General features: G+C 72.5%; 91 protein-coding genes and 4 pseudogenes (1 of these 95 only partly in view). 62 read left to right on the top strand and 33 right to left on the bottom strand.

The genetic code is table 11. The annotated features are described in order from the left end of the window. Positions 1-28 precede the first annotated feature (28 nt). From ABGB05_RS01465 to ABGB05_RS01435, 7 genes and pseudogenes are all read right to left on the bottom strand, one after another. Positions 29-853, bottom strand: coding sequence for a trypsin-like peptidase domain-containing protein (locus tag ABGB05_RS01465; protein ID WP_347651246.1), 825 nt, complete (start codon positions 851-853; stop codon positions 29-31). Positions 854-968: 115 nt separating this feature from the next. Then, positions 969-1,493, bottom strand: coding sequence for a GNAT family N-acetyltransferase (locus ABGB05_RS01460; protein WP_347651245.1), 525 nt, complete (start codon positions 1,491-1,493; stop codon positions 969-971). A gap of 107 nt (positions 1,494-1,600) precedes the next feature. Continuing rightward, positions 1,601-2,545 (bottom strand): annotated as a pseudogene (locus ABGB05_RS01455) (ribonuclease Z); the annotation flags it as partial. Positions 2,546-2,882: 337 nt separating this feature from the next. Next, positions 2,883-3,170, bottom strand: coding sequence for a hypothetical protein (locus ABGB05_RS01450; RefSeq protein ID WP_347651244.1), 288 nt, complete (start codon positions 3,168-3,170; stop codon positions 2,883-2,885). Positions 3,171-3,340: 170 nt separating this feature from the next. Beyond that, positions 3,341-6,064: an ADP-ribosyltransferase gene (locus ABGB05_RS01445; protein WP_347651243.1), complete on the bottom strand. Its 2,724-nt coding sequence runs from the start codon at positions 6,062-6,064 to the stop codon at positions 3,341-3,343. Further along, positions 6,061-6,399 carry a type VII secretion target gene (locus ABGB05_RS01440; protein ID WP_347651242.1) on the bottom strand — a complete coding sequence of 113 codons (339 nt, stop codon included), beginning with the start codon at positions 6,397-6,399 and terminating at the stop codon, positions 6,061-6,063. The genes ABGB05_RS01445 and ABGB05_RS01440 overlap by 4 nt, the downstream gene beginning before the upstream one ends. Positions 6,400-6,401: 2 nt before the next feature. Further along, entirely contained in the window at positions 6,402-6,803 is a 402-nt protein-coding gene (locus ABGB05_RS01435; RefSeq protein ID WP_347651241.1) for a YbaB/EbfC family nucleoid-associated protein, read from the bottom strand. A gap of 262 nt (positions 6,804-7,065) precedes the next feature. Here ABGB05_RS01435 and ABGB05_RS01430 point away from each other — a divergent pair. The 3 genes and pseudogenes from ABGB05_RS01430 to ABGB05_RS01420 all read left to right on the top strand — a co-directional run. Beyond that, positions 7,066-7,155 (top strand): annotated as a pseudogene (locus tag ABGB05_RS01430) (muconolactone delta-isomerase); the annotation flags it as partial. 76 nt (positions 7,156-7,231) lie between these two features. Further along, positions 7,232-7,345, top strand: a pseudogene (locus ABGB05_RS01425) (muconolactone Delta-isomerase family protein); the annotation flags it as partial. Positions 7,346-7,521: 176 nt separating this feature from the next. Next, positions 7,522-7,983 carry an SRPBCC family protein gene (locus tag ABGB05_RS01420; RefSeq protein WP_347651240.1) on the top strand — a complete coding sequence of 154 codons (462 nt, stop codon included), beginning with the start codon at positions 7,522-7,524 and terminating at the stop codon, positions 7,981-7,983. A 156-nt stretch (positions 7,984-8,139) separates the two neighbouring features. Here the strand turns inward: ABGB05_RS01420 and msrA are convergent, their stop codons facing one another. Beyond that, entirely contained in the window at positions 8,140-8,799 is a 660-nt protein-coding gene (gene msrA / locus ABGB05_RS01415) for a peptide-methionine (S)-S-oxide reductase MsrA (RefSeq protein WP_347651239.1), read from the bottom strand. Between the two features lie 188 nt (positions 8,800-8,987). On the opposite strand from msrA, the gene ABGB05_RS01410 reads away from it, so the two are divergent. Then, complete coding sequence (locus ABGB05_RS01410) at positions 8,988-9,494, top strand: hypothetical protein (RefSeq protein WP_347651238.1); 507 nt, start codon at positions 8,988-8,990, stop codon at positions 9,492-9,494. A gap of 53 nt (positions 9,495-9,547) precedes the next feature. Here the strand turns inward: ABGB05_RS01410 and ABGB05_RS01405 are convergent, their stop codons facing one another. After that, positions 9,548-9,964 carry an HIT family protein gene (locus ABGB05_RS01405; protein ID WP_347651237.1) on the bottom strand — a complete coding sequence of 139 codons (417 nt, stop codon included), beginning with the start codon at positions 9,962-9,964 and terminating at the stop codon, positions 9,548-9,550. Positions 9,965-9,987: 23 nt separating this feature from the next. Here ABGB05_RS01405 and ABGB05_RS01400 point away from each other — a divergent pair, with 23 nt between their 5' ends. From ABGB05_RS01400 to ilvA, 4 genes are all read left to right on the top strand, one after another. Then, positions 9,988-11,130: a cystathionine gamma-synthase gene (locus ABGB05_RS01400; protein ID WP_347651236.1), complete on the top strand. Its 1,143-nt coding sequence runs from the start codon at positions 9,988-9,990 to the stop codon at positions 11,128-11,130. A 126-nt stretch (positions 11,131-11,256) separates the two neighbouring features. Further along, positions 11,257-12,657, top strand: a complete 1,401-nt coding sequence (locus ABGB05_RS01395) for an amidase family protein (RefSeq protein WP_347651235.1) — start codon at positions 11,257-11,259, stop codon at positions 12,655-12,657. A 131-nt stretch (positions 12,658-12,788) separates the two neighbouring features. After that, a complete protein-coding gene (locus ABGB05_RS01390) occupies positions 12,789-13,589 on the top strand; it encodes a DUF4328 domain-containing protein (protein ID WP_347651346.1) in 801 nt (266 codons plus the stop codon). A gap of 34 nt (positions 13,590-13,623) precedes the next feature. Beyond that, positions 13,624-14,844, top strand: coding sequence for a threonine ammonia-lyase (ilvA, locus tag ABGB05_RS01385; RefSeq protein WP_347651234.1), 1,221 nt, complete (start codon positions 13,624-13,626; stop codon positions 14,842-14,844). Between the two features lie 32 nt (positions 14,845-14,876). Here ilvA and greA read toward each other — a convergent pair whose 3' ends face one another. Together greA and ABGB05_RS01375 are read right to left on the bottom strand one after the other, a co-directional pair. Further along, on the bottom strand, positions 14,877-15,374 hold the full coding sequence (gene greA / locus ABGB05_RS01380; protein WP_347651232.1) for a transcription elongation factor GreA: 498 nt from the start codon (positions 15,372-15,374) through the stop codon (positions 14,877-14,879). A 217-nt stretch (positions 15,375-15,591) separates the two neighbouring features. Then, positions 15,592-16,026 carry a DUF4307 domain-containing protein gene (locus tag ABGB05_RS01375; RefSeq protein ID WP_347651231.1) on the bottom strand — a complete coding sequence of 145 codons (435 nt, stop codon included), beginning with the start codon at positions 16,024-16,026 and terminating at the stop codon, positions 15,592-15,594. Positions 16,027-16,253: 227 nt separating this feature from the next. Between ABGB05_RS01375 and mca the strand changes: the two genes are divergently transcribed. The 4 genes from mca (at position 16,254) to ABGB05_RS01355 (ending at position 21,819) form a co-directional block, all read left to right on the top strand. Continuing rightward, the gene (gene mca / locus ABGB05_RS01370) at positions 16,254-17,135 is read left to right on the top strand and encodes a mycothiol conjugate amidase Mca (protein WP_347651230.1); all 882 of its coding nucleotides are present in this window, start codon (positions 16,254-16,256) and stop codon (positions 17,133-17,135) included. Positions 17,136-17,187: 52 nt separating this feature from the next. Then, complete coding sequence (locus tag ABGB05_RS01365; protein ID WP_347651229.1) at positions 17,188-17,496, top strand: hypothetical protein; 309 nt, start codon at positions 17,188-17,190, stop codon at positions 17,494-17,496. Between the two features lie 221 nt (positions 17,497-17,717). Further along, positions 17,718-20,411, top strand: a complete 2,694-nt coding sequence (locus ABGB05_RS01360; RefSeq protein WP_347651228.1) for an EAL domain-containing protein — start codon at positions 17,718-17,720, stop codon at positions 20,409-20,411. 67 nt (positions 20,412-20,478) lie between these two features. Further along, on the top strand, positions 20,479-21,819 hold the full coding sequence (locus tag ABGB05_RS01355; RefSeq protein ID WP_347651227.1) for a hypothetical protein: 1,341 nt from the start codon (positions 20,479-20,481) through the stop codon (positions 21,817-21,819). A 115-nt stretch (positions 21,820-21,934) separates the two neighbouring features. On the opposite strand, the gene ABGB05_RS01350 is transcribed toward ABGB05_RS01355, so the two are convergent. Next, positions 21,935-22,882, bottom strand: a complete 948-nt coding sequence (locus tag ABGB05_RS01350) for a helix-turn-helix domain-containing protein (protein ID WP_347651226.1) — start codon at positions 22,880-22,882, stop codon at positions 21,935-21,937. Between the two features lie 103 nt (positions 22,883-22,985). On the opposite strand from ABGB05_RS01350, the gene ABGB05_RS01345 reads away from it, so the two are divergent. Then, positions 22,986-24,029, top strand: a complete 1,044-nt coding sequence (locus ABGB05_RS01345) for a saccharopine dehydrogenase NADP-binding domain-containing protein (RefSeq protein WP_347651225.1) — start codon at positions 22,986-22,988, stop codon at positions 24,027-24,029. A gap of 86 nt (positions 24,030-24,115) precedes the next feature. On the opposite strand, the gene ABGB05_RS01340 is transcribed toward ABGB05_RS01345, so the two are convergent. The 4 genes from ABGB05_RS01340 to ABGB05_RS01325 all read right to left on the bottom strand — a co-directional run bounded on the left by ABGB05_RS01340 (position 24,116) and on the right by ABGB05_RS01325 (position 25,750). Beyond that, entirely contained in the window at positions 24,116-24,334 is a 219-nt protein-coding gene (locus tag ABGB05_RS01340) for a hypothetical protein (protein ID WP_347651224.1), read from the bottom strand. A gap of 39 nt (positions 24,335-24,373) precedes the next feature. Further along, entirely contained in the window at positions 24,374-24,571 is a 198-nt protein-coding gene (locus ABGB05_RS01335) for a DUF397 domain-containing protein (protein ID WP_347651223.1), read from the bottom strand. Between the two features lie 88 nt (positions 24,572-24,659). Further along, positions 24,660-24,857 carry a DUF397 domain-containing protein gene (locus ABGB05_RS01330; RefSeq protein ID WP_347651221.1) on the bottom strand — a complete coding sequence of 66 codons (198 nt, stop codon included), beginning with the start codon at positions 24,855-24,857 and terminating at the stop codon, positions 24,660-24,662. Positions 24,858-24,892: 35 nt separating this feature from the next. Then, positions 24,893-25,750: a helix-turn-helix transcriptional regulator gene (locus tag ABGB05_RS01325; protein WP_347651220.1), complete on the bottom strand. Its 858-nt coding sequence runs from the start codon at positions 25,748-25,750 to the stop codon at positions 24,893-24,895. A 164-nt stretch (positions 25,751-25,914) separates the two neighbouring features. Here ABGB05_RS01325 and ABGB05_RS01320 point away from each other — a divergent pair, with 164 nt between their 5' ends. From ABGB05_RS01320 to ABGB05_RS01310, 3 genes are all read left to right on the top strand, one after another. Next, a complete protein-coding gene (locus ABGB05_RS01320) occupies positions 25,915-26,241 on the top strand; it encodes a hypothetical protein (protein WP_347651219.1) in 327 nt (108 codons plus the stop codon). An 84-nt stretch (positions 26,242-26,325) separates the two neighbouring features. Further along, positions 26,326-27,075: a MerR family transcriptional regulator gene (locus ABGB05_RS01315; protein ID WP_347651218.1), complete on the top strand. Its 750-nt coding sequence runs from the start codon at positions 26,326-26,328 to the stop codon at positions 27,073-27,075. Between the two features lie 445 nt (positions 27,076-27,520). Next, entirely contained in the window at positions 27,521-27,988 is a 468-nt protein-coding gene (locus ABGB05_RS01310; RefSeq protein WP_347651216.1) for a hypothetical protein, read from the top strand. 73 nt (positions 27,989-28,061) lie between these two features. On the opposite strand, the gene ABGB05_RS01305 is transcribed toward ABGB05_RS01310, so the two are convergent. Together ABGB05_RS01305 and ABGB05_RS01300 are read right to left on the bottom strand one after the other, a co-directional pair. After that, complete coding sequence (locus ABGB05_RS01305; protein ID WP_347651215.1) at positions 28,062-28,508, bottom strand: helix-turn-helix transcriptional regulator; 447 nt, start codon at positions 28,506-28,508, stop codon at positions 28,062-28,064. Between the two features lie 91 nt (positions 28,509-28,599). After that, entirely contained in the window at positions 28,600-28,746 is a 147-nt protein-coding gene (locus ABGB05_RS01300; RefSeq protein WP_347651214.1) for a hypothetical protein, read from the bottom strand. A gap of 234 nt (positions 28,747-28,980) precedes the next feature. On the opposite strand from ABGB05_RS01300, the gene ABGB05_RS01295 reads away from it, so the two are divergent. The 3 genes from ABGB05_RS01295 to purE are packed head-to-tail and all read left to right on the top strand — an operon-like array spanning position 28,981 to position 32,667. Then, positions 28,981-30,981, top strand: coding sequence for a thioredoxin domain-containing protein (locus tag ABGB05_RS01295; protein ID WP_347651213.1), 2,001 nt, complete (start codon positions 28,981-28,983; stop codon positions 30,979-30,981). 13 nt (positions 30,982-30,994) lie between these two features. Continuing rightward, positions 30,995-32,170 carry a 5-(carboxyamino)imidazole ribonucleotide synthase gene (locus ABGB05_RS01290; protein ID WP_347651212.1) on the top strand — a complete coding sequence of 392 codons (1,176 nt, stop codon included), beginning with the start codon at positions 30,995-30,997 and terminating at the stop codon, positions 32,168-32,170. Further along, the gene (gene purE / locus ABGB05_RS01285) at positions 32,167-32,667 is read left to right on the top strand and encodes a 5-(carboxyamino)imidazole ribonucleotide mutase (protein WP_347651211.1); all 501 of its coding nucleotides are present in this window, start codon (positions 32,167-32,169) and stop codon (positions 32,665-32,667) included. The genes ABGB05_RS01290 and purE overlap by 4 nt, the downstream gene beginning before the upstream one ends. A gap of 43 nt (positions 32,668-32,710) precedes the next feature. On the opposite strand, the gene ABGB05_RS01280 is transcribed toward purE, so the two are convergent. Together ABGB05_RS01280 and ABGB05_RS01275 are read right to left on the bottom strand one after the other, a co-directional pair. After that, entirely contained in the window at positions 32,711-37,885 is a 5,175-nt protein-coding gene (locus ABGB05_RS01280) for a zinc ribbon domain-containing protein (RefSeq protein WP_347651210.1), read from the bottom strand. A gap of 219 nt (positions 37,886-38,104) precedes the next feature. Further along, positions 38,105-39,532: a UDP-glucose/GDP-mannose dehydrogenase family protein gene (locus ABGB05_RS01275; RefSeq protein WP_347651209.1), complete on the bottom strand. Its 1,428-nt coding sequence runs from the start codon at positions 39,530-39,532 to the stop codon at positions 38,105-38,107. Between the two features lie 539 nt (positions 39,533-40,071). Between ABGB05_RS01275 and ABGB05_RS01270 the strand changes: the two genes are divergently transcribed. Then, positions 40,072-42,945 (top strand): M14 family zinc carboxypeptidase, encoded by a 2,874-nt coding sequence (locus ABGB05_RS01270; RefSeq protein ID WP_347651208.1) that lies wholly within the window; start codon positions 40,072-40,074, stop codon positions 42,943-42,945. 62 nt (positions 42,946-43,007) lie between these two features. On the opposite strand, the gene ABGB05_RS01265 is transcribed toward ABGB05_RS01270, so the two are convergent. Further along, positions 43,008-43,781 (bottom strand): SDR family oxidoreductase, encoded by a 774-nt coding sequence (locus ABGB05_RS01265; RefSeq protein WP_347651207.1) that lies wholly within the window; start codon positions 43,779-43,781, stop codon positions 43,008-43,010. 195 nt (positions 43,782-43,976) lie between these two features. On the opposite strand from ABGB05_RS01265, the gene ABGB05_RS01260 reads away from it, so the two are divergent. The 3 genes from ABGB05_RS01260 (at position 43,977) to ABGB05_RS01250 (ending at position 46,256) form a co-directional block, all read left to right on the top strand. Beyond that, positions 43,977-44,429, top strand: coding sequence for a hypothetical protein (locus tag ABGB05_RS01260; protein WP_347651206.1), 453 nt, complete (start codon positions 43,977-43,979; stop codon positions 44,427-44,429). A gap of 9 nt (positions 44,430-44,438) precedes the next feature. Further along, positions 44,439-44,948, top strand: coding sequence for a hypothetical protein (locus tag ABGB05_RS01255; RefSeq protein ID WP_347651205.1), 510 nt, complete (start codon positions 44,439-44,441; stop codon positions 44,946-44,948). A 135-nt stretch (positions 44,949-45,083) separates the two neighbouring features. Beyond that, positions 45,084-46,256: an acyl-CoA dehydrogenase family protein gene (locus ABGB05_RS01250; RefSeq protein WP_347651204.1), complete on the top strand. Its 1,173-nt coding sequence runs from the start codon at positions 45,084-45,086 to the stop codon at positions 46,254-46,256. 46 nt (positions 46,257-46,302) lie between these two features. Here the strand turns inward: ABGB05_RS01250 and ABGB05_RS01245 are convergent, their stop codons facing one another. Then, positions 46,303-47,295, bottom strand: coding sequence for a helix-turn-helix domain-containing protein (locus ABGB05_RS01245; RefSeq protein WP_347651203.1), 993 nt, complete (start codon positions 47,293-47,295; stop codon positions 46,303-46,305). Positions 47,296-47,566: 271 nt separating this feature from the next. Between ABGB05_RS01245 and ABGB05_RS01240 the strand changes: the two genes are divergently transcribed. From ABGB05_RS01240 to ABGB05_RS01215, 6 genes are all read left to right on the top strand, one after another. Beyond that, positions 47,567-47,977 carry a hypothetical protein gene (locus ABGB05_RS01240; RefSeq protein WP_347651202.1) on the top strand — a complete coding sequence of 137 codons (411 nt, stop codon included), beginning with the start codon at positions 47,567-47,569 and terminating at the stop codon, positions 47,975-47,977. Between the two features lie 27 nt (positions 47,978-48,004). Next, positions 48,005-48,472 carry a hypothetical protein gene (locus tag ABGB05_RS01235; RefSeq protein ID WP_347651201.1) on the top strand — a complete coding sequence of 156 codons (468 nt, stop codon included), beginning with the start codon at positions 48,005-48,007 and terminating at the stop codon, positions 48,470-48,472. A gap of 17 nt (positions 48,473-48,489) precedes the next feature. Next, entirely contained in the window at positions 48,490-48,996 is a 507-nt protein-coding gene (locus ABGB05_RS01230; RefSeq protein ID WP_347651200.1) for a hypothetical protein, read from the top strand. A gap of 334 nt (positions 48,997-49,330) precedes the next feature. Continuing rightward, positions 49,331-50,680 carry a hypothetical protein gene (locus ABGB05_RS01225; RefSeq protein WP_347651199.1) on the top strand — a complete coding sequence of 450 codons (1,350 nt, stop codon included), beginning with the start codon at positions 49,331-49,333 and terminating at the stop codon, positions 50,678-50,680. 179 nt (positions 50,681-50,859) lie between these two features. Beyond that, positions 50,860-52,872: a S8 family serine peptidase gene (locus ABGB05_RS01220; RefSeq protein WP_347651198.1), complete on the top strand. Its 2,013-nt coding sequence runs from the start codon at positions 50,860-50,862 to the stop codon at positions 52,870-52,872. Next, positions 52,869-54,119, top strand: coding sequence for a S8 family serine peptidase (locus ABGB05_RS01215; protein WP_347651197.1), 1,251 nt, complete (start codon positions 52,869-52,871; stop codon positions 54,117-54,119). Before ABGB05_RS01220 ends, ABGB05_RS01215 begins: the two co-directional genes overlap by 4 nt. Before the next feature lie 15 nt (positions 54,120-54,134). Here ABGB05_RS01215 and eccCa read toward each other — a convergent pair whose 3' ends face one another. Further along, a complete protein-coding gene (gene eccCa, locus ABGB05_RS01210) occupies positions 54,135-58,115 on the bottom strand; it encodes a type VII secretion protein EccCa (RefSeq protein WP_347651345.1) in 3,981 nt (1,326 codons plus the stop codon). 222 nt (positions 58,116-58,337) lie between these two features. On the opposite strand from eccCa, the gene eccD reads away from it, so the two are divergent. From eccD to ABGB05_RS01135, 15 genes are all read left to right on the top strand, one after another. Continuing rightward, entirely contained in the window at positions 58,338-59,735 is a 1,398-nt protein-coding gene (eccD, locus tag ABGB05_RS01205) for a type VII secretion integral membrane protein EccD (protein WP_347651196.1), read from the top strand. Positions 59,736-59,738: 3 nt separating this feature from the next. After that, positions 59,739-61,145, top strand: coding sequence for a type VII secretion protein EccB (eccB, locus tag ABGB05_RS01200; RefSeq protein WP_347651195.1), 1,407 nt, complete (start codon positions 59,739-59,741; stop codon positions 61,143-61,145). Between the two features lie 74 nt (positions 61,146-61,219). Beyond that, positions 61,220-61,576: a WXG100 family type VII secretion target gene (locus tag ABGB05_RS01195; RefSeq protein WP_347651193.1), complete on the top strand. Its 357-nt coding sequence runs from the start codon at positions 61,220-61,222 to the stop codon at positions 61,574-61,576. Between the two features lie 32 nt (positions 61,577-61,608). Beyond that, on the top strand, positions 61,609-61,899 hold the full coding sequence (locus ABGB05_RS01190) for a WXG100 family type VII secretion target (RefSeq protein ID WP_347651192.1): 291 nt from the start codon (positions 61,609-61,611) through the stop codon (positions 61,897-61,899). A gap of 111 nt (positions 61,900-62,010) precedes the next feature. Beyond that, entirely contained in the window at positions 62,011-62,424 is a 414-nt protein-coding gene (locus ABGB05_RS01185) for a hypothetical protein (protein ID WP_347651191.1), read from the top strand. Positions 62,425-62,507: 83 nt separating this feature from the next. Further along, positions 62,508-64,847, top strand: coding sequence for a hypothetical protein (locus ABGB05_RS01180; protein WP_347651190.1), 2,340 nt, complete (start codon positions 62,508-62,510; stop codon positions 64,845-64,847). Positions 64,848-64,860: 13 nt separating this feature from the next. Continuing rightward, the gene (locus ABGB05_RS01175; RefSeq protein WP_347651189.1) at positions 64,861-65,289 is read left to right on the top strand and encodes a YbaB/EbfC family nucleoid-associated protein; all 429 of its coding nucleotides are present in this window, start codon (positions 64,861-64,863) and stop codon (positions 65,287-65,289) included. After that, on the top strand, positions 65,279-65,614 hold the full coding sequence (locus ABGB05_RS01170) for a hypothetical protein (RefSeq protein WP_347651188.1): 336 nt from the start codon (positions 65,279-65,281) through the stop codon (positions 65,612-65,614). The genes ABGB05_RS01175 and ABGB05_RS01170 overlap by 11 nt, the downstream gene beginning before the upstream one ends. A gap of 77 nt (positions 65,615-65,691) precedes the next feature. Continuing rightward, positions 65,692-66,903: a hypothetical protein gene (locus ABGB05_RS01165; protein ID WP_347651187.1), complete on the top strand. Its 1,212-nt coding sequence runs from the start codon at positions 65,692-65,694 to the stop codon at positions 66,901-66,903. Between the two features lie 91 nt (positions 66,904-66,994). Then, positions 66,995-68,686 carry a hypothetical protein gene (locus ABGB05_RS01160; protein WP_347651186.1) on the top strand — a complete coding sequence of 564 codons (1,692 nt, stop codon included), beginning with the start codon at positions 66,995-66,997 and terminating at the stop codon, positions 68,684-68,686. Positions 68,687-68,755: 69 nt separating this feature from the next. Beyond that, entirely contained in the window at positions 68,756-71,365 is a 2,610-nt protein-coding gene (locus tag ABGB05_RS01155) for a hypothetical protein (RefSeq protein ID WP_347651185.1), read from the top strand. After that, positions 71,362-74,757 carry a right-handed parallel beta-helix repeat-containing protein gene (locus ABGB05_RS01150; RefSeq protein ID WP_347651184.1) on the top strand — a complete coding sequence of 1,132 codons (3,396 nt, stop codon included), beginning with the start codon at positions 71,362-71,364 and terminating at the stop codon, positions 74,755-74,757. The genes ABGB05_RS01155 and ABGB05_RS01150 overlap by 4 nt, the downstream gene beginning before the upstream one ends. Before the next feature lie 248 nt (positions 74,758-75,005). Further along, positions 75,006-75,494 carry a sigma-70 family RNA polymerase sigma factor gene (locus ABGB05_RS01145; protein WP_347651183.1) on the top strand — a complete coding sequence of 163 codons (489 nt, stop codon included), beginning with the start codon at positions 75,006-75,008 and terminating at the stop codon, positions 75,492-75,494. Positions 75,495-75,597: 103 nt separating this feature from the next. Beyond that, positions 75,598-75,840, top strand: a complete 243-nt coding sequence (locus tag ABGB05_RS01140; RefSeq protein ID WP_347651182.1) for a hypothetical protein — start codon at positions 75,598-75,600, stop codon at positions 75,838-75,840. 224 nt (positions 75,841-76,064) lie between these two features. Continuing rightward, the gene (locus tag ABGB05_RS01135; RefSeq protein WP_347651181.1) at positions 76,065-86,873 is read left to right on the top strand and encodes a hypothetical protein; all 10,809 of its coding nucleotides are present in this window, start codon (positions 76,065-76,067) and stop codon (positions 86,871-86,873) included. Positions 86,874-86,936: 63 nt separating this feature from the next. Here the strand turns inward: ABGB05_RS01135 and ABGB05_RS01130 are convergent, their stop codons facing one another. Next, positions 86,937-87,650: an SDR family oxidoreductase gene (locus ABGB05_RS01130; RefSeq protein WP_347651180.1), complete on the bottom strand. Its 714-nt coding sequence runs from the start codon at positions 87,648-87,650 to the stop codon at positions 86,937-86,939. Between the two features lie 237 nt (positions 87,651-87,887). Here ABGB05_RS01130 and ABGB05_RS01125 point away from each other — a divergent pair, with 237 nt between their 5' ends. After that, positions 87,888-88,511 carry a TetR/AcrR family transcriptional regulator gene (locus ABGB05_RS01125; protein ID WP_347651179.1) on the top strand — a complete coding sequence of 208 codons (624 nt, stop codon included), beginning with the start codon at positions 87,888-87,890 and terminating at the stop codon, positions 88,509-88,511. Positions 88,512-88,688: 177 nt separating this feature from the next. Here the strand turns inward: ABGB05_RS01125 and ABGB05_RS01120 are convergent, their stop codons facing one another. Then, on the bottom strand, positions 88,689-89,633 hold the full coding sequence (locus ABGB05_RS01120; protein WP_347651178.1) for a hypothetical protein: 945 nt from the start codon (positions 89,631-89,633) through the stop codon (positions 88,689-88,691). A gap of 110 nt (positions 89,634-89,743) precedes the next feature. After that, positions 89,744-90,418: a hypothetical protein gene (locus ABGB05_RS01115; protein WP_347651177.1), complete on the bottom strand. Its 675-nt coding sequence runs from the start codon at positions 90,416-90,418 to the stop codon at positions 89,744-89,746. A gap of 273 nt (positions 90,419-90,691) precedes the next feature. Between ABGB05_RS01115 and ABGB05_RS01110 the strand changes: the two genes are divergently transcribed. Both ABGB05_RS01110 and ABGB05_RS01105 read left to right on the top strand, forming a co-directional pair. Then, the gene (locus tag ABGB05_RS01110) at positions 90,692-91,246 is read left to right on the top strand and encodes an acyl-CoA thioesterase (RefSeq protein ID WP_347651176.1); all 555 of its coding nucleotides are present in this window, start codon (positions 90,692-90,694) and stop codon (positions 91,244-91,246) included. 171 nt (positions 91,247-91,417) lie between these two features. Continuing rightward, entirely contained in the window at positions 91,418-93,439 is a 2,022-nt protein-coding gene (locus ABGB05_RS01105) for an acetoacetate--CoA ligase (protein ID WP_347651175.1), read from the top strand. Positions 93,440-93,474: 35 nt separating this feature from the next. On the opposite strand, the gene ABGB05_RS01100 is transcribed toward ABGB05_RS01105, so the two are convergent. Then, entirely contained in the window at positions 93,475-94,167 is a 693-nt protein-coding gene (locus ABGB05_RS01100; RefSeq protein ID WP_347651174.1) for a TIGR03089 family protein, read from the bottom strand. Positions 94,168-94,396: 229 nt separating this feature from the next. Between ABGB05_RS01100 and ABGB05_RS01095 the strand changes: the two genes are divergently transcribed. Further along, positions 94,397-95,542, top strand: coding sequence for a glycosyltransferase family 1 protein (locus ABGB05_RS01095; protein WP_347651173.1), 1,146 nt, complete (start codon positions 94,397-94,399; stop codon positions 95,540-95,542). Positions 95,543-95,683: 141 nt separating this feature from the next. Continuing rightward, positions 95,684-96,784, top strand: coding sequence for a sugar phosphate nucleotidyltransferase (locus ABGB05_RS01090; protein WP_347651172.1), 1,101 nt, complete (start codon positions 95,684-95,686; stop codon positions 96,782-96,784). A 27-nt stretch (positions 96,785-96,811) separates the two neighbouring features. Here the strand turns inward: ABGB05_RS01090 and ABGB05_RS01085 are convergent, their stop codons facing one another. Continuing rightward, complete coding sequence (locus ABGB05_RS01085) at positions 96,812-97,414, bottom strand: NUDIX hydrolase (RefSeq protein ID WP_347651171.1); 603 nt, start codon at positions 97,412-97,414, stop codon at positions 96,812-96,814. 37 nt (positions 97,415-97,451) lie between these two features. On the opposite strand from ABGB05_RS01085, the pseudogene ABGB05_RS01080 reads away from it, so the two are divergent. Both ABGB05_RS01080 and ABGB05_RS01075 read left to right on the top strand, forming a co-directional pair. Beyond that, positions 97,452-98,501 (top strand): annotated as a pseudogene (locus tag ABGB05_RS01080) (hypothetical protein); the annotation flags it as partial. Positions 98,502-98,890: 389 nt separating this feature from the next. Further along, positions 98,891-99,916 carry a winged helix-turn-helix domain-containing protein gene (locus ABGB05_RS01075; RefSeq protein WP_347651170.1) on the top strand — a complete coding sequence of 342 codons (1,026 nt, stop codon included), beginning with the start codon at positions 98,891-98,893 and terminating at the stop codon, positions 99,914-99,916. Between the two features lie 7 nt (positions 99,917-99,923). Here the strand turns inward: ABGB05_RS01075 and ABGB05_RS01070 are convergent, their stop codons facing one another. Both ABGB05_RS01070 and ABGB05_RS01065 read right to left on the bottom strand, forming a co-directional pair. Then, positions 99,924-101,264: a coenzyme F420-0:L-glutamate ligase gene (locus ABGB05_RS01070; protein ID WP_347651169.1), complete on the bottom strand. Its 1,341-nt coding sequence runs from the start codon at positions 101,262-101,264 to the stop codon at positions 99,924-99,926. Continuing rightward, a complete protein-coding gene (locus ABGB05_RS01065; protein WP_347651168.1) occupies positions 101,261-102,391 on the bottom strand; it encodes a 2-phospho-L-lactate transferase CofD family protein in 1,131 nt (376 codons plus the stop codon). Before ABGB05_RS01065 ends, ABGB05_RS01070 begins: the two co-directional genes overlap by 4 nt. A gap of 97 nt (positions 102,392-102,488) precedes the next feature. Between ABGB05_RS01065 and ABGB05_RS01060 the strand changes: the two genes are divergently transcribed. The 3 genes from ABGB05_RS01060 (at position 102,489) to ABGB05_RS01050 (ending at position 106,839) form a co-directional block, all read left to right on the top strand. After that, a complete protein-coding gene (locus ABGB05_RS01060; protein ID WP_347651167.1) occupies positions 102,489-103,535 on the top strand; it encodes a hypothetical protein in 1,047 nt (348 codons plus the stop codon). A gap of 167 nt (positions 103,536-103,702) precedes the next feature. Beyond that, positions 103,703-106,231, top strand: a complete 2,529-nt coding sequence (locus ABGB05_RS01055; RefSeq protein WP_347651166.1) for a bifunctional FO biosynthesis protein CofGH — start codon at positions 103,703-103,705, stop codon at positions 106,229-106,231. A gap of 350 nt (positions 106,232-106,581) precedes the next feature. After that, a complete protein-coding gene (locus tag ABGB05_RS01050; RefSeq protein WP_192765159.1) occupies positions 106,582-106,839 on the top strand; it encodes a WhiB family transcriptional regulator in 258 nt (85 codons plus the stop codon). 88 nt (positions 106,840-106,927) lie between these two features. On the opposite strand, the gene ABGB05_RS01045 is transcribed toward ABGB05_RS01050, so the two are convergent. Beyond that, complete coding sequence (locus tag ABGB05_RS01045; RefSeq protein ID WP_331212743.1) at positions 106,928-107,377, bottom strand: metallopeptidase family protein; 450 nt, start codon at positions 107,375-107,377, stop codon at positions 106,928-106,930. A gap of 203 nt (positions 107,378-107,580) precedes the next feature. On the opposite strand from ABGB05_RS01045, the gene ABGB05_RS01040 reads away from it, so the two are divergent. The 5 genes from ABGB05_RS01040 to ABGB05_RS01020 all read left to right on the top strand — a co-directional run bounded on the left by ABGB05_RS01040 (position 107,581) and on the right by ABGB05_RS01020 (position 112,480). After that, positions 107,581-107,949, top strand: coding sequence for a DUF3499 domain-containing protein (locus ABGB05_RS01040; RefSeq protein ID WP_347651165.1), 369 nt, complete (start codon positions 107,581-107,583; stop codon positions 107,947-107,949). A 325-nt stretch (positions 107,950-108,274) separates the two neighbouring features. Beyond that, positions 108,275-109,468, top strand: a complete 1,194-nt coding sequence (locus tag ABGB05_RS01035) for a spermidine/putrescine ABC transporter substrate-binding protein (RefSeq protein WP_347651164.1) — start codon at positions 108,275-108,277, stop codon at positions 109,466-109,468. Positions 109,469-109,470: 2 nt separating this feature from the next. After that, the gene (locus ABGB05_RS01030) at positions 109,471-110,685 is read left to right on the top strand and encodes an ABC transporter ATP-binding protein (RefSeq protein ID WP_347651163.1); all 1,215 of its coding nucleotides are present in this window, start codon (positions 109,471-109,473) and stop codon (positions 110,683-110,685) included. 5 nt (positions 110,686-110,690) lie between these two features. After that, entirely contained in the window at positions 110,691-111,635 is a 945-nt protein-coding gene (locus ABGB05_RS01025; RefSeq protein WP_347651162.1) for an ABC transporter permease, read from the top strand. Beyond that, complete coding sequence (locus ABGB05_RS01020) at positions 111,632-112,480, top strand: ABC transporter permease (protein ID WP_347651161.1); 849 nt, start codon at positions 111,632-111,634, stop codon at positions 112,478-112,480. The genes ABGB05_RS01025 and ABGB05_RS01020 overlap by 4 nt, the downstream gene beginning before the upstream one ends. 22 nt (positions 112,481-112,502) lie before the next feature. On the opposite strand, the gene ABGB05_RS01015 is transcribed toward ABGB05_RS01020, so the two are convergent. Both ABGB05_RS01015 and ABGB05_RS01010 read right to left on the bottom strand, forming a co-directional pair. Continuing rightward, positions 112,503-112,862 carry an immunity 51 family protein gene (locus ABGB05_RS01015; RefSeq protein ID WP_347651160.1) on the bottom strand — a complete coding sequence of 120 codons (360 nt, stop codon included), beginning with the start codon at positions 112,860-112,862 and terminating at the stop codon, positions 112,503-112,505. A gap of 37 nt (positions 112,863-112,899) precedes the next feature. Beyond that, positions 112,900-113,706 carry a TIGR02452 family protein gene (locus tag ABGB05_RS01010; RefSeq protein ID WP_347651159.1) on the bottom strand — a complete coding sequence of 269 codons (807 nt, stop codon included), beginning with the start codon at positions 113,704-113,706 and terminating at the stop codon, positions 112,900-112,902. Positions 113,707-113,838: 132 nt separating this feature from the next. On the opposite strand from ABGB05_RS01010, the gene ABGB05_RS01005 reads away from it, so the two are divergent. The 3 genes from ABGB05_RS01005 to ABGB05_RS00995 all read left to right on the top strand — a co-directional run. Beyond that, on the top strand, positions 113,839-114,510 hold the full coding sequence (locus tag ABGB05_RS01005; RefSeq protein WP_347651158.1) for a phosphotransferase: 672 nt from the start codon (positions 113,839-113,841) through the stop codon (positions 114,508-114,510). 78 nt (positions 114,511-114,588) lie between these two features. Further along, complete coding sequence (locus ABGB05_RS01000; RefSeq protein WP_347651157.1) at positions 114,589-114,984, top strand: hypothetical protein; 396 nt, start codon at positions 114,589-114,591, stop codon at positions 114,982-114,984. After that, a protein-coding gene (locus ABGB05_RS00995) for a DUF4132 domain-containing protein (protein WP_347651156.1) crosses the window boundary here: on the top strand, positions 114,984-115,343 show its 5' portion. The gene runs 2,070 nt beyond the window's last position; 360 of the gene's 2,430 nt are visible here — the first part of the coding sequence; its start codon is at positions 114,984-114,986; the stop codon falls past the right edge of the window. Before ABGB05_RS01000 ends, ABGB05_RS00995 begins: the two co-directional genes overlap by 1 nt.

Genomic DNA, 115,343 nt, shown 5'->3' with positions numbered 1-115,343 from the left:
CGCACAGGATGGGACAGGAGGGCCCTTCCTAACCACGATGCTCGGTCAACTCGGCCGGTACGGCGACCACGTCGACAAACGCGCCCCGGCGCAGTACGGTCACCGGCAGTCGACTGCCGATGGCCGGACCGAGCATGAGTTTCTGCAGGCTCTGGCCGTTCGGCAGCGGTACGGGCACCCCGGCGACGCCCAGCCAGGCCCGCCGGACCCGGCCACTGCTGACCAGTTCGCCGATGATCTGCCGGGTGGTCGAGTTGAGCGGCACCGCCAAACCGAGGCCGTATCCGGCGACGGCGGTGTTGATCCCGACCACCCGGCCGGCCGCGTCGGCGAGCGCACCACCGGAGTTGCCCGGGTTGAGCGCGGCGTCGGTCTGGATCACGTCCTCGATCAGCCGGACGACCCGGCCGTCCCGGGCCGGCAGTGACCGGCCCAGCCCGGAGACCACTCCGGCGGTGACCGAGCCGGCGAGCCCCATCGGGTTGCCGACCGCGACGACCAGTTGGCCGATCCGCAGCGGGTCGGCGTCGCCGAGTTCGACGGGCCGGGTGGTGGTGGCCCGGACCCGGAGTACGGCCAGGTCGGAGAGCGGGTCGGTGCCGACCACGTCGAACCGGGCCTCCGCGCCGTCGCCGAAGGTGGCGAATCCGCCGGTGCCGCCCTGGACCACGTGCGCGCTGGTGAGCAGGAAGCCGTCGTCGGTGAAGGTCACCGCCGAGCCGGCCCCGGCACCGCGCGGTGTCCGTACCGACAGGGCCGCGACGCTCGGCAGCACCCGGGCCGCGACGGTGGTGACCACCCGGGAGTACGCGTCGAGCGCGGCCGACTCCGGGTCGGGGTGTTCGGTGTTCATGTGCGGGCACAACACCCGGACGAGGGCCGTCGATGCCGCCCGCCGCTGCGCCGACAGCGAACAGCCGGCCGGTCTCCCCCGTCGTGGCGAAGCGCTACCGCCGCCCCGGCGGCCGTCAGGGCAGGTCGCGCGCGTACCGGAGCTGCGGGGTCTGCACCCCGCCGATGTCGCCGTCCCGTTCGGCGCCGTCGGGACGCCAGCCGCCCCGGAGATAGAACTCCCGGGCGTGCAGGTTGTCGGCGAGCACCCAGAGCACCGCCCGGGACCAGCCCCGGGCGTGGAGTTTCGCCAACGTGTCGACCATCAGGGTCCGGCCGATCCCGCGCCCCTGAACGGCCGGATCCAGGTGGATCGCGTAGAGCTCGCCGACGTCCGGACCGGCCGAGGCGGGTTCCTCCGGATCGTGCGGGCCGAGATAGGTGAAACCGACGAGCTGGCCGTCCTGCTCGGCCACCGTCAGCAGGTGGGTGTCCCGCTCGTACGCCCAGCGTTCCGACCAGTAGTGACCCATCATCTCGGCGGAGACCGAGGCGAGGGCGTCAGCCGGGATGATGTGCCGGTAGGCCGCTGCCCGGGAGGACTGGTGCAGGGCGCCGACGGTCGGCAGATCCGGGGCGGCCGCCGGACGGAGAGTGATCATCATCCGATCGTAGTGACGTGACGCCGCGATCACCCAGGCCGCTGCGGCGGGTCCGGGACCGGCGACGGCGGCTGGTCGGGCGCCGCCGACCGGGGCTCGGCGACGGTCCGTCGGGCGGGCACCGGCACCCGGACCAGGTCCTCCGCGATGACCAGGTCACCGTCGAACCGGGTACGCGCCTCGGCGGCGAACCGCTCGATCGCCGAGGGACGGTCGGGCGTACCCGGCCCCGGCGGGCCGTACCGCTGGGAGAAGTGGGTGAGGACGAGTCGACGTACGCCGGATTCGGCTGCCACCCGGGCGGCCTGGGCGGCGGTCAGGTGACCGACCTCGGCGGCGAGCGCAACGTCCTCCTCGAGGAACGTCGACTCGATCACCAGCAGGTCGGCCCGCTCGGCCAGCGCGAAGACCGAGTCGCAGAGCCCGGTGTCCATCACGAAGGCGAACCGCTGCCCCGGGCGCGGCGCGCTCACCTCGTCCAGCGTCACCCGGCGTCCGTCGAGGTCGAGGTGGCCGAGGCGGATCAGGTCGCCGACCGCCGGCCCCCGGATGCCGTACGCTGCCAGCCGCTCCGGCAGCATCCGGCGCTCGTCCGGCTCGACCAGCCGATAGCCGTACGTCTCGACCGGATGTCTCAGTCGGCGGGCCTCCAGCCTGCCGGCGGAGGTCCCGACACTCCAGCCGTCCCGGTCCACCGGGAGTTCCCGCAGTTCGGCGGTCTCGTAGAAGGAGCTGGCCTGGCGGAGTCGGCCGAAGTAGTGGCCGTCGCCGGCCGGATAGTGCGCCTCGACCGGGTGCGGTACGCGGTCGAGCGAGAGCCGCTGGATCACGCCGGGTAGCCCGAGGCAGTGGTCACCGTGGAAGTGGGTGACACAGATCCGGGTCAGGTCGCTGGCGGCGACGCCGGCGAACATCATCTGACGCTGGGTGCCCTCGCCCGGGTCGAAGAGGATCACCTCGCGGTCCCAGCGCAGCAGGTAGCCGTTGTGGTTGCGGTGCCGGGTCGGCACCTGACTGGCCGTGCCCAGCACCGTCAGCTCGCGTACGGTCACGCCGGACTCCTGGGGAAATGGTCGACCCCCGGGGTTCCCGCGTGACGTGGGTCACGCGGGCGCCGACTGGACTAGGCCGGCGCCCCGGGGGTCGGGTGGCTGTCGTGGATTCGCCGCACCGCTGCCACACGGTCTCGACGACTTCTGAAGCTGCCCACCTCACGGCGGACACCGAAACTGTCAAGGACAGCGGCTAGCGGACAGCCACCTCACGAGTCCCATTGCTATACAAAGCTCGGACCACCTCCCTTCCCGTGTACCGCCACGCTATCCACCCTCGGGCGGCGGCGGCAACGGTTTTTGACCACACCGCCGGGCGGTGGCCCGTACGCCCTGGTCAGGGCTGGTTGGGTGGGGTCGCCCGGCCGATGGCCCGGGGTGCCCCGCCCTCGGGGTGCTCGGCCTCGGGCGGTGGGGTCGCTCGGCCGACGGCCCGGGGCATTACGCCCTCGGGACGCTCGGCCTCGGCCTGCTCCTGACCCTGGCGGGCCTCTTCCTGGCGCTGGCGGGCCTCTTCCTGGCGTCGGATCGTCTCGGCGCGGTGTGCGAGATCCCTGTCGCGTTTCTCGACGGCCCGGCGACGCAACTCCGCGAGGCGGGCCTGCTCCTCCGGAGACACCGTCAAGAAGCGCTTGCCGTCGCCGCTGACGCCGACCGGTCCGCTGAACCTGTGGCCCGGCCGCGGGTGTACCCAGGGTTTGCCCTGCTGCGGGGCTCCGACAGTGTCCGGACGGGGCTCCGCTTCGGTCTCACCCTGAGGAGGAACACTGCTCTCTTCTTCGCGCACGTCGCTGCCTACCTCACCGGTGCCGGGATCTCTGTAAGGAAGATCCGGTATTTCGTCTTGGCGTACTCTTCGTACTCTTCGATGGCGTCGACTCGGAAGCTCGTGCCGCGATCGTAGAGGACCTCCAACTCGCCCTCGTGGCCGCTGTAGAGGTCGACATCCTTTCCGCCGCCGGCACCGGTTATGTGCATCATCACGTCGCCACTGAAGTGTTCTGCGATCGCTTTGTTCTGGCTGGTGCTGACGAAGCTGGGTTCCGTGACGACGGCGCCCTCCGCTCTGTGTGACAGGGCGTCCTGGTATCTGTTGAGGAAATCCTGCAACTCTGCTTCCGTCGTGAAGCCGAGTCCACGATACGTCTCACCATGATGGCCTGGCAGCTTCGCAAGTCCTTCGGAAATCCCGTTGGCTATGTCTGGGATCTCCTCCGGGTTGAGGAACGGTCGGTCGCCCAGGGATTCTCCGCGTAGGAACGTGTTTATCTCGTTGTACTGGTATCCGCTGTATGCGCGGATCGAGTCAACATCTCTCTGGGTCAGGCCGTTGTGGTCGACCGACTCTGGGACATCGGCGGAGTCGTCGCCGTCAGCGTCGGCCGGTTCGTCCCCGTCCCCGTCGCCGCCGTCATGGTCAGGCGAATCGTTGTCGGTCTCGGGCGGGTTGTCGGGGCCGTCCGGGTGGGTGGGACCGTCACCTGGCCCGTCGGGGTGTGCGAGAGCGTGGCCCGGCCCGTCCGACGGACCGCCAGGATCAAGCCCCTTGAGCTTGTCGAGGTCGTTCAGCATCGGCGCACCGGGTGACGTACCAGGGGTGCTTCCCGGGCTGCCGGTGGTCGGGCCTCCAGCGGTCGGGCCGCCCGGTGAGGAGGGGGACGTGCCGCCCGTACCCGGTCCGGTTCCGGGGTCCGGAGCGCCCGGCCCGGTTGCCGGGGCGGGCGACGCAGCGCTCGGCGTGTGGGCCAGGTCCGGTGTGGGTGTAGGCGCGCCGGGGAGAGTGCCGGTCGGTGCCCCGGGAGCGCCGGCCGTCGGCGGCGACCCGGGCGTTGTGCTGTGTGGGGCACCGGGCGGCGTGCCCTGCGGTGCGGCAGGGACGTCCGGTGCGCTGGGCATGCCTGGCGTGCTGGCCGGCGTACCACCGGGTGTGCCGGTGGCCGGCGGCTGGTGTGGGGAGCCGGCCAGGTCACCGACGGGAGGTTGCTGCGGGGTGCCGTACACCGTTCCCGGTGGTGTGCTGCCGGGTATGCCAGCGCTGGGCGGGCTGCCGGGAACCGCTCCGGGAGCCGGGCCGGGCTGACCACCCGGTGTCGTACCCGGCTGTGGCGCCCCGGAGAGACCGTCCGGCGACACCGACGGCGGTGGCCCGTGGACCGCCCACGGCGGAGCACTGCCGGGTGGACCCTGCGGTGTGCCGTACAGCCCGCCGGGTGGAGGGCTGCCGGGGGTCGACTGCGGGCTGCCGTACACCGTGCCCGGTGGAGGACCGCCGGGATTCTGCGGCGTTCCGTAGAGCCCACCGGGGGGAGGGTTCTGTGGCGAACCGTAGACCGCGCCGGGCGGTGGGCTCACCCCGGCGAGCTGTGGGTTGTTGGCCGAGGAGTAGACCGTTCCCGGCGGCGTGGTTGTCGGCGCCGGCGTGCCGGCCGGGTCGCCGACCCCGGCGAGGGACGGCTCCGGGACGGGCATCGGTGCCGGGGCGGGAGCCGGTATCGGCGCGGGTGCCGGAGCGGGCATGGGCGGTGGACTCGGCGGGGCGGGCGCTCCACCGCCGCCGTAACCGCCTCCGCCACCCCCGCCGTAGCCACCGCCTCCGCCACCACCGGCGGGGGGCGGGGGCGGTACCGCCGGGCCGGGTGGCACCGCCGGGCCGGCCGGCGTGGCAGGCATGTGTGGAATCTGGGGAGTCTGTGGCATCTGCGGCCGGATGTCGGGAGCCCCACCGCCACCACCGAAGCCGGTACCCGAGGCGGCGCGCCGGAAGGCGCTCCAGAGCTGGGCGAAGATGTCGTCGAGCTGACGCAGCATCGGCATCAGCTTGCTGATGCTCCGGACCAGGCCGAGCAGCAGGTCGGAGATCTTGGCGACCCACTTCGCGATCAGGGAACTCGCCTGCGCGACCACCCACGGGCTGGCGATGCCGAGGGTCAGGCCGGCCTCCGCCGCCCAGAGCGGGATCCGGGCGACCAGGACCGACACGAGATCGGCGATCAGATCCCGGACCAGTTCACGGACCAGCGCGACGAGCAGGCCCGCGCCCTCCACCGCCGACCCGATCCCGTTGGCCGACTGCGCCGCCGAACCGAGCGCGTCGATCTGGATCCCGATGTTCGTCCGGTACGCCGTCGCGGCCGGCCCGGCCCACTCGGCCAGCTCACCCGCGACGGCGGTACGCAGGTCGGCCGCGGCCTTCGCGGCATGCTCGGCGACGTTGCGCCAGGTCTGTGCGTTGGCGGCAATCTGGTCCGGGTCGCCGGCCAGCCAGTCCAACGCGTCGGAGACCGGCTTCACGTGCTCCATCAGCCACGACACGCCGTAACTGACCAGCGAGCCGATCGGGTCCAGGACGAGGCCCAGCGCCTCCATCGAGGTGGCCAGACCGCCGATCGTCGTGTCCACCCAGCTGCCGGACTCGATGCCGTTCACCAGGTCGGCGATGCCCTCGCCGATGCCGAGGCCGGTGTACCACTCGGTGCTGTCGACGCGGGCCGCGACCAGCGGATTGGCCGGCGCGGTCACAGCGGCAGGTCACGCTTCGGTGCGATCGACATGCTCCGGCTGGCGCTGGCGCTGGCCCGGTCGGTCGACTCGGCGCTCGTGGCGGCGGTGCGGAGGGCGTCGGCGGTGTCCCGCAGCGTCGTGACGGACGCGTCCAGTGCCTTGACCCCGGACGCGGAGATCATGTTGAGCAGCATCGGCAGGATGCCGGCGAGGAGTTTGCCGTACGACTCCTGGTCGCTGTGCACCTGTGCGGCCGCGGCATGGGCGGTCGTCATCGCGTCGGCGGCGGCGTCGACCGAGGTGGCGTGCCGGGTGACCGAGTCGACCGGCATCCGGATGTCCTGACCGGACACGGCTACCTCCGATCCGTACGGTCGTCGTCGGGATCGTCGGCGGGGAACCGGCTCCGGAAGCTGGCGATCACCGCCTGCCCCGACTCGGTGTCGGTGCCGACCGTCTCCTTGACCACGGTCGCGACCGACTCGGTCAGCTTGGCCTGGGCCCGGCGCATCGTACGCATGATCTCGTCGGCGAGGTCGCGGCCGGGCAGTGCCCGGGTCCGGTCGTCCAGTTCGAGTCCTTCGAGGGCACCGGAGGAGGAGACCCGTACCCGGATCGAGCCGTCGAAGTTGGCGGCGGTCGCCGAGATGGTGGCGACCCGGTCGGCCAGTTGGGTGGCCGCCTCAGCCCGGGCCGACGCCTGGGCGGACCACGACCGGATCCACTCCTCGGCCTCGGCCGGATCCCTGCCCAGCACGATGCACACCCCCCATGAAAATCGTTCGCGCGTGCGAGTGTGATTGAACCAGGCAGCCGCCACCCCGTGTGTACCGCCGTAGCCCCGGTCGTCTCCGACGTCCACTGTCCGGCACCCGCCGGCCAGGGGCCAGACCTGCGGAGACGACCCTGGGTGCGGGCATTCCCGCAAGCACCGGGCGTGGTTGCTGGCAATACGCTTAGCATTGCCCTGAGCGGAAGGCGGAGGGGGACAGGGGACGATCGTGGAGTTCTTCGTCGAGATGGTGACCACCGTGCCGGAGGGAACCAGCGAGGCGGAGGTCGACGACATCCGCGCTCGGGAGGCGGCCAACTCCGCGAGGCTTGCCGACCAGGGCCACCTGATCCGGCTGTGGCGTCCACCCCTGGCGCCCGGCGAGTGGCGGAGCTGGCCTCTTCCAGGCCGCCGACGCCGATCAGTTGGAACAGGTTCTCGCGACGATGCCGCTGCGGGTCTGGCGCCACGACACGGTCACGCCGCTGTCGCCGCACCCGAACGACCCGGGACCACGGAACTCGTAGCCGGTCGCCGGACGGTTCTGTCCGGCCGTTTCGTCAGCGCCGGGATGACGGAGGCCGCCATGACTATTCGTACGCCCGACGAGCAGGCGGCGCTGCACGCCGTTCTCGACCGGTGGAAGGCCGCCGTTGACGCATCGGGTGACGCCGAAGCGCGGCGGCGGCAGTAAAGTGCGGCAATGTCACGGACAGACACCGCAACCCGAGTGATCGCCGCTCCGCCTGATTGTGTCTACCATGCCCTTGTCGATCCAGACGCGCTTGCCGTCTGGCTGCCGCCGGACGGAATGAGCGGCAGGTTCGAGCGATTCGAGTCTCGAGCCGGCGGGTCCTATCGCATGGTTCTGACCTACGCGGACGCCTCGGCGGCGCCGGGCAAGGCGACGGCGGACTCCGACATTGTCGAAGCACAGTTCGTCGAACTCGTGCCCGGTGTGCGGGTCGTGCAGGCGGTGGACTTCGTCTCCGACGATCCGTCGTACGCCGGCACCATGACGATGACGTGGGAGGTCGGCGCAGCCGGCCGCGGAGCGGAGGTCACGTTCCGAGCCGAGAACGTCCCCGCCGGCATCTCCGCCGAGGACCACGCTGCCGGCCTCGCCTCCTCGCTGGCCAATCTTGCCGCTTACCTGGAGTCGTAGCCCTGGCGGCCCGAAGAGGGTCGGGATGCCCCGTGGCGAGGACCCAGGTACGGTCCAGCGCGGTTCCTGAGGGTGGGGACAGCGAGCCTCGGGAACCCCGCTGATCGCGTCAGCGCGGGCGCGGGTCCGTGGACGCGCGCCCGCGCCATGCCGGGGTCAGGCTGTCTTGGCCACGCCGACCGGGCAGGTCATCCCGTTCGGGCCGTGGTTGCAGTAGCCGTTCGGGTTCTTGGTCGGGGCCAGGTACTGCTGGTGGTAGTCCTCGGCGTAGTAGTAGTCGCCGAGCTTGCCGATCTCGGTGGTGATCTCACCGTGGCCAGCCGCCGCGACGATCGGCGCGAACGCGTCCCGGGACGCGATCGCGGTCGCCGTCTGCTCGTCCGTCGTCGTGTAGATCGCCGACCGGTACTGCGTACCGACGTCGTTGCCCTGCCGCATGCCCTGGGTCGGGTCGTGGTTCTCCCAGAACACCTTCAGCAGGTCCTCGTAGCTGATCGTCGAGGGGTCGTACACCACCTGGACCACCTCGGCGTGCGCGGTTCCGCCGGAGCAGACCTCCTCGTACGTCGGGTTCCGGGTGTAGCCGCCCGCGTAACCCGCGGAGGTGGAGATCACTCCGGGCAGGGTCCAGAACAGCCGCTCGGCGCCCCAGAAACAGCCCATGCCGAACACGGCGACCTGCGCACCCTCGGGCCACGGACCCTTCAGCGAGGTGCCGAGCACCTCGTGGCGGTCGGAGATCGGCATCGCGATCAGCCGGCCGGGCAGGGCCTGGTCGGGGGTGGGCAGTTCGGCCTTCATCCGCCGTAGGAACACGGTTCGAACTCCTCTCGTACCTCTGCCCGGTGTAACGCGGCACGGACAGGATTCCTTACCCGCCACGGCGTGGCTCAGGCCACCCGACCGAGCGAGCCGGACAGGGGGTACGAGGTAGTCGATACCCGACATCCGACCCGCGTCGCGGGTGCCGCGCCCGGACCGGCCCCGCCTAGAATCCCGGTGTCGTGGCCAACACGTTCTTCGCCGAGGGGTCGACCGGACCCGAGCGACTCACCCTCTCCAACGGCGGGACGGACGTCTTCTACGACGTCCTCACCCTGGCCGGCTGTGCGGTCGCCGACACCTCGTGGCAACAGCATCTCGCACTGCACTTCGCGGACGGGCACCGGCTCGGTCGGGGATGTGACGGGTTCGACCTCGGCGAACTGCCCTGGACCCCGGACTGGCCCGACGAGAAGCTGTTCTTCCTGCGCGTCGTCGACCTGGCCGCGACCCGGCACGGCTGGGACCGGCTCCGCTACGAACCGCCGTACGCGCTCGGCTGTCTGGCGACGTACCGGGAGATGCTGGCCGGCTACCGGCCGGTGCCGGTCGACTCGCCGGCGTGGGGTGACTGGCGCGAGCCGCCGGCACCGGAACTGCTGGCCCGCTGCGGTACGCACGACATCTACCAGGGGCGGTTGGGCTGCCGCCTCTGCGATCCCGAACTCCAGCCGTTGCCCGCGCCCTGAGGCGTGGGCGGACAACGGGAGACAGCCGCGGACAGCCGGCGGGGCGGCCGAGGCTACCCGCCGAGCGCGGCGGCGATCCGGTCGGCGTACGACCGGGCCTCGTCGTCCGAGGCGTACTTCGTCCGGGGCCAGAAGAAGCCGCGCAGGCCGTCCCCCTTCGTCCGGGGTACCACGTGGGTGTGCAGGTGTGGCACCGACTGGGACACCCGGTTGTTGATCGCCACGAAGGTGCCACCGGCGCCCAGACCGGCCTCGACGGCCAGGGCGAGCCGCCGGACCAGCGCGAAGTAGGCCGGCACCTCGGCCGGTGGCAGGTCACCGAGGGTCTCGTGATGATCCCGGGGCACCACCAGCAGATGTCCCCGGAACACCGGTCGGGTGTCGAGGAAGGCCACCCCCTCCGGGGAGTCGAGCACCCGGAACGCCGGCACCGAACCCGCCACGACGCCACAGAACACGCAGCCTGCCACCAGGGCAGACTAGCCTCACTGGAATGAGTCACGGCTTCGAGACACTTGCCATCCACGCCGGCCAGGAGCCGGAGCCCCGTACCGGCGCGGTGGTGCCACCGATCTACCAGACCAGCACGTACGCCCAGGACGCCGTCGGTGATCCCCGGCTCGGCTACGAGTACAGCCGCTCCGGCAACCCGACCCGGGACGCCCTGCAGGAGTGCCTCGCCGCACTGGAGGGCGGCCCGGTCGGGCTGACCTTCGCCAGCGGGCTGGCCGCCGAGGACGCGGTGCTGCGTACCGTCTGCCGGCCGGGCGACCACGTGGTGATCCCGGACGACGCGTACGGCGGCACGTTCCGGCTCTTCGCCCGGGTCGCCGAGCGCTGGGGGCTGGGCTGGACGGCGGCCAAAATCTCTGACCTGGACGCCGTCCGGGCCGCGGTCCGCCCCGGCCAGACGAAGATCATCTGGGTGGAGACCCCGACCAACCCGCTGCTCGGCATCGCCGACATCGCCGGGCTCGCCTCGCTCGCCAAGGACGTCGGTGCGCTGCTCGTGGTCGACAACACCTTCGCCTCGCCGTACCTGCAGCAGCCGATCGCGCACGGCGCGGACATCGTCGTGCACTCCACCACCAAGTACGTCGGCGGCCACTCCGACGTGGTCGGCGGCGCCCTGGTCGCGGCGAGCGCCGCGCTCGGCGAGGAACTGCGCTACCACCAGAACGCGATGGGCGGGGTCAACGGCCCGTTCGACGCCTGGCTCACCCTGCGCGGGGTGAAAACCCTCGCGGTACGGATGGACCGGCACTGCGACAACGCCGAGCGGATCGCCGAGTACCTCAGTGGACACCCGGCGGTCGCCCAGGTCCTCTACCCCGGCCTGCCCGAACACCCGGGGCACGAGGTCGCCGCCAAGCAGATGCGCCGGTTCGGCGGAATGATCTCCTTCCGTGCCGCCGGTGGCGAGGAGCAGGCGGTACAGATCTGCAACCGGGCGAAACTCTTTGTCCTCGCCGAGTCGTTGGGCGGCGTCGAGTCGCTGATCGAGCACCCGGGCCGGATGACGCACGCAAGTGCCGCCGGCTCGCCGCTTGAAGTTCCCGCCGATCTCGTGCGACTGTCTGTCGGCATCGAGACCGCCGACGACCTACTCGCGGACCTGGAGCAGGCGCTCGGCTGACCGCCGTCGGAGACGTACGTGACCGGGGCGTGCCGCGTGGGATGGCGCGGCCCGCGCCGGTCGTACGGCAGGGTGGGAGCTGACCCCGCCCGCTCCGGGCGGTACTGCGGACGAGCCGATGGGGAGGTGGCCGTGCAGGACATGATGCCGACCTGGGTCGGCGCGACCGCGAAGCAGATCGCTCGCGCGGTCCGACGTGGTGACACCTCCGCCACCCAGGTGGTGGCGGATCACCTTGAGCACATCGCCCGGGCGGACCGGGAACTCTGCGCGTTCCGGGCGGTACGCGGCGGCGAGGCGATCGTCGAGGCGGAGAAGGTCGACGAGCAGGACGACCTGGCCAACCTGCCGCTGGCCGGGGTGCCGGTGGCGATCAAGGAGAACACCCCGGTCGCCGGGCTGCCGACCTGGAACGGGTCGGCCGCGGTCCGTACCCCGATCGCCGAGACCGACCACGAGGTGGTCCGGCGGTTGCGTGGTGCCGGCGCGATCATCGTCGGGGCGACCCGGATGCCGGAACTCGGACTCTTCGCGACGACCGACGACGACACCGCGGTGACCCGCAACCCGTGGCAGCCCGGCCGTACCCCGGGTGGCTCGTCGGGTGGAGCCGCGGCCGCGGTCGCCGCCGGCCTGGTGCCGATCGCCCAGGCCAACGACGGCCTCGGCTCGATCCGGATCCCGGCTGCCTGCTGTGGCCTGGTCGGGCTCAAGCCGGGTCGGGGCGTGGTGCCGTGCCAGATGCCCGCCGACGACTGGTTCGGCCTGACCGAGCACGGAATCCTGGCCACCACCGTGGCCGACGCCGCAGTCGGCTTCGCCGTCCTCGCCGGACGCCGACCGGACAAGTTGGTCCCGCCGGAGCGGCTGCGGGTCGCCGTCTCGCTCCGCTCGCCGGTCGTCGGGGTACGCCCCGACGCCCCGAACCGGGACGCGGTCACCACCGCCGCCCGGCTGCTGACCACGGCCGGCCACGAGACGGCCAGCCTGGACCCGGTCTATCCGACCTCGCTCGGTCTGCGGGGGGTCGCGACCTGGCTCGCCTCGGCCAGCCGGATCATCGACGAGTTCAAGCTGGACCCCGGCACCCTGCAGCGGCGCAGCCGCCGGCACGCGGCGCTCGGCGCCTGGGCGGACCGACGCGGCCTGGTCCAGGAGAAGGACCGGACGGCCTGGCGGGAGCGGTCGATCGCCTGGTTCCAGGACAACTCGGTGGACCTGCTGCTCACCCCGGCCCTGGCCAGCGCCCCGCTGCCGGCGGTCAACTGGGCCGGTCGCTCCTGGCGGGCGAACCTGCTGGCCTGCATCCGGTACGCCCCGTACGCCGCGCCGTGGAACATCGCCGGCCTGCCGTCGCTGGTCGTACCGGTCGGAATCCGTCCGGACGGGCTGCCGGTCGGGGTGCAGCTCGTCGGCCCGCCCGGCTCGGAACTCCTGCTGCTCGGGGTCGCCGGGCAGTTCGAGCTGACCGCGCCCTGGCAGCGGCACGCACCCGGCTTCCCGAGGGTGCCGACTCCGGCCGGTTGACCGTGACCCTGGTGCGCCCGGCGACCGCCCCTGCCGCCGCGTACCGGTCCGGCACGAAAAATCGATCTTCTTCCGTCGTCCGTTCCACTACCGTGGGCGCGTTTTGGTCAACGGAACGAGGACGGGTGCCCATGGGCTGCGAGACCTGCGCCACCGATATTCCGGCCGGTAGGTCGGACTGCCCCACCTGTTACACCCCGGTCGGCGCGCCGGCCGTGCTGCCGGGCGTCAAGATCCATTCGGTGTGGACGTTCGGCCTGGCCGCGACCGCCGCCGTCGCACTGGCGATGCTGGCCGACGCGGCGGTGCTGCTGTCGCCGGTGATCGGTCTGCAGCTGGCCCGCCGGGCGGAGCGGGACCTCGATCCGGCCGCCCTCGACCAGGCCGCGGTCCTCGAGGCCGTGCTGGCGTTCGGCCAGACGGCGATCGTGCTGGTGGCGGCGGTACTGGTGATCATCTGGTGCTACCGGGTCCGGGACAACCTAGACGCCTTCGCCGGTTCGGCACCCGAGCTGCGTACCGGGTGGGCGATCGGCGGCTGGTTCGTGCCCTTCGCCAACCTGGTGATCCCGTTCCGGGTGATGGCCGACGTCGCCCGGGTCAGCCTGTTCCGGGCCGGCACCCCCGGTCTGGTCTGGGGTTGGTGGCTGTCGTTCGTGGTCTACGTCTGGGGCGGCCAGGCGGTCTCCCGGTACGACCTGGGGCAGTTCACCGAGCTGCCGTTGCCGATCGATCCGGCGGACTTCGCCGCCCACGTCGACTACTACCAGCAGGCGCTGTTCCGCAACTCGGTGGTGTTGGTCGCCGGTGTGCTGGCCGCGGTGACGTTCGGGCTGCTCGCGGTGCGGGTGTCCCGGGCGCAGGAGGCCCGGATCGCCCGCGGCGCGCCGCGCGGACCTGTGATGCCCGGCATGGCGGTGCCGGCGCCTTAGTCATTCCGGCCACCGTGATGCGACGATCTGGGACATGACGGAGCTGGTCGGACTCGCCGAGGTAACCGCCGCACGCGAACTGCTCGCCGACGTGATCCGGACCACTCCGTTGGAGCCTTCCCGGCCACTGTCCGCGGCCCTCGGTGGTCCGGTCTGGCTCAAGGGCGAGCACGTGCAGCGGGCCGGGTCGTACAAGGTCCGCGGGGCGTACGTCCGGATCGCCCGGCTCAGCGCGGCCGAGCGGGACCGTGGGGTGGTCGCGGCGAGCGCCGGCAACCACGCCCAGGGGGTCGCCCTGGCGGCCGGCCTGCTCGGCGCCACCGCGACGGTCTTCATGCCGGTGGGCGCGCCGCTGCCGAAGGTGGCGGCGACCAAGGGGTACGGCGCCCAGGTCGAACTGGTCGGCAACACCGTCGACGAGTCGCTGGTCGCCGCGCAGGACTTCGCCGAACGTACCGGCGCGGTCTTCATCCACCCGTTCGACCATCCGGACGTGATCGCCGGCCAGGGCACGGTGGCGCTGGAGATCCTCGAACAGTGCCCCGAGGTGCGCACGATCGTGGCCGGGGTCGGCGGCGGCGGGCTGGTCTCCGGTCTCGCGGTGGCGGCCAAGGCGCTGCGCCCGGAGGTACGGGTGATCGGGGTGCAGGCGGCCGGTGCGGCCGCGTTCCCGCCCTCGCTGCTCGCCGGAGCGCCGGTACGGCTGCCGTCGTACGCGACGATCGCCGACGGCATCGCGGTCGGCCGACCCGGTGAGGTCACCTTCGCACACGTCAGCAAACTGGTCGACGACGTGGTGACGGTGTCGGACGAGGACATCTCGCGGGCCCTGCTGATGCTGCTGGAACGGGGCAAGCAGGTGGTGGAGCCGGCGGGGGCGGCCGCGGTCGCGGCGTTGATGGCCGGGGTGGTGCCGGTCGAGCCGCCGGTGGTGGCGGTGCTCTCCGGCGGCAACATCGACCCGCTGCTGATGCTGCGGGTGATCGAGCACGGGCTGGCCTCGGCCGGCCGGTTCCTGCGGATCACCGTGCGCTGCGCGGACCGGCCCGGGCAGTTGGCGTCACTGCTCGGCCTGATCGCCGAGCACCGGGGCAACGTGGTCGACGTGGTGCACCAGCGGCAGAACCCGCATCTGCGGCTCGGTGAGGTCGAGGTGGCGCTCTCGGTGGAGACCCGGGGCGCCGAGCACTCCGACCGGCTGATCAGCGCGCTGCGGGGCAGCGGCTACCAGGTTGACGTCGCCCAGCCGGGCTGAGCCCGGCTGGGCGGTCGGGGTTGCCCGGCCGGTCAGCGGCCGAACGGCTCGAACCGGACCACGGTCACCTTGATCTCGGCGCCGCTGGGTGCGGTGTAGTGGACCGTCTGGCCCGGGCGGGCGCCGAGGATGGACTTGCCGAGGGCCGACTCCGGGCTGTACACGGTCAGGTCGGTGGTCGCGGCGATCTCCCGGGAACCGAGCAGGAAGGTCTCGGTGTCGTCGGTGTCGTCGTCGAAGTGGATCGTGACGACGCAGCCCGGTCCCACCACGTCGGCGGCGGGCGCCTCGCCGACCTGGGCGGTCCGGAGGAGTTCCTGGAGCTGGCGGATCCGGGCCTCCTGCTTGCCCTGCTCCTCCCGGGCGGCGTGATAGCCGCCGTTCTCCCTGAGGTCACCCTCTTCGCGTCGGGCGTTGATCTCTGCGGCGATGGCCGGCCGAGCGGCGATCAGCTCGTTGAGCTCCGCCTGCAGCCGGTCGTAGGCCTCCTGGGACAGCCAGGTGGCTGCCGCGCGGTCGGTCGTGGACACAGACGATCTCCTCGGGTAGTCGTGCGGCGGACAGGGACGAATTACCAAGTTACCAGTGCACTACACACGGGACGCCAGGTCATTTATCGCCGTACGGGGACCTGCGGTGCGGCGGCCCAGCCCTGCCTGGTCCCGGGCCGGCGGCCCGCCGTCCCGGCCCCGCCGGTCGCTCAGACGCCGGGTGCGGTCGTGACCCGGCGGCGGGCGGGGACCTGGCTCAGTCGGCGGGGCGGCAGCGAAGCACCTCTCCGATGATCGGCCGGGCGGCGGTGGCGAGCCGGTGCCGGGCGGTCAGGTGCCGCTGTCCCGGTTCCGCGGCGACCCGCAGCTCCTCGCGACCGACCTCGGCGCCGTCCTTGGACCGCGCCCGCAGCACGCAGATCGCCGACCCGCCCTCCGGTACGGTGACCCGGAAGTCGATCACCACCTGCGTCTCGGTGATCTGGGTGTAGGTGATCACCTGGGCGTCGTAGTTGGGGTCGCCGTACTGGCGGTAGAGCCGGAACGAGACGGCTACCATCACCCCGAGCAGCACCGCCACCAGCAGCACCGCGACCCAGGGACGCCGTTGCCGGCCCGCACGCCGGTGCCCGTACCGGCCGGGCGGGAAAACCGGGGCGGCGGTCGGTGGTGTGGTGGGCGTCTCGGGCACCGGTGGTGATCTCCTGGGACTGATGTCGGTGGCATCGGCAAGAATGGGTAGGCCCCATCCTCTCAGCCGGAGGTCCGGCCGGAGACGGCAGGTCCACCTGAGGAGTACGGCACCACACCACCCGTCCAGCACCAACGGCGGGGCCGCACAACCACCGGGTCGCACGACCAGCCGACCAGCCCGGCCGGCACGGGTTCGGCCTGGTACGACGAGGGAGCACACCGGAGTTGACTGAGCAGCTACGCCTGATGGCCGTGCACGCCCATCCCGACGACGAGTCGAGCAAGGGCGCGGCGACCATGGCCAGGTACGTCGCCGAAGGCGTGCAGGTCCTCGTCGTCACCTGTACGGGCGGCGAGCGTGGCAGCGTGCTGAATCCGAAGATGGACCGACCGGACGTCTGGGCCAATATCGCCGAGATCCGTCGGGCGGAGATGGACGCGGCCCGGGCCATCCTCGGCATCGACCAGGCGTGGCTGGGTTTCGTCGACTCGGGGCTGCCCGAGGGTGACCCGCTGCCGCCGCTGCCGGAGGGCTGTTTCGCGCTGCAGGACGTCGAGGTCGCGGCCGCTCCGCTGGTCCGGCTGATGCGCGAGTTCCGGCCGCACGTGGTGACCACGTACGACGAGGAGGGTGGCTACCCGCACCCGGACCACATCATGTGTCACAAGATCAGCGTCGCGGCGTTCGACGCGGCCGGCGACCCGGCCCGGTATCCCGAGCTCGGCGCGCCGTGGCAGCCGTCGAAGCTCTACTACGACATCGGCTTCTCCAAGGCCAAGATCACCGCATTGCACGAGGCGGTGCTGGCCACCGGCAAGGAGTCGCCGTACGCGGAGTGGCTGCAGCGCTGGGAGGACCGGCCGGACAAGGGTCCCCGGATCACCACCCGGATCGAGTGCGCGGAGTACTTCCCGGTCCGCGACGACGCGCTGCGGGCCCACGCCACCCAGATCGACCCGGACGGCTTCTTCTTCCAGGTGCCGATGGAGGTGCAGCGGCGGGCCTGGCCGACGGAGGACTTCGAGCTGGCCCGTTCGCTGGTCGACAGTCCGCTACCCGAGTCGGACCTGTTCGCCGGGATCCGCGAGACCACGCACGCGGGATGAGCACGGACAGGCGTACGGTGGGGGACAACTCGCACATCGGAGGAATCCCGTCATGCTGACCGCTGCGCAGGTGCTCGCGGAGAACAACTTCGGGGACACCCGGACCGGCGGCCTGGCCGGGCCGATGGGTCTGTTCCTGATCGTCGTACTGGCCATCGCCACCGTGCTGTTGATCCGTAACATGAACGCCCGGCTGCGTCGGCTGCCCGACCGGTTCCCCGAGCAGCCGACCGCCGGGCCCGGGTCGTCGGACGCTGCCACGATGGTCTCCGCCGACAGCGGAACGGTCGATGCGGAGGAATCTCATGGAAGCGCTCCCAAGGGCGCTGACCAGGGTGGAAAGAGCCCCAGCACGCCATGATTCACGCTAATCCGACGCGGCGCCCCCTGTTGCGCTCAATCGGATTGGCTTAGCCTTCCGCCGGGGGACCAAAAGTCCCCGTACCGTGCGCGGAAGGGGGCGCCGATGATCATCAGACCCGACGCCCGGCATACCGTGCTGGCGGGCCCCGCCAACATGCCCGGCCGCGGCGCTGGTCGACGCCCCGGCGCGCGGCGACGTACCGCGAACGGCGGGGATCCGTGACCACCGCTCGGCGGGGTGGGCAGGTCCTCGCCGGCATCGCCCCGGCTCCCCGACGCCGGCTCGTGTTCAGCCTCGCCGTCCTGACCGTCGCGATCGGCGCCGCCGTGACCGGCCTGGTCCTTCCCACCGCCCTGCCGGCCGACGACCCGCTCACCCCGCTGGCCCGGTTCGGCGTCGCCGCCGCCGTGCTGGGCACGGCGCAGCTGTTCCGGCTCCGGTTCCGGGTTGCCAACGGAGTCGTCAACGTCTCCTGGGGCGAGGCGGCCCTGATCATCGGTCTCTATCTCGTACCGCCGGGGTGGATGCCGGCCGCCACCCTGGTCGGGGTGGCCGTGGCCTGGACCCTGCTGTCGATCGTCGCGGACCGCCGATCCGTTCTCGACGTCCTGCACACCAGCGCCTCGCTCTCCGTCGCGGTCGCCCTCGCCACCGTGGTCACCACGGCGCTGGCCACCCCCTTCGGCGCCGGCCTGACGCCCCCACTCGCCGGAACCCTGGCCGTCGGCGCACTGACCTACCTGCTGGTGACCGCCGGGTTCGCCGCGCTCACCCTCGCCCTGCGGCACGGGTGCCGTCCCGGGCCGGTACTGCTGCGCGCCCTGCGCGGCAAACTGCTGATGTTCGTCGGCAACATCCTGATCGGACTCGCCGTCGTGGCGGTCACCGAACACGACCCGCGCTGGCTGCTGCTGCTACCGGGCGTGCTCTGGCTCCTGCAGCAGCTGTACAGCCAGCACCTCCGGGCCGACGACGAGCGGCGCACCTGGCGGGCACTCGCCGAGGCCACCGGCGTGCTCAACCAGCTCGACGAGCACGCCGTGGCGACCGCCGGGGTGACCGGCCCGCTGGAGATCTTCGGCGCGGACCGGGTCGAGGTGGACGTCCGGCGCGCCGACGGCCGGTGGCGCCGCTACGCGGGCGAGCCCGGGACGGCGGTGGTCCACCGTGAACTGTCCGAGGGGGAGTGGCCGGAGCCCTGCCGGCAGGCCGGCTGGGTCGTTCCGCCGCGGTGGGAGCCGACCGGGGCCGACGGTGACCGCCAGACCACCACCGGGCAGCTCGACCCGGCGGCCCGACGACGGGATTCGGCGGCCGGCGCGGTCGGCGACCCGGAGGCGCCGGTCGCCCGGTGCGACCAGGAACTGGCCCGTTCGCTGGTGGTCGGGACGATCCAGGTCGGCGAACTGCGGGTACGGTTCCCCCGCTCGGGCCCGCCGGCCCGCCGGGAGCAGGACGCCCTCTCCACCTTCGGTGACGCGCTGGCGGCCGCGTTGCACGACGCGGTCACCCACCAGGAACTGCGGATCGTGACCGCCCGGTCGTCGTACGAGGCGGTGCACGACCCGGTGACCAACCTGGCCAACCGGGCGGCGGTGCTGAGCCGGGGCGACCTGGCCCTGCACCAACTGGCCCACGACCACCCGGTGGCGCTGCTGCTGCTCGACATCAACCACTTCAAGGAGGTCAACGACACCCTCGGGCACGCGGCCGGCGACGAACTGCTGCAGGTGACGGCGGAACGGCTGGAGGCGCTGACCCGGCCCGGCGAACTGCTCGGCCGCCTCGGCGGTGACGAGTTCGCCCTGCTGATCCCGTCGCCGACGGTGTTGACCGGAGCGACCGGGGGCGACCGGTCCCCGACCCCGCAGGTGCTGCGCCGGGCCCGGGAGATCGTCGAACAGCTTGCCGCCCCGATCGAGGTCGCCGGGGTCAGGATGTCGGTCGAGGTCTCGGTCGGGGTGGTCGTCGCGGGTGCGGGTACCGCCGACATGACCGAGCTGCTGCGCCGGGCCGACATCGCGATGTACCAGGCGAAGGAGGGCGGCGGCAGCGTGGCGTCGTACGACAGCACGCGGGACGCGGCCAGCACCGACAAACTCGCCCTCCTCGCCGAACTGCGCGAGGCACTCGGCGTCGACGACCAGCTCGTCCTGGCCCTGCAACCCGCCGTCGACCTCGCCACCGGCGAACCGACCGGGGTCGAGGCGCTGATCCGGTGGCGGCATCCCCGCCGGGGTCGGCTCAACCCGGCCGAGTTCGTCCGGGCCATCGAGGGCAGCGAACTGCTCGGCTCCTTCACCCGGTACGTCGTCGACAAGGCGCTGGCGGTCGCGGCGGACTGGGCGCGGCACGGGCTCGACGTACCGATCTCGATCAACCTCTCGGCCCGTAGCCTGCTCGATCCCCGGCTGCCGGCCGAGGTGGCCGAGTCGCTGCGCCGGCACCAGGTGCCCCCGCACCGGCTGGTCCTGGAGATCACCGAGACGGTGGTGATGAGCGAGCTGGAGGTCATCGACGAGGTGCTCTCCGCGTTGCGCCAGATGGGCGTGCAGCTCGCGGTCGACGACTTCGGCACCGGCTTCTCGTCGCTCGCCTTCCTGACCCGGATCTCGGTCGACGAACTCAAGGTCGACAGGTCGTTCGTGATGAAGATGGCCGAGTCGCCGGAGGCGGCGGCGATCGTCCGGACCACCGTCGACCTGGCCCGCTACCTGGGCCTGCGGGTGGTGGCGGAGGGGGTGGAGACCGCCGACCAGCGGGCCGCTCTCGCCGAGCTGGGCTGCACCGCGGCCCAGGGCTACCACTTCTTCCGGCCGATGCCGTCGGACAAGATCGTCGCGGTGCTCCGGTCACTGCTCGACTCGGCCCAGGCCCGGATCCTGCCGCTGCGCGCCGACGGCGCCTCGTGAATCAGGGCTGCCCGGGCTGAGTACTTCGACTCACGTGCCACCGGGAACACGCCGCCAGACTGTCCGGATGCGCAAGACGGGTGTGGTGGTGGGAGCGCTCCTGACGGCGGTGGTTCTGGTCTCCAGCTGCGCCGGGTTCAACCCGTCCGATGCGGACGAGACGGTGATCCCCGACGAGGTCATGCTGACCGGGGCCGACCTCGGGGACGGAGCCCGGATCGCGGACGGCGGACCGGGCGCCGAACATCCCCTGCCGCCCCTGCCCTGCGAGCCGCCGACCCCTGTCGCGTCGACCGACCCGCCGACCCCCACCACGTCGACCGACCCGCCGGCGGCAGCAGCGCCGACCGGCGAGCGGACCATCAACGCCGCCGTCGGCCGGTACCACGTCTACGAGTACGTCGCGCGGTACCCGGGTGGGGCCGGGCCGGCGCTGACCCGGCTGCGTGACGAGCTGACCCGGTGTGCCCGGTCCGGTCCCGCCGAGAGCTGGAAGGTGCTGGCGGTGGACAACGCGGGCCTGCTGGTGCTGCGTGACTACCGGGCCGGGGAGGCGTCCGACGCGTACTACCTGGGCCACGCCGGGGACTATCTGCTGGCCGTACTCGTGGTCGGGGACGGGACGACGGACGGCGACCCGACGCTCGCGTCCGACCTCGGCAGCCGCGCGTTGGCCCGGGCGGGTGGCAGCCGGGGCGAGGTGACGCCGCCACCGACGGCGGCGGCCGCACCGACGTGGAGCACGTACCAGGCCGACGTGACCCGGGTACGCCCCGGTCCCGACCGGCGCACCCTGCTGCTCGACGTCGACCTGCCCGCCGGGCATCCGGAGTGCGCCCGGAACCCACGGATCACGAACTACACCGAGGAGCCGGGTCCGGACGGGCAGCCCGACCGGATCTACGCGGACGTGGCCGTCGACTCGGCGCGGTCCGGGATGGTGGGTGGCTGTCCGACCCGGACGACCCGGCAGGTACGACTGCGCGCACCGAAGCCGATCGGCGACCGGCTGGTGGTGCTCAACCAGGAGACATGGGCGCGGCAGGCCGACGGCTACCGCCGCTGCGACCCCACCGTCGGCTGTACGCCTCCAGCCGACCACTGCGATCCGGTCTGGATCACCGCCGCGGTCCAGGGGATGGACGTCCCCCGCAACAGCGCCCGGAACACGGAACGGTGCGACGGCAGCTGGCTGGTACTGACCCTCGACACGAACAGTGCGGCGTGCGGGGCGGGCGGCCGGCCCGGCTGCGAGGCGCCGCCCTCGGTGCACCGCTACTTCCTGCACTGGGAGTCGAACGGCTGGCGGATCGTGGTACGGACCCAGGGCCACGGGTGCGGGGATGTTCTGGCGGTGCGGCCGGACTTTCCCCGGAAGCTCTGCCAGTACCTGCCCGCCACCCGGTGATTCCGGACCTGCCCACCACCCGGTGATTCCGGCCTGGGACGAGCCCGGGTCGGCCCGCAAGGCGGGTGGCCCGTCGGCTATTGACCCGAGTGCCGTCAGGGTGAGAAGTGCAGCCTCACCCCCGGAACGTCTGGCGGTAACTGTCCGGCGGCACGCCGATCGTGCGGTGGAAGTGGCGGCGGAGCGTTGTCGCGGTGCCCATGCCAGCGGCCGTGGCAATGGTGTCGATGCTGCCGTCGGTGGTCTCGAGCAATTCCTGCGCGCGGCGGATCCGCTGGGTCAGCAGCCACTGCAGCGGGGTGGTGCCGGTGATCGCGTGGAAGTGGCGGGTCAAGTGGCGCGAGCTCATGTTCGCCTGGCGGGCCAGGTCCTCCACGGTGAGCGGCTGGTCCAGCCGCCGCATGACCCACGGGAGCAGGTCGGCCAGGGGGTGGTCGTCCTGGGCGGGCACCGGTGTGGTGACGAACTGCGCCTGACCACCGGCCCGGTGCGGCGGCACGACCAAGCGGCGAGCGGCGATGTTGGCGATCGCCGAGCCGTGGTCGCGGCGGACCAGGTGCAGGCACAGGTCCATCGCCGCGGCCTTGCCCGCGGAGGTGAGCACACTGCCGTTGTCGACGTAGAGCACGTCCGGGTCGACCGTCACCCGGGGGTAACGCGCGGCCAGTTGCTCGGTGTGTGCCCAGTGCGTGGTCGCGCGCAGCCCGTCCAGCAGGCCTGCGGCGGCGAGTACGAACACTCCCGTGCAGAGGGAGACGACCCGCGCGCCCGCCTCGTGGGCCGTGCGCACCGCCTCGACGATGTCGTTCGGCGGGTCCTCGTCGACGTCCGCCAGGGCGGGGACGATCACAGTGTCGGCGCGGGCCAACTGGTCGAGCCCGCAGTCCGGCTCCAGCAGGAACCTGCCGACCCGCACGGGCCGCGTGCCGCACACGCTCACGTCGTACCAGGGGCCCTGCACGGCGTCCGGGGCTGAGCCGAAGACCTCGTAGGCCAGGGCCAACTCGAAGTGCAGCATCCCGTCGGTGGCGGCGAGGGCGACGGAGCGCGGGACAGCAGTCATGTCGGGAATTGTACGGGCCATGTCGTTCCGGACACTGGCAGTGGTACGCCGACGAGGCCAAGATCTACAGCAGCGGATCACTTCACGCGCCGAGGAGCAGGACATGGCAACGATTCGGAACGTCGCGGTCTACGGCGCGTACGGGCACACCGCCCGGTTTGTGGTCGCCGAACTGCAGAAGCGCGGATACCTCCCGCTCCTGCTCGGACGCGACCAGGACAAGCTGCAGGCGCTGGTGCAGGAGCACCCGAACCTCGAGGCGCGGCAGGCGTCGGTCGACGATCCGGCCTCGCTCGACCGGGCACTGGACGGGACGGACGCGGTGATCAACACCGCCGGGCCGTTCGCCTTGACCGCCGGGCCGGTGGTCGAGGCGGCGCTGCGCGCCGGCGTCCCGTACGTCGACGTGGCGGCCGAGATCGAGGCGAACCTCGACACGTTCGCGCACTTCGCCGAACGCGCCCGCGCCGCCGGCACCGTGGTGGTCCCGGCGATGGCCTTCTACGGCGGCCTCGGCGACCTGCTGGTCACCGCCGCGATGGGCGACTGGGCGGCCGCGGACGAGGTGCACGTCGCCTACGGCCTGAGCAGCTGGCACCCTACCGCCGGCACGCTCGCCTCGGGAGTGGTCTCGTCGCAGCGGCGCGGTGGCCGCCGGGTCCGCTTCACCGGCGGACAGTTGCAGTACCACGACGATGCGCTGCCGACCCTGGAGTGGTCCTTCCCGGCACCGCTCGGCCCGCAGAGCGTCATCGGCGAGTTCACCATGGCCGACGTCGTCACCGTCCCCAGCCACCTGGCCGTGCCGGAGGTGCGCACCTACATGACCGCCAAGGCGGCCTCGGACCTGTTCTCCCCCGACCCCATGGCACCGACCGCCGTCGACGAGCGCGGCCGCTCCGCACAGACATTCGTCATCGACGTCCTCGTCCGCTCCGGCGACACGGAACGCCGCGTGGCCGCCACCGGTCAGGACATCTACGCCATCAGCGCGCCGCTCGCCGTGGAAGCCGTCGACCGCATCCTCACCGGCCGGACCCGGGCAACCGGCGTTGTTTCCGCCGGCGCGGTCTTCGACGCCCCCGACTTCCTCAACGCCCTGTCCGCGCACCTCACGCTGCTCGGGCCGGCCGACACCCGCAGCTGACCAGCAACAGGTATCGGTGTTACCGACCATGCGCCCCAGCCGTACATGAGATCGGGGATGAGGCGGTGACAGTGCGAAACAACAAGCTAGGCATTGCGTACGATGCCCTGACTCAGGTCTGACTCTTCGTTGGTCACGTAGTCGACCCGCAGGCACTCGGCGGGTTTCGGCTCGCCGAGAACGGCCACCCCCAGGGTGACCAGGAACGCGTCGAGCCCGGACTCGTCCCGACAGGACCGCAGGTCGACGGCGGACAGGTGGGCGAGTAGGTCAAGGCTGCTTGACCATGACAAGGCTCCGGACACGGGGCAACTATGCCGGCGGCCGTCGCAGGACGCGTTTTTTCATCTCGGGTTGGTGCCGAGGATGGTGGCCGAGCTGATGAAGTTGGTCCAAGCGGTAGGGGAGAAGGTGATCACCGGTCCGTCGCGGTCCTTGCTGTCGCGGACCTCCACGCGGTGATCGACGCGGCGTGTCTCGACGCACTGACCCTGGGTGCCGGTGCGGGTGCTGACCCGCCAGGTCGCGTCCAACGGCCCCATGGCGATCCTCCCGCTAAGTCAACGTCGGCATGAGCCGCCTGAGCAGCTTGACGGAGTCAGGCTTGCTCGTGGCCGCCCGCGAAGAGTGTCAGGCGCCGACGGTCGGGCTGGCGCCGAGAGCGGTGACAAAGCCGGTCCACGCGGCAGGGGGGAAGGCGATCACCGGGCCGTTGCGGTCCTTGCTGTCCCGTACCTCCACCCGGTGGTCGACGCGGCGCACCTCGACGCATGCGCCGTTGTTGCCCGTGCGGGTACTGACCCGCCAGGTTTCGTCCATAGGTGCCATTGCCATAACCTCTTCGGTCGGCCGCGCATGCCGTCTCAACCATCATATTCGCCCATGCTTTCCCTGATCAGCTTCAGAGAGTCGGTCTTGCTGAGGGCGGCGGAACGCAACTCGTCGAAGACAAGGGTGTAGGCCTGGGCATCAGCTTCCTCTTCCATGATCATGCCATTCATTCCCTCTGTGAAGACGATGTCCTGGTCGGGTGGCGGGAACGAGATGATCCAGAACGAGGCGATCAGTCCGACATAGAGCGCCTGGTTGAAGGGCAGGACCTGGATCGAGACGTGCAGGAGGTCGTGGGCCAGGTCGAGCATGTGTTGGAGCTGCCGGCGCATGATCGAAGGACCGCCGAACGGCCGGTGGAGGACCGACTGCTCAAGGATGATCCACACACTCGGCGGATCCTGCGCCGTCAGCCGCTGTTGGCGCCGCATTCGGATGCCGATTCGCCGATCGGCATCTTCGCCCGTCACCCGTGGGATCCCGTGTTCGAGTAGGGCTCGGGCGTACTCCTCGGTCTGGAGCAGGCCGTTCACCGCGATGCCCTCGTAGCTGCGCAGGTCGGAGGCTTCGTGCTCGAAGCTGATGAAGCTGGCGTACGGACCGGTGATGGTCTGGCCGTAGCGGTTCCACCAGCCACGCTGCTTGCTCTCCCGCGCAAGCTGGGTCAACTCGGTGCGGGTCTCCGGGTTTGTCACCTCGAGGGCATCGAGCAGATCGTGCAGGTCGCGGACTCGTAAGCCAACGCGGCCGTTCTCGACCCGGCTGACCCAGGACGCGGACCGCTCAACGCGCCGGCCAACCTCGTCGCCGGTGAGGCGTGCGGCCAACCGCAGGTCACGAAGGATGAGGCCGAGTCGACGCCGACGGACGGTAGGGCTTGACTCTGGCATGACAACTCCTTCTCATCGATCATCATCGTGCCGATCTCACCGAGAATATTGCACATGCTCTTTTGTTTTGCCAGATTCATGGGTGACCAAATAGCTCATAGAGATCGACTGCTTGCTGACAGTCGAAGGTTGGTGTCGGCCGAAGCGTGTGGAAGGGAACCCCGATGGCCATGCCCGACGAGCTTCCGACTAGCGCGAATGCCTGCCCGGTGGTGCCGGAACATCCGTTCTGGTGTGAGGTGGACCGGGACGGCATCCACTACTCCGGCGAGGTGCCGCCGTGGGGCAGCGACCGAATCGTCCACGCGACCGCCAGCCTGTTCCGGATGGATGCGCTGCCGGTGCCGCTGGTCGGGGTCAACCTGCGGCTCTGCGCGGCCGATCTGGTCGAGGACTATCCGCTCGACCTCGACCTCGACCAGGCCAGGATCCTCGCCTGGTCGCTCCGACGGCTGGTACGACATGCGGACTCCGCCGACGAGCGGCGCTGAACGTACGTCTCCCGGGTAACGGCTTGACTCTGCCGCCGCGTCAACTTCTACCGTTGACCCGTACGACGAGATCGGGAGCGGACGGTGGAGTGGTCGATCCAGGAACTGGCCCGGTCGGCCGGCACCACCAGCCGAACCCTGCGGCACTACGACCAGGTCGGGCTGCTGACGCCGAGCCGGATCGGCCGCAACGGCTACCGGTACTACGACGAGGTTGGGCTGCTGCGGCTGCAGCGCATCCCGCTGCTGCGGGAGCTGGGTCTCGGCCTGGCCGAGATCAACCGTGTGCTGGACGGCGAGCGGGACAGCGGCGTGGCGCTCCGGACCCATCTGCGCCTGCTCGAACAGGAGCGGGAGCGGATCGGCCGGCAGATCGAGTCGGTACGCACCACGCTGCGGAAGCTGGAGGGAGGTGAACAGATCATGGCTGATGAGGCGTTCGAGGGATTCGACCACACCCGCTACGAGCAGGAGGTCACCCAGCGGTGGGGCCGGGAGGCGTACCAGCAGGGTGACCGCTGGTGGCGTTCGCTGAGCAAGACCGAGCAGCGGGATTTCATGCAACGCCAGCTCGACATCGCCGCCGACTTCGGTCGGGCCCACGCCGCCGCCGCACCGGTGGACGGCGACGAGGTCCAGGCGATCACCCGGCGCCACCACGAGTGGCTGACGATGGCCGGCAACCCGGTGCACCGGGAGTACTTCCTCAACCTGGCCGAGATGTACGTCGCGGACCCGCGGTTCACGGCGAACTACGACCGGCACGGTGAGGGTACGGCGGTTTTCATCCGGGACGCGATGAAGGTCTACGCCGAGCGTGTGTTCGGCGGCTGAGCCGGCAGGTCGGGTCGGAGGCTCCCGGAGCGAGCCATGTTCGCGGTCGAGCGTTGTGCCTCAGAGTCACCAGGGTGACTCTGAGGCACACGTGGACATGTTGGGTGCCCGCGGCGAGTAGATGGGAGAGGCGGCCCCGAGTCTACGTGCACGTCTGCCCTCGGTGGGGCACAGACGGTCAAGGCCGCCCTGCGGGCCACTAAGGATCTCGGCAAGAACGAGCGCCTGGTGGCCATCGCCATCGCCGCGCACACCAACACCACGGGCGACGCCTGGCCGTCGGCTGCATCACGACCGTAGTTCGGAAGGTGATCGTGGACGCATCGTCAAGCCACTGTGCACTCGTCGCCAACGACAGACCCGTCGTGCCCCGAGATCCTGGAGTCAGGCCGGACCGGGTGGAGTTTCCGGTCCGGGGACATCGATCACGGTCAGGGGAGGGAACGTGAAGAAGTACATCGGCCGGCTAGGCGTTCTGGGTGCGGTGGTGATGATGCTGATGGCGATGTTCAGCGCACCGGCGCAGGCGGCGGCGAACCCGTACACCCGCTTCCAGGCGTGCGCGGGTGACTTCGGAGGTAGCTGGAGCGACACCACCGACGGACACCGGAACGTGTTGACCCCTTCGGGATCCAAGTGGGGTGACGTGTACCTGATGTACAACTCGGCCACCGGGTACAACTGCGTCGTCGTGCTCAAGTCGACCTACCTCGGTACGTCATCGCGAATGGTCGCGGGACTCCTGATCCAGGGCGAGTCCAACTGGCGGGAGGAGGACGACAACTTCTCGTACTACGCGACCGTACAGGGGCCGGCCCGTGACAAGTGCGTGCAGTACGACGGTTTCATCTGGAGCCCGAGTGGTGCGTCCAGGGCGCACGGCGCCCGGTACAGTTGGGGCAACTGCGGCTAGTCGGTGTTGCTGATGGGTGTGCGGGTGGCCGTCGGGCGGCCACCCGCACTTCGCGTACCCGGGGGATCCGCTGTCAGCCGGCTGTACCCGTATCCGCCACGTCGCGGTAGTCGCGGGGCGGCAGACCGTAGGCGTCGCGGAGTGCCCGGCTGAACGTGGCCGCGTGGGTGAAGCCCCAGCGTGCGGCGATCCGGCTCACGGGCTCGGTTCCGAACACCGGATCGGCCAAATCGCGCCGGGGGCGTTCCAGCCGCTGCTGGCGGATCCAGGCCGACACCGTGAGGTCGTCGTCCTCCTGGAACAGCCGGTGCAGATAGCTGGTGGAGATGTGGTGGGCGGCGGCGATGCTGCCGGGGGTGAGCCGCGGATCGCCCAGGTGGTGCTGGACGAACGACCGGATACGCAGGACCAGCGTCCGGCGGTGCGCATCCGGTCGCAGTGCCGGTTCGGCGTCGAGTACGTGGGCGAACAGCGCCGACGCCAGGTCGACGAGGACCACCTCCAGCCGTGGCCCGTCCATCGGACCGTACGAGCCGGTGTTGTCGCTCAGCCGCTTCAGGAGCGCGGCGAGCAGGTCGCCACCGCGCCCTGTCCCGGGATTCCCCGGCCCATCAACCGGTGTCGAGTACCAGCAGATCGTTGGTGTCGCAACTGGTGGAGCTGTTGTCCCATTCGAGGTGCAGACGTCCGTGTGTGGGCAGCGAGATGTGCAGCGCCTCGGGATCGGACTGCCTGATCAGCCGCCGCGTACGGATCATGGCTATTGGCTGGAAGGAAGTGGGCCACACGCGCACCGCGCCGAGTTCGAGCCTGCGCTGGCGGGCTTAGTTGCGGACATTCGGTGCTCCGACAACACAGGTTGGGGTGATAGATGCCAATGTCAGTTACCGGTCAGATCAGTTGGCTCGTGGGACGGTCTCGTGCTCGCGCGGGCGTCAGCCGTTCCGGGACCGTCGGGGACAGCGGCGCGCTCGGTGTGCGAAGGTGGTCGGGTGACTCGACTGGCCGACGCGACCAGCCCGTACCTGCTCCAGCACAAGGACAACCCGGTCGACTGGTGGCCCTGGTCGCCGGAGGCGTTCGCCGAGGCGGCCCGACGGGACGTACCGGTGCTCATCTCGGTCGGTTACGCCGCCTGCCACTGGTGCCACGTGATGGCGCACGAGTCGTTCGAGGACGAGACGGTCGCCCGGCTGCTCAACGACAACTTCGTGTCGATCAAGGTGGACCGGGAGGAGCGGCCGGACGTCGACGCCGTCTACATGACCGCCACCCAGGCGATGACCGGGCAGGGCGGCTGGCCGATGACGGTCTTCGCCACCCCGGACGGCACCCCGTTCTTCTGCGGCACGTACTTCCCGAAGCCGCACTTCCTCCAGTTGCTCCAGTCGGTCACCACGGCGTGGACCGAGCGGCGGGCGGACGTACTCGGTCAGGGCGCCGCGGTGGTCGAGGCGATCGGCGGAGCCCAGGCGATCGGCGGGTCGAGCAGCCCGCTCACCGCCGACCTGCTCGACGCCGCCGCCGACCAACTCGCCCGGGAGTACGACGAGACGAACGGCGGCTTCGGCGGCGCGCCCAAGTTCCCGCCACAGATGAACCTGCTCTTCCTGCTCCGGCACCACCAGCGGACCGGCTCGGCCCGGGACCTGGAGATCGTCCGGCACACCTGCGAGGCGATGGCCCGGGGCGGCATCTACGACCAGCTGGCCGGTGGCTTCGCCCGCTATTCCGTGGACGGGCACTGGACGGTGCCGCACTTCGAGAAGATGCTCTACGACAACGCCCAGCTGCTCCGGGTCTACACCCAGCTGTGGCGGCTGACCGGGGACGAGCTGGCCGGCCGGGTCGCGGCCGAGACCGCCGCGTTCCTCCTCGACGACCTCGGCACCCCGGCCGGTGGTCTCGCCTCGGCGTTGGACGCGGACACCGAGGGGGTGGAGGGCGCCACCTACGCCTGGACCCCGGGGCAGCTTGTCGACGTACTCGGCCCGGAGGACGGCGCCTGGGCCGCCGACCTGTTCGGGGTCACCGAGACCGGCTCCTTTGAACACGGCACCAGCGTGCTGCGGCTGGCCCGGGACATCGACGACGCCGACCCCGAGCTGCGCGAACGGTGGCGCCGGGTGCGGGCCCGGCTGCGCGCCGCCCGGGACCGCCGGCCGCAGCCGGCCCGGGACGACAAGATCGTCGCCGCCTGGAACGGTTTGGCGGTCACCGCCCTGGTCGAGTACGCCACCCTCACCGCCGACCCGGTCACCACCGCCGCCGCGGTCGGCATCGCCGAGGTGCTGGCCGACCGGCACATCGTCGACGGGCGGCTGCGTCGGGTCTCCCGGGACGGCCGGGTCGGCGAACCGGCTGGGGTGCTGGAGGACCACGGTGCGGTGGCCGAGGCGTTCTGTGCCGTACACCAACTGACCGGTCAGGGCCGCTGGCTGAAGCTCGCCGGGGAGCTGCTGGACACCGCGCTGGCCCGGTTCGGCACCGGGAAGGGTGGCTTCTACGACACCGCCGACGACGCCGAGCAGCTGATCAGCCGGCCGGCGGACCCGACCGACAACGCCACCCCGTCCGGGTTGTCGGCGCTCTGCGCGGCGCTGGTGACGTACACCGCACTGACCGGGCAGACCCGCTACCGGGAGGCGGCCGAGACCGCCCTGGGCACGCTCGCCCCGATCATCGCCCGGCACGCCCGGTTCACCGGCTATGCCGCCGCCGCGGGAGAGGCGTTGCTCTCCGGCCCGTACGAGATCGCGGTGGTCACCAACAACCCGGCCGGGGATCCGCTGCTCGCGGTCGCCCACCGGCACGCCCCGCCCGGGGCGGTGGTGATCGCGGGCCGGCCCGACCAGCCCGGGGTGCCGCTGCTGGCGGACCGGCCGATGCGGGACGGCGAGTCGACCGCGTACGTCTGCCGGGGTTTCGTCTGCGAGCGGCCGGTGACCGACCCCGAAGCCCTGCTGTCGCAGCTCCGCCCGGCCAGCGGCTAGGCTTGCCGGCGCTATGGATTCCCGCACGGGTCTGCCCGTTGTCGGCATGGTGGGCGGAGGCCAGCTGGCCCGGATGACCCACCAGGCCGCGATCGCCCTCGGCCAGTCGCTCCGTGTCCTGGCGCTCAGCCCGGACGACGGTGCCGCGCTGGTCGCCGCCGACGTCCGGATCGGCTCGCACACCGACCTCGCCGCGCTGCGGGACTTCGCCGACGGCTGTGAGGTGGTCACCTTCGACCACGAGCACGTGCCGACCGAGCACGTCCGGGTTCTCGCCGAGGCCGGGGTGACGGTCTACCCGCCGGCCGACGCGCTGCTGCACGCCCAGGACAAGCAGGTGATGCGGGAGCGGCTGTCCGAGCTGGGTGCCCCGGTGCCGCGCTGGCGTCCGGTCAGCGAACCGGACGACCTGGTGGAATTCGGTAACGAACTCGGCTGGCCGGTGATCCTGAAGGCGGCCCGGGGCGGCTACGACGGTCGCGGCGTCTGGGTCGTCACCGGCCCGGAGCAGGCGACCGAGCTGGTCGGCACGCTGCGCGCCGCCGGGACGCCGCTGATCGCCGAGGAGCGGGTCGTCCTGCGCCGGGAGCTGGCCGTGCAGGTGGCCCGTTCGCCGTTCGGGCAGGTGGCGGCGTACCCGGTGGTGGAGACGGTGCAGCGGGACGGGATCTGTGTCGAGGTGCTCGCCCCGGCACCCCGGCTGCCGGAGGAGCTGGCGGTCGCCGCCCAGCAGCTCGGCATCGACCTGGCCACCTCGCTCGGCGTGGTCGGGCTGCTCGCGGTCGAGTTGTTCGAGGTGACCGGCGCCGACGGTGAGCCGGCCCTGGTGGTGAACGAGCTGGCGATGCGGCCGCACAACTCCGGGCACTGGACCATCGAGGGGGCCCGGACCTCCCAGTTCGAGCAGCACCTGCGGGCGGTCCTGGACTACCCGATGGGGGACACCGCGCTGACCGCCCCGGTGGTGGTGATGGCGAACGTGCTCGGCGGGCCGGACGGCGGCATGTCGATCGACGAGCGGTTGCACCACCTCTTCGCCGAGGACCCGGGCGTCAAGGTCCACCTGTACGGCAAGCAGACCCGGCCCGGCCGGAAGATCGGGCACGTCACGGTGCTCGGTGACGACCTGGAGAAGGTACGCGAGCGGGCCGCCCGGGCGGCCTGGTGGCTGCGGGAGGGACACGAGTGAGCGCGGGCACGCCCCGGGTCGGTGTGATCATGGGCAGCGACTCGGACTGGCCGACCATGGGCAAGGCCGCCGAGGCGCTCGACGAGTTCGGCGTCGGCTACGAGGTCCGGGTCGTCTCGGCGCACCGCACCCCGGTCAAGATGATCGAGTACGGCCAGACCGCCGCCGACCGGGGCATCCAGGTGATCATCGCCGGGGCCGGTGGCGCCGCCGCCCTGCCCGGCATGGTCGCCTCGGTCACCCCGCTGCCGGTGATCGGCGTACCGGTGCCGCTGGGGCACCTGGACGGGATGGACTCGCTGCTGTCGATCGTGCAGATGCCGGCCGGCATCCCGGTCGCCACCGTCTCGATCGGCAACGGCCGTAACGCCGGCCTGCTCGCCGTACGGATCCTCGCCGCGACGGATGTCGCCCTGCGGGACCGGATGGCGGCGTACCAGGCCGAGCTGGAGCAGCTTGTCGCGCAGAAGGAAGCCGCCCTGCACGCCACCCTGTGAGGTAGCGGCCCGCCGTGACGGCGGGTGGACGTTGGCGGGGCGGTCAGCGCATGCCGCGTACCGCCCGCAGCCGCTCCTGGGTGCGCCGCCGGTTCTCGTTGCTCGCCCCGAAGGCGAGCAGCAGCAGCCCGACCGGGATCAGCACCAGCCACGGCCCGAAGCTGAACAGCGCCCGCAGCGCGGCGAGCGCGGTCACCACCGCGCCGATGATCACCGGTGCCTGCTGCTGCCGGTACGAGCCGAAGATCAGCGTCGCCACCCCGCCGAGCAGCAGCAGGACCTGGCGCAGCGCGCTGTCGTCACCGGCGAGCAGGATCACCAGGGTGGGCAGGAACGCCGCCACCAGCGCCGGCGCGTACGCGTACCAGCTGCTCAGATCGGCGCGGTGCCGCAGTTCGAGGAGCCCGACCAGCAGCGCCAGCACCGCGAACGGCAGCGTGTACGCCTCCGGCAGGGCGACGTCGGCCAACGCCATCAGCAGCCACCAGGCGACGATCTCGCAGCCGACCGCCGCCCAGAAGAGGGTGCGGCGTTCGGCGGTACTCCGGTAGGGCCGGGTCGCGGCCATCCCGAGCACGGCACCCCAGGCGGCCAGCAGCGCGGCGATGTGCCGCGGCGAGTCGTACGCCAGGGCGGCGGCGAGCAGCGCGGCCGCGTGACCGGTCCACTCCACCGTGGTCGCCTCGCGGGTCGCCTCCGGGTGCCGCAGCCGGGGCAGCGTCGACGAGGCCAGCACCAGGACCGCGCCGACACCGAGCACCCCGAACGCGGACCACTCGGGGGCGAACCCGAGGACCAGACCGAGGGTGAAGACGAAGGTCTGCGCCATCACCGAGGCGAAGAGCCAGCCGAGGATGCGGGCGTACTGGGTCCGGCCGCCGAGCGCGGCGACCGCGCCGACCCCGACCGCGGCGCCCAGGGTGAAGAGGGTCAGTTCCCGGGTGGCCAGGGCGCCGGCGAGTCCGGCACCACCCGCGGCGAGCCCGATGCCAAACACCAGCACCCGGGTGAGCCGCAGCGACCGGGCCAGTTCGGCGTCCGGCGGCGGCGGGGTCAGGGCGAGGCCGAGCATCGCGAGGGTGAAGACGGCGAGCGCGGCCAACGTGCTGTGCGGCCAGCCCATGCCGAGCGAGATCGGGGCGATCAGCAGGGTGATCGCCGCACCGGGCAGCACCACCGGGACGGCCCGGGACGGCCGTCCGCCGCTGAAGCCGGTGGCGGCGAGTCCGGCCGAGATGGTCAGCAGCAGCGCCGCCAGCACGTTGCCGTCGTTGCCGGCTCCGGCCTGCGGTCCGGCCAGCCCGGCCGGTGGTCCGCCCCAGATGTCCCGCAGGGTCTCGTACGGCTCGACCAACGCCGCCACCAGCGCCGGGGCGAGGGCCGCCACGGCCAGTGTGGTCGGCAGTACGGCGGCGACCATCGCGCCGACCGCCGGGCTGACCGACCACCGGCCGGTCGGGGTCGGCTCGGGCAGCCGGCGCAGTGCCCCGCCGAGCATCACCGACCAGCGCCGGGCCGGTTCGCGCAGCGGCGTCGGTGCCGGGGTGACCGCCCGGACCAGTTCGGCGAGGACCCCGAGCAGGACGGCGGCGGCGGCGTAGACGCCCCAGTGCAGCTGGGTGAGGAGCGCCGCGAGGGACGCCGAGGTGGCGCCGCCGACGATGCCGACCGTGGCGTACGGCAGGTACTGCGGGACCTGACGGCGGACCAGCGCCGCCACGGCGACCCCGAGGCTCGCCCCACCGAGGGCGGCCAGCACCACCACCTCGGCGGGTCGTTCGAGGGCGGCGCAGAACGAGGCCAGCGCCCCGGCGAGGGCGAGCAGCGCGCCGCCGCCGGCGAACCCGCCGATCTGGGCGGTCTGCGGCATCATGGTCAGCGGCCCGGTGTCGTCGGCCGGCCCGGCGAGGCCGCCGACCAGCCGGGCGAGGGCGGCGACGACCACCCCGATCAGCACGATCATGCCGAGCGCGGCCGCAGTCGTCCACGGCCGGACCAGGCTGGCACCCACGGCGTGCAGCGCGACCACGCCGGCGACGGTGGCCCGGGCCAGCCCGGCCCGGGGGTCGGCGGCGACGACGGCGCTGATCCCGTAGATGGTGGCGACCGCTCCGCCGACGATGATCGGGGACCACCAGGGCAGGCCGAGCGCGGCCGGGGTGCCGATGGTGGCGAGTCCGACGCAGGCGGCGGCGACGTCGTACGCCCAGGGGCGGGGCAGCGCGATCGCGGCGGCCCCGGCGAGCAGCACCAGCGCGACCGGGGCCTGCCAGCCGGTGCCGGTGCCGTCCACCGGCCAGTCGGCGAGGCTGGCCGCCCAGAGCCGGCCGGGAGTGGCCAGCGCCTGCAGGCCACCGGCGAGCGCGGTCCAGCCGGCGATCAGCGCGATCACCCCGCCGCAGAACGCCATCCCGAGCACCGGGCCGCGCCGCCACTGCTCCGGCATGGCCCGGATACCGGCGGCCACCACCAGGACGACAAACGCGGCGGCGGCCAGTTCGGCGCCGTCACCGAGGATGCCGGCGATCCGGGCGAGGGTGCCGACCAGCGCCGCGGTCGCCGCGGCGGCGGCGATGTCGGCCCCGTCCAGCAGCCGGTCGGCCCGCCGGCCCGCGTCGATCGACGGGGCGAGGACCAGCAGCACCGCGCTGACCAGGAGCAGTCCGCCCACGGCGGCGTCGGCGAGGGTCGCGCCGGGGGCGCCGAAGGCCGCCGCGGTGACCGCGAGCGCGCCGAGCAGGGTGCCGACCGCCAGCGGCCGGCTGATCAGCCGCTGTGCCACCTGGGTGACCGTCGCGTAGCAGAGCACCGCACAGACGGCGAGGAAGCTGGCGGCGAGGACCGGTTCGGTGGCGTGCCGGACCGAGAGCGTGGTCGGGGTCGGGTCCACCGGCACCGTCGCCGCGACGAACGCGGCCACCGCACCGGGGAAGGCGAACGCGGCCCCGCCGGCGGCCCAGTCGCCGACCAGGCCGGCGGAGCGGCCCAGCGGCGCGGTCCGGATGGTGGGGGCGACGGCGACCAGCGTCCCGGCGACGCTGAGGGCGAACAGCACGGCGGCGGTGAGGCCGGGTCGGGTCACCGACATGGCGGCGCCGGCGAGCCCGACCAGGGCGGCGGCGCCGGCGTGCACGGCGGCGGACCGGCGGGTCTGCGCGGTCAGCCCGGCCACCCCGATGCCGATCGCGACCAGCACCGGCGGCCACGGGGCGGCGATCCAGTTCAGACCGTACGAGGCGGGCGCGGCGAGCGCGGTCAGCGCCGCCCCGACGACGGCGAACTCGCGCCGTACCTCGGCCGGGGAGGCGAGTACGGCGGCGATGGTGAGCAGGAGCGCGGTGGTGGCGAGCTGCCAGGTGGTGGCGCTGGCTCCGGCGGCCAGTTCGGCCGGGTACGCGGCGAGGTCGGCCGCCCAGACCGGCAGCGCGGCCCGGACCGGGGCGAGAGCGGCCCGCAGCGCCCCGCCGGCGACCACGATCCCGATCACCACCAGGGCGGCGGCCGAGGCGAGCTGCGGTCCGCGTCGGGCCGCCTCCGGCACCGCCCGTACCCCGACGCCGGTGGCCACGATGACGGCGGCGATCACGACGAGCGCCTGGCCGGGCAGGGCGACGGCGGCGATCCGGCCGGCGGCACCGATCACCGCCAGGGTCAGCACGGCCGCCCCGACCGCCGGGAGCGGCGGCCGACGTAGGGTCAGCGCACCGACCAGTACGGCCGCGGCGGCGAGCAGCAGCGCCGTCCCGGCCCGGGTCGCCGCCGGCACGGTGTCGGCGGTCAGCAGTGCGCTGGTGGCGAAGGTGAGCGCCACCGCGAGGGCCACGCCGTGCAGGGTCCAGGCGAGTTCCCGTACCCACGGGGTGGGCCGGCCGGCGCCCCGGCCGCCGGACGGCGTGGCGGCGGTCAGGTCCGGCCGAAGTACCGCGTCGGCCTCCTCCGGGACCGTCTCGGGCCGGCCCGGACCCCGCTGCGGTCCGATCCGTTCCCGGCCGGACAGCCGCTCGGCTCCGCCGGCCGGCCGGCCGTCTCCGTCCCCGTCGTCCAGGTCGGGGTCGCCGACCAGGTCGGGGTCGTCGTCCGCGTCAGGGTCGTCGACCAGGTCGGGGTCGTCGGCCGGGTCGGTGGCGGCGGACCGTCGGTCCCTCGGTGGCGGCAGGTTCGCCGGACGTCGGGCCGGCAGGTCCGCCGGGTCGAAGTCGCCGGTCGGGTGCAGCAGGTCGGTGGAGCGGCCGCCGCCGAACGGGAAACGGGCGGTGCCGGTGAGCCGTCCGTCCTCGGTGAAGAGTTGGCTGAGATAGAGGTTGCCGAGGGCGACCGCGGTCAGCACCACCACCCAGCCGGTCGGGCCGGCGACCCAGTCGTACGCGGCCAGCGGCAGGATCGGCTGGACGGCGAGCACCGCCGCGTACCGGGGGGCGGCGAGGTCGGTGGCCCGGGCGTACGCGGCGGCGATGCCGGCGGTGAGCAGGAAGGTCAACCCGGCGAAGAGGGAACCGGGCAGGCCGCTGTCACCGAACCGGTCGACGGTCCAGAGGGCGTACCCGACCAGGGGGACCAGCAGCAGGCCGACGGCGGCGATGGTCTCGGCGGTGGCGGTGAGGCCACGTCGGGCGATCCTGGGCGGGGCGAGCAGCGTCAGCGCGGTCGCCAGCACCATGATCGCGACCCGGCTGAAGTCGTCGAGCGAGCTGATCGCCACGGCGGCGAAGACCACCGCGGCCACCCCGAGCACCAGAGCGCCGAGCCCGAGCAGGATGTTCTGGACCTCGCGGGTCGAGGCCTCGGGCCGGTTCCCGGGCCCCGGGTCCCAGGTCGGTTCCGCCCCGGGCGGCGGCGGTGGCGGTGGTGGCGGCACGGTCCGGTCGGTGCCGCTGGTCGGCTGCCGGGGCACCCGGGGTGGTGCGGTGCCGCCGGGGGCGGCGGTCGGTGGGCGGCGGTCGGCCCGCCGGCGCAACACCCGGCGCGGCTTGGCGTTCTGCTTGCGCCGCTGCTGGGCGGCATGGGTGAGGATGTCGCGCTGGAAGAGCGCCGCCTGCATCTGGGAGGCGATCGTCTTCTGCTCCTTGGCGATCGCCGACTCGCGGATCTTCATGTCCGCGATGGCGCGTTCGATCCGGGCCAGCTCCTCGGACCACTGTTCCTGTTCGGCACCACACTGTGGACATCGCGGTGCCGCTTCGAACTCCCGGCCACACGAGGAGCACAGGTACGTACTCACGGCACCCCCTCCAGCCCCGGCCGAGGCCGCGTCCCGGACCCTCCCCGAAGCATGCCCAAGCCGGGCCGGCGTTGAACAGCCCCCGTTCGCGTGTGAATCCGCCTGAGGAGATCCTAAGAGTCCGGCCGTGGACCACGCGGGGTCCACGGCCGGCAAGTCGGAGTCGAATTTATGTCCGTCGGCCTCCCGGGCGACCGGGCGGCGTCGGATCGGCGGTCCTTACGGCCGGCCCATGCCCCGGTAGTCCCAGCCCGCCTGGGTCCACAGTGTCGAGTCGAGGCAGTTGCGCCCGTCCACCACCCGGCGGCCGGCGACCAGGTCACCGAGGACCACCGGGTCGGCGTTGCGGAAGTCGGCCCACTCGGTCAGTACGCAGACCAGGTCGGCACCGCGCGCCGCGTCGTTCATGCTCGGCTCGTACGACAGCTCGGGCCGCTCCCGTCGGGCGTTCTCCATGCCCTGCGGGTCGTACACGTGCACGTCGGCACCGGCCTTGGCCAGCGCGGCGGCGACGGCGAGCGAGGGGGCGTCCCGGACGTCGTCGGAGTTCGGCTTGAAGGTGGCGCCGAGGACGGCGATCCGGGTGCCGGAGAGGTCGGGGCCGGCCGGACCGTAGCGGCGGCCGAGCAGTTCGGCGGCGAGCTGCAGCACCCGGCTGCGGCGGCGCAGATTGATCAGGTCGACCTCGTGCAGGAAGCGCAGCGCCTCGCCGGCGCCGAGTTCCTGGGCCCGGGCCTGGAACGCCCGGATGTCCTTGGGCAGGCAGCCGCCGCCGAAGCCGACGCCGGCCTGCAGGAACCGGTTGCCGATCCGGGGGTCGTAGCCGATCGCCCGGGCGAGCTGGGTGACGTCGCCGCCGGCGACCTCGCAGACCTCGGCCATCGCGTTGATGAACGAGATCTTGGTGGCCAGGAAGGCGTTCGCGGCGACCTTGACCAGCTCGGCGGTGGCGAAGTCGGTGACCACCAGCGGGACCTCCCGGTCCTCGGTGGCGGCCAGGTCGAAGACGCCCTTGTGGGCGGCGTAGAGCATGCCGTTGGCCCACTCGCTCTTGACCCCGACCACGATCCGGTTGGGCCGGAGCACGTCCTCGACCGCGAAGCCCTCCTGCAGGAACTCGGGGCTCCAGGCGACCTCGACGCCGAGGTCGGCCTCGGCGTGCTTGCCGACCAGCTGCTCGATCCACTCGGCGGTGCCGACCGGCACGGTGGACTTGCCGACGATCAGCGCCTTGCGGGTGAGGTGCTGGGAGAGGCCGGTGACGGCCGCCTCGACGTACGACAGGTCGGCACCCATCCCGTCGGCCCGCTGCGGGGTGCCGACGCAGATGAAGTGCACGTCGCCGAACTCGGCGGTCTCGGCGATGTCGGTGCTGAACCGCAGCCGGCCGGCGGTCAGGTTGCGCTTGAGCAGCTCGTCCAGGCCGGGCTCGTGGAACGGGACCTCACCGCCGGCCAGCTTGGCGATCTTCTCGGCGTCGACGTCGAAGCCGATCACCTCGTAGCCGAGCTCGGCGAAACAGATCGCGTACGTCGCGCCCAGGTAACCGGTGCCGAGGAAGGTCAGTCGCGGGCGGGAGGCGCCGGAGGGCGGGGTCACCGCGGGGATCGCCGGCATGGGTTGAGTGCTCGGGTACGGAATCGTCACGCCTGTGTTCTCCGCTCGCGCTTGGCGGCGCTACGTTGCGTCGCGGTCGGGAGGTCGGCACCGCCAGGACAGCGCCGATGTCGGACATTGTGGGCCTTGTACACCTCGGTGTCGCGCCTGCGTGGCCGGCGAGTCGGCCGCCGACGCGGGCGACGACAAGCGCTGAGCCTACGCGGAGGCCGCTGCCCGGCGCACGTACGGTCGGCATCTTCACAGCCGGACGACCGGTCGGGTGGGGCGACCCCCGGCCGGCGGGCCGAGGGGGTCATCCGCCGGGCTACCGACGGGCGGCTGTCCGGTTGCTCCCTGACTGTCACGTCGAGTCCAGATCTGCCGGGGCGGGGACCGGCTGGTGGGTGCCGCGTGGTGACGGGGTGTCGAGTTGGTGGTGACTGCTTCCATCGCGTTTTGCCCGCTGGGCCGGTTTGTAACCAACCCCGGCGCGACTGCCCGCTTTGGGATCTTGACCGGATGAAATCGCTGCTCATAGGCTCCGAGCCACTTTCCCCCCAATCCCCCAGAAGGGACCTGAACTTCAGATGACAGTTCCGAAGTTCTCCCCGACGACCCCCACAGAACCCCCGAAGTCGGTCGTCGGCCGGAGGCTGGGCGGCGCCGCGGCCGCGCTGCTGGTCGCCCTGCCGCTGCTGCCGACCACTCCCGCCGCCGCCCGACCGGCCGACCCGACCCCGACCGCCGCCGCCACCGCCCGGCACGGCGGACCGGGGTGCGACACCGACCCGACCACCCGACTCGCCGGCGTACCGAGCCCGGAGGCGTACCTCGGCTTCCCGCTCGGCGTCGGCCAGGAGCGGATGGTCACCGACGACGAGATCCGGTCCTACCTGCGGGCGGTCGACACCGCCTCGGACCGGGTGGTCACCGGCAACCTCGGCGACAGCGTGCTCGGCCAGTCGATGCCGTACGCGATCGTCTCGGACTCCCGGCACCTGCGCGGCGACAACCTGCGGAAGATCGCCGACGACATCCGGGACCTGCGCGACCCGCGGCGTACCTCGGCCCGGACGGCGGCCCGGACCGCCGCCGACAGCCCGGCGATCGTCTGGATCACCGGCAACGTGCACGGCGGCGAGAAGTCCGGCGCCGACGCCGCGCTGAAGACCCTCTACGAGCTGGCCGCCGGCCTCTCCTGCGAGGTACGCCAGCGCACCGACAACCTGGTCACGATCATCGTGCCGACCCAGAACCCGGACGGCCGGGACGCCAGCCGCCGGCAGAACGAGTACGGCTTCGACCTCAACCGCGACTGGTTCGCCCGGACCCAGCCGGAGACCGACGCCAAGGTCGAACTGCTCCGGCGGTACCCGGCCCAGGTCTTCGTCGACGCCCACGAGATGGGCGGCGACGAGTACTTCTTCCCGCCGAACGCCGACCCGATCCACCACGAGACCCCGGGCGAGGCGGTCGACTGGATCAACCGGATCGGTGCCGCCAACGCCGCCGGTTTCGGCTACAACGGCGCCTGCACCGACACGGTGACCAGCGAGTGCTACTTCAACTACGACACCTACGACCTGTTCTTCATGGGGTACGGCGACACGGTGCCGACCACCGGCTTCGGCGCCGCCGGGATGACGTACGAGAAGGGCAGCTCGTCCGCGGTACCGGACCGGGTGCAGCAGCAGTTCCACACCCAGTGGGCCACCCTCGGCTGGGCCGCCGCGAACAAGCGGGAGGTCCTCACCGGCTACTACAACATCTGGCAGGACGCCCTCGCGCAGGGGCGGGCCGGCACCCTGGAGCCGAACGAGGTCGTCCAGCCGACCAACGAGGTCCAGTTCCCGGTCCCGGACGTCACCGTCCGGTCGTACTTCCTGCTGCCGGACCGGCAGCTCGGCGACGTACGACGGCTGGTCGAACGGCTTCGCGGGATGGACGTCGAGGTGTACGAGCTGACCAAGCCGGTCAAGGTACCGAACGCGAAGATCTTCGGCGGGCGGTCGGCGAAGAACCTGACCGTGCCGGCGGGGGCGTACTGGATCCCGATGGAGCAGCCGCAGAAACACTGGATCCAGGCGGTCATGGGCGAGGACCCGTACGTGCCGTTCCCGTACTTCTACGACGTCTCGTCCTGGAGCAACCCGCTGCTGATGGGCGTCAACACCGTCTACACCGGTGACAGGCTCGCCCCGAAGGCGCACCGGGTCCGGGACATCGAGGGCGGCCGCGCCTCCGCCGCACCACGACACGGCTCGTACGCGTACCCGCTGGACTCGGCCGCGGCGGCCGAACTGACCTTCGCGCTGCTCGACCAGGGCGTCGAACTGCGCCGCGACCAGCGGACCGGCGTCGTCACCCTGCCCACGACGGCGCTGACCGGCGCCCGGGACCGGCTCGCCGAATCCCTCGGCGTCACCCTGACCGCCGGCCGGTCCCGCCCCACCGGCACGGTACTGCGTCGGCCCGACGTCGGCCTCTTCGCCGGCACCGGCATCTCCACCACCTCCGGCTCGCACGGCGAGGCCCGGTACGTCCTCGGCGAGCGCTGGGGACTCGACCTCACGCCGGTCAGCACCGCCGACATCAACGACAACACCCCGGCCTTCACCGGCCGCGACGTCCTGCTGGTGCCGGACGGCAGCAATCCCACCGGTGGGCTCACCGCCACCGGCCAGGCGAACCTGCGAGCCTGGGTGGCGGCCGGCGGCACCTACCTCGGGCTGCGTAACCAGGGCACCCGGATGGCCCGGGCGGCCGGCCTCACCTCCACCGTCGAGGTGCCGAAGCCGACCGGCTACCAGGTGATCGGCTCGCACCTGCGGGTCGACGTCGACCGCCGCAGCCCGGTCGGGCTCGGACGGCCGGCCGAGGACTTCGAGTTCAACAACGGCGACTCGATCCTCAGCCCGTCCAGCACCGGGACGAACGTGTTGACGTACCCGGCCGACCAGCGGTTCTGGCTCAACGGCTACACCGTGCACGCGGACGTGCTCAGGGGCACGGCCGCGCTGGTCGACGAGCCGACCGGAGCAGGACGGGCGGTGCTGTTCGCCTTCAACCCGCTGTTCCGGGCGTACAACGAGTCCGGCCTGCACCTGGTGGCCAATGCCCTGCTCGCCCCGACGGGCGCCACGGTCGCGTCGCCGGACGCCCGCTCGACGGCGCCGACGGTCGACCCGGCCCGGGCCGCCGCCGCGGCGGCGCCCACCCCGGAGAACCTGGGCGGGGAATGGCGCCCGATCACCATCCAGGTGTCGAGCACCGAACTGAACCGGACCCGGTCCGTTGTCGCCCGGTACACCGGTGACGTCCGGGTCGCCGAGGTCGACGGTTCCGCCTACCTCACCATCCCCAACCCCGACGGCCTCACCGCCGACGAACACCCGTTCCTGCGCGACCTCGTCCGCGACCTGCGCGGCGCGGCGATCCCGCTCCGCTCCCTCACCGCCTGAGTGGACGGAAGGGTCCCTTCCCTGGGTAGGAAGGGACCCTTCCGGACAACCCGGCGCCGGGGTCAGATGGTGAATCCGCCGTCGACGTTGACCGTCGCCCCGGTGACGTAACGCCCGTCCGGGCTGGCGAGGAAGGCCACCACGGCCGCGACGTCGGCCGGGTCCGCGAAGTGTCCCAGCGCGGTGAAGCCGTTGATGGTCTCCGCGTTCGGGCCGTCGGCCGGGTTCAACTCGGTGTCGGTCGCGCCGGGGTTCACCAGGTTGACCGTGATCGCCCGGCCGCCCAGTTCCCGGCCGAGTGCCTTGGTCAGGCCGATCATCGCGGTCTTGCTCGTCGCGTACAGCGAGAAGCCCGGGAAGACCGCCCGCTCGGCCATGTTGCTGCCGATGTTGACGATCCGCCCGCCGGCCGACATGTGCCGGACCGCGGCCTGCGCGGCGACGAACGGCGCCCGGACGTTGACCGCCATGGTCTGCTCGAAATCGGCCAGGCCGAGCTGCTCCAACGGCCCGAGCAGGAATGCCCCGGCGTTGTTGACCAGGATGTCCAGCCGACCCCACTCGTCGGCAACCCGGTCGACCGCGGCCACCACCGCCGCCGGGTCGGCACTGTCGGCCTGGATCGCCAGCGCCCGCCGTCCCATGGCCCTGACCTGCTCCACGACGTCGTCGGCGCGGTGTTTGTCGTGCTGGAAGGTGAACGCCACGTCGGCGCCCTCCCGGGCCAGCCGGAGCACCACGGCGGCGCCGATACCGCGCCCCCCACCGGTGACCACGGCCACCCTGCCGTCAAGCTGGTTCTTCGTCATCTCGTGGTTCAGGACTTCGTTGTTCATGATGAAGAGCCTGGTCGACGGCGACCCGTACGTCTGGCGGCGATCGGACGTCGCGTCGACCGCCCGGCTGGGCGCCCGGTATCGCGATCGCCTCCGGGCCGTCGGCGTTGGCGGAGGCGGCGCCGCGGGGCAGCCTCGTCGGCGACCGGGCCTGGCTGGGCGCTGCGGGGGCGGATCGGCGCCGACGGCCCGGAGGTGCTGCTCCACGACCGGCACGGGCTCTGGGAGATTGGTGACCGGAGCCGGATCCGGCTGCTCTACGGCAGCGACGTGCCGGGACACCGGGTGGCGCTCGTGCTGGTCCCGCTCCGGTTCGGCCTGCTCACCCGGTGGAGCTACGTCTGGTACGCCGGCCCGGCCGGCGCCGACGCCGGGCAGATGCGCTACGCCGGGCACAGTGCGGGTGGAGACAGTCTGGTCGAGATGTTCATGCGGGTCGACGAGAACGGCGGAGCCGGGGTCGCGGTGGTGGTCGCGCCGACCGGGGCGACGGTGGACATCGGTGGCGAACCCCGCTACACGCCGGCCGGAACAGTGGAGTTCGCCCAGCTCGCCACCCCGGACGGCAGCGGGGTCGGTGTGTGTGGTGTCGGGGGGTACCGGCATGATGCACGTCACTGGCGGCCCTCGGCCTCCGGCCAACAGTGAGGAGCCATCGTGTCCGCTGCGGTTCCGGTCTCCGTCGTCTCCGACGGACGCGCCGATTTCGATTTCATCTTCGGCAGGTGGTCGGTGCACAACCGCAAGCTCGTCGACGGTACCGATCCGGACTGCGACGAGTGGGTGGAGTTCGGCGCGGTCTCGCAGGTCGAGCCGGTGCTCGGCGGGCTTGGTCACGTCGACCGGATGTCCGCCGAGGCCCCGCCGGGCGGCGAACCGTTCGAGGGTTTCACGCTCCGGCAGTTCGATCCCGAGGCGCGGGTGTGGCGGATCTGGTGGGCGTCGAGCCGGCGTCCGGGTCATCTCGACGCTCCGATGGAGGGCTCCTGGAGCGACGGGCTCGGCCAGTTCTTCTGCGACGAGATCCTGAACGGTCGTGCGGTGAAGGTCCGCTTCCAGTGGGTCAGCAACAGCCCGACCAGTGCGCGTTGGGAGCAGGCGTTCTCCTACGACGGTGGCGCCACCTGGCGGACCAATTGGATCATGGACTTCTCCCGGCTGGAGTAGTCGCGGCCAGGGGCGCCGGGCGGGCGTCGCGCGGACGGAGTCGGGTGCCCGGGGGTGCCAAAGCGTGGTTACCCACGAGTATCCTCGGGGAGCCGGCCGGGCAGCCGCCGGCGACGAGCGACGGGGAGGGCCGCGATGAGCAGTGCCGGGTCGGAGTTCGACGCGTACCAGGTGCCCGAGGAGCACCAGGCGATCCGGGAGGCGGTCCGCGAGGTCTGCGACGCGAAGGTCGCCCCGAACGCCGCAGTGGCGGACGAGACCGGCGAGTTCCCGAAGCAGTCGTACGAGGCACTGCGCGCCGCCGACTTCCACGCCCCGCACATCCCCGAGCAGTACGGCGGAGCCGGCGCCGACGCGCTCGCCACCGCCATCGTGATCGAGGAGGTGGCCCGGGCCTGCGCCGCGTCCAGCCTGATCCCGGCGGTGAACAAGCTCGGCACCATGCCGCTGCTGCTCGCCGCCTCCGAGGAGTTGAAGCGCCGCTACCTACCGCCGGTGGCCAGCGGTGAGGCGATGTTCTCGTACTGCCTCTCCGAGCCGGAGGCGGGCAGCGACGCGGCCTCGATGACCACCCGGGCCGTCGCGGACGGCGACCACTACGTGCTGAACGGCGTCAAGCGCTGGATCACCAACGCCGGGGTCTCCGAGTTCTACACCGTCTTCGCGGTGACCGACCCGACCGCCCGCAGCCGGGGCATCTCCGCCTTCGTGGTGGAGAAGTCCGACCCGGGGGTCAGCTTCGGGGCACCGGAGAAGAAGCTCGGGATCAAGGGATCGCCGACCCGCGAGGTCTACCTCGACGACGTACGGATTCCGGCGGACCGGATGATCGGCGCGCCGGGCACCGGCTTCGCGACCGCGATGCGGACCCTGGACCACACCCGGGTCACCATCGCCGCCCAGGCGGTCGGGATCGCGCAGGGCGCGCTCGACTACGCCATGGGGTACGTCAAGGAGCGCAAGCAGTTCGGCACGCCGGTCGCCGACTTCCAGGGTGTGCAGTTCATGCTCGCCGACATGGGCATGAAGCTGGAGGCGGCCCGGCAGTTGACGTACGCGGCGGCCGGGAAGTCGGAGCGCGGCGACGCCGACCTGACCTACTTCGGGGCGGCGGCGAAGTGTTTCGCCTCGGACGCCGCGATGGCGATCACCACCGACGCGGTCCAACTCCTCGGCGGGTACGGCTACACCCGCGACTACCCGGTCGAGCGGATGATGAGGGACGCCAAGATCACTCAGATCTACGAGGGCACCAACCAGGTGCAGCGGATCGTCATGGCCCGGCAGCTCATCAAGGGCGTCAGCTGAACTGTCTTCCCAGGCAATACCGATTCCCTGAACGGCGCAGGTCGGCTTATTGCCCCATCGTTGCCTGCAGGTGCCGGCCGCGGAAGTCTCGTGGCGGCATGCCGTACGCGGAGCGGAACGTACGGCTGAAGACCGCCGCATCGGGGTAGCCCCATCGACTGGCGATCTCGTGGATCGGCGTGCTCAGCATGGCGGGGTCGGCGAGGTCCCGGCGGGCCCGTTCCAGGCGCTGCTGGCGGATCCACGCGGCGACGGTGGCCTCCTCCGTTTCGAACAGCCGGTGCAGGTAGCTGACGGAGATGTGGTGTGCGGCGGCGATGCTGCCCGCGGTCAGGTCCGGGTTATGGAGATGTTGCTGGATGAACGCCCGGATCCGCAGCATCAGGGTCCGGCGGTGGGTGTCGGGGGGAAGTATGCGTTCGGCGTCGAGCGTGTGGGCGAACAGCGCCGACACCAGGTCGACCAGGACCGCGCCCAGGCGAGGTCCGTCGGCGGGTCGGTAAATGTCGGCCTCGGCGCCCAGCCGGATGGCGAGTCCCATCACCAGCGCCCCGAGCCCGTGCTGGCCCGGCAACCGCCGGGCCAGGAGCTTTTCCACCTCGCGCTCGGGCAGCGGTAGCAGCGACTTGGGGATCCTGAGCCCGATCGCCTCGATGGGTCCAGCGCCGCCGCCGAACAGGTGACAGTCGAAGGGCCGGGACATGTCGGCGACGTACAGGTCGTGTTGGCGGTGTATGGCATGCTCGCCGGCCTGATCGATGCCGATCGCCCCGTCCAGGATGAGCGAGAGATGGTACATCTCGGGAGCGGACTGCCGGGCCAGCTTCGGGGTGCGGTGGCACCGCATCGGCTGTATGGTCGTCGGCCACACCTGGGTGGCGCCAAGGCGCAGAATGCGCGCACGTGCCTGGAAGTCAGCTGCGTGATCGCTGGTCATCCGCATTGGTGCTGCCAGGTTGGTCATCTGTTCACACCAGACCCCGAACCGCTCGGCCCTGGGAACATCCTCGGTCCGGAACATGGTGATCTCGACCATCATCAGCCCCCGTCGCTGGTCCCCGCCCTGTCGTTCCTGCCTATCACGCATTGACGATCATCATCAATATATTGCGACTCGACCGGCCTGACGCATTTCCGACTCACTCGGGCCTCGAGTGGTCCACGGCGCCGGGGTCGGCGTAGACATATTGTCAGACATCTGTGCGTCCCCGGTGCCAACGACTCCTCTCGCGAACTCCGGAACTCTGGGCAGGGAAGGAAATGAACCGCGCGGACGTCTGTTCCCGCGATCGACCAGAGGAGATCACCTCATGCAAGTAGCCCGCAGAGTGTCGGGCGCCCTCGCCATGTCACTGGTGACGGGTGCGATGTACACCGTCGCGTCGGCGGTGCCGGCCGCCGCCGATGTTTCGGCGTCCCCACGACAGGGTGGTGGCGTCGGGCCCGCCGCAGTCGAGATGACGTTCACGGTGAGCACCGGCGGCCCGGCGACGAACATCCGCAGTTGTGCCCAGCTGAGTTGCGGCGTCGTCACGACGATCTCGAACGGCACGTTCGTCACCGTCGACTGTCAGAGGCGCGGCGAGACCGTCACCGGCAACCTCGGCACCAGCGCCGTCTGGGACCGGATCGTCGCCTTCAACGGCCCGATCGGCTTCGCCTCGGACACCAACATTCGGACCGGGTACGACGGGTTCCACCCCGGCCTGCCCCGTTGCTAGCCCCCAGACGACAGAGGAGAAAGCACCATGCCTCGATCCACCCTCCGCCGCCGCCTCGTCGGGTTGCTCGGCGTCCTGGCCGCAGCCAGCCTCGCCCTGCCGCTGACCGCCACTGCCACGTACGCCAGTGACGGCGGATCGACCGGCCGGGCTGCGGCCGTCACGGCACCTGCGGAGCGAGCCGCCGCCGGGCCGTCGGCCGGTACGCCCGACGACGGCGACCAGGTCGCCGCCCTGGTCTTCCAGGTCAACACCGGCGGCCCTGCCATGAACCTCCGCAGTTGCCCCCGGCTGAGCTGCTCGTCGGATCTGCAGGTCCCGAATGGGGGCTACGTCACCGTCGACTGCCAGACCCTCGGCGACACCGTCACCGGTTACTACGGCACGAGCGCCATCTGGGACCGGGTGCTCTCCGGAATGACGTACTTCTTCGCCTCGGACACCAACATCCGGACGGGGTACGACGGGTTCCACCCCGGCCTGCCCCGCTGCTGACAGAACGGAGACCAACCATGCTGGCAACGTCACGTCCGCTCGCACGGACCGATGCCCCCCGGCCGGTACGGCGCTCCCAGCCACGTGCCGTACTCGGTGCGGGCCTGATTCTCCTACTGGTCGCGCTCGGCGTTGTTGCGGCTCCCGGCCCGGCCAGCGCGCACGCCAAGCTGAGCCCCGGAGGCAGCTGCCCGGGTTCGGAGCTGAGTCCGCACCGGGACTTCTTCAACGGCCAGGTGTCGGTCTTCGTCTACTATTCCAGCGCCAACGGGGGGACGAACTGCGCCTGGGCCCAGAAGAACGTCGGTCGGGGCACCGCCCAGTACCTCAACGTGGGGATCGGGGTCTGCCCAACCGGCAACCCCGGCTTCCCGTGCGAGCCGGTCGACTTCGATGACGACCGGAACGCCTGGGAGTACTACGCCGGACCGGTTCGGGTGGACAACACGGCCGGGCGGTGCATCATGATCTGGGCCGAGTACCTCGACCAGGAACGGACCATCGGTCCGGTGCACTGCGGTTGAACCCTCCCGGGGCGGCCGACGAGGGACGGTCGGCTACGGTCCACACCAGCCCGGTCGGGGGACATGACCTCGCCCCCGACCGGGCTCGGCGGACGACCCCGAGATCGACGGATGCGGTGCCTCGGGCGGCCGCGCCGTTGCATTATCGGATCGGTGGACGTATCGAACCAGTATGGGGTCCGCAGTTAGTTGGTACTCCAACGTCACTTGATCTTTCGGTTGGTTCGCTGACCGAGTCTGCGTTGGTGGTGCGCGCTGATCGGCGGCCGGCACGACTCGCGTACCGTCTGGGCGGACCTGCGGCGGTCTGCGGACTGGGGAGGACGGTGCGGGTATGGGCAGCGCGGTCACGGCCCGGCCTGGTCGGCACGGGTGGGGCGGGAAAGCACGTTCCCGCGCCGCCACGGGGCACCTGCGCTCCGGGGCCGTCCTGCTGTTACTCGCCACCGTCCCGCTGATCGGGGCGACGTCCGTACCCACGCCGGTGCTCGCCGCGTCGACCCCGGCTCCCACCCCGCGGCAGACCGGTCCGGCGGTCAGCCCAGGCGTGCCCCGGTACTACGTGGTCGGGGCGCCCCGGGACGGTGTGCGCGAGCACCTGTACCAGATCGCGGTGCGGACCCTCGGCGACGGCAACCGGTTCCGGGAGATTTTTGAACTCAACCGGGACCGCCACCAGCCGGACGGCGGTCGACTCGACGATCCGTTGTCGGCGTTGCGTCCGGGCTGGATCCTGCAGCTGCCCCCGGACGCGGCCGGCCCGGACGTCCGGATCGGTCCGCTTCCGTCGCAGTCCCCGACGCCGCCGGAGCGGTCCGCCGACGGCGGGGGAGCCGGATCGTCCGGCGGCGGTGCGACCCCGTACCTGATCGGTGCCGCCGGTCTGCTGGTGATGTCGTTGTTGATCGCGTGGGCGCTGCGGCTGCTCCGCCGCGGTCGTCGGTCACGGAACGGGGCCGAGCCGGTGGCGGCCGAGTCCCCGGACGTCGAGCCGGTGACGGCCCACTCTCCGGACGTCGGGCCGGTGGCGGTGCCGGCCGCGGCCGGGCATGGGGCCGCCGGGCCGGCTGCCGTCGTACCGGCGCCGCGTGGGCCCGCCCCTGAGGGTGGTCCGGCATCGACCGCGCGGCCGGCGGTGGACACGTCGTCGGGGCGGGTGCTGGTCGACCTCCAGCCGTTGGCCGGTGACCCGCCGAACCGGCTCAACGTCCGTCTGCTCGGGGTGAACTCCGAGGGCGCCGGCGCCCCGTACGCCTGGCTCGGGAACGAACCGCTCCCGGCGGCGACGATGCCGGTCGTGCTCGGGCGGCAGGACGGGTGGCGGTTCTTCGTCGACCTCGGCGCCGCGCCGGACGTCTTCACCGTCAGCGGTACGCCGTCGGCCGCCCGCCGGGTCGCCCTGGCCCTCGCCGAGCAGCTCCACGTGGCCGGCGTGGCGGTGACGGTCGTCGGGGACGCGCTCGGTGCCGAGGTCCCGGCCGGCTACCGGCGGCTGGCGACGTTCCCACTCGACGATCACGACATCGCGTCCCTGGCCGAGCCGGGCGTCCTGATCAGCGGCGGACTCCGGGGTGCCGAGCTGGCCGCCGCCCGGGGACTGGCCACCCGGACCCGGCACCGGGTGGTGCCGCTGCTGGTCGGCGAGGTACTGCGGGGCCGCTGGTCGGTGCGGGTGACCGGATAGCCTCCGGTACTCCAGGCGTCACAGTCCGCCGTGACTCCGGGCTACGCAGTCCGCGATGCCACTTTTCCGCATCCGAATTGAACCGGACGGCGGTCGGCACCGTCGTCGGGACGAGGGTTCCGGTTGGGCTGACCGCGAGGCGGAGCGTGGGCGTGTCGGGAAAGCGGAGGTGGGCATCCGTGTGGTCGAGGCTGCGGGTCCTTGGCAGTCTGCTCGGCTGCGTGGCCCTGGTGGCCGTACTGACCCAGATGGCCGGCCCGGGGCAGCCGGTGGCCGCGGTCGCGCCGGAGCTGGCCCCGGTGGCCGCGCCGGCCGCGCTGTCGCCGGCACCGACCCCGCCGACCGGCGACGGCGACTACGTCAAGTACTACACCGTCCCGGTGCCGCCCCAGGATGCTCCAGAGAGCCTGACCTCGATCGCCGGGCGGCTGCTCGGCGCGCCGGGGCGGGCGGAGGAGATCTACCGGCTCAACGTCGGACGGCGACAGCCGGACGGCGGGGCGCTGACCGACTCGAAGCAGGTCCGGGCCGGCTGGTCGTTGGTGCTGCCCTGGGACGCGTACGGGGACGGGGTGCGGATGGGAATGCTGCCCACCGAACCTCCGGCGTCGCCCACCGAACCTCCCGTGTCGCCCACCGTCCCGCCGCCCTCGGCCGGGGCGCCCCCGGTGCCGCCCCACGGGCCGGCGACCACGCCGCCCACCACTCCTGCCAGCTCTGCGAGCCCTGGCGGTCCGGCCGGTCCGACACCTTCCACCTCAGCCGGCTCGGGCACACCCACGACCCCGGCGAGCCCCGGTCGGGACGGCTCCTCCACGTCGCCCGGCACGTGTACAAACTCGGTACCGTCCCGCCCGGACTCCGGCTGGGCCCGGGACCGGATGGCGGCGGACCAGGCCTGGGGTCGTACCCAGGGTGAGGGCGTGCTGGTCGCGGTGGTCGACTCCGGAGTGGACGCCAGCGTGCCGGAGCTGAGCGGCCGGGTCGCGCTGGGCGCGGACATCCCGACCGGACGCGGCCGGGGCGACGTCGACTGCCTGGGCTCGGGGACCGCGATGGCGAGCATCCTCGGTGCCCGTCCGACCGGATCCGACGCGGCCCGGCGCGACCAGGTGGTCGGGATGGCGCCCGGCGCCACCATTCTGCCGCTGCGGGTGGTGGCGGAGGCGCCGCAGGCCAAGCCGGCCGACTCCGCCACCGCGATCGAGGTCGCGGTCACCGCCGGCGCCCGGGTAGTCGCGCTCGGTGGTTTCGTGGACCTCGCGGACAACGCCGTGCAGGACGCGATCCGCTCCGCGGTCGCGCACGACGTCGTGGTGGTGGCGGGCGCACCGACCGTCGCCGGCGGCCCGCCGCCTCCGACGTCGGCAGCACCGGACGGCTCGCCCACCCCGGCGCCGGCAGCCCTGGACGGCCTGCTGCGGGTCGCCGGCGTCGGCCCGGACGGGCAACCGGCGTCGAACTACCGACCGTCCGGTGTGGACGTCACCGCACCCGGCATCGACGTGGCCACCCTCGGCGCCGGAAGGTCCGGGGTACGGGCCAGCAGCGGCTCCCAGTACGCGGTCGCGTACGTCGCCGGGGCGGTGACCCTGGTCCGCTCCGCCTTCCCGAACCTGAACGCGGCGCAGGTGGCGCACCGGATCAAGGTGACCGCAGACCGCGCCGGTCAGGACGGCCCGGATCCGGCCGTCGGCTGGGGAATGGTCAATCCGAATGCCGCGGTGACCCTGGCGCTCGCCGAGGAGGCGCCACCCCGACCCGCCGAGACCGACGGCTTCGGCCCGGTGCGGATTCTCACCATCTCCCTGCTGGTGGTGGTGGGACTGGCCGCCGCCGCGGTACTGACCCGACGGGCACCCGCCCCGGCGGAGGCCGCCGCCCGCCTGCTCGTGATCGGTGGCAGGAGGCGGCGTACCGGCGGGGCGGGAACCGGACCGGACGGCGGCGACACCGGTACCGCCGGCCCGTCGATCCCGGACGACGACGGGCGGAACCCGGCCGGTACGGACTCCGGCGCCGACAGTGGCAGCGGGACGGCGGTCGACGGCGTACCCGGGACCCCGAAGCCCGCCGGCACCAGCCCGGACGGCGGCACCGAACCCGGGCCGGACAGCGGCACCGGCACCGGGCCCGGGCAGAGTACGGGGGAGCCGGGAACCGACCCGGCCGGGCCCGCCGCCCGCGCGTGACCGTGCAGGTCCGACGTGCGGCCCGGCTGACCGTCGCGGCGCTGCTGCTCGTCGGCGGTACCGGCGTGCTGCCGTCGCCGCCCGCCCGGGCCGGTGCCGGAACACCAGGTGCGGTGAACCGGATCGCGGTGGCCCGGTACGCCGTGGCGGAACCGCCCGGGCTGCCCCAGGTCACCAACGGCACCTGCGTGGGCGAGTCGCCGACCGTGGCCCAGCACACCCCGTGGGCGCTGGGTCGGACGGCGCCGACGGACGTCTGGCCGTTGAGCAGCGGCGAGGGCGTACTCGTGGCGGTGGTCGACACGGGGGTCAGCGCCGCCGCCTCCGGGCTGACCGGGGCCGTCCGGCGTGGCACCGACGTGGTGCGTGGGGGCCGGGCCGACCAGGACTGCATCGGTCGAGGTACCGCGTTGGCCGGCATCGTCGCGGCGCGGCCGGTCACCGGAAGCGTGTTCGTCGGGGTCGCACCCGGCGCGACCGTACTGCCGATCCGGATCGTGGACGGCAGAGGAGAGGTGGCGACCGGGGCGATCGCCGCCGGGATCCGGGCGGCGACGGCGGCCGGAGTGGACGTGATCCTGCTCGGCGTCGGCACCCCCGAGCCGGACGCGGAGCTGCGTGCGGCGGTACGGGCGGCCGTCGCCCGGGACATCGTGCTGGTCGCCAGCGTCTCCGACGTGAAGCCGTCGACAACCGGGCAACCGCCACCACCGTGGTATCCGGCCGCCGACCGGAACGTCCTCGCGGTCGGCGGCATCAACTCGAAGGGCGTACCCACCGAGAAGTCGCCGGCCGAGGCTGGCGTGGACCTGCTCGCACCGGCGGAGGGCGCGGTCAGCGTCGCGCCCCGGGGCACCGGCCACTTCGCGGTCGGCGGGCCGGCGGTCGCGGCGGCGTACGTCGCCGGAGCCGCCGCACTGGTCCGCGCCTACCATCCCCGGCTCTCCGAGGCGGAGGTGCGACGTCGACTGGAGTTGACCGCCGAGCACCCGCTCGGCGAGTGGCCGGCACCGGGGGTCGGCTACGGCACGCTCGACCTGTACGGCGCGATGACCGCGCTCGACCTCGCGGACACCCCCCGGTCGGTGGAGCAGGCGGCGTTCGTCCCGATCCCGGCCAGGGCACCGGCCGACCCGGCGAAGACGGTCGCCGGGTGGGTCGCGGCCGGCATCGTCGGCGCGGCCGGCGTCGGTTACCTGTCGATGCTGACCGTCCGGTCGGGCCGGCGCCGCCGCTGGCGCCCCTGAATCCGACCGGGCGACCTACGCCGTGGCGGGTTGCGCCGGGGACGAGCCCACCGGCTGTTCCGCCGACTCCGCCGGGTCGCTCCAGGCGGTCTGGACGAGCCGGGCGCCCCGCCGGGTACAGAGCAGCGCCCGGCCCGGTGGCAGGTTCCGCGGCTTGGTGTTGCCGATCAGCGGCCCCTCGTTCGGCGGACAGGAGAGCGCCACGTCCGGGCTGTTGGTCTCCTGGAGCCGGCGGATCAGCGGATCCATCGACATCCGCATGACGTTCGCCGCGCCCCGGGTCAACACCAGGTGGAAGCCGATGTCCGCGCCCTGCGACAGGTAGGGCATCAGCGGCAGCAGCGGGTTGTCGTGCCCGGCCAGCAGGTCGTAGTCGTCGATCAGGACGAACAGTTGCGGGCCGGTCCACCAGTCCCGGCGGCGCAGCTGCTCCGGCGTCACGTCGGAACCGGGCACCCGGGGCCCGAGACCGGCGACCGCGTCCGCCACGGTCTCCCGGGTCGAGTCGAGGGAGACCGAGTAACCCAACCGGTACGGCTCCGGTACCGCGTCGAAGAGCTGCCGACGGTAGTCGACGATCATGACCCGTGCCTCGGCCGGGGTGTACCGGCGTACCACCGACCGGGCGAGGTGGCGCAGCAGGTTCGTCTTGCCGCTCTCGCTGTCGCCGAGCACAGTCAGGTGCGGCAGGTCGCCGAAGTCGTGCCAGACCGGCTGCATCCCGGCCTCGTCCAGACCCAGCGCGACCCGTACGTCGCCGTGCGGCTCCGGCAGTGTGTCGGCGGGCAGCACCGCGGGCAGCGTACGCACGGGCGGGGCCGCCGCACCGGTCCAGAACTCGCCGACCATCGCCGCCAGCGCGCGTACCCCGTCGCTGACGCCGGCCGGGTCGGCGACGCCGTCGATGCGCGGCAGCGCGGCCAGGAAGTGCAGCTTGTCGGCGGTGAGACCCCGGCCGGGAGACTGCGGCACGGTGGCGGCCATCCGCAGGTCGATGGTGGAGTCGACCGGGTCGCCGAGCCGCAGTTCGAGCCGGGTGCCGATCTGGTCGCGCATCGCGTGGTGCACCTCCGACCACCGGGACGCGGTGAGCATCAGGTGGACGCCGAAGTTGAGGCCCTGCGCGGCGATCTGCCGGACGGCCGGCTCCAGCGCCTCGAACTCCTGCCGAAGGGTGAACCAGCCGTCGACCACGAGGAAGACGTCACCGAGCGGGTCGTCGCCGACCCGTCCGTCCGCCCGGAGCCGCCGGTACGTCGCCATGCCGTCCACGCCGAGGTCGGCGAAGCGCCGCTCCCGTGCGGTGATCAGCCCGGTCACCTCGGCGACGGTGCGGTTGACCCGGTCGGTGTCGAGCCGGCCGGCGACGCTGCCGACGTGCGGCAGGTCGGCGATCGCGCCGAGCCCGCCACCGCCGAAGTCGAGGCAGTAGAACTGCACCTCGTACGGGGTGTGCGTCAACGCCAGGCTGCTGATCAGCGTACGGAGCAGGGTGCTCTTGCCGCTGCGTGGTCCACCGGCGATCCCGACGTGCCCGCCGACGCCCGACAGGTCGGCGACGAGGAGATCCCGGAGCTGCTCGAACGGCTTGTCGACAAAACCCACCGGGGCGGCGAGCCGACTGTTCCCGGGCCAGCCGGCGGCGGTGAGCCCCCGGTCGGGGTCGGGCACCAGGCTCGGCAGCAGTTGGTCCAGGGTCGGCGGGGTGGCCAACGGCGGCAGCCACACCTGGTGTGCCGGCGGTCCGTGGTCGACGAGCTGCTCCACCACGACGCTCAGGACGCTCCGGGTGGCCTCGGGGCCGGGTCCGTCCGCCGGCACGTCCGCAGGCACGTCCGGGGTGTTTGGCTCGGTCGGCCGCGGCTCCGGCCGCCGGTGCGGCACGTGGTCGAGCGAGTACGGCACCACCTGCTGCTGCACGATCTCCTGCCGGACCCGGACCGTGGTGCTGCGGTACGGACCCGAGACGTAACCGGCCTTGAACCGGATCAGCGTCGACACGTCGGTCCGCAGGTACCCGTTGCCCGGGGCCGGTGGTAGCTCGTACGCGTCCGGCACCCCGATCACCGACCGGGACTCCAGCACCGAGAAGGTCCGCAGCCCGATCCGGTACGACAGGTGCGACTCGAGCTGGCCGATCCGCCCGTCGTCGACACGCTGACTGGCCAGCAGCAGGTGCACCGCGAGGGATCGACCGAGTCGGCCGATCATGACGAACAGGTCCATGAAGTCGCGGTGGGCGGCGAGCAGTTCGCTGAACTCGTCGACCACGACGCAGAGGGTGGGCAACGGGTCCAGGACGGCGCCCTGGGCCCGGGCCCGCTCGTAGTCCAGCACCGAACTGAAGCCGCCGGCCTGGCGGAGCAGCTCCTGGCGGCGGACCAGTTCACCGTGCAACGCGTCCTGCATCCGGCCGACCAGGGCGGCCTCGTCGGCCAGGTTGGTGATCACCGCCGAGGTGTGCGGCAGCTGGTCGAGGCCGAGGAAGGTCGCACCGCCCTTGAAGTCGACCAGGACGAAGTTCAGCGTCTCGGAGGAGTGGGTGGCGGCCAGCGCCAGCACCAGCGTACGCAGCAGTTCGCTCTTGCCCGATCCGGTGGCGCCGATCAGCATGCCGTGCGGCCCCATCCCGCCGAGCGCGGACTCCTTGAGGTCCAGCTCGACCGGGTTGCCGTCGGCGTCGACGCCGATCGGTACCCGCAGCCGCTGCCCGGCGGACCGGGGCGCCCAGAGCCGCTCCAGGTCGAGCTGGCGCAGGTCGGGGAGGTGCAGCAGGGTGCCGAGGTCGAAGTCCGACTTCAGGTTGTCCGCCGCGGTCTCGGTGACCACCCCCAGCCGGTACGGCGACAGGGTCCGGGCCAGCGCGGCGGCCGCGGCCGGGCCGATCCGGTCCGGGGTGGCGAGCCGGTTGCGTACCTCGTTGCCGACCCGGTCCTGCCGCAACATGACCAGGTCGTCGCCGTCGACCGCCAGGCAGAGCGCACCCTTGCCGGCCGCCGGCGTCGGGTCGTCCAGGTCGACCAGGACCGCGTTGCGGTAGCCGGCGGTCGCCATCCGGCTGCCGTTGCCGAGTCGCCCGCCGTCCCGCAGCACGACCACGAACGGCTCGTCCCGGCTCGGCGTGGTTCCCGACTCGTACCGGGGTCGGGCGGCGAAGCTCTCGCCGAGAAGCTGCTCCACCTGCTCCACCGTCGCCGCGACCAGTCGTACCGCACCCGCCGCGTCCTGCTCGGTCGGGTGCTGCAGGTGCGGCAGCCACTTCGTCCACTCCCAGGCGGTCACCCCGTCGTCGGCGACACAGAGCACCAGCCGGACCTCCTCCGGGGCGTGGAAGGTCACCAACTGCGCGAGCAGGGCCCGTACCACCGGGCGGGTGTACGCCTTGTCGCCGGCCAGCCGGATCTGTGCGAACCCGCGCAGGAAGAGCGCGATCGGCTGGTCGGAAATGGTGGTGTAGGCGCGGATGAACCGGCGCAGGGACTTCGCCGCCAGCGGCTCCAGGTCCTCGACCGGCTTGGTCTGCATCGGGGTGATCCGCACCGCGAGCCGCTGCTCCCCGGTGCCGACCCGGACCTCCAGGAAGTCCGGGTGGGTGGGCCGGCGTTCCCACCGGCGCGACGTCATCGCCAGCGACCAGAGCGAACGCGGGTCCGGGTGCTGCCAGTCGTTGGCCTCGCGCTGACGCAGGACGTGCTGGCGTACCCGGCGGCGGTTCTGCGCGAGATACCGCAGGTAGTCGCGGCGGTCGGCGCCGAGCCGGGTCCGACGTTCGACCCCGCCGACCGCGAACTGGGCCACCACGATGCCGATCAGCGCCACCGCCAGCAGGGTCAGCACGATCCAGGTGAACGCGCCGCCGCTGCGGTTGATGAAGAGCAGCACCATGACCCCGGACATCAGCGCCACGGGCAGCACCATCATCGCCTGCCGCAGCCCGTTGCGCTGCTGCTCGGGCAGGCCCGGCGGCTCCTGGAGGCTGATCTCGCCGGAGGGCATCTCCGGGCCGGCCCGGCGGGCCGGGCGTCGGAACAGCACCGTACTCAAGGGGCAACCCTCCACGTCGCGGGCGGTTCGCCCGGATCCTCAGGTCGGGTCGGGCCGTCGGATCCGACCGGCCCGCCCCTGCTACGACGGATGCGGAGCCGATTCGGGTCAACCGGCCCGGAGGGTGGTGGAGGGAAATTTGAACCGACGGCGGGCGTGAGCCGTCGTGGGGGCGTGAGCGTCGCCGCCCCTGCGGAGATGTGCCGACTCGTGGTGGTGGGACCGGGTCGGCAGATCGAGGTAGCCGTACCAGCGAACGTGCTGGTCGCCGACCTGCTTCCCGCGCTGCTGCACCATCTCGGCGAGAAGCTTCCCGACGCCGGGCTGGCGCACGGCGGCTGGGTGCTGCAACGGCTCGGCGGTCCGCCGCTGGACGAGGAGAGCACACCGGCCCTGCTCGGACTCCAGGACGGCGAGACCGTCCACCTGCGACCCCGCTCGGACCAGCTTCCTCCGGTGCACTTCGACGATCTCGCGGACGGACTCGCCACCGGCGTACAGTCCCGGTCCGGGCTCTGGCGGCCCGAGATGATCCGCTGGGCCGCCCTGGGGGTGTACGCGGTCGTCCTGGCGCTCGGCGGCGCCGTGCTGGCCATGCCCGGGCCGCCGCTGGCCCGGACGAGCTGCGCCGCCGCCGTCGCGCTGCTCTGCCTGGCCGGCGCCTTCGGACTCACCCGCGCTGCGGCCGACCGGGGATTCGGCCTGGTGACGGCGGTGGGCGCGATCGGGTACGCCGGCCTGGCCGGCCTGATCGTGCCCGACCTGCACCGGGCCGGCGCGGCCCTGGTCGTCGGCGCGCCGCAGGTCTTCACCGCCTCGGTGGCCGCGCTGACCACGGCGGGGCTGGCCGCCGCGCTGGTCGGCCGGGCGGGACCGTTCTTCGCCGCGGTCGTCTCCGCCGGGCTGCTCGCCGCCCTCGGATCGGGCCTGGCCGCATACGTGCCGCTGGACGCGGGGCAGGCCGCGGCGGTGATCGCGGTGACCGCGACCGTGGCGACGATCCGGGTACCGCTGCTCGCCTTCCGGCTCGCCCGCATCCACCTGGCGCCGCTGCCGACCGAGCCGGAACACCTCCAGGAGGAGATCGACCCGGAACCGAGCGAGCAGCTGATGGCCCGGACCGCCGTGGCCGACCGGTACATGACCGCCCTGTACGCCGGGATGGCGGCGGCCGTCGGGACCTGTCTGGTCCTGCTCGCCCGGACCGGCGGCTGGGCGTCCTGGACCCTGCTCGTCCTGGTCGCCCTGGTCCGGCTGCTGGCCCTGCGACCGATGACCAGCGGCTGGCACCGGCTCGGGCACGCCGTGCCGGCGGTGGCGGGGCTGGTCGCGCTCGCCCTGGTCGGTGCGGCGTCGGCCCCGACAGCGGTCCGGCTGATCCTGCCGGTTGTCGTACCGGCGCTGGCCGGCGTGCTGCTCTTCGCGATCGGGCGCTGGCTGCCCGACCGTCGGATCATGCCGTACTGGGGGCGGACCGGTGACGTGCTCCAACTCGTCTGCACCGTCGCCCTGCTGCCGGTGCTGCTCGCCGTCCTCGGCGCGTACGCCGCCGCGCGGGCACTGGCGGGGTGAGCCGTGCAGTCGCGTCGTGACCAGGTGGAGGCCCAGACGTACGTGCTGGGCAGGCTGACCGGTGCGCTGGTCGCCGCCGAACCGGACGGCCTGGAGAACCCGAACCGCCGGATGGTGGTCGGCATGATCAGCGGGGTGCTGGTCGCCGCACTGGTCGTGGTCGGCTGTCTGATCTTCGGTGCGCTGGTGCCCGGCGGGGCCACCAGGTGGCGGCAGCCCGGCGTGCTGGTGGTGGAGAAGGAGACCGGCACCCGGTACGTCTACCTCGACGGGCTGCTCCGGCCGGTGCTCAACCACACCTCGGCCCGGCTGTTGTTCGGCACCGAGCCGAAGACCGTCACGGTCTCCCGGGCGTCGTTGCGGGGGGTCGGACACGGGCAGCCGGTCGGCATCGTCGGCGCGCCGGACGCGTTGCCGACCGGCGGCACGGTCGACCAGCAGGTGTGGACGGTCTGCGCGGTCGCCGCACCGGACCGGGCCGGCACCATCCTGTCGGCCACCACACTCAGCATCGAGTCGGACGGCGCGCCCCGCGACGACCGGCCGCTCGCCGCGGACGAGGCGATCCTGGTCGAGGCCGAGAAGCAGACCTTCCTGGTGTGGCGGGGGCGTCGGCTGCGGTTGACCGAACCGTGGCTGCTCCGGGTACTCGGGTTCGACGGTGCGGCGTTCCCGGTCTGGACGGGGTGGCTGGAATCCGTACCGGTGGGGCCGGACATCGGGCCGCCGGACGTACCGGGGCGGGGACGGCCGGGTCCGGTGGTCGACGGCCGCCGGGCCACCGTCGGCGAACTGTTCACCGCCCGTACCCCCGGGAACCCGGAGCGGCACTACCTGCTCCAGACGGACGGGCTGGCCGAGCTGAACACGTTCGCGTACACGCTGGTCGCCGCCGACCCGCGGACCGCCCAGGCGTACGCCGGACGGCCGGTGCGGCCGACCGAACTGAGCCCCGCCGCGCTGGCCGTACTGCCGGTCTCCCGGCGACCCGTGCTCGCCGCGGAACTGCCGACGACGCCGCCCCGGCGGGCGGTGGCGCCGGACCGGGGCACCTGGTGCGTACGCCAGTCCATCGCGGACGGTCAGACGGAGGTGACGGTGGACCTGCCGGTGCCGCCCGCCCGCGAGGTGGAGGCCGGCGCGGGGGTGACCTTCAGCTCGCGGACCGTCAACGCGGTCGCCGTGGCGCCGGGCCTCGGCGGACTCGCGCTGGCCGGCCGCGCGGGCCAGCCGGCCGGCTCAGGTCTCTACCTGCTGACGGACGCCGGGGTGAAGTACCCGGTCGGGTCGGCGACGGTGGCGGCCCAGCTCGGTTTTCCGGCGACGACGGCCCGGCCGGTGGCGCGTCGGCTGCTGGAGATGCTGCCGACCGGGCCACTGCTCGACCCGTCCTCGGCGGCGAGGGGGTGATCGGCAGGCCGACGTCGCCCGCCCAGCCCAGGAAAGTGCCATCCCGTATTCATTCGATCAGTGAGGAGTGAGTCATGCCGTCAGGTATGCAGATCGTCGACGAAGGCTCAACCGTCGAACTCGTCAAGGCGTTCGGGGTCGCCTACTCGGACCAGGTCAGCGCGCTGAACCAGGCCAACATGACCCAGGGCGACCTCGCCAGTGGCTGGCAGGGTCAGGCGTCGAACACCTACAGCGCCGGCCTGGACGAGTGGAAGGCCGGTCTGCAGAAGGTGTCGGCCGCGCTCGAGTCGATCCGGGACAGCATGAGCCAGTTCGCCCAGCTGACCCAGAGCACCGAAGACGACAACATCATGTTCGCGCAGCTCCAGCCGGCCACCATGACTCCGGTGCAGGCCGGGACGCCAGCGACTCCGGCGAGCTGGACCTGATTTCCACCCCGCATCCGAGGGAGAAAACGTAAATGGCCAACTATGCGGTTCGTACCTCCGCCATGGACGACGGCGCGACCAGTCTGCAGGGCATCACCGACAAGCTGGCGGCGTCGCTGGAGCAGCTGGAGCAGCGGGCTTCGATGTTCAAGAACGCGAACGCCGGTCTGGCGATCGACGGCTACGACGAGGCCCAGCGGCAGTGGAGCCTGGGCATGACCGAGATGCAGAACGCGCTCCGCGGTCACGCCGGCAACCTGGTCCGGATCAACGACAACTACCTGGAGACCGACCACCGGGGTGCGGCCCTCTTCCAGCGCTGAACCGTCACCTCCGGTTTGGACCACGGCGGCACGGGACTCCGCGCCCGTGTCGCCCTGCCGGCCGTCTCCCGGCGAACATCGCCCCGGTATCTCCGAGAGGACGTGTGTCCCGTGCCAGCCCAGATCACCGTCGACGAGAACTACCTCCGCGCCCTGGCGGAGAAACTGATGACAATGCGTAGCCAGGTAACCCAGGTCAGAGCCGGAGTGAATCCGCTCGACCCGGCCCACCCCCACGGCGAGCGTTTCAACAGTCTGCAGGTCAGGGCGGGTTCGGACAAGTTCGCGGCCGGCGTCAACCTGAAATCGCGGATCGCCGCGGTGGGCAGTCAGGCCGACCAGAAGCTGACCGCCTACGACCAGAAACTGTCGAGCCACGCGCAGGGCATCGCGCACATCATCTCGTCGAGCGACAACGTCGAGCGGGCGAACAACTCGTACGCCACGTTCAACTCGTACCTCGGTGGCCCGAGCCCGGTCCCGAGCCCGGTGCCGGGCCTCGGCAGCGGTCCGACCACCACCTGAGAGATCTGCGGTACCGCGCTTCCAGACCGCGACGCGGACGTGACGGCGTCGAGTGACGTGATGGCGTTGAGTGGAGACCCCCGATGACCCAGCCGAATCCGAACCAGCCGACCACCCTGCCCGGCACCGACCCGCTGGGCCTGCCGGCCTGGGAACAGGGTCTCACCGAGGTGCTCGGTGCCGGCGACATGGACAGTCGCCGGTTCACCCGGCCGGCCTGGCTCACCCTGATCATGGCGGGTACCTACATCAAGGCCGGCAACCAGCCGTGGAACGACTCGATGGGTACGGTGGGCGCGAACGAGTTCACCCTCTACCGGCGTACCGCGGCCAGCATGACGAAGATTGGCGGTCCGCTTTCGAGTGACGGCCAGATAGGCGGGAACTGGCTCGGGGTCTCGCACGAGGCGTTCTGGATCATCAAGGGTCGGGTCGACTGGTACGCGAAGTCGGGCAGCTACTCGCCGCACGAGTACTTCTGGAACGAGTTCTGGAACCACTCGCGGGACATCCTGGACACCCCGCCCACCCCACTGCCGTTGGACCCGCAGAGCTTCCACACCGCCGCGGAGTCGTTCTACAACCTCGCCATGTGGCTGGACAGTTCGGCACAGCGACTCCAGGCCGAGATCGACAGTCTCGGTTCGAGCGGGTCGGGCTTCCAGGGCTCCTCGTCCCAGGCTCTCTCCGACGCCCTGAGGAATCTTCACGGCGAGATGCGGCTGCTGCGGCAGGATCTGGAGACCTCCGACAACTGGGTCCGGATGCTGCACGAGAACGGTGATGCCGCGCAGCGCTTCTGGACCCAGGTACGCCAGGCGTGGGCAGACTTCACCAGTCATCCGGAATACCAGCCGAGTTCGATGGTCGCGGCGGTGATGCGGGACCTGGAACGCGCGATCGACGACCTCGGCCGGAGCACCGACGGTTGGAACAGGAAGGCCTGGGACAACGGTGACCTGGTCGTCTGGGAAAACCTCGAACACTGGTGGATAGGCGTCGACATCGGCGACGGCCGGGGTGCGGTCGATTACGACTTCAAGCATCCGGATGTGGCGTTGAAGGAAATCGACGACCGGATGCACGCGTTTTTCAACCGGGCTGCGGCCTCGCTGCACAACGCGATGGCCGTGCGATTCCAGGAACTGCGGAACAGCTTCGAACACACCTATACGAGCATGGTCGACCTGCAGACGTACGTGCCGATCCCGCCGCCCACCACCGGTTCCGGTTCCGGTTCCGGTGGCGGTGGCGGCCTGGACGACCTGCTCAACAACCTTGGTGGGGGTGGCGGGGGTGCCAACCTGGACGACATCCTCGGCGGTGGCGGTGGCGGTGGCGGTGGCGGCGGCGGTGGCGGTGGCGGCGGTGGCGGCGCCGACCTGGAGGACCTCCTCGGCGGTGGCGGCGGCGGAATGTCGGCCTCCGACCTCGGCGGCGGTGGGGCCGGCGCCGGTGGGCTGACCGGCGGCGGTGCCGGCCTTGGTGGCGGCGGCCTGGGAGCCGGTGCCGGCCTTGGCGGGCTGACCGGCGGTGGTGCCGGTCCCGGTGGTGGCGGCCTGGGGCTCGGTGGACTTCCCGGCCTCGGTGGTGGCGGCCTGAACGGCCGGCCCGGCGATGACGAGCAGCCGGCCAAGCCCCCGACCGGACTTCCGGGCACCGGGGACTTCGAGGAAGGTCCGTCGCCGATCGACGAGTTGCCTGGTTCCGGCGGTGGTGGTTCGTTCCCCGGCCTGGGCGGTCCGGGCGGAGGGCTGGATGGTCTGCCGCCGGGTACCGGAGGTGGGTCAGGTTCGGGTTCCGGTGGCGCCCTGCCCGGTCTGGGCGGTTCGGGTTCGGGTGGGTCGTTCCCGGGTCTGGGCGGATCTGGTTCGGGCGGCTCCTTCCCGGGCCTCGGTGGTTCGGGCACCGGCGCTGTCGGGGCCAACGACTTCTTCGGCGGCAGCGCCGGCGGTGAACATCCGGAACTCGGCGGCGCGGGTGGCGTGGGGCTCGGTGGCGGCGGTTCCGGTGGGCAGTGGAGCCCCGACACCCCGCCGCCGAACGGGCTGATGGTCGGCGCGCTCGGTCCCGCGCCGGTCAGCCCCGATGCCGGCATCGAGGGTCTGATCCCGCCGTCCACCGGCGCGGCGGGTCCGGGCGGATTCGGCGGGGGATACCCGCCCATGATGCCGCCGATGGGCGGCATGGGAGCAGGTGGTGGGCAGCAGGAGAAGGATCGCGAGCGCACCACCTGGTTGGCCGAGGAGGAGGAGGTATGGGGAACCGACCCGGACGTCGCTCCGGCGGTCATCGGCCGGGACGAGGTGCCCTCGGCCCCCGGTGGCGAGCGCACTCCCTGGTCGCCGACCGGGCCCGGCACGCCCGCGTCCCCGTTCGGGCCGGCCAGAGGCACCGGCCGACAGACCAACCGCGCCAACTGAGAAGGAGTCGAACGTGACCAGCCCGCTGCACGACAGGATCGAGCAGGCGTACGCCGAGTTCGAACGGCAGAAGCAGGCGATCACCGAGGTCAGACGGGAACTGTCGACGGCGCAGACGACGGTCACCGCCAAGAACCGGGCGCTCACCGTCACGGTGGACGGTCGGGGAGACCTGGTGGAGATCAGGTTTCCGACGAACTCGTACCGGACGATGGCGCCGGCCGAACTGGCGAACCTCCTCATGGAGACCGTCAAGACCGCCCGGGACCAGGCGAGGGGACGGACGGCGAACGCGTTCCAGACGTTACTGCCGACCGGTCTGCCGCTCCTGGACATGCTCAACGGAACGGCGGACTTCGACGACCTGATGCGGGAGACGGTGCGGGTGGTGACCGAGCCGTTCCCGAGTGCCGGGGGCGAGGGGGCGACCGATGGCCGCTGACCACCTTCGGGCCGACACGGACCTGGTCGACAACGACAAGCTCGTCCCGCCGTTCGCGCACATGTCGGTGGTCGGGGAGAGGTTCAGGCACGTCACGAGCCAGAACGTCCCGCCCGGGACGGTCCGGGGCGACGTCGACCGGCAGATCCACGACCGACTCGCGGTGCAGATCGAACTGGTCACCGCCGTGATCGACGGCATCACCCGGCTCGCCCACGGCGACACCGACGACGTCGGCAGTTGGCGTTCCCTCCTCGAGAACGTGGAGGACGACAACTCCGACCTGGCGCGCTCGGGCGGCGACCGGGTGCCGCCCAGGCACTGAGCGTCCGACCGGACGGCACCCCCGTCCGGAGCGGGACGGACCAGACCCCGGACGAACCAGAAGGACCAGACCCGACGATGAGCCAGACAATCGAGAGCCGGCCGGACCAGAGCGCCGCCTTCCACCAGATGCTGCTGCGGATGGCCGGTCGGCTGCCCGACGAGTTGATCGTCGAGGCCCGCCGCTGGCTGGTCGAGGGCGAGTTCGCGGAGATCAGCCAGGCGGTGGTCTTCGCCGCGCTCGCCGGGCGGATCGCGGTGACCGGGGCCGAGGCCACACTGCTGGCCGACGTCCTCGGTGCCGCCGGTGAGGACGTCGAGGCGTTGGCCGACCTCGAACGTTCCGACGCCGACCCGCAACCGGTGTACGGGGTGGCACCGGTCAGCCCCGAGGTGCTGGCCGAGCACGGCCCCGACGTTCCGTACAGCATCGACCTGACCGTGCCGTACCCCGGACCGGGCGGACCGGACGGAGTCGACGCCGCGGCGGTCGCGGCGGCGGCGTCGATCGCCGCCGGGTACCCGGTCCGCGCGCTCTGGCGCTTTTGGCGGTTTCCGGCGGGGGACACCCGGTGGCCGCCGGCCCGTCGGGTGTACCTGCTGCAGGCGGACGACGAGGCGTCGCTACCCGGGCTGGCCGTCCGGCTCCAGGCCGCGCTGGCCGCCGCCGGGGAGACCCATCCGCAGGTGGAGGTCTTCCGCGACCCGGACACACTGCCGGCGTACCAGCGGACCGGGCTCGGCTTCGCCGCGCTGCTCTGGACGGCCACGCCGGCGGTGGTGCCCCTCGTCGCCCGGGTGTTCGACACCTTCGAGCCCGACTCCGGTCCCGGGTTCGAGCCGACGCATCCCCGGCTCGACGAGGCCGAACGGGAGCGGGTCGCCGGCTATCTCGACGCGGGGGTGCCGCTGCTGATCACGCCGGATCTCGCGCCGGACGTACTCGACCCGGAGCGGCCCGAGGTGGTGCCGGCCGTGGTCCGGACCGACGGACGGTGGATCTGGACCGACGCGGTTGGCTACTACCTGCGCGGCTACGGCCTGGCGCCCGACGCCGGCCTCCTCGAGGCGATCCGGGCGAACGACTACCTGCCGCCCGAGGTCGACGCGGTGGCGATGCACCGGGCGTTGTCGGTGCTCTACGCCACGGCGACCGGTGACCCGGCCGACGGCCCGACCGTGGCTGACCCGGATCCTGCCCCGACCGCTGTCGTGGTGGACAACTCCGGGACGAGGTCGGCGTACGTCGACCGGGTCGGAGGTGGGTTGCCGTCCGCCCGGTTCGACTGAACCGGGCGTCTGGTTGAACCGAACACGGGCGACGTCCGTCGTGTTGCGGGAAGCCGTTGCTGAGGGGGATCGAGCTGAGGGGGATCGAACAGTGCCGACGACGCCCGGTGATGGTGTGCCGTCCTGGTTCCGACGTACCGGCCTGCGCGACCGGCTCCGCCGACAGGGCAAGCTGTCCGGCGACCTGTTTCGCCGGCTCGCCCGCCTGTCCGGCGACCTGTTTCGCCGGCTCGACCCGGTCCGGCGGGCGATGGCGGCGCTCCTGCTGTTGGTGCTGGTCGGAGTGGCCGGGGTGGTGGCCAGCGCTGGCTTCGGCAGCGCCACCGCCGAGGCGACCCAGCGGGTCGGTCGGCCGGTGCCGGCCGGCGAGGCACGGGTGATCGCCGCCGCCGGGCTCTCCTGTCCGGCGCTCACCCCGGCCAGGCTCGCCGGGCAACTGATGGCGGCGTCCGGCTTCGACGCCGCCGCCACCACCGCCACCGGTCGTGGCGTGGCCGGGCTGAGTGACGCCGCCTGGGAGCGGTGGAAGCCGCGCGCGTCGGCCCGGCGCGACGACCCCGCCGCCAACATCCTGGCGCTCGCCCACCTCACCTGCGACCTGGTCGGACAGGTACGGCACGCCGGCATCGGCGGTGACCCCTGGCGACTCGCCCTCGGCGCGTACCACTCGGGACTGGCCGCGGTACGCGAGACCAGGGGGGTCCCCGCCCCCGCCCGGCAGTACGTGGACACTGTCGCCGGCTACGCCGCCTGGTACGCCCACCAGCCGGGCACCGGTGGCGGCGGACCGACCAGCACGAGGGGCCCGGTCGGCACGGTGCCCGGCAGGGGCACCGACCCGAAGCCGGTGCCGGACGACTACCTGGCCGCCATCCGGGCGGCCGGACACCGCTGCGCCGCCGTGACACCGGCCCGGGTGGCGGCCCAGCTGATGGCCTCCTCCGGCTTCAACCCGAACCTGCTCGGCCCGCAGGGCGGACAGGGGATCGCCCAGTTCACCCCCGAGCTGTGGGCCCGGTACGCGCCGTTCGCCACCGCCACCTCGCCCTGGGACCCGGCGGCCGCCGTACCGGCGCTCGGGCGGGCGATGTGTTCGCTGGTCGGTGAGTTGAGCGGGGTGGGTGGCGATCCGTACCTGACGGCGGTGGCCGCGTTCCGGGTCGGTCCGGACGCGGTGCGTCAGGCCGGCGGGGTGCCGGACAACGCCGGCCTGCGTGACCATCTCGACCTGGTGACGTCCTACGCCGACCACTACTACGGCAGGGATCCCAGGCTGGGCGGCAGTCCGTCGGCGCCCACGGGTGGCAAGCCTTCGACGCGTCCGACCGGCACCGCACCGCCGACCGGGGTCCGTCCACCGCCCGCCCGCCCGCCGGTGCGGACGCAGTCGCCGACCCGACCGCCGAGGGCCCCGGCCACCACACGTCCCCCGGCGAAGCCCGACTGGCAGACCCGGGTGGTCAACGGTACCTCCGTCCTGCGGCCCGGGCAGTCGTGGAGCACCAACCGACTCAGGCTGACCCTCACCGCCAACGGCAACCTTGCCCTCTACGACCAGGGGCGCCTGGTCTGGAGCGCGGGTACCGGGGGCCGGGGCGCCGCGGAACTGGTCTTCCAGGCTGACGGCAACTTCGTGCTGTACACGTCGAGGAAGGCGACGATCTGGAGTACGCGTACCGACGGTCACGACGGCGCGATCCTCGTCCTGCAGGCGGACGGCAACGTCACCATCTCGCAGCACGGCCGGACGCTCTGGCAGACCGGCACGGCGAAGGCGAGCTGACCCGGCCGCACCCCGGCCCCGACACCACGAATCCCCTGTCCGGTCCGTCGAAACGAGGAGATCTGCCCGATGCCCGAGGGCTGGTCCGATCCAGCGCGGACGGCCGGGGTCGCCGTGGAAGCCGTCGGTGACGTGCTCGTCCTGCGCGGCGCGGCAGACCCGCTGGAGCCGCTGGTCGCGCTGGCCACGGCGGTTCCGGCGGAGTCCGGACCGGCGGCGGTGCTGAGCGCACCCCCGGTCACCGGCCGGGAGGACTTCTTCGAACTCGTCGCGGACCTGTTGGTCGAGCACCTCGGCGGCAGCATCGGGGCGGTCCGCCTGATCGCGCTCGGCGGGTACGCGGGATCGGTCGAGGTGGTACCGGCGGCGCGGCGGTTGGCCGAGTGGGTCGGCCAGGAGGTCCTGCTACCCGTTTCCGGACTGGCCCTGGCACCCGACGGGTGCACCCTCCGGCCGGCCGGTGACCCGGCCGAGCCGACCTGGGTACGGTGTCCGCCCGGCGGGGCGCCCCGGCCCGCTGCTGCCTGGCCGCCGACCGGGCCGTCGTTTGCCGCGCCGGTCGAGTCGCCGGTCTCCCCGGCGGCGCCGGCCGCTCCGGAGCCGGCTCCGGCGGTCGGGGCGCCGGCCCGAGCCCGGTCGACCGGTCCGGGGCGCTGGAACTGGCCGGCGGGCGGATCCTGGTGGCTCGTACGGGCCGCTGCGGACGCCGGGCTCGCGGTCGTACCCCGGACACGCCCGGACGTCGTGTGGCGGCCCGCCCGTCCGACGGCCGCGGCGCCCCGGGCCGAGGCGGCGGTCACCCCGCCGTCGACCGACCTGCCGGGGGTACGCACCCGCGCCGGCTGGTCGTTCCTCGAACGGCCAGGAAACCGGAATGTTGCCGCCCTGGCCGGCTTTGTCGTCGAGGTCGGCGTCAGCGTGACCGGGTTCCAGGTCCTCGGCCGCCCGCAGTCCCCCCGCGCGCTGGCCCGGATGCTCGCCTCCTGCCACCGGGACACCCGTCAGCCGGTCGTGGTCGTCGCCCGTGGGGTCACCGTCAGCGGAGCGGCCGCCGACCTGCTGTACGGGGGACTGGCCGACGCGTTGGGGGTCCCGGTCCACGCCGCCGACGCGGCGGTGGAGTTGTCCGCCACCGGTCTGCTCAGGACCTCCGGCACGTTCCGCCGGTGGAGTCCCCGGCCGGTGCGGGTGGGTGACCGACGGCCGCCGCGTCAGGTCCGGGCACTCGGCCCGGTGCTGCCGCCACTGCCCGTTGTCGTGTCCGGTGACGTCCGGCCGGTGTCCGGTGGCGTCGTGCTGACGTTCGGCGCCGTCACGTCAGCACCCGGTCCTGCAGGGGCGACCTCCGGGCATCCGACGTCAGCACCCCGTCCTGCGGAGCCGGTGCCGCCGCGGACCGAGCCGGTGGTGTTGGGCCGGGCGATCGTCGACCTGCTCGATCCGGAGCGCTGGCGGACGCTCGGCGCCACACCGGTGGCCGAGATGTCGGTGCTGCCCGGACCGGTGTCGCCGACGGCCCTGCCGGGCGCCGGCGCCGGGGTGGCGACCGTCGTACCCGCCACGGCCGCCGGCACCGCCACGCCCGCCGGGCCAGGTGCCGACCCGGCGGGGCCGCCCGAGCCGACGGTCGACCAGGTCACCGGTGGCACGTTCGTGCCGGAGAGCAGCATCGTCGCCGCCGGTTCGACCCTCCCGACCGCGGCCACGCTGTCCGGGCTGTCCGGGCTGTCCGGGCTGTCCATGAGCGACGAGCTGTCCATGAGCGACGAGCTGTCCGAGGCGGACGGCAACGGGCCCGGCCAGGTCGTACCGGCGCCCGGCCCCGGGACCGGTGGTTTTGTCGCCGCCTCGTCCGTGTCTCCACGCTGGCTCTCCGAGGCCGACGTCGAGACGGTCGTCGCCCAGCGGCCCGCGTTGCGGTCGGCGGTCGGCGGCCGGTACGACGCCCACGCGCGGGTGGTCACCCGGACGTTGGCCGAGTCGCCCGGACTGCGTGCCACACCGGGCGGCCTCGCGGACCTCACCGCGGGGCTGGTCGCGGTCCGGGCGTACTGCGACGGCGAGCGTGATCCCGTCAACGAGGTGCTGCGCGGCGCCGGCCCGGTGGAGCAGGTCACCCGGTTGGGGCTGCTGGCCCGCTGGGCCAGCTACGGACTGCACCGGATGCCGTCGGTGTTCGGTCCGGTCTTCCGGCCCGGTCCCGCCGGCTCCGGGTACGTCGCCGGATACCGCCCCGGCGACGTACTCGTCGAGCCGGCCTTCGTCGACGTGGACCTGCGGCCCGGTCGGCCCCCGGAGTCCGGCGTCGAATTCGCCATCTGGTCGATCAGCGCCCGCCGCCTCGCCGGCCTCGGCGCCGGTACCGGCACCGGAGGTGGCCTGTTCGCGTCGGGGAGCCGGTTCCTGGTGCTCGCCGTCGACGGCCCGGGCGACGGCGCCGGGCCGGTACGGGTGTTCCTACGGGATCTCGGTGCCCTCCGGAGTACGCCGGGCCGGGCCGTCCGGGACGACCCGGAGCGGATCCTGGCCCAACTGCGGGCGGTGCCCCGGGCCGACGACGGTGCTACTACCGACGCGGCGCCGTCGCGGTTCGCCCCGGGGCTGGACGACAACGGGCGACCTTTCCCTCCGCCGGTGGAATCCACCGGCGGCGCTGCCGGATCAGGTGGAGAAGCGTGAGTAACAGCATGCTGTTGGTGTCCCAGACCGACCCCGGATGCCTGCCGACCATCGCGGACGCCGTGCGGGCCGCCGGGCCGGGGGCCACCGTCGTCGTCCAGCCCGGCACGTACCGCGAGCAGGTACGGCTGACCGGGGACGTCACCGTGACCGCCGAAGACGGCCCGGGCACCGTGACGATCGACGGCGGAGCTGGGGTGGCGGTGTTCGCCGCCGGTGGCGTGGGCACGTTACGCGGCCTGACGGTCCGGGGTGGGGGCGCCGACCTGCCCGCGATCCAGCTCGGTCGTGGCACGCTGCATCTGGTCGACTGTGAGGTCGTCGGAGCCGGGATCGTGGCGGTGCACGTGCCCGGCGGCCGTCTCGACATGACCGACTGCCGCGTCAACAACCCGGCCGGGGCCGGCTTCCTGGTCGACGGAGGCGGCACCGGCACGGTCGTCCGGACCGAGGTACGCGGCGTCGGCAGTACCGGAATCGTGATCGCCGGCGGTGCCGACCCGGTGTTCCGGCACTGCACCGTGACCGACGGCCGGGGCGTCGGAGTGCTCTCCACCGGGGGCGGCCGGGGCCGCGTCGAGGACTGCCGGATCAGCGCCGTCGAGGGTGCCGGGGTGGCTGTCGAGGGGGACGGCGCCGTGCGGGTGGTACGGACGACGGTGCACGACACGCCGGGCGCGGGTGTCCTGGTCGCCGGCGGCACGCCCACGTTCGAGGAGTGTGAGGTCCGGGCTGTCGGTGGGCACGGCGTGGTCCTGACCGACCGCGCGAACCCGGTACTTCGTCGGTGCCGGGTGGACGGTGCGGCCGGGCACGGGCTGTACGTGCTGGAGTCGGCGACCGGCGAGTTCACCGACGGGGAGATCGACGGAACCGGGGCAGCCGCGGTGGCGGTCAGCGGCTCGGCGACGCCCCGGATCGAGGGTGGGCGGGTGTCAGGTGGTGTGGGGGTGGGCCTGCTGTTCGAGGCCGACGCGGCGGGCACGGTACGCGGCACAACTGTCCGGGGTGGACAGGTCGGTCTGCTGGTCCAGGGCTCGGCGTCTCCGGTGGTCGAGGATGTCACCATCACCGGCTGCACCGACCACGGTGTACGGGTGACCGACAGCGCCCGGCCGACCGTGCACGGCGGTCAGGTCGACGGCTGCCGGGCGGGCGGCTTCCTGGTCGCCGGCGGCGCGGCCCTGACGGTCGACGAGGCCACGGTCCGGGGCGGCACGAACGCGCTGCTGCTGGCCCCTGGCGGTACGGCAACGGTGACCGCCTGTGACTTCCGGGCGGCCCGGGACGCGGGAATCCTGCTGCGGCAGGACGCCGAGCTGACCCTGCGGCGTACCCGGGTCCAGGACAGCGGCGGGCCGGGAGTCCGGTTCGGCCCCGGCTCGTCCGGCCGGCTCGACGGCTGCGAACTGGTCGGGAACGCCGGTGACGGCCTGCTGGTCGAGACGGTGGAACGGGTCCGGGTACGGACGACCACGATCGTCAACAACGGCGGCGAGCGGATCCGGTTGGTGGTGCCGAGCAGTGCGCTCGACGTGGACGAGCAGGAGACCGCGCCGCCGGCCCGGCCGGTGTCGGCCGGTGAGCCGCCCCGGGAGGATCCGTCCCCTGGGCGGCCGGCCTCCGTCGTACCGGGGACGCCCGGCCCGGGCGACCCGGGGAACGCGGTGGGCGGCGTCCAGCCGGCGGCCGTCGGACCGGAGGGTCTGACCCGGCCCACGGTCGACCCGGCGACGCCGCTGCTCGCGGAGCTGGACGGGCTGGTCGGGCTGGCTGGGGTGAAGCGTGAGGTGGCGACGTTGGTCGGACTGCACCGGGTCGGCCAACGGCGGGCGGCCGCCGGCCTGCCGGCGCCGCCGATGTCCCGGCACATGGTCTTCGCCGGTGCTCCGGGCACCGGCAAGACCACCGTGGCCCGCCTGTACGGGCGGATTCTCGCCGCGCTCGGCGTGCTGCGGACCGGCCAGCTGGTCGAGGTGTCCCGGGCCGACCTGGTCGCCGAGCACATCGGCGGCACCGCCGTGAAGACCACCGAGAGGTTCAACGAGGCGCGGGGCGGGGTGTTCTTCGTCGACGAGGCGTACACGCTCGCCGCCGTGGAGGGCGGTTCCGGCCACGACTTCGGTCGGGAGGCGATCGACACGCTGGTCAAGCTGATGGAGGACCACCGCGACGAGGTGGTGGTGATCGTCGCCGGATACTCCGCCCAGATGCGTTCGTTCCTGGATTCCAACCCGGGGCTCGCCTCCCGGTTCTCCAGGTCGGTCGAGTTCGAGAGTTACTCGACCGAGGAACTGGTCACCATCGTCGAGCGACTGTGCAGCACGCACCACTACTCGCTGGAGTACGACACGCGGCTGGCCCTGGCCCGGCTGTTCGACGGGATGGACCGGGACGCGAACTTCGGTAACGCCCGGGTGGCCCGGAAGGTGTTCGAGGAGATGGTCGGGCGGCAGGCGTTCCGGTTGTCGGAGGCCGGTTCGTCGTCGGGCGTGGAGTTGGCGCAGCTTCTGCCGCAGGACCTCGGAGAGGTGGCGAAGAGCGGCGGACCGGCGGGGGTGGCCCGCGACGACGAGGTCAACCAGTTGCTCGCCCGACTCAACGGGATGATCGGGTTGAGTGCGGTGAAGCGCGAGGTGGCCGACATGATCGACCTGCTCGCCACCATCCGGACCCGGGTCGAGGCGGGGCTGCCGGCACCGTCGGTCTCCCGGCACCTGGTCTTCTCCGGGCCGCCCGGCACCGGTAAGACCACGGTGGCCCGGCTGTACGGCCAACTGCTGACCGCGCTCGGCGTACTGGCGGGTGGGCAGTTGGTCGAGGTGGCCCGGGCGGACCTGGTCGGTGAGTACATCGGGCACACCGCCCAACGCACCCGGGAGGCGTTCGACCGGGCCCGGGGCGGGGTGCTCTTCATCGACGAGGCGTACACCCTGGCGCCGCCGGATGCCCGGCAGGACTTCGGTCGGGAGGCGATCGACACGCTGGTCAAGTTGATGGAGGACCACCGGGACGAGGTGGTGGTGATCGCCGCCGGGTACGAGGAGGAGATCGAGGAGTTTCTGTCCGCCAACGCGGGTCTGGCGTCCCGGTTCTCCCGCCGGATCCACTTCGCCAACTACGACGCGAACGACCTGGTGGCCATCTTTCAGGGCCTGGCCTCGGCCAGCGGCTACGAGTGCGCCGGCCGGACGCTGGTGGCGCTGCGTGAGCACTTCGAGCGGGTGCCGAAGACGCGCTCCTTCGGCAACGGCCGCTACGCCCGGCAGGTGCTCGACGAGGCGGTCACCCGGCAGGCCGGCCGACTCCGCTCGCTGCGTGAGCCCACTGTGGACCAGCTGAGGACGTTGCTGGTCGAGGATCTGGTGCCCACGGCGCCGGTGGTCGTATAAAAGGCTGCTCCCGCATGCCCCGATAAATTGGCTGAACATTTGCTTGATCGGGGTGAAGTCGATCGTATGCTCATCGGAGCCGCAGCCGGTTCACAAGGCCGGAGGGTGGCGCGTGCCAGACAGTCACGGCGATCCGGTGAAAGGGCGACTCGGTGTTTGCACTGGCCAACCCCTGCGATACGGTCCAGGAGACCCGAACCGGAACCGATGGCGCGGGACCGGTCGATACTGCGGGAGCGCAGGCGCGAATGCGTCAGTTGCACGTCGAACACGCCGAGCCGCTCTATCGATTCCTGCTTCGGTTAACGTGGGGTGAACAACACCTTGCCGAAGATCTGCTCCAGGAGACAATGCTGCAGGCGTGGCGGCATCTCGACCGCTTACCCGCCGAGGGTGAGTCGGTCCGCCGGTGGCTTTTCATCGTCGCCAGACGGATCGCCATCGACGCGGCCCGCGCCCGACAGGCGCGACCCACCGAGGTCGGGGTGATCGACCTGACCGGGATCCCGGGACGCAGTGACCTGGTGGAGTGTGTGGTGGCCGAGCAGACGGTCCGGCGGGCGTTGCCGAAGTTGAGCGCCGCCCATCGGGCGGTGCTCAACGAGTTGTACTTCCAGGGCCGCTCGACCGACGAGGCCGCCGCCCGGCTCGGCATACCCGAGGGGACCGTCAAGTCCCGGGCGCACTACGCGCTTCGGGCCCTCCGGGCCGCGATCGGACCCACGGACCTGGACTGACGTCGGCGGGTGTGCGCCGCGCCACCTGGTGAAGAACGGGTACGCTGCGGGCACGTCACCGGGGCGAGGTGGGCTCACCCCGACCAGTCGCCCATCGCGGGCGATGTCACCGAGTAGGTCCGACGCGCTGATGATCGAGGACGGCGAGGGCGACGACGCTCTCTGCGCAGATTGTGGGCCGTACCTGATGGGTGCGCTCGCCCCGGACGCCGTGGTCGCCTTCGAGGGCCACCTCACCGGCTGTGTCGCCTGCCAGGACGAGTGCGAGGCGCTCGGTCCGCTGGTGAGCGCCCTGGGGCACGTCGCACCGGACGAGGTGGCCGCCGGCGGCGCCGCCGACAACTGAGTCGGCGCCACCTGGAGGTCGCCCGAGGCGTGGGCGCCAGCACGAATCCGCCTCGACAACCACGGCGGGCCGGACGGGTACGCCCCGACGCGCGCCCCTGAACAGGGTGAACGAGTTCTTCAGCGCCAGTTTTCCTCGGGTTAACCCGCCGAAAGGTGCCTGTTCCCTCGTTGCGGTGAGCTGTCCTCCTTGTCGCGGCCGGCCCGGCGGAGGTGGCGGTAGTCATGGCCATCGAGGTGTCCGACGATCTGGCCAGCTTCCTGCGGTGGCTCGCCGGCGAGGAGTTCCCCGGCACCAACGAGGACAAGCTGCGCAACCTGGGTGTGGTGCACCGGGAGACCGCGGACGGCATCGACGAGGTGTTGCCGATGCTGGTGAGCGCGGTCAACAGCATTCGGGAGGGCGTACAGGGGGACTCCGAGCGGGCGTTCGTCGACGCCATGCAGGAGTTCATCCGCGAGCCCGGTTACCTCAGCCTCGCCGGCAAGTACGTACGACGGTTGGGGGAGGGCCTCGAGGACACGGCCACCCAGGTCGAGTACACCAAACTCATGATCATCGCGACGTTGGTCGAGCTGATGGTCGAGATCGCGGTCGCGTTGGCCATCGCGTGGTTCTTTCCCAACGTGCTGGAGTTGCTCGCGGAGCGGCTGTTCGTCGCTCGGCTCGGCATCAAACTGTGGCTGGCCAAGCTGATCATGGCGGTGGTACTCGGCCAGGTCGTCGGCATCGGCATGCAGGTCCTGATGGACCTGATCGTGCAGGCCCTGCAGATCCAACAGGGACACCGCGACGGGATCGACACCAAGCTGACCGGCGACGCGGCTGCGGTCGGCTCCCTGGGCGGGGCGGTCAGCATGCTGCTCGGCCCCGCCGGGAACGGGATCGGAAACCTGGCCAAGGGCGCCCGCAACCTGTTCCGGGGCGCCGCCGACGAGGTGATCGACGTGGCCGGCGGCCTCGGGGGTACGGGTGTCGTCCGGAACACGGCGGACAACGGCACGGGTAACGTCGCCGGCGGTGCCGCCCGGAACGCTGGCGACGACGTCACGGACGTCGGCGGCGGGGGCATGTTCTACCGCGCCCCCGACAAGCCCACCCTGTCCGGGTTCACCAGCGACGTGGCGCACGAGGCCACCGCCGAGGTGATCACCGAGGGCACGTACGGACTGATGACCGAGGGCGAGTGGAACGTCGGCACCATCCCGGTGACCGCCGTTTCGGGCGGGCTCTCCGCCCTGGCCGAGAGCACAGGCACGGCGATCGGCTACACCCTGCGGCACCGCAACGACAGCGGGAACGGCGACGGGGAGGACGTGACCCGGTCCGACCCGGCGGACGGTTCCCCACCCTCGACGGCCGGCCAGCCACCGGCGGCGTCTCCCGGACAACCGTCGACTCCGGGTGAGCAGGACGTCTCGGGCGGGCCCGACGTCTCCGGCGGCGGTACGGGCAACTCGACGAACGGCCCCGCCTCGCCGGCCGGCGGCGGACCGACCCGAATCCCGAATCTGCCTTCCGGCGTCGGGTCCGGCTCCGGCGTCGGAGCCGGGGTCGACGTGGACCCCGACCGGTCGGACCAGCCGGCCGGGCCCGGGGACGCCGTCGTTCTCCCCTCGGATGTCCCCGGCACCCAGGGGAGCAGGAACCCGGTGACAGGCGGCTCACCGTCCGGACCGGGCCCGGGTCCCGAGCCGACGTCGCCGGTCCCGGAGGGGTCTGCGCCGTCCCAGGGATCTGCGCCGCTCACCGGGGCGCCGCCGCCGGCTTCCGGGTCGACCGCGCCAGGTTCCGGGTCGGCTCCGCCGGCTTCGGGGTCGACTCCCACGGCGGAGCGACCCGACGCGGCGGACCCGGGGCCCACGCCGTCGGTGATCTCCCCGTCGACGGTCCCGACTCCGGCTGGGACGGTGACGCCGCCGGACCCCGGTGCCGTGGCGGATGGCGTGTGGGTTGGTGCCACGCCCCCGCCGCCGGTCCCTGCCTCGGTCTCCGATGTCACGCCGTCCGAGCCGGTGCCGCCGCTGAACTCCGCTGTCACCTCGAACCTCGGCGGGCCGGGCCCCGCCGGCGTGACGTCGACCGCCGTTGGCACCGGTACGACCGCCGGCGTGACGTCGATGGCCGCTGCCGGTGGTGCCGGTACGACCGCCGTGGACCCGGCCGCCACACAGACGAGGATCGGCCGCTCGGACGTCGTACCCCGGGTGGGGTTGGCGGAGCCGACGCGCACCGACAGTCGGAGCGGGCCATCCGCACACGCCGCGTCGGACCTGCCGTCGGGGCCGGCGCCGGTACGGCGCACTCCGGAGCTCGGGGCCGGTGACCCGACCCCCGGCCGGAGGCCGGAGGCGGCGCGGTCGGACCAGGCTGCCCCGGCGGCGCGGCCCGACCAGCCGGACCCGGCGGCGCGGCCTGGTGCCGCGCCGACCGCCAGCCCCGCCGGTGCACCGGGCCGGGCGTCGGACCCGCCGGCGAATCGCGGCTGGACCGGCGGCTCCACCAGCGGACCGTCGATCCGTCAACGACGGATCGGCCACGGCGCCCGACTCCCGCTCAGCCGGGCGGCCCGGCGGGCGGCCCGGGCTTCGGCCGGCTGGTCCGGAGTACGCCCGACCGGCGGTACACCGTTACCGGGTGCCCGTCCGGTGCCGTCCGGTCCCGCCGAGAGCCGCCGGGGTGTCTGGCTGGACGGCGACGACGACACGGTGACGCCGTCCGCGACGTCGGTGCTGAAGTCGGGGGGCCGGTGGCGGGTCGACGGTGCCGAACTGCTGGTGCGGAGGATCCCCGGCGGTCGGCCCGGCCTGATGCTGCTCACGCCCGACCTGTCGGCACAGTTGCCGGAGACCGACGTGCTGCCGCCGGGCTCGGGTTTCCCGATCCTGGTACGTGGTGACGGCAACACCGCGAGCGTCGGCCGGTTCGTCACCGTGCCGGTCCGGACGCCGGAGGGCATCGTTCGCGAGGTGCAACTGGACGGGTCGCAGCTTGCCGACATCGTGCGGGACCTGGCACCGCCCGACGTGGATCTGACGCTCGTCGCCTGTGGCAGCGGCAGTCTGCCCGGCGGGCTCGCGCAGCGGCTCGCGGACGCGACCGGTCGGGACGTACTGGCGCCACCGGACCAGGTGGGCGTCGGGCTGCCGGACCACCCCGGGGAGGTCGTCTCGGCAAGTGGTCGGTCCTGGTTGCTGTTCGTGCCCGGGGGGCAGGGCGGCGAGGGTTTCGACGTCGTCAACGACGAGATCGACCCGGGCGGGGGAACAGCCCGGCACGGTGCACCGCTGCGGCGCCGCTTCGACGGGATCGGTTCGGTGCCGTCGAGCCCGGGTCCGTCGAGGGGGATGCCGTCGAAGCCGGGTCCGCAGAGCCCGGGTCCGGTCAGGTCGGGTCCGGCCAAGCAGATGCCGTCGGGCCCGGAGTCAGGCAGTCGGGTCGTTCCGGAGTCAGGAACGCGGGTCGTTCCGGAGCGGAAGCAGCCGGAAACCCGGACGCGCACCTCTCGGACGTCCGCCGCGCCGCCACCGCGTCAGCGCCAGGTCAGGTTCGCCGAGACGCCGGTGAGGGAGGGGGCGGGAACCGGTCCGGTCAAGCCGGGCCCGGCTCCGTCACGATCGGGCGGGCCGCCGTCGGGCCCACCACCGGACCCCGCCCAGGAGCTCGGCCTCTACCAGCAACATCCGGAGCTGGTGTACGAGGCGGACGGCGCCACCGACCCGGAACAGCTCGTCACCGACCTGCGAACCGTGGTGGAACAGGAGGTACGGGCCCGGACCCGCCCGAGGTTCGGACGCCTCGACCGGCGCAACCGGGAGCGGATCAACGTCGACACCTCCGCGATCGAGGCGGCGCTGCGCCAGGATCTCCAGTCCTTTTTCACCACCGGCGGTCGAACCTTCGACGTACGCGACGGGTTCGGCAGGTGGCACTCCGTCACCGTCGCCCCGACCAGGCTGGAACAGGGGCAGCGGCGACTGGACCAGAAGCCGGACAAGGCGAAGTACGACACCCGCAACGATGTCAACACCACGGTGCGGGACACCGAGACCGCCGGCGACAGCCTGATGGTCGGCGTCGGCGGGGCCGCCGCGGGCAGGTTCGGGCCGGGTGGCGGGGCCAGCATCGACATCGCCGTGGCCCAGGCCGCCGAGACGAGCGAGTCCAGCGTCAACCTCTTCGACTCGCACAACGTGCGCAGCGGTGGCGTCTCGCACCTGCTGCTCTCCCAGGTGCGGTTCACCGTCACGGCGCGCGGGATCGGCGCCGACCCGCCGGTGACGCCGCCGGCGTACGAACCGGCCCGCACCGGAGCGCCGCCGGTGACGTACCCGCCGCTGCGGAACCAGGTCACCGCCGAGATCGGGTTCCGGGTGTCCGACGACATCGCCACCGCGAGGCAGCGGCCCGGTGGGCACGTCAGGACGGGCGCGTTCGACAACGCGTTGGTGGCGGAGAACGCCAGCGTGGTACGTCTGCTCGACGCCTGGGAGGTGGTGGACGGCACGGCGACCCCGGTCCGGTCCTGGAACTCGTTGGTCGAGTCGATCATCGGCCGGTTCAGGCGTACCGGCACCGTCGACGCCGGTTCGCTCAGCCGGGAGCAGTTGCGCGGGCTGCTCAGCGAGCCGAGTCTGCTCGGGCAACTGCTGCCGAGTCTGGAGTCGACGGTGCACTCGCCGCTGGTGGTCAGCCCGTCCCGCCGGCAGGCGGTCATGCTGGGGATGAGTTCCGAGGTCACCGGCATGGAGGTGATCGCCGACGTCGCGAAGTCGTCGTTCCGGTGGCAGCCTGGCGTGAGCTGGAGCGGGCGTGAGCAGCACACCAGCAGCGTCGGTGGAGGCGGTAGCGTCGTACCGATCCGCTGGGGATGGGGGATGGCCTACGTACAGCTGCGGCTCAGCGCGCTGTTCCGGCGCAACGCCACGACCAGCGTCCGGCAGACCGCGACCTCCCGGACGGGCACCGAGTTCAAGGACGTGAAGAACGTCCTCAGCAAGGTGCGGTTCCGGGTGACCATCGATCCGACGGCCCGGGTGAACGCGTTCCAGCAGCCGTTCCGGTCGGCCGTCCGTCCGGTGGTCCTCGACCTGACGGTGCTGACCCGGATCCCCACCGACAAGGCCGAACAACTGCTGCGCGGGGCGCCGTCGACCACCGCCCCGACCACACCGTCGGCCACCGCGTCGACGTCGGCCGGTGGTGCCGGCACGGGCACGGTGGACAGCAGTCCCACGGCCCGGCCGGCCCCACCGTTCGCCCGGTCGGGCGGACACGCCATGCCGTACGGCATGAGCCAGTTCCAGTCACTGCACACCCAGACCCGGGACCTGGTCCGCCGGATCGGCGGCGGCTTCCTGCCCCGTAGCCGGGACGCCCACGTCCCCAGGCGGATGTTCTTCGTCAGCTCGGCCAGTGAGCGGCAGCGCAACCAGGCGGAACTCGACTACGCGCTCTCCCCGTCGGCGCTGCGGCAGAACTACTCCACGCTGCTGGGCGGCGGGGTGGCGGTCAAGCTGACCCGGCGGAGTCTGTTCCAGACCCGGCACGTCGTGATCCACGTGACCGCCGAACATCCGACCGCGCCCGGCTACGTCGGCCCGGAGAAGAACGTCGCGGTCCGCAACTACCAGGCCTCGGGTGGGCAGGACCGGACGGCGGCCGGCAGTGAACTGCGGGCCGCGGTGGCCGTCGAGGGCGGCTTCATCGACCGACATCCGGGACAGGCGTTGAACGTCAGCCTCAGCCCGGGCGGGGCGGTCGAGGTACAGGGCCGGTGGGCGCGGCAGGGCGGGGTGGACGTCAGCGGACAGCGCACCGCGCTGCACGGCGGTACGCCCGACTCGGAGCGGTTCCGTGGCGACCTCGAACTGACGGTCCGGGTGTACTCGTACAAGGTGGGACTGGGCCGGGCGGTCGGCTCGTGGTTCTTCGGCGTCGGCCGGCGGATCACCGCGATCCGGCCGGTCCCCGGCGGCGGGTTCAGCCGGCGGACCGTGGAGGTGGCGCACAAACGGATCCCCCGGTACCGGATCAGCCAGCGACGGTCGGTGGACGTCCTCTACGCCGGGAGCGCCGTCCCGGACACCGTCGTCGACCGACCGGTGCAGGCGCGGGACCACGAGGTGCGGGCACTGGCCCGGCGGACGGCCACCGACCTGAGCACCGTACGGGACTTCGTCGACCGCCCGCCGAGCGGCCGGACCGGCCCCGAGCGGGCTGTCGAGGCGTGGGACTACGTCGAGTCGATGCCGGGGGCGAAGCTGGTGCTCGACCTGGCCCGGCGCGCGGTGCGGGACACCCAGCGGTACACCGAGCCGGCGCCCCGGCCACGGTTCGGCACACCGGCGGACGGTCCGCAGGGCACCGTGCAGCGGGCGTCCGAGCGTCGGCTCGGTGGGGTACGCGGTGACGCGGGTCTGGTCGAGGGCATGCCGGTCTGGGCGGACCTCACCGAGGGCCTCTCCGTCAACCGTCAGCAGGCGAACCTGGCCGCGATGACCGAGCAGCGCTGGGAACTCGAACCGATCACCACCGAGGCCGGCGGCGGCCGGCTCGACGTGGCGCTCGCCGGGCGGCTGGTCAACCCGCGGCTGGTGCCGAACCAGTCCGAGATCACCACCGAACACGCCCCCAGCGGGGGCGTCCAGGTCTGGCACAGCCGGACCAGGGTGCGGCAGATCATGGCCCGGGCGCAGTTCAGCCTCACCCTGCGCAAGCCCACCGAACGGACGGACCCGTCCGGTGGCAGCGGCACCGGCACGGTCGGGTACCAGTGGATGCCGTACCAGCGGTTGACCCGGACACGTACCAAGGTCGGCGGCAGCATCGAACGCAACGTCAACAACCGTAAGGGCAGGAAGCGGACGTACCTGGTGGTGGCCGACCTCCGGGCGACGGCGGTCGCCGAGGTGACCAATCCGGCCGAGTTGCCGAAGTCGCTGGTGCCGGCGCCGTTCCAGCCGGCGGGTTGGGAACACCACAAGACGACCCGGCACAGTGCGGTGATCACGAACGCGGTCTACCTGCGGCTCACCGAGGAGCAGGCGATCAGGGCGGGACTGCTAAACTCGGCGTCGGTACGCCGGGACAACCCGATCGCGCCGGAGGTACGGCAGACCGGGCTGAGCCTGCCCGACGACCGGTCACCCGGACTGGGCCTGCAGACCCTCCACCACGTGCCGACGCTGTTCGACTCCGTGGTCGAGGCGTTGCGGGACACGGCGCGAGGGGCCGGCCCGGAGCCGTGGTCGCGGCGGATCATGCGGGCGTTGTCCGGCGACCACCGTACCGATCCGGCGGAGGAGCGCCGCCGGATCGCGGGACTGCTGCTGGACTCGCTGACCGGCAACGGGCTCGACGATCCGATGCTGAACCGTCGCCGCGCGGCCGGGGCGTTGTCGTCCGACGGCCTGCAGCGCAGACTGGGTTCCCTCTTCGACGGTGGCGTGTCGCTGATGCACATCCTGCCGAAGACCTTCCGGCAACTGCAGTACGACGTCCGGATCGAGGCGACGCTCGACCCCGACCGGGACGTACGCTTCGAGCGTTTTGTCGCCGACCACAACGACATCGACCTGCGGACCACGGGCGTGATCGGGGAGACGCGGTTGGACCGGCGCTCCCGGGGCGACGGCCTCTTCGCCGGCGCGGCCGGCGCCGGCGTGATCAACGAGAACGGCCAGCAGGCGGCGATCGGCCCCGGCTACCAGTACAGCCTGGTGAACGTCACCTCGAACACCACGACCTCCGAGTCGGAGCAACGGACCTCCGGCATCAGCTCCGGTCGTGGGGTCAAGGCCAGACTGGCCCTCACCCCACGGTTCCAACTGCGGATCTACCACCGGGGCGAGCCGGTGCCGGGCGGCGTGATCCCGGTCCGGACCCCGGAAGCCATCAGGGTCGACCGGTGGGCCGCCGGCCTGCGTGCCCGGAGGACACCAGCCGACCCGAACTGGCCCGGCCGGCCGGTGCCGTACCACCCGACGGCCGGGCCCGGGCCGGAGCCGGGCTGGCAGAGCCACCACAGGCTCCTGCTGCCGCCACGGTTCGTACCCGAGGATCTCTCCGGGGCGGTCGAGATCCAGCGGACCACCGAGGGGGCCCTGGCGGACGCCGCCCGACGGCTCCGGCAACCGGGGTACGTCGGCGCGCACCAGGTGCACGAGAGCCTGAGCCCGGAGCTGCTGTTGCCGAACGCCGGTGCCGCACTCTCCGCGGACGGGCTCGTGCTGCCCCCGGTGCCGAGTGCCCAACTGCTGTTCCAACAAGCGATGATCAGGGTTGGCCTGGTGCCGGTCGCCGCGCGGCTGGCCGACGTCGACTCGTCGGTCTACCGCGAGCACGTGACCCAGCACACCGACGAGGTCGGTAGCGGGTCCAACCTGGTCAGCCAGTCGCAGCACGCGCCGCGGCTGGTGCTGGGCCGGGGCTACATGGGCGACGCGTACCAGCCGCTGGAGACCGGCAACAGCGGTGCCGTCGGCGGTGACACCGTGGAACTCTCCGTCGGCGGCGGCAATTCCGCGACCGCCTTCGGCAACGTCAAGCCGGAGAGCCGGTCGGTCGCCATCGAGTACGAATGTCAGCCCGTGGTGGACGTGACGCTGCCACAACTGGTCGGGGGCGAGCGGCAGGTGTCCTCCACCGCCCGGCAGAACGTCCGGGTCGTGCTGCGCATGTCGGCGGAGCATGCCCGCCGGGTGCTGGGCCTGGACGGTTACGGTGCGCCCGACGACGCGAACGACCGCTTCGCGGAGATCCTCCGGCACGAGAGCGAACTGGCCAGGGCCGAGAGCGATTTTGTCAAGGAGGGCGAGGCGGAGGACGCCGCCCGGTACGCCATCGTCGCCACCGAGGCGAGCGGCTCGTCGGTCGACGCCGGAACCCGACTCCGGTGGCAGCAGGCGGTCGAACGGCGTAAGGCGGCCGAGCGGCGCTGGTGGGAGTTGGCCCAGCAGCACTACCGGGGGCTCGACGAGTTCAACGCACACCACGTGGCCGTCGCCGACCGGGTGGCGCCGCCGTCCATCCCGGTGCTCTCCAGCATTCCCGAGAACCCCGACATGGACGACCTGGAGTACGCGGACGACCTGGAGTACGCGGACGACCCGGGCGATCCGGCCCCGGCGGTGCGCAGCGGGCCGTCGGCCCCGGCCCGGACGCCACCGGCCCGGACGCCAACGGCCCGGACGCCGCACCCCGCACTCGTCGCGGAGACGCTGTCGTCGCGCCCCGCCGAAGGGCAGTTGCGGATCCGGCGATACGCCGACGCGTTCGCCCGGTCGGCGACCGACACCCTGCCGGTCGACCTCACCTCGTACCTCGGACGACGGGACCAGGCTGCCGCGGTGCTGATCGACGAGGGGCCCGCCGAGTCGGTCCCGACCCGTCCGTCGCCCGTGGTCGTTCCGCCGGAGGTGCCGCAGCCGGCCACCGACTCCCGGCCGGCGGTCGAGTCGACCGGGCCGGCGCCGTGGGACGTGCCGCCGGGCACCGATCTGGACCACGAGTACGGTCCGCTCGCCGGGCCGAAGAAAGTGAAGCCGGCAGAGCAGGACGCCGACGGTCGGCTGCGGTTGAACCCGTTGTGGTACCGGATCGGTGACTTCCGGCCGCAGTTGCTGGAGCGCAAGGACGCGCGATGGCACTACTCGGTCGACGCCGACGGCGAGATCCGGATCGGCTCCGAAGAGATCCTGACGGTGGTGGAGGACGCGGAGTGGGACAAACTCTTCGACTCGATGCGGGCGGCGGCGGCGCGTAACGGTGAACCGTTCACGCTGACGCTGGCGGAGCTGAAGGAGTCCCTCAACGGCCAGGGGCATCCGACGATCGCGGCGGGGTTCGGCCGCGGCGGCACGACCGAGGTGCTGTCGGGGCGGGTGAGCGGCGAGTTCGGATGGAATCCGGAGACCAGCCGGTGGGAGGTGAACGACAAGTCGGGCCGGTACATGAGTGACAAGGTCCGGCCGGACCTGAACCCGGCGGACCTGTCCCGGTGGGTCGGCAACGTGGCGGAGCGGCTGAGCGCCCGACTTGGGGTCGAGGTGGACCCCGTACTGCTGAAACACGCCGACCTGCCGAAGCCGCCGCCGGTCCCGCCCGGCAGGCGAGCCGCCGGGCTGCCGGGCGAGTCGGCCGAGCCGGCGCCGTGGGACGTGCCGCCGGGCACCGATCTGGACCACGAGTACGGTCCGCTCGCCGGGCCGAAGAAGGTGAAGCCGGCAGAGCAGGACGCCGACGGTCGGGTGCGGTTGAACCCGTTGTGGTACCGGATCGGTGACTTCCGGCCGCAGTTGCTGGAGCGCAAGGACGCCTTGTGGCACTACTCGGTCGACGCCGCCGGTGAGATCCGGATCGGGTCGGAGAAGATCCGTACGGTGGTGGAGGACGCGGAGTGGCAGCAACTCTTCGACTCGATGCGGGCGGCGGCGGCGCGTAACGGCGAGCCGTTCACGCTGACGCTGGAGGAGCTGAAGGAGTCGCTCAACAGCAAGGGACACCCGACGATCGCGGCGGATTTTGCCGGCGAGGGCGGGACGGAGGTGTCGTCGGCCCGGGTGAGCGGCGAGATCGCGTGGAACCCCAGCACCGAGCGGTGGGAGCTGAACGACAAGTCGGGCCGGTACATGAGCGGTAAGGTCCGGCCGGACCTGAACCCCGAGGACAACATCCGCTGGGTCAACAACGTGGCCCGGCGGCTGAGCGCCCGGTTCGGTGTGGAGGTCGTTCCCGGCCTGCTCAAGTACGCCGGGCCGGCACCGATGCCCGCGACACCGTTGCCCCCGCAGGTGCCGCCGGCGCAGCCGCCCGGACAGCCGATGACCGGGCTGCAGGCCCGGAACAACCTGTTCCTGACCGCCGACGCGATCGTCCGTCCGTACCAGGGTGTGCTCGGTGCGGGTGACCCGCGGTTCCAGCAGCTCCTGAACATCGCGATCCGAGCCCTGTCCGCCGGAACGGAGCCGACGGTGGTGGCCCGGCAGGTACGCGACGTCGCGCGGAATCTGGGGATCGAGCCGCCGACCTAGTTGTTGCCGGCGGTGCGTGGGTCGAGGATCCGGCGGTCCAACGCCCTCGACCCACGCCGCCGCTCAGGCGTCGCCGGCCAGCTGCGGATAGAGCACGGCGATGTCCTGGGCCAGCGCGCTCTTCACGGTCCGGGAGAAGTCGTCGGCGAGCACCTCGTGCTGGCCGGCCTCGACACCGTCGATGGCCAGTCGGGCCACGTCGGCGGGGTTGGACCGGGGCACGTCCGCCGGGGCCCACTGGTCCGCCATGTCGGTGTCGACCCAGCCGACGTGCAGGCCGGTGACGCCCACCCCCTGCGGGTGCAGTTCCTGGCGCAGCACGTTGGTCATCGCCCACATCGCCGCCTTCGACGGGGCGTAGGCGCCGAGGGCCGCGTACCAGGAGAGCACCGAGTGGATGTTGAGCAGGTGGCCGCGATTGGCGATCAGGCGGGGGGCGAGCGCCCGGGTCACCTGGAGTGGTCCGTAGAAGTTGATCTCGATTTCCCGGCGGACCTCGGCGAGGTCGCCGTTGAGCAGGTCCGCGTTGAGGGTGACGCCGGCGTTGTTGACCAGGAGGTTGACGTCCGTGGCGTCGGCGGTGGCGGCGGCCACCGAGGCGGGGTCGGTGACCTCGAGTCGTACCGGGACGACCCGGGGGTCGGAGATGATCGTCTTCGGGTCACGTGCGGTGGCGTACACCTTGGCCGCGCCCCGGGCGAGCACCTCGGTGACCAGGGCCCGACCGATGCCGCGGCTGCCTCCGGTGACGAATACGACGGAGTCCTGAATCTTCATGCCATTCCCTTGCTGCCTGGAGGGCGTGGAGGATGTGACGTTCGGGCTGGTTGTCCGATCGATGCCTTGTCGAGATCGCGGATGACGTCTGTAATCTAACCCTGGTCGCCGGGGTTGGGCGCCAGTTAGAGGCTGAGTGTAATCTAAATCTCGGCCATCGGGTTACCGGGGCGGACGGCGATGGAGAAACCCGGGGACAGCGGTCGCCGGGTGACCGGAGGCGGAGGGAGAATCGAGATGGGCAGGGCGTCACGGGCCGACGCGGCGAAGCACCGTGCCGAGGTGGTAATCGCCACGTCGAAGCTGCTCCGCGAGCGCGGCGCCACGGCGATGACCGTGCAGGAACTCATGGCGGCCGCCGGACTCACCCACGGCGGCTTCTACAAGCACTTCGGCTCAAAGGAGGAACTCGTCGGCATCGCCGCCACCGCGGCGTTCGACGAGATCATGGCACTGCTGGTGGAACTGGCCGAAGAGGCGGACGACCCGTCGACGGCCCAGGCCGACCTGGCGCGGCGCTATCTCTCCACCGAGCACCGGGACTCACCGGGCATCGGCTGCGCCAACACCGCACTCGCCACCGACGCCGCCCGGTCGCCGGCGGACAGCCCACTGCGGACCTCGTACGCGGCCGGGCTCCAGACCACCCTCGAGCGGCTCACGACGTACCAGGAGACATCGGGCCGTACGCCGGAGCAGGCCCGCCGCCGGGCGATCGTCGACTTCGCGACCATGGTCGGCGCGCTGACCCTCGCCCGGGCGACCAGCCAGACGCCGCTCTCCGAGGAGATCCTCGAGGTCGTCCGGGAGGCCATCACCGAGACACCGCCTGACGCCGCTGTCCCCACGTCGACGGCCTGACGATGCCGGCCTGACGATGCCGGCCTGACCATGACGGCCCGGACACCGTGCTGCGGTGTCCGGGCCCTCATCGTCCTGGCGGTACGGCCAGCCGGTCGGTCGGTGCCACGGTGCGTCGACTGTGGCGCTGGTGTCGCCCCGAACCGCCCCGATGTCGCGGCAGGTACGGGTGGAGGCTCAGAACGGTCGGGTGTCGCCGAGTTTGCGGGTCGGCCCCTCCGTACCGTCGTCGTCCGAACGGCCGCCGAACTGGGTGGTCTCGTCCGCGGGCGAGCGGGGCGGTGCCGGCGGCGCGAAACCCGGGGAACTCACCGGAGGCGCCGAGGTCGGCGGGCGTGGCCCGGGCGGGGCGAAGGACGGCGGCATGGGCGTCGGTACCGGCGGTGCCGAGCCGGGCGCGCCGGACACCGGCTGGCCGGGTACCGAACCCGGAGCCGGGGGACCGGCCTGACCGTGGTACGGGGTGGCCGCCGGCGGGTTCGGCGCGGCCGGACCGTAGTTGGCGGGGAAGTTCGGCGGGGCCGCCGGACTGTGGCTCGGCGGCGCCGACGGGCCGAAGTTCGGCGGATAACCGGCGGGAGCGCCGGGCGGGTACTGGCCGGCCGGCGGCTGGCCCCCCGGCGGGAACTGGCCGGCGGGTGGCTGCTGACCGGCCGGGCCGGGCGGGAACGTCGGCTGGCCGGGCTGACCGGGCACCCCGGGGTAGCCGGCGGCGGGAGCCGACCGGGCGCGACCCCGCCAGCGGTCCGGACTCACCGCCGTGGCGAGCAGCGGGATGGCGACCAGCATGGAAATCGTGCCGACCGGTACGTTCATCAGCCCCGCCGGGCCGACGAGATCGTCCGGGATGACCTTCGCGAGCGATTCGATGTGGACCAGTGCCCAGAAGCTGACCAGCAGGTAGAAGCCGCCGGCGATGATCGGGCCGATCGGTGAGATCCGGGGCACCAGCATCGCGGCCAGGATGATGCCGACGCCGAGCAGGCACAGGAAGCCCAGGAACCGGTCTCCGGCACTCTCCTCGAGCAGTCCGCCGTTGAGCTTCCACGATCCGAAGGCGCTCAGCATCCATATCAGTGGCACGCTGATCAGCCCCAGGAGCAGCGATCCAAGGTGTCGCACGTCCACAACCTCCTCAGTCGGTCGCCTGATCGCACCCTAGTCCGACGCGGCAACCCCGGCGTCGCCGTACCGGATGGGCGGGCCGACGGAACGGCCCGCCCGGAGGCCCCTCAGCTTGCCGTATTCCGGTCCGTCGCGTCGTCCCGTTTGGCGCTCGCCCGGGGCGGCGCCGACCACGGCGAGCCGGACCCGCCGGCCTCCCGGCGCGGCAGCGGCGGCAGCGGCTCGGTGTCCGCCTCCGGGTATCCCAGCGTCGGCGGCCTGGTGTCGTGTTCGACCGGACTGGTCAGCACGGACCAGTCGGTCAGCGTCGGCTCCTCCGCGGCGGGCGTGGGGGCGGGCGGAGCGGCGACGACCGGGCGTGGCCAGCGCCGCCACCGCTGGACGCTGAAGGTCGCCATCAGCAGCAGGGCTCCGATCAGGAACATCGTGCCGTTGTCCAGGAGTTGGACCAGCGGGATCGGGTCGCCGAACACCTCCCAGTTCGTCGGCACCGCGTCCCGCACGGTGAACGGGTCGATGAACAGCCCGACGTACGGGGCGACGAGCAGCAGCCCCGCGACGAGCGGACCGAGTGGGGAGACCCGCAGCGTGCCGAGGAGTCCGAGCAGGACGCCCGCGACCGCGAGGTACACGGCTCCTTGGATCAGGTTGGCCGTGTTGTACGTGCCGAGTTCCACCCAACGGGTGACGGTGCGGGCCGACCCGTCCTGACCCAGTGCGATCAGAACCCAGCTGAGCGGTGCCGCCACCACTCCGGCGAGGAAGCTCCAGAGATGTCGCATCCGCGCACCGTACCGCTTCCGCCGGAATCGGTCAGCCGGCGGCGCGGAGGCCCGCACCGATCTTGCGGCCAGTCACCGTCATGGATCGCTCGGTGACCACCGGGGTGGGCGCCGCGACGGTCCGGGCCGGGCATCGGGCCGGAGCATGCGGCAGCTCAGGGTCTTCCTCCGGACACCGCGCCCGGGGTGGGTGACCGGAGGCCTGCCGGAGACCGGGTAACCGACGTCACGCGACGGGGCGGAGCCGGCGGACAGACCCGTACCGTTGCCGACATGACCGAAACCTCCGCCCCGTCGACCCCGGTCCCGCCGCCGGCGGGCAAGCCCACCTCGTACTCCCGGGTGACGCTGAGCCGGATCATGACCGCGGTCGACGTCAACCTCTACGGCACGGTGCACGGCGGCGTCCTGATGAAGTTCGTCGACGACGTGGCCGGGGCGGCGGCGGCCCGACACTTCGGCGGTACGGCGGTGACCGCCGCGATCGACGAGATCGTCTTCGCCGAGCCGGTCCGGGTGGGTGACCTGGTGCACGCGCACGCCCAGGTCAACTGGACCGGCCACACCTCGATGGAGGTCGGGGTACGGGTCGTCGCCGAGCGCTGGGACAGTGCCGAGGAGGCGCCGATCGAGGTGGCCACGGCGTACCTGGTCTTCGTCGGGGTGGACGCGGCCGGTAGTCCGCTTCCGGTCCGTCCGGTGCTGCCGGAGAGCACGGAGGACAAGCGGCGGTTCCGCGAGGCGGAGATCCGCCGGGAACACCGGTTGGCCCGTCGCCGGGCGATCCAGGCCCACCGGGGTGACGACGGTTTCCCCGCCGCCGGCTGACGCCAGTCGGACACCCCGGAGGGTGTCGGGCCCACATGATCCGGGGCGGGTCCGTGTGGGCTGGGCACGCGTCCTCCACCGCCCTCCGGATCGCAGAATTGCGGGTCGGGTACGGCAGGATGGCGATCGGGCCCAGCACACCGGCGTGCTGGCCGAGGGAGGAGCTTCGGCATGGATGGTGAGGTGCTCTGGACGCCGCCGGCCGACGTGCGCGACCGGTCCCGGATCGGCGCCTACCTGCGCTGGTTGCGTACGCATCGGGGGCTCGAGTTCGCCGACTACGCCGACCTGTGGTTGTGGTCGGTCACCGATCTTGACGCGTTCTGGCGTTCGATCTGGGACTTCTTCGAGGTCCGGGCGTACGCGGAGCCGACCGCCACGCTGGCCGGGGCCCGGATGCCCGGGGCCCGCTGGTTCCCCGGGGCGACGCTGAACTACGCCGAGCACGTGCTGCGGATGCCCGGCGTCGGCGACGACGAGCCGATGGTGATCGCGCACAGCCAGACCCGGGCGCCGGTCACCCTTACCGCCGCCGAGCTGCGCGAGCAGGTACGTCGGGTCCGGGCCGGACTGGTCCGGCTCGGGGTCGGCTCCGGTGACCGGGTGGCGGCGTACGCCCCGAACATCCCGGAGACCCTGGTGCTGATGCTGGCCACCGCCAGCCTCGGCGCGATCTTCTCCTCCTGCGCGCCCGAGTTCGGCACCCGCAGCGTGCTGGACCGCTGGCGGCAGATCGAGCCGACCGTGCTGGTCGCCGTCGACGGCTACCGGTACGGCGACAAGCCGATCGACCGCCGCGCCGAGGTGGCCCAACTCCGGGCGGAGTTGCCGTCCGTTCTGCACACGGTGGTGCTGCCGTACCTGGATCCGGAGGCCGCGCCGCCGGCGGGCACGCTGAGTTGGGCGGAGCTGACGGCGGAGACGGACCAGCCGCTGGAGTTCGCGGCGGTGCCGTTCGACCACCCGCTCTACGTGCTCTACTCCTCGGGCACCACCGGCTTGCCGAAGCCGATCGTGCACGGGCACGGCGGCATCCTGCTCGAGCATCTGAAGGTGCTCGCCCTGCACCACGACCTCGGTCCCGGCGACCGGTTCCTGTGGTTCACCACCACCGGCTGGATGATGTGGAACTACCTGGTCTCCGGGCCGGCGGTCGGGGCGGCGATCGTGCTCTTCGACGGCAACCCGGCGGTCCGGGCCGAGCCGGGCCGGCCGGCCGAGCCGGATCTCGGCACGCTGTGGCGGCTCGCGGCGGAGACCGGCACCACCTACTTCGGCACCTCGGCGCCGTTCCTGCTGGCCTGCCGTAAGGCCGGGCTGCGTCCGGCGGAACTGGCCGACCTCTCCGCGCTGCGCGGGGTCGCGTCGACCGGCGCGCCGTTGCCGGCCGAGGGCTTCCGTTGGGTGTACGACGAGGTCGGCACCGATCTGCAACTGCACTCGCTCTCCGGCGGCACCGACGTCTGCACCGGTTTTGTCGGCGGCGTGCCGCTGCTGCCGGTACGGGCCGGCGAGATCGCCTGCCGTTGCCTGGGGGCCAGGGTGGAGGCCCGGTCGGCGGACGGCACCCCGGTGCTGGACCAGCTCGGCGAGCTGGTGATCACCGCGCCGATGCCGAGCATGCCGGTCGGCTTCTGGAACGACCCGGACGGGCGTCGGTACCGGGAGGCGTACTTCGACGTCTATCCGGGAGTGTGGCGGCACGGGGACTGGATCACGGTCAGCGGTCGGGGCAGCTGTGTGATCACCGGCCGCTCGGACGCCACCCTGAACCGGGGCGGGGTACGGCTGGGCACCGCCGAGTTCTACTCGGTCGTCGAGGGGCTGCCGGAGGTGACCGACTCGCTGGTGGTGCATCTGGAGGACGCCGAGGGCGGCGCCGGTGAGCTGCTGCTCTTCGTGGTGCTCGGGGATGGACTGGAGCTGGACGGGACGCTGCGCGGCCGGATCGTCCGCGAGCTGCGTACCGCGCTGTCGCCCCGGCACATCCCGGACGAGATCCACCAGGTGGGCGCGGTGCCCCGGACGCTGTCGGCGAAGAAGCTGGAGGTGCCGGTGAAGAAGATCCTCACCGGTGCGCCGGTGGACTCCGCCGCCGCGACCGGAGCGCTGGCCAACCCGGAGTCGTTGGTCGCGTTCGAGCGCCTGGCCCGGCAGCGGTACGCCGCCGGCGGGGCGCCGGTCGCCGGGTAGCGGCCCGGGCGGCGGTCCCACGCCGCCGTTCCCGGTCAGGTCAGCGCGACGGTGACCTTCTCCGCCCTGATCCGGTCGGGTAGCCGGGCCGGGTCGAGGTGGCCGCAGAGCACCACACTGGCCCCGGCGACCAGCGGGGCGAGCAGCCAGTCGACCGGGTCGGGGTGGCGGGCCGCGTCGACCAGCACCCGGGCGCCCGCGTCGAGGCCCAGCTCCGTCGCGCGCCGGGCCGCCCGCCCGGCCAGTTCCGCGTCCTGCGGCCCGCCGTCCGGGTACGGCGTGAAGTGGTCGCCGTGTCCGCGTACCTCGATCACGTAGTCGAGGTACCCGGGCGGCACCTGACGCAGCGGGGCGGCGAGCGGAGCGAGCGCCAGGGCGTACCGGTCACCGGCCGACCAGTCCGCCGCGTCGGCGAGCCGGTCGGCGGCGGCGAAGAGCACGTCGACCGGCCGGGCCGGCCCGCTGTGCACCTCGGCCCCGGCCGACCAGGCGCCGAGCAGTACGGCGGCGGTCTGCCAGTGCGGCGGGAGCAGGACGCCGACCGGGTCACCGGGGCCGAGGCCACCCGCGTCGACGAGCAGGTTGGCGGTCTTGGCGACCCAGTTGGCCAGCGTCGCGCCGGAGAGTTCGGTGCGGTCGCCGGTGCTGTCGTCGTACCAGGTGAGTAGCGGCCGGGTCGGGTCGGCGCCGACCGCGGCGGCGAGGATGCGGGTCAGGTTGTCGGCCATCGTCCGCGACGATACCCACCCGGCCGGCGCGGGGTGCCGGACCCGTCGGGGGAGGACCTTCGGTCACCGGCGATTCCACCCTCGGTCATCGAAGATCACAGTCACCGGAAAGACAGTTGCCCGACGGGTCGCCGTCGTCGCGTCCGGGCCCGTGCGGCGTAGGCTTGGCGTGAGTGTTCTTCCCCACAGATGTTCCGTTTCCCGCACCTGTCAGTCGAGGAGTCGCCACGTGACCGCCGGTCGTCCGCCCCGCGTGCTCATTGACGCCACTAGCGTCCCCGCCGACCGGGGTGGCGTTGGTAGATACGTTGACGGCCTGCTCGGCGCCCTGGCCGGGGCCGCCGGGTCCGGCCAGGACCTGGCCGTCGTCGCGCTCCGTACCGATGTCGAGCGGTACTCGCGGATGTTGCCGGCTGCCGAGGTGCTCGCCGCACCGGCGGCGGTGGCGCACCGGCCGGCCCGGCTCGCCTGGGAGCAGACCGGGCTGCCGCTGCTCGCCCAGCAGGTCGGCGCGCAGGTGCTGCACTCGCCGTTCTACACCTGCCCGCTGCGCGCGGGTTGTCCGGTGACGGTGACCGTGCACGACGCGACCTTCTTCACCGAGCCGGAGCACTACGACAAGTCGCGGCGGACCTTCTTCCGCAGCGCGATCAAGACGTCGCTGCGGCGCGCCGACCGGGTGATCGTGCCGAGCAAGGCGACCCGGGACGAGTTGATCCGGCTGCTCGACGCCGACCCGACCCGGATCGACGTGGCCTACCACGGGGTCGACCCGGCGGCCTTCCACGCCCCGACCGACGAGGAGAAGGCCCGGGTCCGGGCCCGGCTCGGGCTGGGCGGGCACAGCTACGTCGCGTTCCTCGGGTCGAAGGAGCCGCGCAAGAACGTGCCGAACCTGATCCGGGGCTGGGTGCTGGCGGTGAAGGACCGCGAGGACCCGCCGGTCCTGGTGCTCGCCGGTGGTCAGGGGCACGACGACGAGATCGACCGGGCGGTCGCGGACGTCCCGGCCCACCTGCGGCTGCTGCGCCCCGGCTACCTGCGCTACGCCGACCTGCCCGGCTTCCTCGGCGGTGCGCTGGTCGCCGCCTATCCGTCGTACGGCGAGGGCTTCGGGTTGCCGATCCTGGAGGCGATGGCCTGCGCGGCGCCGGTGCTGACCACGCCCCGGCTGTCACTGCCCGAGGTGGGTGGTGACGCGGTCGCGTACACCAGCGAGGACCCGGCGCAGATCGCCGCGGATCTCGGGGCGCTGCTGGACGACGAGGCGCGTCGGCTCGCGCTCGCCAAGGCCGGCTTCGACCGGGCCAAGGAGTTCACCTGGGAGTCCAGCGCCGAGGTGCACCTGGCGGCGTGGAGCCGGGCCCGGGCCTGACCCGGGCGGAGGGTCCGGTGGGGCGGCGGTCGGGTTTACCGGCCACCGACCCGACGGCCAACTACGCTTAGTGACATATTGATTGCTTGTGGCAATGACATGGAAAGGTGATCGGGCGCACCCGTCCGGCATGATGTGCTGATGCTCTTCGCCGTAATCCCGGCCGGTGGCAGTGGGACCCGTTTGTGGCCGCTGTCCCGCGCGGGGCACCCCAAGTTCCTGCACGCGCTCACCGGCACCGAGGCCTCGCTGCTGCAGGCCACCGTGGACCGGCTCGGCCCGTTGACCACCCCGGAACGGACCATGGTGGTCACCGGCGCCGCGCACGTGGCCGCCGTCGCCCGGCAGCTGACCGGGTTGCCCGAGGAGAACATCCTCGTCGAGCCCTCGCCCCGGGACTCCTGCGCGGCGATCGCGCTGGCCGCCGCGTTGATCGCGACCCGCGAGCCGACGGCCGTGATGGGCTCGTTCGCCGCCGACCACCTGATCCGCGACCCGGCGACCTGGGTGTCGACGGTCCGGCAGGCGGTCACCGGCGCCGAGCGCGGCCTGCTGATGACGGTGGGGATCACCCCGACCCGACCGGAGACCGGGTACGGCTACCTGCAGTGCGGCGAGCTGATCGACGGCGGCCCGCTGCGCCGGGTCGAGGAGTTCAAGGAGAAGCCGGCGGCCGAGGTCGCCCGGGAGTACGTCCGCTCCGGCCACTACCTCTGGAACGCCAGCATGTTCGTCTGGCGGGTCGACGTCTTCCTCGCCGAGCTGGCCCGGCAGCAGCCCGAACTGCACGCCGGGCTGACCACGATCGCCGACGCCTGGGACACCCCGGACCGGGAGGACGTGCTGACCGGGATCTGGCCCACCCTGCCCAAGATCTCGGTCGACTACGCGGTGATGGAGGGGGCCGCCGCGGCTGGCCGGGTCGCCACCGTACCGGGCGACTTCGGCTGGAACGACGTCGGCGACTTCGACACCCTCGGTGAGGTGCTCACCGCCGACGGGTCGGGCAACGTGGTGCTGGGCGCCGAGACGGGCGGGCCGAAGCCCGGGGTGCTGCTGCGGGACTGCGAGCGGCTGGTGGTCGTACCGCACTCCGGTCGGTTGGTCGCCACCCTCGGCGTACGGGACCTGATCGTCGTCGACACTCCGGACGCGCTGCTGGTCTGCCCACGGGACCGGGCCCAGGACGTGAAGAAGCTCGTCGACGAACTCAAGGCGCGGGGCGAGGAGGACCTGGTCTGAGGTCGGCGACCGCACCGTCCCGGACGGCTATCCGGTCCGGGACGGCGACGCCGGTCCGAGCCGGTCCGCGGTCGCGGTCGCGGTCGCGGTCGCGAACGCGACCAGCGCCGGTGCCACCAACTGCTCGGTGGCGTCGAGCAGCTCTCCGGGCAACGCGTCCGGGGCGAACCAGCCGAGCTCCAGCGACTCGGCGCTGACCCGGGCCACCGCCCCCGGCGGCGCGATCGCGGCGAACCGTATGTCGTGGTGGAACGAGCCGCCCTGGCAGGAAACCGGGTGGATGTCCAGGTCGATCGGGACCGGGGCGAGCCGCAGCCCGGTGATGCCGGACTCCTCGGTCGCCTCCCGCAGCGCCGCGCCGGCCACGGTCAGGTCGTCGGGCTCGCAGTGGCCGCCGAGCTGCGCCCACCGTCGGTACTTGCCGTGCAGGCAGAGCAACACCCGGCTACCGGTCGCGTCCACCACCAGCGTGCTGGCGGTGACGTGCCCCCGACGGTGGGCCCGGGTCATCGCGACCGGCCCGTCGGCGAGCAGCTTCAGGGTCCGGTCCCGGGCGTCGGCCGCGGCCGGGGTCACCGGCTGCCAGCCGCTGAGCAGGGCGATCGCGTCGGAGTGTAGGGAGTCCAGCACGGATCCAGCCTAGGCGAGCTTCCGTAGCATGATCGGCATGGCACGCCCCCTGCGTACGGTCGAACTCGCCCTGCCCGGCAACGAGGCGAGCGACCTGCTGCCGGTACGGTCATCGGCGCTGCTCGCCGCGCACGGTGCGCGCCGGGGCTTCTGGACCGTGCTCGACGAGGGGCCGGTCGAACGCTGCCTGGCCCTGCTGCTGGAGCGGTACGACGGCGGGTGGACCACCCACCACCTGCCGATGGACGCGGGCGGGGAGAACGGCCGGACCGACGACGGCGAGGCGCTCGCCCGGGACGGCGGCTGGATCTACGTGGTCGGCTCGCACTTCGGGTCGAAACGGGGACCGTTGCGACCGCGCCGCGCCTTCGTCGCCCGGTTCCGGGAATCCGAGGCGATCACCGGGCTGCCCCGCCTGCAGGTGGTGCGCAACGGGTTCCGGCTGCACCGCGCGGTCAACGACGCCCTCCTGGCGGCCGGCATCGGTGCGCTGCCGCTCGGCGACCGGGTACGGGAGCGGTTCATCACCGCCACCGTGGACCGGGGTACCGCCCGGGCGAAGACCTGGGTGCGTCGGCTCACCGCCGAGGACTTCCCGATCAACGTGGAGGGGGCGGCCTTCACCCCGGCGGGCACCCTGCTGCTCGGGCTCCGCTTCCCGGTCACCGCCGGAGGTGAGCCGATCGTCGTCGAGGTGGCGGACGTTCCGGCGATGTTCGACCGGACCGCCCGGGGGTGGCCCCGGGTCGTCGGGGCGTACGCGTTGACCGGGGTGACCCGACCCGGCGAACTCACCGGGATCCGGGCACTCTCCGCCCGGGACGACGGGACGTACGACGCGGTGATCGGCTCGATCGACGCGCTCGGCAAGGCGTCGGTGCTGCTCGACGACCACCCGACCGGCGGCGACGTGCCCTGCCGGCACGTACGGTTCCGTCCGCCGGTCGGTCCGGGCCGGCCCGCCGGCACCGCCGCCGTACCCGTCGCGGACCTGGCGCCGCTGTACAACGTGGAGGGTCTGGCCGAACTTGACGGGGCCCGGTACTACGTCACCGACGAGGCACACCGGATCGCGCTGTGGATCGGTGAGCCGGACCGGGACGACCCGGAGACGGACCTCGGCGATCCGGAGACGGACCGCGACGGTCTGGCTCGTGACCGGTCCGGTGATGACGGCGTGGGCAGCGACATTCGCCTGGAAGGCGACAGCCCGGACGGCACCCTTCGCGGATGAAGGGCCGCGAACCCTCGTGGAAGCCGTCCGGGTGCCGCGTTCCTCCCCTGCCCCCGGCACATGCCACACCGGCCGCTCGGCGTCGGAACGCCCGCGACACCGGCATCGCTCAGTGAGCATGCCCGCTGACGGCGACGAGCGTCGAGGTCTTTCAGCCCAGCCTGAAAGACGCAGGTGGATGCCATCCAGGTAGAGTTCGACTGGTTGCCGTGGGACCCGCCGGCGATTCGGGAGTGCGAGTCATGCTACGGATCGTCTTCTCCAGTGAGGACATCGCCCGGACCCGGGTCGCCCCTGCCGCCGACGAGGTCTGGGAGCTCGTCCTCAGCCTGCACTTGCTGCAGGGCCGCAGCCGGGACCCGGTGATGGCCGGCTGGCGGCGCGAGGTGGCCGGCGGCATCCGGCGGGAGAGTACGCCCGGACGGCTGCGGCTGCTGCTCGCGCTGAACCCGCCACGTGGCTACTTCCCGGACTTCCTCACCCCGTACGCGAGCCGGTACGGCATCGAGGCCGGACTGGACGCCGTACGCTCCACCCCGGTCAGCTCGCTGGAACGTGACCTGACCGTTCTCGCCAGCGAGAACCCGCTGCCGATGCCCGGCTCCGCCGTCGCGTTGGCCCGGGGCGACGTGTCGGTGCTCCGGCACCTCACCGACTCGATGCGGACCTACCGGGAGATGGCGATCACCCCGTACTGGCAGCGGATCCAGGCGGCGGTGGAGGCGGACCGGAGCCGCCGGGCCCGGGCCCTGCTCGACGACGGCACGGAGGGGCTGCTGGCCAGCCTGCGACCGATGGCGCGGTGGAACTCGGGGGTGCTGGAGGTGCCGGACTATCCGGTGGACCGCGAGGTGCATCTCGGCGGGCGCGGGATGCTGCTCGTACCGTCGTTCTTCTGCGCCCGGATCCCGGTCACCCTGGTCGATCCGGAGCTGCCGCCGGTGCTGGTGTATCCGGTGGACCGGCTCGGTGGCCTGACCCCGGCACCGGGTGAGGGCGCCGGTCCGGCGGGGATGGCCGGCACCGGCCGGGAGAACGGGCGGGCGGCGCTGGCCGCACTGCTCGGCCGGACCCGGGCCACGGTCCTGGAGGCGGTCGGCGACGGCTGTTCGACCGGTGAGGTGGCCCGTCGGCTGCACATCTCGCCGGCTGCCGCGAGCCAGCACACCACCGTGCTCCGTAACGCCGGCCTGCTGGTCAGCCACCGGGACCGGAACACCGTGCTGCACACCCTGACCCCGCTCGGTCGGGCGATGCTGAACGCCTGACCCGGGGTCAGCGGTTCGGTGTCGCCGGCGCGGGTATGGCGGTGAGCAGCAGGAACACCCCGATGTTACCGTCCGGGGCCGGCAGGACGCCGGAGTCGACCCCCTCGGCGGCCAGGGCCGCCCGCAGCCGGTGCAGGTCGGCGCCGAACCTGATCAGCGCCGTCGGACCGGTGGCCGGCGGTCGGCAGTCCAGCACCGCGGTCCCGTCGGTGACGGCGGGTGTCCCGGCCGGCGCCGTGACCGCGTCGGCCGCGGCGGACGGGTCCGTCGGCGCCGCCACCTCGTCGGGTACGGCCGGCACCGCCGCGCCGAGCCGGGCGACCAGGTCCGGGTCGGTGACCAGGGCGAACCGGGTGTCGGGCGCGATCACTCCGGTGACCGTGTCGACTGCCCGGGCCACCGCGACCGGGTCGACCGTCGGCTGCGTTGCCGGCGCGGTCGGCGGCTGACCGGCTGTTCCGGTGGCCGGCTGACCGGCTGTTGCGGTGGCCGGCTGACCGGCTGTTCCGGTCGGCGGCTGCGTTGACGGTTGCGTCGGCGACGCAGACCACGGGGACGTGGGCCGTCGGACGGACTCGCCGAGGGTGGCGGCGGCCCGCAGTCCGGCCGCCCGGGCCTCTGCGGTGCCGAGCGAGAAGAGGTCGTGGGCGGCGTCCCGGACCAGGGCGGCCACGGCGCCGTCGCCGTCGCCGTCGTCGGCGTCCGGGCCGGTCAGGTAACCCCGGATCACCGCCACCGGCACCTGGTCGCACTTGCCCTTCACCAGTTCACCGGCAGCGGCCAGTTCGTCCACCACCGCCATCTGGGTGATGTTGAGCTGGTTGCCGTACGGGTCGACCTCACCCCGGTGGTCGCGCAGCGCCGACATGCCGGCGACCCCGAGGGCGACGTCGGTGAGCCCGTTGCGCCACGGCCGACCCATGGTGTCCGAGATGATCACCGCCACGTCCGCGCCGTGCCGGTCCCGCAGCGCGGCCCGCAGCGCCCGGGCCGAGGCGTCCGGGTCCTTCGGCAGCAGGACCAGCCGGGACCGGTCCACATTCGAGGCGTCGATCCCGGCGGAGGCCATCACAAAACCGTGGTGGGTCTGGACGATCCGGGTCGACCCCCGCCGGGCGACCGGGCGGGCGGTCTCCGCGGCCAGGACCTCCGCCCGGGCCGCCTCCCGTTCCGGGCCGTCCGTCGGTACGTCGACCAGCCGCCCCTCCGCCTTCGAGACGATCTTGCTGGTCACCACGAGTACGTCGCCGTCGCGCAGCCAGGGTGCGGCGGTGGCGATCAGCGCCGCCAGGTCGTCGCCCTCCCGTACGTCGCCGATGCCGAGTACGGGCAGCACCTCGAGCCTCACGCCGGTCCACCCGCCTCGCCCGTCCGGTCGACCGGACGCACCGTCGTGGCCAGGTCGACCGCGGCCCGGACCATGGCGACAGTGGCCGCCTCGTCCGTCATCCAGAGCGGCACCGCCTCGACGGCCACCCCGGGCACCTCGACCCCGGCGTCGGAACTGTCCACCAGCCAGCCGTCCAGCAGACCGTCGGCCGAGCGGGCGCCGTACAGGCCACCGACCCCGGCGGCGGTGCACGGCACCCCGAGTACGTCGAGACAGCGGTCCGCCATCCCCCGGACCGGGGCACCACCGATGATCGGCGACACCCCGACCACCGGCGCCCGGTTGCCGACCAGTGCCTCCCGCAGCCCCGGTACGGCGAGGACCGGTGCGATGCTCACCACCGGGTTGCTCGGCGCGACCAGTACGACGTCCGCCTCGGCGAGGGCGTCCAGCACCCCGGCGGCCGGCTTGGCCGACTCCGCACCGACAAAAACGAACCGGTGGGTCGGCAGCGCGCCACGGTGCCGTACCCACCACTCCTGGAAGTGGATCGCCCGCCGGGCCGGCTCTGCCCCGGGCGCCTCGGCCGGTCGCGCCTCCACCGGTTGCCCCCTGCCGTCGGTGCCGGCGCTGTCCGGTGCTCTGTCACCGGCGCCGCTGCTGTCCGGTGCGCCGGCGCCACTGTCGGTGGCGTTCGGCGCCGGGTCACTCACCACGACGTGGGTCTCCAGCCGGTCGTCGGTCGCCGGGAGCAGACGTACACCGGGCTGCCAGCGGGCGCAGAGCGCCTCGGTCACCGCCGAGAGCGGGTAACCGGCGTTCAGCATGGTGGTCCGGACCAGGTGGGTCGCCACGTCCCGGTCGCCGAGCCCGAACCAGGTCGGCTCGGCGCCGTACGCGGCCAGTTCCTCCTTGACCGTCCAGGTCTCGCCGGCCCGTCCCCAGCCCCGTTCCCGGTCGGCGCCCCCGCCGAGGGTGTACATGACACTGTCCAGATCCGGACAGATCCTCAGGCCGTGCATGACCACGTCGTCCCCGACGTTGACCACCGCGGTCACCTCGGCGCCCACCTGACGGGCGTACCCGCGTACGCCGGTCAGGAAGCGGGCCCCGCCGATGCCCCCGGTCAACACCACGATGCGCATACCGACCATCCTCGCCCATCCGCTCGTGGCGGGCGGCGGGCGGGTTCGCCGACTAGGCTCAGGCGTCGCCATCATCCGTCCTGTCCGAGGGGGAGCCGTGACCAGCCAGCCCGGGCCCGCGCCGACCGAGGCGCCACCGGCCAGTCAGATCACCAAGCCGCTACGCGAACTGATCGCGCTGGTGCTACTCGGCGCGAACGCGCTGTTCCTGTTCACCGGGCTCCTCGACCTGTTCTTCGGCTGGCCGGGCACCGGCTTCGACGACCGGGCCGAGGCCGTCTACTCCTCGTTCGCCGGTGCCTCGGCGATCAGTTTTCCGATGCTCGCCGTGCTGCTCGCCACCCACGTGCGGCCGGTGGTCGGCCGGGCCCGCCTGCTCGTCCAGGTCGCCCTCGTGGAGTACGCCGTCTCGCTGCTGTTCGGCGGGATAGCGCTGCTCGCCGCAGGGTTCGGCGCGCTGGCCGAGGCCCGGTTCTACGCCGGTTTCAGCATCGGACTGGACCAGGTCGGCTGGTACGCGGTCCTCGCCGTCGCGGCGTTCCTGGTCTTCCGGATCTGGCAGACGCTCTACCACGTACCGAAGCCCAAGCCGCAGCCGGGCGTCTACGGCCAGCCGCAGCCGTACGGTCAGCAGCCGTACGGTCAGCAGCCCTACGGTCAGCAGCCGTACGGGCAGCCGGGCCAGCCCGGGTACCCGGGCTACCCGCCGGTGCCGGGACAGCAGCAGGGGTACCCGTCGGCGGCCTACCCGCAGGCGCCGGTCGAGGCGACCGTCTACGGCCAGCCGACCGGCTACGGGCAGCCCGGGTTCGCTGCCGCCCCGTCGTCCGCCCCGCCGAGTCCGTCCTCCGCGCCGCCGGCGACCGGGCCGGCTCCGGGCGCCGGGCCGGTGCTGGGTTCGGGACCGGTGGTGGGTGCCGGGCCGGCCCCCTCGACGCCCGGTGGCTCGGCCGGTTCGGCTCCGTTGCCCGGCGGTTCGGCCGGACCGGAGGAGGACGAGGATCCGGGCCGGACCCAGGTGGTCCCGCAGCGCGGCGCGACCGCGTCCGGCACCGACCAGACCCAGCGGATCAACCCGGCGAGCCAGCAGCCGTCGGCGGGTTCGCCGCCGCCGGACCGCGACGACGACCCGGCCGGGCGCTGACCTCGGCCGGGCGCTGCCCCCGGCAACGCGCTGGCCTTGGCCCGGCGCCGACTACGGCGGACGGGACGGTACCGCCGGCCTCGCGGTGCGCGTTCATTCGAAGGACGGGGATCACCGTCGGGGCGGTCGGGCGCGGCGCGGCCGGCCGTACGGCCTAGGCTGCACGAGTGGCAGATCGGAGTGACCCGGCGCCGACCACCGCGAGTCTGCGGCGGGCGTTGCGCCGGGCGGCGGACGGACGGGCTCTCGACCGGGACGAGGCGGCCGTGCTGCTCGCCGCGCGTGGCGAGTTCCTCGACGAACTGCTGGCGGTCGCCGGCCGGCTGCGCGACGCCGGACTGGCCGACGCCGGCCGTCCCGGCGTGGTCACCTTCTCCAAGAAGGTCTTCATCCCGCTGACCCGGCTCTGCCAGGACCGTTGCCACTACTGCACGTTCGCCACCGTGCCGCACCGGCTACCCGCGCCCTACCTGGAGCGCGACGAGGTACTGGCGATCGCCGCCGCCGGGGCGGCCCAGGGCTGCAAGGAGGCCCTGTTCACTCTCGGCGATCGGCCGGAGGCCCGCTGGCCGCAGGCCCGGCAGTGGCTGACCGAGCGCGGCTACGACTCCACCCTCGACTACCTGCGCGCCTGCGCGATCGCAGTCCTGGAGGAGACCGGGCTGCTGCCCCACCTCAACCCCGGCGTGCTCTCCTGGGCCGAGCTGCAGCGGCTGAAGCCGGTGGCGCCGAGCATGGGGATGATGCTGGAGACCACCGCGACCCGGCTCTGGTCGGAGCCGGGCGGCCCGCACCACGGCTCGCCGGACAAGGAGCCGGCGGTGCGGTTGCGCGTCCTCTCCGACGCCGGCCGGGTCGGCGTACCGTTCACCACCGGCATCCTGATCGGCATCGGCGAGACCGCCGCCGAACGGGTCGACTCGCTCTTCGCGATCCGGCGCAGCGCCCGGGAGTACGGCCACATCCAGGAAGTCATCGTGCAGAACTTCCGGGCGAAGCCGGACACCGCGATGCGGGGCATGCCCGACGCCGAGCTGCACGACCTGGCCGCCACCGTGGCGGTGGCCCGGATCCTGCTCGGGCCGGGGGCCCGGATCCAGGCGCCGCCGAACCTGATCGAGGGCGAGTACGACCTGCTGCTGCGGGCCGGGATCGACGACTGGGGCGGGGTGTCGCCGGTGACCCCGGACCACGTCAACCCGGAGCGGCCCTGGCCGCAGCTGGACGAGTTGGCGGCCCGGACCGCCGCAGCCGGGTTCACCCTGCGGGAGCGGCTCACCATCTACCCCGAGTACGTCCGCCGGGGCGACCCCTGGCTCGATCCACGACTGTCGGCGCATGTGGCGGCGCTGGCCGACCCGGCGACCGGGCTGGCGGTCGAGGCGGCCCGGCCGGGCGGACTGCCCTGGCAGGAGCCGGACGACGCGTTCGTGCCGGGGGGCCGGACCGACCTGCACGCCACCATCGACACCGCCGGTCGGACCGGTGACCGGCGCGGCGACTTCGACCACGTGTACGGCGACTGGGCCGAGGTCGGTGCCCGGGTGTCGACGGCGGGGCAGACCCCGTCGTCGAGCGCCGACGGGCCCGACCACGACCTGCGGGCCGGGCTGCGGCTCGCCGCCGACGATCCGGCCGCGCTGCTGGAGGCACGGCACGAGGCGGCGGCGCTGGCACTGTTCGGCGCGGACGGGGCGGCTCTGGACGAGGTGTGTCGGATCGCCGACGAGCTGCGCCGGGCGACCGTCGGTGACGATGTGACGTACGTGGTCAACCGGAACATCAACTTCTCCAACGTCTGCTACGTCGGTTGCCGGTTCTGCGCCTTCGCGCAGCGGGAGCGGGACGCCGACGCGTACCGGCTGTCGGTGGAGCAGGTGGCGGACCGGGCCGAACAGGCGTGGCAGGCGGGCGCGACCGAGGTCTGCATGCAGGGCGGCATCGACCCGAAGTTGCCGGTCACCGCGTACGCCGATCTGGTCCGGGCGGTCAAGACCCGGGTGCCCGGGATGCACGTGCACGCCTTCTCTCCGATGGAGATCGTCACCGCTGCGGCGAAGGCCGGAGTCTCCATCCGGGACTGGCTCGGCGAACTGCGCGACGCCGGTCTGGACACCATTCCCGGCACCGCCGCCGAGATCCTCGACGACGACGTGCGCTGGGTGCTCACCAAGGGCAAACTGCCGGCCGCGACCTGGGTCGAGGTGGTCAGTACCGCGCACGAACTCGGCATCCGATCCAGTTCGACCATGATGTACGGCCACGTCGACCATCCACGACAGTGGCTGGCGCACTTCCGGGTGCTGGCCGGGATCCAGGACCGTACCGGCGGATTCACCGAGTTCGTGGCGCTGCCGTTCGTCCACACCAACGCGCCGATCTATCTGGCGGGTATCGCCCGCCCGGGTCCCACCTGGCGGGAGAACCGGGTCGTGCACGCGATGGCCCGACTGCTGCTGCACGGCCGGATCGACAACATCCAGTGCTCGTGGGTCAAGCTCGGCGACGCCGGTACGGCGGAGCTGCTCCGGGGCGGGTGCAACGACCTCGGCGGCACGCTGATGGAGGAGACCATCTCCCGGATGGCGGGTTCGGACCACGGCTCGGCCCGGACCGTCGCCCAGCTGGAGCGGATCGCGGCGGCGGCGGGCCGTCCCGCCCGGCGACGCACCACCGTGTACGGACTCGCCGGCTGAACCCCCCGTTCCGGGACTTGCGGAAACGGTGCCGGACTGTCGGGCCAGGCGACACGCCGGAGTCGCCACGCCGATTTCCGACCCAACTCGCCGAGTCGGCGTTACCCGTACCCGGTCTGAATCGATAGGCCCGGTTGCGAGGCCGTGATGACGCGACAGTCGTCCGGACACGCGGTAAGGGGTGACTCCACTTAGCAGGTTCGGCTTGACGACGCACGTATAACACGCGTGTAATTTCAGTGGGGTCGTTCGTACGGAGCGCACCAAATCGCTACCGGGCGGACAAACACGCCTTCCGCGTGGGGGGTTGCACCGGCTGCCACGTCGGTGCGCGATAAGGAGGCAACTGGATGGACGGCCGACTCGAGGTGGCCGACCTACTCGGAAATGCTCCGGAGTGGCAAGAGCGCGCACTGTGCTCGCAGACCGATCCGGAGGCGTTCTTTCCCGAGAAGGGCGGCTCCACCCGCGAGGCGAAGCGAATCTGCTCCCGCTGTGAGGTCAAGACCGAGTGCCTGGAGTACGCGCTCGGTCACGACGAACGGTTCGGCATCTGGGGCGGGTTGTCCGAACGCGAACGGCGCAAGTTGAAGCGTCGCGTCGCCTGATCGGCGGTGATCCGGGCGGTGGGGGGCCGCTCGGGTCCGGCCGGTCGCGTCCGGGTCCTCGTCGGGGGGCGAAACCCGGCCAGGGGGGTCAGGCGAGCTCGTCCGGGTCGACCCCGAGCAGGTTCGCCACCTGCTCGATGATCACGTCGTGGACCAGGTCGGCGAGGTCCTCCCGGTCGATCGCCCGGAACTCCAGCGGACGCCGGTAGAGCACGATCCTCGGCGGCACCTCCTGCCGTCCGGGCCGCCCGGGCAGGAGCCGGGCCAGCGGCACCTCGCCGTCCTCCAGCACGTCCGAGTCGTAGACGTTCAGGTCCGGCGGGACGTCCTCGACGGCGAACTCGACCCCGGCGAGTTCCTTGGCGAACCGGCGCTCCAGGGTTTCGACGGTGTCCAGCACAAGATCATCGAAGATCTCCGACTTGGTCCGGGCCAGCGGCACGGTGGCGGGGACCAGCCGACCACGCAACCCGCGGCCGTGCCGGTCCCGGCGCGACGGACGGCCGTTACCCGGGCGACGGTTCTCCGGACTGGTCAACTCAGCCTCGCTCCACTCGCTGTGCTTGCCCCACGACGACAGGGTAGACCTGGTCGGGCCGGTACCGGATCGTGGATTCGGCCGTGTCTCCGGTCGCCCCGGCCCGCCTGTCCCGATCCGTCTCCCGAAGTGTGATCACGGTTACCGGCGTGTCGCAGGCCCAAGCGCTGCTCCGGAGCCGGTAATGGAGATACCGTGCCGCCGTGAGGTCACCACGGCGTTGCTCCCGCAACGGCTGCCCCCGGCAGGCGGTCGCCACGCTGACCTATGTCTATAACGAGTCGACGGCGGTGGTGGGGCCGCTGGCCGCCTTCGCCGAGCCGCACACGTACGACCTCTGTGAGCCGCACGCCCGGAGCTTGACCGCGCCGCGCGGCTGGGAGGTGGTCCGGCACGAGGGGGAGTTCGAGCCGCCGCCGCCGACCACCGACGACCTGGTCGCGCTCGCCGAGGCGGTCCGCGAGGCGGCCCGTCCCGCGCCCCGGCCGCCGGACGAGGTGGACGTCGATCCGCACACCGGCCAGCAGACCGGACGCCGCGGCCATCTGCGGGTCATTCCGCCCAGCTACTGAAGGACGGGCTCCTACCCACCCACCGGCTACCGCTCCGGCGCCAGCCGGTGGGAAGGACAACGCCCCCCTCCGGACAACGCCCCCTCCTGACAGTGCACCGTCCGGAGCCGGGACCGGAGCCGACCGCGGCACCCCTCCGCCCGCCTCGTCCGTTCGGTGCGGGGCCCTCGTGCTGTCGGCCGACCGGTGGTCGTCCTGGGATACCCGTTCGGCTTTCCGGAAGGCCGCATGCCAGGATCGGCATCTGATCGGATCTCCGCGACGCCTACGGCAGCGGGCCGACCCGCGTACCCACCCGTCGGCACGACCCGTGAGGAGCCGCCCCATGTCCGCCCGTACCCCTGCCCTGCCCCGGCTGCCCCGGCGTACGCTGCTGCGCGGCGCGGCCGGGACGGCGGCACTGTTCGCCACCGGCGGCCTGCTCGGCGCCTGCGGCACCAAGGGTGCCCGGCAGACCGAGGCGAGCTGCGTCAGCGAGGACCGCTCCGGCAGCGAGAAGACGCTGCTCTTCTCGAACTGGCCGCAGTACCTGGACGTCGACGAGGAGAACGAGTCGAAGCGGCCCACCCTGGAGGCGTTCCAGGCCCGGACGGGCATCCAGGTGACGTACACCGAGGACATCAACGACAACAACGAGTTCTTCGGCAAGGTACGGCCGCAGCTGGCCGCCTGCGAGCCGATCGGCCGGGACATCATCGTGCTCAGCGACTGGATGGCGGCCCGGGTGATCGGGCTCGGCTGGGCGCAGCGCCTGGATCCGGCCCGGATCACAAACGTCGACCGTAACCTGCTGTCCTCGCTGCGTAACCGGACGTACGACCAGGCGAACGTGCTCGCCATCCCGTGGCAGTGCGGCCTGGCCGGGCTGGCCTACAACGGGAAGGTCACCGGGGAGATCCGGACCGTGGACGAGCTGCTCACCCGCCCGGACCTCAAGGGTCGGGTGACCCTGCTCAGCGAGATGCGCGACACGATCGGGCTGATCCTGCAGTCCAACGGCGCCGACCCGACCAACTTCACCGACGCCCAGTTCGACGACGCCCTGGAGAAGCTCCGGCGGGCGGTGGCGAGCGGCCAGATCCGGCGGTTCACCGGCAACGACTACGCCCCCGAACTCGCCAAGGGCGACATCGCCGCCTGCATGGCCTGGTCGGGCGACGTTATCCAGCTCGCCGCCGAGGACGAGCGGATCCGGTTCGTGGCGCCGGACTCCGGGGCGATGCTCTACTCCGACGACATGCTGGTGCCGAACCGGGCGACGCACCGGGCGCACGCCGAGGCGCTGATGGACTACTACTACGACCCGGCGGTCGCCGCCCAGGTCGCGGCGTACGTCAACTACATCTGTCCGGTGCAGGGCGCGCAGGCGGAGATGGAGAAGATCGATCCGGAGCTGGCGACCAACCCGCTGATCTTCCCGGACGCGGCGCTGCAGGCCCGGTCCAAGAAGTTCATGACGCTGACCGAGGAGCGGGAGCGGGCGTACGAGTCGAAGTTCCAGCAGGTCATCGGGGGATAGCGGTGGAAAACGAGCAGCCCGGGGCGCAGTTGCGGCTGGTCGAACTGACCAAGCGGTTCGGCCCCGCCCGCAGGCGCCCACGGCGCGACGCCGGATCCGACGGTGGTGCGCTCGCGGTCGACCGGCTCGACCTGACCGTGCCGGCCGGGACGTTCTTCGCCCTGCTCGGACCCTCCGGCTGCGGCAAGACCACCACCCTGCGGATGGTCGCCGGGCTGGAGGAGCCGACCAGCGGCCGGGTGCTGCTCGACACGGAGGAGATCACCCGGCTGCGGCCGTACCGGCGACCGGTGAACACCGTCTTCCAGAGCTACGCGCTCTTCCCACACCTGGACGTTTTCGAGAACGTGGCGTTCGGGTTGCGCCGGCGGGGCGTACCGGACGTGGCCGGGCAGGTCCGGGCGATGCTGTCGCTGGTCCAGCTCGACGGGTACGACCGGCGCCGGCCGGCCCAGCTCTCCGGTGGCCAGCAGCAGCGGGTGGCGCTGGCCCGGGCGCTGGTCAACCGACCCCGGGTGCTGCTGCTCGACGAGCCGCTCGGCGCGCTCGACCTCACCCTGCGCCGTCGGATGCAACTCGAACTGAAACGGATCCAGACCGAGGTCGGGATCACCTTCGTGCACGTCACGCACGACCAGGAGGAGGCCATGACGCTGGCCGACAGCGTCGCGGTGATGAACGCCGGCCGGATCGAGCAGCTCGGCACCCCGGCCGAGCTGTACGAGTTCCCGGCGACCGCGTTCGTCGCCACCTTCCTCGGTCGGTCCAACCTGCTGGCCGGCCGGGTGATCGGGCGTGGCGGTGACGACGTCCTCGTCGAGGCGTACGGGGAGCGGCTCTCGGTGCCGGCGGTCCGGTCCCGGAGCACGGCCGGCGCGGTGCTGCTCGGGATCCGGCCGGAGAAGCTGCGGCTGGTCCGGTCGGTGGACGAGGTCCCGGCCGGGCACCAGTCGGTGGCCGGGATCGTGACCGACGCCGCCTACCTCGGCACCAGCACCCAGTACGTGGTCCGGACCGGCTGGGGCACCGAGCTGTCGGTCTTCGCCGCCGCCGACGGACAGGCCCGGCCGGTACCGGTCGGCGCCGAGGTGGTCGCGCACTGGCATCCCCGGTACGCGTTCCTGCTCGACGCCGGGACGGGAACGCCGGGTGGGGAGGTCGTGCCGTCGGTGGGGTCGGCCGGTGCGGTACCGGCGAACGGCGTCGGGCCACGATGACCGGGGTGACGACACCCCGGCCCCGGGCGGTGGAGGACCGGCCCGACCCGCCGGGGCGCCGGTCAGGGACGGCGGATCACCGGTCGGGGACGGCGGGGCGACGGTCCGGGCGCCGGCTGCTGCCGTACCTGCTGGCCGCGCCCGGGGTGCTCTGGCTGGTGGTCTTCTTCCTGCTGCCGGCGGTCCAGCTCGGCGCGACGAGTCTCTACGACCCGACCGGCTCGCTGACCGACGGCTACGCGATGACCTGGTCGTTCGGCAACTACCCGGACGCGATCGCCGCCTACTGGGTCCACTTCGGACGATCCTTCGGGTACGCCGGGCTCGCCACCGCGCTGGCGCTGCTGCTCGGCTACCCGCTGGCGTACGCCATCGCGCTGCGCGCCGGACGCTGGCAGAACCTGCTGCTGGTCTGTGTGGTCGCCCCGATGTTCACCAGCTTCCTGGTCCGGACCCTGGCCTGGAAGACCGTGCTCTCCGACACCGGCACCCTGGTCGGGCTGCTCCGCGACCTGCACCTGCTCGCGCCCGACGGGCGGCTGCTCGCCTCCCCGGTCGCGGTGGTCACCAGCCTCACCTACGGCTACCTGCCGTTCATGGTGCTGCCGATCTACGCCAGCCTGCAGCGGCTGGACCGTCGGCTGCTGGAGGCGGCCCGGGACCTGAACGCCCGACCGGCCCAGGTCTTCCGGACCGTCACCCTGCCGCTGTCGAAACCCGGGGTGGTCGCCGGCACGCTGCTCACCTTCATTCCGGCCGCCGGCGACTACATCAGCGCCGAACTGCTCGGTACGCCGAACGAGTACATGATCGGCAACGTCATCGACGCGGCGTTCCTGGTCCGGCTCGACTATCCGCAGGGGGCCGCGCTCTCCGTCGTCCTGCTGCTGGTGATCCTGGCGCTGGCGGTCGGCTATCTGCGCCGGAGCGCCGCCGAGGAGGTGGGGTGAACGTGGGGCACCGGTTCTGGCGCTGGATCGCCGACCACTGGGTGCTGGCGGTCGCCGGGCTGGTCCTCGGCTACCTGCTGCTGCCGGTGGTGGTGGTCGCCGGGCTGTCGCTGAACCGGCCGTCGGGCCGGCTGTCGTACGACTTCGCCGAGTTCACCCTCGACAACTGGCGGGACCCGTGCGCCGCGCCGGGGATGTGCGGGGCGGTGCTGCGCAGCGTACAGATCGGTTTCCTGGCCACCCTGGTCTCCACCGTGCTCGGCACCCTGCTGGCGTTCGCCCTGGTCCGGCACCGGTTCCGCGGCCGGGCGGTGGCGAACCTGCTGGTCCTGGCGCCGATGGCGACCCCGGAGGTGGTGCTCGGCACCTCGCTGCTCGCCCTGCTGGTCGCGGCCGGGATACCGCAGGGCTTCTGGACCGTGGTGATCGCGCACGTGATGTTCTGCGTGTCGTTCGTGGTGGTGACCGTCCGGGCCCGGTTGTCCGGGATGGACAGCCGGCTGGAGGAGGCGGCGCTGGACCTCTACGCCAGCGAGTGGCAGGCGTTCCGCCGGGTCACCCTGCCGCTGGTGCTGCCCGGCATCGTCGCCGCCGCACTGCTCGCCTTCTCGCTCTCCTTCGACGACTTCGTCATCACCAACTTCAACTCGGGCACCACGGTCACCTTCCCGATGTACGTCTGGGGCGCCAACCAGCGCGGCATCCCGCCCCAGGTGAACGTCGTCGGCACCGCGATGTTCGGGCTCGCCCTGCTGCTGATGCTGGCGGTCCGGCTCCGCTGGCGGTTGCCCCGTCGCCGGCCGACCAGCGCCCCGTCGACCGACGAGCACGCCGGCGTCGGGTGACCCGGGGCGGAAGCGTCGTCGGTCAGTCGAACCAGTCGGGGTCACCGGAGCGGATCAGGGCGGCGAGCCGGGTCCGGTCCCGGAAAGCGGCCTGGAGCAGAGCACCCAACCGGCGCAGCGCCTCCGGGTCGGTGCCGTGGGCGACGAAGGTGCCGGCCTCCGGGTCGAAGTCCACCCGGTCGGCGAGCTCGGGAGCCTCCGCCTCGATCACGGAGCGGGCCACCCCCGCCCAGCCGTAGCCGTTGCCGTACTGGTCGCACTCCTCGAAGACGTCCATCACCTCGAGCATGTGCGTGTCAGTGAGCTGCAGGCAGTAGGAGCCCGGCCGGTGGTCGTACTCGAAGAAGACCAGCGGGGCGAAGGTCCGGTCGGTGTCGGTCACGCCGGCGATCCTAGGGACGGCCGCCGACAGAACCGGGTCACCGGCCGAGGGTCCGGGCGAACGCGGCGTGGGTCGGCGCCCCACGCTGGCGGTCGAGTACCGCGAAGACGACCTCGTCGAAGTGCGGGCGGTCGCGCAGCGCGCCGGCGAACGCCTCCGCCACCACGGTCGGCTCGTTGCCGAAGACCCCGCAGCCCCAGGCGCCGAGGACGAGCCGGCGGTGCCCGTACGCGGCCGCCACCGCCAGCACCCGGTCGGCCCGGCGGCGCAGCAGGGCCGGGACGTCCGCCACCCGGTCCGGCTGACTGCGCAGCATCGCCGACCGGTTCGGCGCCGCCGAGGTCAGGAACGAGACCGGGTACGGGCTGTCCAGCGGGTCCCCGCTGTCGTCCCGGAACACCGGAACCGCCGGCGAGTAGATGACCCGGTCGCTGTAGCCGAGATCGGGGTCGACCCGGTGTGCGGCGTAGAAGTCCCAGGCCGCCTGGAGGCAGGCGTACAGCCCGGAGGCGCGGGCCACACTCTCCTCCTGGGCCTGGGCGCCGTTGCGGAACCCGCCGCCGGGGTTGCGGGCCGAGGCGAACACCAGGCAGGCCAGGTCGCCGCCGAGCCGACGGGTCGCGGCGAGGGTGCTCTCGTTGGTCACCTCGATCGTGGCCGGCGGATGTGGCGCGGGGGCCGGCGCACCGGGCAGGGGATCGTCGGGCAGGTACAGCCGGGTGCCGGCGACCGCCCCCGCCACCTCGTCGGCGATCACCACCTCGGCGCCACCCGCCGTCCGGTAGGCGCCCCGGTCCAGCGCCTCCACCGTCTCCCGGGCGATCGCCCGCAACCGACTGCTCACGCCGCCATCATGATCGCCTGCTGGTCGCCGTTCCACTCGTTTCCCGTCGGCCGGGGTGGCCGTGTTCCTGCGGACCGACCGCGGCCGCCGCCGTACCCGGTCACCTGGACCCGGTCCGATACCGTGACCGGCATGGCTGACCAGGTGTTGCTCGGCACCGGCCGGGACGCGGACGTCTTCGCGTTGGACGACGGGCGGGTGCTGCGCCGCTACCGCGACGGCGGCGACGTTGCCCGGGAGGCCTCGATCATGGCGTACGTCGGCGGGCACGGCTTCCCGGTGCCCAGGGTGGACCGGGCCGAGGGCGCCGAGCTGGTGATGGAACGGGTCGACGGTCCGACCATGCTGGCGGCGCTGATCGCCGGGGAACTCGACGTGCCGGACGGGGCGGCGATCCTGGCCGACCTGCACCGCCGGCTGCGCGGACTGCCGCCCCGGCCGGGCGGTGACCCGGGGCTGCGGGTGGTGCACCTGGACCTGCATCCGGAGAACGTCATGCTCGGCCCGGGCGGGCCGGTGGTCATCGACTGGCGCAACGCCCGGGATGACGAGCCCGACCTGGACGTCGCGATGTCGGCGCTGATCCTGGCCGAGGTGGCGGTGAACAACTGGTTCGGTCTCGGTGACGTGGGTGAGCGTTTCCTCACCGCGTTCCTGGCCCGGACGCCCGGGGATCCGGTACGGCTGCTCGACGCCGCGCTCGCGACGCGGCGGGTCAATCCGACGCTGAGCGTCGAGGAGATCGGCCGGCTCGACGACGCGGCAACGTTGGTCCGCGAGCACTGGCGACCGACGGCAGGGTGACCGCCGGCCGGCGGCGGGGGTGACTGTCGGCCGGCGCGGACCGGTGCGTGTCGGTGGCGGTGTCTAGACTCCGCCGTCATGGCAAAGGTGAGCTTCGTCGATGAGACCACGGCCGGGGCCCGGGTGCCCGCGTGGGCACTGGAGATATTCGAGGAGCGGCTGACGCTGCGGGAGCTGGTCCGGCGTCGGATCTTCCAGGAGGTCGCGGAGTACAACGCGAGCAGCTCCGGGCCGTTCCGGGGACTGGTGCAGCCCACGGCCGCCGAACGGGCGCTCAACGGCGACCGGTCGACGGTGCCGCCGCGCCGGGTCGACCCGGAGCGGCAGGTCGCGCTCGCCGAGGCGGCGTTCGCCCGCAACGGTTTCGTGGTGCTGGTCGGCGACCACCAGGTCGACGACCTCGACCAGGTGGTCGAACTGGGGCGGGACACCGAGGTCACCTTCCTGAAGCTCGTACCCCTGGTGGGCGGCTGATGACCACCGCCACCGGCGACCGGCGCAGCCACCTCGACGACCTGGTCGCCGCCGGTCGGCTCGACGACCTGGCCCGACACCTGCGGGTCAACCTGCGCTCGTCGGCGGCCGGCGAGGCCGTCCGGCAGGCACTGCGCGGGCTGTCCCGGGAGCAGATGGTCGAGCTGATCCGGGTGCTGGCCGCCGGGGCGCCGACCGGTGGCCGGAGGATGAGCTGGTCGGATCAGGAACTGGTCCGGGAGTTGGCCCGCCGGTTGCCCGAGGACGTCAGCGCGACGACCGCCGCCGAACTGCTCGCCTTCGCCGTCCGGAATCCGCACGCGATGCCACCCGCCGCGCTGGCCACCCTGGTCCGCCGC

This window comes from Plantactinospora sp. B5E13 (assembly GCF_039871775.1).
Lineage (GTDB): Bacteria > Actinomycetota > Actinomycetes > Mycobacteriales > Micromonosporaceae > Plantactinospora.
The sequence above is the reverse complement of the archived record's forward strand: the minus strand, read 5'-3'. Positions and strand labels throughout refer to the sequence as shown.

Bases quoted from the DNA above. Each gene is read 5' to 3' on its own strand.
- ABGB05_RS01465 (WP_347651246.1), bottom strand. From the start codon at position 853: ATGAACACCGAACACCCCGACCCGGAGTCGGCCGCGCTCGACGCGTAC.
- ABGB05_RS01460 (WP_347651245.1), bottom strand. From the start codon at position 1,493: ATGATCACTCTCCGTCCGGCGGCCGCCCCGGATCTGCCGACCGTCGGC.
- ABGB05_RS01420 (WP_347651240.1), top strand. From the start codon at position 7,522: ATGTCACGGACAGACACCGCAACCCGAGTGATCGCCGCTCCGCCTGAT.
- ABGB05_RS01400 (WP_347651236.1), top strand. From the start codon at position 9,988: ATGAGTCACGGCTTCGAGACACTTGCCATCCACGCCGGCCAGGAGCCG.
- ABGB05_RS01390 (WP_347651346.1), top strand. From the start codon at position 12,789: ATGGGCTGCGAGACCTGCGCCACCGATATTCCGGCCGGTAGGTCGGAC.
- ilvA (WP_347651234.1), top strand. From the start codon at position 13,624: ATGACGGAGCTGGTCGGACTCGCCGAGGTAACCGCCGCACGCGAACTG.
- ABGB05_RS01365 (WP_347651229.1), top strand. From the start codon at position 17,188: ATGCTGACCGCTGCGCAGGTGCTCGCGGAGAACAACTTCGGGGACACC.
- ABGB05_RS01355 (WP_347651227.1), top strand. From the start codon at position 20,479: ATGCGCAAGACGGGTGTGGTGGTGGGAGCGCTCCTGACGGCGGTGGTT.
- ABGB05_RS01350 (WP_347651226.1), bottom strand. From the start codon at position 22,882: ATGACTGCTGTCCCGCGCTCCGTCGCCCTCGCCGCCACCGACGGGATG.
- ABGB05_RS01345 (WP_347651225.1), top strand. From the start codon at position 22,986: ATGGCAACGATTCGGAACGTCGCGGTCTACGGCGCGTACGGGCACACC.
- ABGB05_RS01335 (WP_347651223.1), bottom strand. From the start codon at position 24,571: ATGGGGCCGTTGGACGCGACCTGGCGGGTCAGCACCCGCACCGGCACC.
- ABGB05_RS01330 (WP_347651221.1), bottom strand. From the start codon at position 24,857: ATGGCACCTATGGACGAAACCTGGCGGGTCAGTACCCGCACGGGCAAC.
- ABGB05_RS01325 (WP_347651220.1), bottom strand. From the start codon at position 25,750: ATGCCAGAGTCAAGCCCTACCGTCCGTCGGCGTCGACTCGGCCTCATC.
- ABGB05_RS01320 (WP_347651219.1), top strand. From the start codon at position 25,915: ATGGCCATGCCCGACGAGCTTCCGACTAGCGCGAATGCCTGCCCGGTG.
- ABGB05_RS01305 (WP_347651215.1), bottom strand. From the start codon at position 28,508: ATGGACGGGCCACGGCTGGAGGTGGTCCTCGTCGACCTGGCGTCGGCG.
- ABGB05_RS01300 (WP_347651214.1), bottom strand. From the start codon at position 28,746: ATGATCCGTACGCGGCGGCTGATCAGGCAGTCCGATCCCGAGGCGCTG.
- ABGB05_RS01290 (WP_347651212.1), top strand. From the start codon at position 30,995: ATGGATTCCCGCACGGGTCTGCCCGTTGTCGGCATGGTGGGCGGAGGC.
- ABGB05_RS01270 (WP_347651208.1), top strand. From the start codon at position 40,072: ATGACAGTTCCGAAGTTCTCCCCGACGACCCCCACAGAACCCCCGAAG.
- ABGB05_RS01265 (WP_347651207.1), bottom strand. From the start codon at position 43,781: ATGAACAACGAAGTCCTGAACCACGAGATGACGAAGAACCAGCTTGAC.
- ABGB05_RS01250 (WP_347651204.1), top strand. From the start codon at position 45,084: ATGAGCAGTGCCGGGTCGGAGTTCGACGCGTACCAGGTGCCCGAGGAG.
- ABGB05_RS01245 (WP_347651203.1), bottom strand. From the start codon at position 47,295: ATGATGGTCGAGATCACCATGTTCCGGACCGAGGATGTTCCCAGGGCC.
- ABGB05_RS01240 (WP_347651202.1), top strand. From the start codon at position 47,567: ATGCAAGTAGCCCGCAGAGTGTCGGGCGCCCTCGCCATGTCACTGGTG.
- ABGB05_RS01235 (WP_347651201.1), top strand. From the start codon at position 48,005: ATGCCTCGATCCACCCTCCGCCGCCGCCTCGTCGGGTTGCTCGGCGTC.
- ABGB05_RS01230 (WP_347651200.1), top strand. From the start codon at position 48,490: ATGCTGGCAACGTCACGTCCGCTCGCACGGACCGATGCCCCCCGGCCG.
- ABGB05_RS01225 (WP_347651199.1), top strand. From the start codon at position 49,331: ATGGGCAGCGCGGTCACGGCCCGGCCTGGTCGGCACGGGTGGGGCGGG.
- eccCa (WP_347651345.1), bottom strand. From the start codon at position 58,115: ATGCCCTCCGGCGAGATCAGCCTCCAGGAGCCGCCGGGCCTGCCCGAG.
- ABGB05_RS01195 (WP_347651193.1), top strand. From the start codon at position 61,220: ATGCCGTCAGGTATGCAGATCGTCGACGAAGGCTCAACCGTCGAACTC.
- ABGB05_RS01190 (WP_347651192.1), top strand. From the start codon at position 61,609: ATGGCCAACTATGCGGTTCGTACCTCCGCCATGGACGACGGCGCGACC.
- ABGB05_RS01180 (WP_347651190.1), top strand. From the start codon at position 62,508: ATGACCCAGCCGAATCCGAACCAGCCGACCACCCTGCCCGGCACCGAC.
- ABGB05_RS01170 (WP_347651188.1), top strand. From the start codon at position 65,279: ATGGCCGCTGACCACCTTCGGGCCGACACGGACCTGGTCGACAACGAC.
- ABGB05_RS01165 (WP_347651187.1), top strand. From the start codon at position 65,692: ATGAGCCAGACAATCGAGAGCCGGCCGGACCAGAGCGCCGCCTTCCAC.
- ABGB05_RS01155 (WP_347651185.1), top strand. From the start codon at position 68,756: ATGCCCGAGGGCTGGTCCGATCCAGCGCGGACGGCCGGGGTCGCCGTG.
- ABGB05_RS01145 (WP_347651183.1), top strand. From the start codon at position 75,006: ATGCGTCAGTTGCACGTCGAACACGCCGAGCCGCTCTATCGATTCCTG.
- ABGB05_RS01140 (WP_347651182.1), top strand. From the start codon at position 75,598: ATGTCACCGAGTAGGTCCGACGCGCTGATGATCGAGGACGGCGAGGGC.
- ABGB05_RS01135 (WP_347651181.1), top strand. From the start codon at position 76,065: ATGGCCATCGAGGTGTCCGACGATCTGGCCAGCTTCCTGCGGTGGCTC.
- ABGB05_RS01130 (WP_347651180.1), bottom strand. From the start codon at position 87,650: ATGAAGATTCAGGACTCCGTCGTATTCGTCACCGGAGGCAGCCGCGGC.
- ABGB05_RS01125 (WP_347651179.1), top strand. From the start codon at position 87,888: ATGGGCAGGGCGTCACGGGCCGACGCGGCGAAGCACCGTGCCGAGGTG.
- ABGB05_RS01115 (WP_347651177.1), bottom strand. From the start codon at position 90,418: ATGCGACATCTCTGGAGCTTCCTCGCCGGAGTGGTGGCGGCACCGCTC.
- ABGB05_RS01110 (WP_347651176.1), top strand. From the start codon at position 90,692: ATGACCGAAACCTCCGCCCCGTCGACCCCGGTCCCGCCGCCGGCGGGC.
- ABGB05_RS01105 (WP_347651175.1), top strand. From the start codon at position 91,418: ATGGATGGTGAGGTGCTCTGGACGCCGCCGGCCGACGTGCGCGACCGG.
- ABGB05_RS01100 (WP_347651174.1), bottom strand. From the start codon at position 94,167: ATGGCCGACAACCTGACCCGCATCCTCGCCGCCGCGGTCGGCGCCGAC.
- ABGB05_RS01090 (WP_347651172.1), top strand. From the start codon at position 95,684: ATGCTCTTCGCCGTAATCCCGGCCGGTGGCAGTGGGACCCGTTTGTGG.
- ABGB05_RS01075 (WP_347651170.1), top strand. From the start codon at position 98,891: ATGCTACGGATCGTCTTCTCCAGTGAGGACATCGCCCGGACCCGGGTC.
- ABGB05_RS01065 (WP_347651168.1), bottom strand. From the start codon at position 102,391: ATGCGCATCGTGGTGTTGACCGGGGGCATCGGCGGGGCCCGCTTCCTG.
- ABGB05_RS01050 (WP_192765159.1), top strand. From the start codon at position 106,582: ATGGACGGCCGACTCGAGGTGGCCGACCTACTCGGAAATGCTCCGGAG.
- ABGB05_RS01035 (WP_347651164.1), top strand. From the start codon at position 108,275: ATGTCCGCCCGTACCCCTGCCCTGCCCCGGCTGCCCCGGCGTACGCTG.
- ABGB05_RS01005 (WP_347651158.1), top strand. From the start codon at position 113,839: ATGGCTGACCAGGTGTTGCTCGGCACCGGCCGGGACGCGGACGTCTTC.
- ABGB05_RS01000 (WP_347651157.1), top strand. From the start codon at position 114,589: ATGGCAAAGGTGAGCTTCGTCGATGAGACCACGGCCGGGGCCCGGGTG.